Here is a 115,343-nt window from a genome sequence, read left to right on the forward strand (position 1 = left end):
GGATTTTGACTTTTTAGAATTAGAGACCCTTTGGACCTCTGGTTTTGCTAAAAAACCACCCCGAAAAGAACTCTTGATTCGTAATAATTGAAGAAAATCATAAAAAGATTTGTTAGAATCAGAAGAAATATTTCTTCTCTAATAGGACTTTTTATATGGTTACATCTTTTGGTAAAATTTTACGGAAACTTCGCATTGATCACTCCGAACGCCTCTTAGATATGGCTAAGAAATTAGACATATCTGTATCATTTTTATCTGCTGTAGAAATTGGCAAAAAATCTGTTCCTGTAGGACTGGAGGAAAAGATAATTGAACTCTATGCTTTAGATCAAGAGGTAGCAGAAATTTTGAGAAGAGAATCGGATGCTTGTCGCAAAAGTTTTACAATCAAGACTTCTGATCCGTTGAGAGGTGAAGCTGTTGGCATGTTTTTTAGAACTTTAAAAGATTTTTCACAAGAGGATTTAGAAGCATTCAAAACATTATTAGAGATGATTAGCGAAGCGCAAAGAAAAGAAAATGCTACTGTTGTAGACAAATGTTAGAAAATCCTATTCCCTAACTTTTATTTACGCGTCCCTCACTGTAAAAAAGCTGTATAAATACAGCAAGTTATTTTTACATAAAACTTACATGTTATCCGTGAAGGGTATACCGTAAAATCCATTGAGCACCTCCATCTTTACGCTTATGAAGTAACAAGCCAGCACCATCATTATATTTGCCAGCCCCCAATGTTGCGACAGATCTTGCATTAAGACGGTTCATAAGAGCCATTTTAAAATCCTTTCTTATACAAATTTTATCCACACATTCATCCCACTTGTGACGTGCAAGGGTATAGTTTTAATTGATTCAACATACACAGACTTGAAATGAGAGAATCTTACGATATTCGGGACTCTCATTCAACATACAAAACAGTGAATTATGATTATAAATCAATGTGTTACATGGTATTAAATCGACAGATAATACAGCTGTTAAAAGTGTGCGTCGTGCGGTTTTCTTAGGAGCCCAGAGTGCGGTTATAGGTTTTGGCAAGAATCACAGTGCAACGCATTACACACTCAAAGAAGAATATTTTGATTATGAACGTCAATTTGGTGTTGCAGCCAAGACCTTGATAGGAATGAAGAAGACCCGTTTCAAAATGCCAAATAGCGCACAAACAGCGCAAGATTTTGGAACGATTGTTATCCCCACCTACAGTGGTGAACCTGATAATTAATCATAGGGAGGAAACAAGACATGGCAGATCAATTACCCCCTCCATTACAGGGCAGAAATCTACATACCCAACAGGTAAGTTTTTTGCGGTTAAATATCTCGCATAAAGATAAGCATCTTACGGAGAAAATTGGGATATTACCCCGTGGCGCTTTGATCACTTCAATAAAAGCGTTCGTTAAGACGGCATTTTCAGAAGCGAAATTGAAGATTGGCAGCAGCTATGGGGGCAATGAGTTCAGTGAAAAAGACATCAAAGCCCAAGGCACGCAAGATTTTACGCCAACAGATCAAAAGTCTTTTGTTGCAGATGATAAGGAGATGACCCTTTATGCAACACGAGACAAAACCACCGATGCTGGTGAATGTATTGTGGTTGTGCAATTCGTAACAAATCATTGAGGGGATAAGACATGGCAGATTATTTACCACAGCCCTTGCAAGGGAGAAATCTTCATACCCAGCAGGTAAGCTTTTTGCGGCTTAATTTTAGCTATGAAGATAAAGAAAAGGTGATGAAGATAGGCACCCTCCCTCGTGGTGCTTTGATTACTTCGATTAAAGTGTTTGTTAAGACAGCATTTTCGGACACAAAGGTCAAAATAGGCAGCACTGCTGGAGGGACTGAGTTTGGTGAAGCGGAAATCAAACAACAGGCAGTAAAAGAGGTTAAGCCCACCAATCAGAAGGAATTTGTCCCTTATGATGAAGAACTTACTCTCTATGCTAAAGCTGATAAGACAGTACAAGCTGGTCAAGCAAGTATAGTCATTATATTCGGGTTAAGACCGGAGGACCGATACCTGTAAAGCGAGATGTTTATCGTCATAAGAGAACACTTTCGCACTTAGTCGATCATATAAGATATAATACTAAAAAATGAAATAAAGTCAATAGGTTGTGTGAAATTATTTTATATGAATCCACTTAAGAATCCACACTTTTATGCATGATTCATTTGATCGTTTTTTATATAAGATTGCCATGTATGAATAGACCATAAAAAGCAAATCATGATGTAAATGTTATAACGCATGTGTGCATTCAAATGAAATGAAAAGCAGATATCATTTATAACAGTTTATAAATTTTATGACACGTTTTTATCACAGCACAAATCACATTGTTTAAAAATTTAGTCGTTTGGAATTATCGATTATACGTTTAAAGAATGGTATGAGTTTTGCTCTTTTTTGAGCGAAACCTTAAAAAGGAATAATCGTTTGAAACTGTCATAAGCTTATAGGTTTAATTTATAAAGATTGCATAAAAGGATTAAGGATAAGATCACTTTTAAAACGCTTACTAAAAGTTAAAAAAATGATAAAGAGGTATTTTATATCATATGAAATGAAAAGCCTTTTAATGAATAGATTGCAGACTAGTTTTTAAGAACGGAATTATTCGCTTCCACAAAAAAATGGAGGCGGCTAATACCACAGCAGTAAAATACTATTTTACCTTAGATATGGTACTAAAAAACGTTTTAAAAGTTACCATTTAAAAGTACAGAGCACAAATATAGAGCGATTAATTTGCAAAAAAGTTATGTTTAAAAGAAACTTATGAAAGCCTTTCTAAATACTGTTTAAACGTTTGAAACAGATGTTTATAACAGTTTCTAAAGCCTTGCGTATTGATTGTTCTTTTCTCTAATCTTTCTACATCTTCTAAATTTTTTACATCCCTTAAGTTATTTACATCTTCTAAATTTTCTACATTATGTACATAAAAGTTAATTTGGATATTTTCATCTTTCTTTAAAAAAAGTAAAGGAAGAAGATGATAGTAAATTTCATTATGAACTAAGTTTATATCTAACACATTTTGTTTATAAGGCCCTTCAAAAGATAAATGTGTATTCCACCATTTATCTTTTTCGCCCTTTTCTTTTTTAAAAGAATCTTGTGTAAACTGTGGAGTGAAATTCAGTGAAATTTGAGCATGATGTTCATCTTTGCTAAAACTAATGATTTTAACTTCTTCGAATATTTTCAAGTAAGTAATACGTCCAACCCCTTTACATCCTTCTTGAATTTTATAATCACTTTTATAAGTAGAGAAAGATTTGATATTCTCTTTTGTAAATCCATCTCCATTATCAAAAACACTTATAGAAAAAATTGGTTGATTCTCCCACAAATCTGCTTTGCCATAAAGTTGGAATAAAATATCAATTTTTGTTGCATGAGCTTGTATAGAGTTAACGATACATTCCTTAAGAACTGTAACGATATTCGTTTCTGAAGAAAGATCGCGGATTATAGCATTAAGATTGACAAGCATAAGTACACCAATATATTTTATTTATATATCTCGTTGTTATATTTAAATTTTATAATGATATTAAACACACTATTCCTGATGAAAAGTTAATAATTTCTCACCATAAGAGATATTGTATATGCTTGATAACGGTTTTTGTATAGAGGTATTGGACAAGATCTCCACACACTAAAAATAAAGACTAACCAAAATTTGAAAAACTTTATTAGAATCAGAATAAAATACTTATTCTTTCTAAAGGATTTTTCAAATGTTACCCCCTTTGGTAAAACTTTACGCAAACTTCGTATTGTTCGCTCAGAACGCCTCTATAGATATGGCTAAGAAATTAGACATATCTGTATCATTTTTATCTTCTGTAGAAATTGGCAAAAAATCTGTTCCTGTAGGACTGTAGGAAAAGATAATTGAACTCTATGATTTAGATCAAGAGAAGGCTTTACTCTTAAGAAAAGAAGCTTATGTTTGTCGCAAAAGTTTTACAATCAAGACTTCTGATCCGTTGAGGCATGAAGCTGTTGGTGAGTTTGTTAGAAATTTAGAGAATTTTTCACAACAAAACTTAGCAGAATTAAAAGACGTTCTTGAGAAAGTTTGCAAAAAAAGAGGCGTCCTATAGAGATAGGTTGAAAAATCCTATTCCCTTAACTTTATTAAGGCATCCCTCGCAGTAAAAAAGATATGAATTCCAAAAACTTAATAGGAATATAAAGCTATATGGTGGGCGATGAGAGACTCGAACTCCCGACATCCTCGGTGTAAACGAGGCGCTCTACCAGCTGAGCTAATCGCCCAATGCAATGATCAGCAATTGAATGGAGACTATTTAAGGAAGAATTTTTCTAAACGCAAGAATAAAGATGGGATTTGATAATTTTTTTTAAAAATGCATAATCCTTCTTGACATGAACGCATGAACCCCTTACACGACCGCTTGTACCAAATTAAATTGGTTCGAAAAAAAATGCGCGGGTGTAGCTCAGTTGGTTAGAGTGCTGGCCTGTCACGCCGGAGGTCGCGGGTTCGAGCCCCGTCACTCGCGCCATTTCGTGATTCCTTATGAAATTTCCTTTTTAAAATATCCATATGCTATGAGTAATGTGGTGGAGTGTTTGATCGGGGAATAAATATGTTTTTTCTTTCTTTTTATATGGTTTATAATAATAGGGCTTGCGTCTTTCTTTGCTCTGCGTTACCTATGCCGATAAGAAAAGTATCGCTCTGTATGCCTTTGAAGCAGTATGAATAGAGTTAATAGAGCGATTGTTAAATTTGTCTGTTTGGTCACGCAATATTGAATCATTGTGTTAAACTCAGGCATTTCGTTATGATGGAAGAGGGTTATGGCTTATTTATTGAGCTCTTATTTGCCAGTCTTGATTTTCATTATTGTGTCAGCGGTTATTGCTGGAGTTTTGTTGATTACACCTTACATTGTAGCATATCGTTCCCCCGATCCTGAAAAATTATCGGCTTATGAATGTGGGTTTAATTCATTTAGTGATGCACGCATGAAGTTTGATATTCGTTTCTATTTGGTATCAATTTTATTTATTATTTTTGATCTTGAAGTTGCATTTCTTTTTCCTTGGGCTGTTTCATTCGAATCAATAGGTATGTTTGGCTTTTGGTCGATGATTGTGTTTTTAGCGATTTTGACTATTGGATTTATATATGAATGGAAAAAAGGAGCCCTTGAATGGAATTAAGATCTAATAATTCAACGATTGAGGCTCCAAAACCAAAAGGAATCATTGATCCAAATACTGGTGGGCTGATAGGATCTGACAATAAGTTTTTTCGTGATATCAATGCTGAATTATCAGATAAGGGTTTTTTAGTTACCTCGGCAGATGCTTTGATTACTTGGGCACGTACCGGTTCTTTAATGTGGATGAGTTTTGGTTTGGCTTGTTGTGCTATCGAAATGATGCAATGCTCAATGCCTCATTATGATAATGAGCGTTTTGGATATGCACCACGAGCTTCACCCCGCCAGTCAGATGTGATGGTGGTGGCAGGTACTCTGACAAATAAGATGGCTCCTGCTTTAAGAAAAGTGTACGATCAGATGCCAGAGCCACGTTATGTGATTTCTATGGGATCATGTGCAAACGGTGGGGGATATTATCATTATTCCTATTCAGTAGTGCGGGGATGTGATCGTATCGTGCCTGTCGATATATATGTCCCAGGGTGTCCACCTACAGCAGAGGCATTATTATACGGCATATTGTTGCTACAGAAAAAAATCCGTCGTACCGGATCCATAGAGCGATAGAGAGTTTTTTTGTCATGGTGGATGAAACATTGGTTGAGCTTGCTGCTTATTTGGAAAACAAATTAAAAAATAAGCTTGAAGAGACTGTTCTTGCTTTTGGTGAATTGACCATTGTGGCACGTCTTGATGCAATTATCGATGTCTTAATGTTTGTTCGTGATGATTCTCGCTGTCAATTTATTAATCTTACAGACATTAGTGGTGTGGATTATCCTTCTCGCGATAAGCGCTTTGATGTTTCTTACCAATTGTTATCTCCTCGTGAGAATTTACGCTTACGTGTAAAGGTTCGTACTGATGAAAATACTCCTGTTGCTTCAGCTTGTACGGTTTATCCTGGTGCAGAGTGGTATGAACGAGAAACGTATGATATGTATGGGATTTTATTTTCAGGACATCCGGATTTGAGACGGATTTTAACAGATTATGGGTTTGAAGGATATCCTTTACGCAAAGACTTTCCTGTGACAGGATTTGTTGAATGCCGTTATGATAATGAAGCAAAGAGGGTGATTTATGAGCCTGTTGTTTTGCGCCAAGAGATGCGTAATTTTGATTTTCTTTCTCCTTGGGAAGGAGGACAGTATACTTTGCCATGTGATGGGAAAGCAGATGAAAAAAAATAATATTGGTTTTGATAAGGCATTATATTAGGGTACTGTATTTCTTAAATAATTAAATATTTTTTAGCGTGATAGATTTTTTTGATATTTGATATGAAGTTTTTTAAAAAGCAAGGGGTTGATTGTGGCTGAGGTCAATGTTCGAAACTTTAATATCAATTTTGGTCCGCAGCATCCTGCCGCGCATGGGGTTTTGCGCATGGTTCTGGAGCTGGACGGTGAAGTTGTTGAGCGTGTAGATCCACATATTGGGTTGTTGCATCGCGGTACTGAAAAATTAATGGAAACAAAGACTTATCTCCAAGCTGGTCCTTATCTAGATCGTTTGGATTATGTTGCTCCTATGAATCAGGAACATGCTTTTGTTCTTGCTATTGAAAAGTTATTAGATATAAAAGTTCCTAAAAGAGGGCAATTAATACGTGTTTTGTTTTCTGAAATTGGGCGTATTCTTAATCATTTGCTTAATGTAACGACACAGGCAATGGATGTTGGTGCTTTAACACCACCGCTTTGGGGATTTGAGCAACGTGAAAGATTGATGATTTTTTATGAGCGTGCCTGTGGTGCTCGTCTTCATGCAAATTATTTTCGTCCTGGTGGCGTGCATCAAGATTTACCAGAATCTTTAGTTGAGGATATTGGTGATTTTATTGATCCATTTCTTGTTTCTCTCGGAAAACTTGACGCGCTTGTGACCCCAAATCGGATTTTTAAGCAGCGTAATGTGGATATTGGCGTTGTAAGTATTGATGAAGCTTGGGCACGCGGTTTTTCTGGGGTTATGATTCGTGGAGCTGGTGTTCCATGGGATTTGCGTAAAAGTCAGCCTTATGAATGTTACGATGAAATGGAATTCGATATTCCTATAGGTAAAAATAGCGATTGTTATGATCGCTATCTTATTCGTATGGAAGAAATGCGTCAATCAGCGAAAATTATGCGCCAATGTGTGGAACGTTTACTGAGTACTGAAAAAAATGGACCGGTTTCGAGCTTGGATCGCAAAATTGTACCACCGACGCGGAGTGAAATGAAAAGCTCGATGGAAGCACTGATTCATCACTTTAAACTCTATACGGAAGGTTTTCATACACCTCCTGGAGAAGTATATGTTGCTGTGGAAGCTCCGAAGGGTGAGTTTGGTGTTTATCTTGTTTCTGATGGAACCAATAAGCCTTATCGTGTCAAGTTGCGTGCTCCTGGGTTTGCTCATCTCCAAGCTATGGATTTTTTAACCAGAGGTCATATGTTAGCAGATGCTACAGCTATTTTGGGTTCGATTGATATTGTTTTTGGGGAGGTTGATCGCTAATGTCCGTACGCCGTCTTGCAGATGATGTTTATCAGCCCGCTGAGTTTTCTTTTACAAAAGAAAATCAGATATGGGTAAAAAATACCATAAAAAAATATCCTGCAGGGCGTCAGCAGTCTGCTGTAATTCCATTATTAATGCGTGCTCAAGAGCAAGATGGTTGGGTGACACGTGCTGCGATTGAGCATATTGCTCAGATTCTTTCCATGGCTTATATCCGTGTCTTAGAAGTTGCTACTTTTTATACTCAGTTTCAGCTTAAGCCTGTTGGAACAAAAGCGCATATTCAAGTTTGTGGTACAACGCCTTGTATGTTACGTGGTTCTGACGAATTGATTAAAGTTTGTCAGAAAAAAATTCATCATGAACCTTTTGCGACCAATCAGGATGGAACCTTATCATGGGAAGAGGTGGAGTGTCTTGGTGCTTGTGTGAATGCTCCGATGGTTATGATTTTTAAAGATACTTATGAAGATCTTACAGCTGAACGCCTTGAAGAAATTATTGATGCATTTGAAGCAGGTAAGGGTTCTGAGATAGAGGTTGGTCCGCAAAATAGTCGTAAATCGTCGGAACCGATTAGTGGTTTAACTTCTCTTATTGATGATGAGAAAGAAAAAAAGATCTCTCAAGTCTTCACCAAAAAAGGATAAGGAAAGAATGGGGAACATAATTAAGTATTTTTCTTGAGAAAATATTTTATTATTCTACCCATGATGGCAACATTTAACGAAAAGTAAGAAATCTTGAAAAGATATTTAAAAATTGCATTTGAGGAAAAGCAGAAAATGCTATGGGTAATAGAAAAAAAGGTGGGGTATGCTAGCTGATAAAGATCGTATCTTCACCAATATTTATGGTTTAAAAGACAAATCATTAAAGGCTGCGATGTTGCGTGGGCATTGGAATGGTCTGAAAGAAATGATTGACAAAGGTCGTGATTGGATCATTGATGAAGTGAAGGCATCGGGTTTACGCGGTCGTGGTGGTGCTGGTTTTCCTACTGGAATGAAGTGGTCCTTTATGCCAAAGCAGAATGATGGACGTCCTCATTATTTGGTTGTCAATGCCGATGAATCTGAACCTGGAACTTGTAAAGACCGTGATATTTTACGTCATGAGCCCCACACTTTGATTGAAGGATGTGCAATCGCTACTTTTGCTATGGGAGCCAATGTTGCTTTTATTTATATTCGTGGTGAATATATTCGTGAACGTGAAGCGCTTCAAGCTGCGGTTGATGAATGCTATGATGCGGGTTTACTTGGCAAAAAAACGAAATATGGGCATGCTTGTGATATTGTTATTCATCATGGAGCGGGTGCTTATATTTGTGGTGAAGAAACAGCTCTTCTTGAAAGTCTTGAGGGAAAAAAGGGACAACCTCGGCTTAAACCACCATTTCCTGCCAATATGGGGATTTATGGCTGTCCAACAACAGTAAATAATGTAGAGTCTATTGCCGTTGTTCCAACGATTTTGCGGCGGGGTGCTTCGTGGTTTTCATCAATCGGACGAGCAAATAATGTTGGAACGAAATTATTTATGGTTTCAGGGCATGTTAATGCACCTTGTACATTTGAAGACGCTCTTGGTGTTTCATTCCGTGAATTAATTGAAAAACATACGGGTGGTGTTCGTGGTGGATGGAATAATCTTTTAGCAGTTATTCCAGGGGGGGCTTCTTGTCCAGTCGTTCGTGGTGAGGATATGATCGATGCGATCATGGATTTTGATGGGATGCGAGATGTCGGGTCTTCTTTTGGCACAGGGGGAATGATTGTTATGGATAAATCAACCGATATTATCAAGGCAATTTGGCGTATAGCTGCTTTTTTCAAGCACGAGAGTTGTGGTCAGTGTACACCGTGTCGTGAGGGGACGGGATGGATGATGCGTCTTTTAGGGCGTATGGTTGAGGGAAGAGCGCAAAAACGCGAGATTGATCTTTTGTTTGAAGTGTCTAAACAGGTTGAAGGACACACTATTTGTGCGCTTGGTGATGCTGCCGCATGGCCTGTACAGGGGTTGATACGTAATTTTCGTCCAGAAATCGAGCGTAGAATTGATGAATACACGCGAAATGTAGTCCAAAGCAAAAATATTGCTTTAGAAGCGGTTTAATAAAGGATTTTGTTTTAAGAACGACCGAATGCAAATTTTAAGTGGGTTATCCGCAGGTTGGATGGGTGATGATAAATATCAAAGTTGATGGCAAAGAGATTGAAGTTCCTGATTACTACACGTTGCTTCAGGCTGCTGAGGCGGCTGGGGCAGAAATTCCACGTTTTTGTTTTCATGAATCTTTGTCAATTGCTGGAAATTGTCGTATGTGTTTAGTTGAGGTTAAGGGTGGTCCACCAAAACCTCAGGCTTCTTGTGCTATGGGGGTTCGTGATTTACGATTAGGGCCTAACGGTGAGGCACCTGAGATTTTTACCAATACACCGATGGTAAAAAAAGCACGTGAAGGTGTTATGGAATTTCTTCTCATTAATCATCCTTTGGATTGTCCAGTGTGTGATCAAGGGGGAGAGTGTGATCTTCAAGATCAAGCAATGCTTTATGGACGAGATTGTTCTCGTTATACAGAAAATAAACGTGCTGTAGAAGATAAATATATTGGACCTCTTGTCAAAACTGTTATGACACGGTGTATTCATTGTACACGGTGTGTTCGTTTTACAACGGAAGTTGCAGGTATTTCTGAGCTTGGTTTGATCGGTCGTGGTGAAGATGCTGAAATTACGACGTATCTTGAAAAAGCTATGACATCTGAATTACAGGGAAATGTTATTGATCTTTGTCCAGTGGGAGCTCTAACTTCAAAACCTTATGCGTTTCATGCCCGTCCGTGGGAATTGGTAAAAACGGAATCGATTGATGTGATGGATGCGCTTGGTAGTGCTATCCGTATTGATAGCCGCGGCCGTGAAGTTATGCGGATTATGCCGCGTACGAATGAAGATGTAAATGAGGAATGGATCTCTGATAAAACGCGTTTTATTTGGGATGGATTACGGACTCAGCGGCTTGATAAGCCATATGTACGCAAAGATGGAAAGCTTCAACCTGTCAGTTGGACAGAAGCTTTTGCAAAAATTAAAATGGTAATCTCTAAAATTTTTCCAGAAAAAATTGGAGCCATTGCGGGGGATCTTGCTTCTGTTGAAGAAATGTATGCCCTTAAAGCATTATTGAGTTCTTTGGGCTCAACGCTTTTTGATTGTCGTCAAAGAGGGGGGGCTTTATCGCCAGAGTTTGGGCGCTCGAGTTATATTTTTAATCCTACAATTGTAGGTATTGAACAGGCTGATGCACTGCTTATTGTGGGATCTAATCCACGTCATGAAGCAGCTGTTTTAAATGCGCGTATTTTAAAGCGCCAACGGATGGGCAATTTTCCTATTGCATTAATTGGAGAGAAAGTCGATTTACGTTATCCTTATTCTTACCTTGGATCTGGGAGTGATACATTAACGACACTTATTCGTGGAGAGGATGTTTTTTTTAATGTCTTAAAAGAAGCGAAGAGGCCCCTTATTCTTATCGGAGAGGGAGCGGTTTCAGGAAGTGAAGGTTTATCTGTTTTAAAAAGTCTTGCTAAATTAGCTGATAATATAGGTGCTCTTAGTGAGACATGGAATGGGTTTGGGGTTCTTCATAATGCAGCTTCGATTGTTGGAGGGTTGGACATAGGCTTTACTTCTAAGCTTGGGGTTGCAAATATACTTAAAACCTGTGAAGTTCTATTTTTGCTTGGTGCTGATGAAGTAGAATTAGCCAATACAAAAGCTTTTACAGTTTATATTGGGAGCCATGGTGATAATGGTGCACATGCTGCTGACGTTATTTTGCCTGCATCTGCTTACACTGAAAAATCAGGGCTTTATGTGAATACAGAAGGACGTGTTCAAATGACAAATCGGGCTGGTTTTGCTCCAGGTGAAGCAAAAGAAGATTGGGCTATTTTGCGTGCTTTATCGGATATTTTAGGACAAAAGCTCCCTTTTGATTCTCTTTCTCAATTAAGGCAATGCTTGTTTAATGATTATCCACACCTTTGTGCTGTTGATGATATAGTGCCTTCTGATATAAGTGGTCTTAAGGCGCTTGGTTCAAAAATGGTTTCTCTCGAGAGTCAAGCATTTACTTCTATGGTTAAAGATTTTTATTTAACAAATCCGATAGCACGTGCTTCTGCTGTTATGGCTGAATGTTCATCTCTTGCAAAAAACCGTGCTACACAAACAGTAAAGTAAGGCAAAGGAAAAGGAATAATGATGTATGATTTCTTTATGACTTGGCTGTTGCCATTACTCATTATAATCGGAAAAACACTTCTTCTTTTGGTCGTTCTTTTGGTCTTAGTTGCTTATCTTCTTTATGCAGATAGAAAAATTTGGGCAGCGGTACAATTGCGTCGTGGACCAAACGTTGTTGGACCATGGGGTTTGTTACAGTCTTTTGCAGATTTAATTAAATTTGTTGTTAAGGAGCCTATTATCCCTGCAGGTGCAAATAAGGGTGTTTTTCTTTTGGCTCCTTTTGTTTCAGCGACACTTGCTTTATCAACTTGGGCTGTTATTCCTGTCAATGAGGGTTGGGAGATTGCAAAGATTAATGTTGGCTTGCTTTATATTTTAGCCATTTCGTCTCTTGAAGTTTATGGTGTTATTATGGGGGGATGGGCATCAAATTCAAAATATCCTTTCTTAGGAGCTCTTCGTTCGGCGGCACAAATGGTTTCTTATGAAGTTTCCATTGGTTTTGTGCTTGTGACTGTCATTTTAATAAGTGGTTCGTTAGATCTCACAACAATTGTTTTTAAACAAACGCACGGGCTTGGTACAACTCTTGGTCTTCCTTTTAACAGTTTTCTCGATTGGAATTGGTTGGTCCTTTTTCCAATGTTTATTATATTTTTTATTTCTGCGCTTGCAGAGACAAACCGTCCTCCATTCGATTTGGTGGAAGCAGAATCCGAACTTGTTGCTGGTCATATGGTAGAATATTCTTCAACGCCTTACATGCTCTTCTTTCTAGGTGAATATGTTGCGATTGTTTTAATGTGCGCATTAACAACCATTCTATTTTTAGGCGGTTGGCTGCCTCCCTTAGATGTTTGGTGGCTTAATTGGGTTCCTGGTATCATTTGGTTTGTTTTAAAAGTCTGTTTTGTATTTTTTTGGTTTGCTATGGTTAAAGCATTTGTTCCACGTTATCGCTATGATCAGCTCATGCGGCTTGGTTGGAAGGTTTTTCTTCCTCTCTCACTAGCAATGGTTGTGATAACTGCTGCTTTTTTAAAGTTTACGGATTTCGTTTAAGAGGAGATTTTACGATGTCAGGTTTTATTCAGGCGGCAAAGTCACTTCTTCTATTGGAATTTGTGAGTGCTTTTTTCTTAGCTATGCGTCAATTTTTTTCACCAAAACCCACGATTAATTATCCTTATGAAAAAGGTTTTGTATCTCAGCGTTTTCGTGGTGAGCATGCATTGCGTCGCTATCCAAATGGTGAAGAACGGTGTATTGCTTGTAAATTATGTGAAGCGATTTGTCCTGCTCAAGCGATTACAATTGAAGCTGGGCCACGGCGCAATGATGGTACACGTAGAACTGTCCGTTATGATATAGACATGGTTAAATGTATCTACTGTGGTTTTTGTCAAGAAGCCTGTCCGGTTGAGGCTATTGTCGAAGGTCCAAATTTTGAGTTTGCGACGGAAACACGTGAAGAACTTTATTATGATAAAGAAAAACTTTTATTGAATGGAGATCGCTGGGAGCGAGAAATTGCTCGAAATATATTGATGGATGCGCCTTATCGTTAAGTGTATCGTTAAATGAGGTGTCGGATATTTTTCCGATAAATTGTAATCTGGTATGAAGTTTATACCAATTGTTTGAATAATTAAGGAGAAGCCTATGCTAACAGATCTAGCGGCGGCATTTTTCTATTTGTTTGCTTTTATTATGCTAACAAGTGCAGTTATTGTTATTACAGCACGCAATCCAGTGCATTCTGTTTTGTTTTTAATCCTCGCATTTTTTAATGCAGCAGCTTTGTTTTTACTTGCAGGAGCAGAGTTTTTAGGGCTTATTCTGCTTGTTGTGTATGTTGGAGCTGTCGCTGTTTTATTTTTATTTGTCGTTATGATGCTTGAAGTTGATTTTGCTGAGTTAAAGAGTGGAACTCTTCGGTATGCTCCTATTGGAGCTCTTATTGGTGTTATTATCGCTGTAGAATTGATTGTTGTTTTTATGAGTAGCTATTTTTCTCCAGTCTTGAGAACGCATGTTACGCAACCAATGCCAGATTTAGCGCAGCGAACAAATACACAAGCATTAGGTGATATTCTCTATACGGATTATGTTTTCTATTTTCAAATTGCTGGAATGATTTTATTGGTTGCAATGATTGGAGCTATTGTTTTAACACTTCGTCATAAATTAGGAGTAAAGCGGCAATCTATTGCGGAGCAAGTTTCTAGAACGGTAGAAAGTGCCATTGAAATCAAACAAGTTGAATCAGGCAAAGGTATGTAAGGGGGGCTATGCAGATGTATATTGATATTACACATTATCTCACTGTTTCTGCTTTGATGTTTACAATTGGTATTGCTGGAATTTTTCTCAACAGAAAAAATGTGATTATTATCTTGATGTCCATTGAGCTTATATTGCTTTCAGTTAATCTCAATTTTGTTGCATTTTCAGCATTTCTTCATGATCTCGTTGGTCAGGTATTCGCTTTATTTGTCTTAACCGTAGCAGCTGCTGAAGCTGCCATTGGTTTAGCAATTCTGGTCGTTTTTTTCCGTAATCGTGGTTCCATTGCGGTTGAAGATGTTAATGTAATGAAAGGCTAACCAGTGATGTATTATACGATTGTCTTTCTTCCGCTTTTGGGTTTTTTAATTGCTGCACTAGGTGGAAAAACGATAGGAGATCGTGCGAGTGAATTGATAACATGTAGCTTTATGGTTGTTGTTGCCATATTATCGTGGATAGCATTTTTCAGTACTGCACTTGGTCATATTCCAGCGATTGATGTATTGGTATTACATTGGATGACTGTTGGTGACTTAAGCTTTAATTGGGCTTTACATGTTGATGCATTAACAGCTGTCATGCTTATTGTTGTGAATAGTGTTTCGGCATTAGTGCATATTTATTCAATTGGTTATATGCACCATGACCCTTCAAGGTCTCGTTTTTTTTCTTATCTTTCTTTGTTTACATTTATGATGCTTATGTTGGTCACATCCAATAATTTGATTCAGATGTTTTTTGGATGGGAAGGTGTCGGACTTGCTTCTTATTTACTCATTGGTTTTTGGTTTCAGCGCGATTCTGCTAATAAGGCCGCAATGAAAGCTTTTGTAGTTAACCGTGTTGGAGACTTTGGTTTTCTCTTAGGAATCTTTAGTATTTTTGTTTTGTTCCAATCGGTTGATTTTGCCTCTATTTTTGCAAAAGCTGCCGACAAGAGCTTTATACAAAATATGACATTTTTAGATTGGCAATTTGATGGGCAGACGGCAATTACCATTACATGTCTTTTATTATTTATTGGTGCGATGGGAAAATCCGCACAATTTCTTTTACATACTTGGCTGCCTGATGCAATGGAAGGGCCAACCCCTGTATCAGCGCTTATTCATGCCGCTACAATGGTAACGGCTGGTGTTTTTATGATTGCGCGTATGTCGCCAATTTTTGAACTTTCTTCAACTGCTTTGAGCGTGATTATTATTGTTGGTGCAACAACAGCGTTTTTTGCAGCAACTGTGGGGTTGGTGCAGAATGATATTAAGCGTGTTATTGCTTATTCTACATGCTCTCAACTTGGTTATATGTTTGTGGCATTAGGTGTTGGAGCTTATGGCGCTGCTGTCTTTCATCTTTTTACGCATGCTTTTTTTAAAGCCTTATTGTTTCTTGGTGCAGGTTCTGTGATTCATGCTGTATCTGATGAACAAGATATGCGAAAAATGGGTGGGTTACGCAAACATATAAAGGTCACCTATTGGATGATGATGGTCGGGACCATTGCCTTGACCGGAGTTGGAATTCCAGGAACACTTTTCGGGACTGCAGGTTTTTTCTCAAAAGATGCGATTATAGAGTCTGCTTTTGCATCTCATAATATTGCTTCAGGATATGCTTTTTATCTTCTTGTTTTTGCTGCCTTTTTAACAAGTTTCTATTCATGGCGACTTATCTTTATGACATTCCATGGTAAACCACGGGCAACAGTTGATGTGATGCATCATGTTCATGAATCGCCTCCAGTTATGTTGATTCCACTCTTTCTTTTATCTATTGGAGCAATATTTTCTGGTGTCGTTTTCCAACCTTACTTTTTTGGTGACTTGTATAATGCTTTTTGGAAGGGAGCATTGTTTACAAGCAGCCATAATCATATTCTTCATGATGCTCACCATGTTTTTAATTGGGTAAAATGGTCGCCTTTTATAGCAATGATTCTTGGGTTTATGTTGGCTTATTTATTTTATATTGTGGCTCCCTCTCTTCCCAAGAAAATGGCGCGTATTATGCCAGGAGTGTATCACTTTCTTTACCAAAAGTGGTATTTCGATCAATTATATAACTTTTTATTTGTTCGTCCTACCTTTAGAATTGGTTCTTTTCTTTGGAAAGTGGGAGACGGTAAGATTATTGATGGTCTAGGTCCCAATGGTATTGCAGCGCGTGTTGTTGATATTACAAATAGAGTTGTTCGAATGCAAACAGGCTATCTTTACCACTATGCATTTGCAATGCTTATCGGCGTTGCATTGCTCATTACATGGATGATGATCGGGGGCGTAAACTAATGACCGATTGGCCTATTCTTTCTACGGTTACATTTTTGCCGCTTGTTGGTGTTCTTCTGATTTTGTTTATCAAAGATGATAGTGAAGTAGCACGCCATAATATACGTAATGTCGCATTTTTTACGACTCTATTTGTTTTTATTATTTCTTTAATTATTTGGATAGGATTTGATTCTAGCAACCAAAATTTTCAAATGGTTGAAAAATCCAGTTGGTTAGGGGGTGGTATTAGCTATCATATGGGGGTCGATGGTATTTCTATTCTTTTTGTTGTTCTCTCGGCTTTTCTTTTGCCTTTCTGTATTTTAGCAAGTTGGGAGAATGTTAAAGAGAGATTAAAAGCCTATATGATTGCGTTTCTTCTTCTAGAAGTTGCGATTATTGGTGTTTTTTGTGCTCTTGATGCAATGCTATTCTATGTTTTTTTTGAAGGCAGCCTCATTCCAATGTTTATCATTATAGGTGTATGGGGAGGAGCACGTCGTGTTTATGCAAGTATAAAGTTTTTCTTATATACTTTACTTGGTTCAGTGCTTATGCTGGTTGCTCTTATGGTTATGTATTGGGAGGCTGGGACACTTGATATACCAACTTTACTCAATTATCAGTTTCCTGCTCATATGCAAATATGGCTATGGCTTGCATTTTTTGCTTCTTTCGCAGTTAAAATGCCAATGTGGCCAGTTCATACATGGCTCCCTGATGCTCACGTAGAAGCACCGACAGCGGGTTCTGTTATTTTAGCTGGTGTCTTACTTAAATTAGGTGGGTATGGTTTTCTTCGTTTTTCTTTACCTATGTTTCCTATCGCTTCAGCAGATTTTGCGCCTTTTGTTTTCACATTATCGCTTATCGCTATTATTTATACATCACTGGTTGCACTTGTTCAAAGTGACATCAAAAAACTTATTGCATATTCCTCAATAGCGCATATGGGATATGTAACGATGGGTATTTTTGCTGTGAATGAACAGGGGATACAAGGGGCTATTTATCAGATGCTATCCCATGGAATTGTTTCAGCAGCATTGTTTCTTTGTGTTGGGGTTATCTATGATCGCTTGCATACACGTGAAATTTCAGCGTTTGGTGGTTTAGTGAATAATATGCCTAAATATGCTGTTGTTTTCTTAATTTTTACCATGGCAAATGTTGGTTTGCCTGGAAGCTCAGGATTTTTGGGTGAATTTTTAACCTTAATAGGTGTTTTTCAAGTAAATAAATTGGTTGTTGTTTTAGCAACAACAGGTGTTATCTTATCGGCAGCCTATGCCCTTTATCTTTATCGGCGTGTGATTTTTGGTTCCTTGGATAAAGAGAATTTAAAAGTATTAATAGATCTTTCTTTAAGAGAAAAACTCCTCCTTTATCCAATGGTTATTCTTACAATATTCTTTGGTATCTATCCAACGCCTATTCTTAAGGCAACGGCGTTTTCCGTAGAAACCCTCATCAATAAACTGCACTAGATAAGGGAAGAATGCACATGCAAACTGAAATAATAGCGCAATTAGTCTTAATTCTTCCAGAGCTTTTAATTGCATTAGGAGCTGTCATGCTGCTTATGATTGGTGTTTATTCCAATACACGTGCTTCTTTAACAGTGACAGGTTTAGCTATGGCACTTCTTGTGGCAACCATTATTATTCTTATAGTTTTTCCGAAAAATGGTTCATTTCAAACCAATGCGCTCGTTATCGATTCCTTTAGTCGTTATATGAAAATTTTAATGCTTATTGGTGCACTCTTTTCTCTTATCATGTCTGTTGGTTTTGCCAATGCACAAAAGTTTAATATATTTGAGTTTCCAGTACTTGTTCTTTTAGCAACCCTTGGAATGATGTTTATGATTTCAGCGGGTAATATGCTGTCGCTTTATATGGGGTTAGAGCTGCAATCTTTAGCTTTATATGTTTTAGCAGCGATTAATCGTAATAATGTAAAATCTTCTGAAGCCGGTATAAAATACTTTGTTTTAGGAGCATTATCTTCAGGGTTGCTTCTTTATGGTATTTCTTTGCTTTATGGTTTTACCGGTCAAATTGGTTTTCACGAAATTGCTCTTGCTTTAAAGGGCAAAAATGTACAATTGGGGGTCATTTTTGGAATTGTCTTTATTTTAGCTGGTTTGGCTTTCAAAATTTCTGCTGTTCCGTTTCATATGTGGACACCTGATGTTTATGAAGGAGCGCCCACACCGATTACAGCATTTTTTGCTGGTGCCCCTAAAGTTGCTGCAATGGCTTTAATCATCCGTATTATTGTGGTGACCTTTATTCCCCTAGGGCGTGTTGATAACGTGATGCCTGCATGGCAACAAATTTTGGTGTTCATGGCGATTACATCAATGATACTGGGTGCTTTTGCTGCAATCGGTCAGAATAATATTAAGCGCTTAATGGCTTATTCGTCGATCAGTCATATGGGTTATGCACTTGTTGGTTTATCTGCTGGAGATATGCTTGGGATAAAAAGCGTTATCCTTTATATGACTATTTATCTTGGAATGACGCTTGGTTCATTTGCCTTTATTCTTGGAATGCGCTCTCAGAATGGAAATGTTGAAAATATTTATGATCTTTCAGGGTTAGCAAAGACGAATCCGTTTATGGCTGTTGTGATGACAATACAGCTTTTTTCTTTAGCAAGCATACCTCCTATGGCTGGTTTTTTTGGAAAGTGGTATACATTTTCTGCTGCTGTCCACGCTGGACTTACGCCACTTGCTGTCGTTGGGATGATAGCGTCTGTAGTTGGGGCTTTTTACTATTTGCGAGTCATTAAAATTATGTGGTTTGATGATGCAAAAGCGCATTTTGTTGCTTTATCGAAAGAGCTTCAATTTTGTCTTGGTCTTTCTGTATTCTTTATTTTATTTTACGCGCTTTTTGGAGTTTGGTTCGCTGAGCTAGCAGAAAAAGCAGCAACAGCATTGTTTTAATGAATATGGTTTATACTTTATCAGATTTTGCACAAAAACAGGGATACACTGTTGAAGCGTACGATAGTGTTGATTCAACAAATCTTATTGCGCAACGAAAAGCGCAAACTGGTCATCAAGGTAATCTTTGGATTGTTGCACAAGAACAATCACAGGGAAGAGCAAGAAGAGGGAGGACTTGGTCTAGTCCAAAAGGGAACCTTTATTCTAGTCTTTTATTAATTGATGATATTGTTCATCAAACTGCGGCTCAACTTGGTTTTGTTGCTGGAGTAAGTGTGGCAGAGGCAATAAAACAATTGATAAAAGAGGAAAAGCAGACAAACAATATTGTGAGCTTAAAATGGCCAAACGATATTTTGCTCAGAGGAGAAAAAAGCTCTGGAGTTTTGCTTGAGATTTTAAAATTGTCATCACAACAATATGCCTTGGTTATTGGGATTGGAATAAATGTGAAATATAATTATGAAGATGCGCCCTATTCCACTTCAAGCTTAAAGAATATCGGGTTGCGTATTGATGCAGAACAATTATTTACGGTTTTGACGGAGTGTTTTTCTAAAAATTACCTTCTTTGGAAACAACCAAAAGGATGTGAAATAATCCGAAAAAAATGGCTTTTATATTCCGCTCATCTTGGGAAACATGTCAAAGTGGTGAATGATGAAAAAGTCATTGAGGGTATTTTTGATGGTCTTGATAGTGATTTTAACTGCATCATAAAGCGAAAAGACGGTCAGACAGCCATTATAACAGCTGGGGATGTTCATTTTGGTTTGGCTGATTCTGTTAATGCAGGCCGTTATTGAAAAATTATTTTATCATCAGATACCTTAATGATTTGGGAGATGTTTATGGTTGCAGCCAATAGATGTGAATTTGTTTTTTTACCTCTGGGAGGTGTAGGTGAAATAGGGATGAATTTAGCTGCTTACGGATTTGGTCCCCAATATCTTCGTGAATGGCTGCTGGTTGATATGGGGATTAGTTTTGCTGGTTCTGAATTACCAGGTGTCGATCTTGTTTTGCCTGATATTCGTTTTCTAGAAAGTGAAAAACACAATATACGGGGTCTTGTTTTAACACATGCACATGAAGATCATTATGGGGCCGTTCTTGATTTATGTCCAAAGTTACAAGTGCCGATTTACTGTACGCCTTTTACGGCAGGATTATTGGAAACTAAAAAACAATTAGATTTTGAATCTCAAAAAATTTTACTCAATATTTTTCAAGCTGGTGATTGTTTTCAGGTAGGTTCCTTTGCTGTAGAGGCTATAGCCGTTAACCATTCAATACCAGAATCTGTATCTTTAGCAATTACAACCTCTTTGGGGACTGTGATTCATACTGGTGATTGGAAAATTGATCATACCCCTTCACTCGGGGCTGTAACCGATGAAAAAAGATTTCGTGCTTTAGGCAAAAAAGGTGTTTTAGCATTACTTTGTGATTCCACAAATGCATGTCGGGATGGTATCTCTCCTTCAGAACAGCAAGTTCAAGCCAGTCTTTCAGAGATTATTTCTAAAGCTGAAGGGCGCGTTGCGATAGCAACTTTTTCTTCTAATATTGGTCGGATACGTTCTATTGCTCTTGCAGCTGAAGCTGCTGGACGTAAGGTGCTTGTCATTGGGCGTTCCCTTAAGCGAAGTATTATGGTTGCACAAGAGCTTGGTTATATGAATGGTTTAGCACCATTTGTAACGGAAGATGATTATGGGTACATCTCGCGAAAAGATCTTGTTTTAATTGTCACAGGGAGCCAAGGTGAGCCATGTGCTGCTTTGGCTAAACTGTCACGTGATGGAATGAAAAATATTGCACTTTCCGCTGGTGATACCGTTATTTATTCATCACGAAGTATTCCAGGAAACGAAAAAGCGATTATTGAGGTACAAAATCGTTTCATTGATTTGGGTATTAAAATTATTACGAATGAAGATGCACTTGTTCATGTTTCAGGTCATCCCCGTCGTTCAGAACTTTTACAGATGTATGATTGGATAAAGCCACAAATACTTGTCCCTGTACATGGGGAAGCAATGCATCTTAAGGCTCAGGCAACTTTAGCACGTCAAGCGGGTATTAAAACTGTTATGGATATCAGAAATGGCTATATGTTACGTCTTGCACCAGAGCCTGTAGAAGTTATTGATCAAGTTCCTGTTGGCCGCATCTATAAGGATGGTTGCTTAATTGGAGATGAAGATGAATTAGGGATTCGTGAACGCCGTAAACTAAGTTATGCTGGTCATGTTACTATTTCTCTCCATATAAATAGTAAGCATGAATTATTAGGGGATATAGGTCTAACAACATTCGGGTTACCTGAAAGTAATGGAAAGGGGGAAAGTTTAAAAGATATTCTTTTAGATATCGTAGAAAATACAGTTTATAATATCCCACGCATGAAACAGAAAAATAATGAACTTATTCGAGAGGCAACACGACGTGCAGTAAGAGCGGCTGTTCATGAAATTTGGCAAAAAAAACCTATCTGTACAGTTTTTTTACATCGGTCAAAATAAAAGAACTTTCCTATTACGTTATTTAAAAAGAGAAGAGCATTTTTATTTTATTGCTAAATAAGAAAAATAGAGAATAAAGCACAATAAATTTTTAAATGATAAGATCGTTATATTTGCAAGTATTCAGAATGCGGCTATAGATGAATAGAGGGTGTGATAAATTGTTCCGATATGATAGATCTGATTAGGAGTTAATTATTTCAATGCGTCTTTCTCAATATTTCCTTCCACTTTTAAAAGAGAATCCTAAAGAAGCAGAAATTGTTTCTCATCGCTTCATGTTGCGCGCTGGAATGATTCGACAACAAACATCAGGGATTTATTCTTGGCTTCCTTTGGGAAAAAAAGTGCTTGATAAAGTTTGTAAAATTATTCGTGAAGAGCAAGAACGTGCGGGTGCAATAGAAATATTGATGCCTACAATTCAGTCTGCTGATCTTTGGCGTGAAAGCGGTCGTTATGATGATTATGGTTTGGAAATGCTCCGCATTAAAGATCGTCAAAAGCGTGATTTACTTTATGGTCCAACCAATGAAGAGATGGTAACAGATATTTTTCGCTCTTATGTTCGTTCTTATAAAGATCTTCCGCTTAATTTATACCATATTCAATGGAAATTTCGTGATGAAATTCGTCCACGTTTTGGTGTGATGCGAGCACGAGAATTTTTAATGAAAGATGCTTATTCTTTTGATCTTGATTATGAAGGCTCTGAAACATCTTATAATCGTATGTTTGTTGCTTATTTACGCACTTTTTCTCGCCTTGGCTTAAAAGCAATTCCTATGCGTGCAGATACAGGTCCAATAGGGGGGGAACTCAGTCATGAATTTATCATTTTGGCTGAAACAGGAGAGAGTGCTATCTTCTGTGATAAACAATTTCTTGAACTTACCGTTCCTGATAGTTCAATCGATTTTAGTGATAAAGCTGTTTTAGATGATATTGTTAAGCAATGGACATCTTTTTATGCAGCAACGGAAGAAATGCATAATGAAGAGGAGTGGGCTAAAGTTTCTGATCATAATCGTCTTTCAGCGCGTGGTATTGAAGTAGGGCATATTTTCCACTTTGGTACTAAATATTCTGCTCCAATGGGAGCAAAAGTTATGGGACAAGATGGAAAAGAGCATGTGGTCTCTATGGGATCTTATGGTATTGGGCCTTCGCGTCTTGTTGCGGCCGCTATTGAGGCTTCTCATGATGAAAATGGTATTATTTGGCCAAAGTTTATGGCACCGTTTGATTTTGGGATTATCAATATGAAGCCCGATGATGAAAAATGCACACAGGCATGTGAGTTTCTCTATCAGGGATTAAAGAAGGTTGGTTTTGATCCGTTATTAGATGATAGAAATGAACGCCCTGGATCAAAATTTGCAACAATGGATTTGATTGGTTTGCCAACGCAAATCATTGTTGGTCCTAACAGTATTGCACAAAATGAAGTTGAAATTAAAGATCGAAAAACAGGAATAAAAAAATCTCTAAAGGTTGAAGATGTGCTCAGCCAACTTTCTATAATTTAATAGGAAATATTATGAAGAGGCTGAAAAAAAAATGCTTTTCATCTTATGAGTGGATGATCGCTTTTCGTTATATGATTCCCAATAAAAAACATGTCGTTGCATCTGTTATTTCAATTATTTCTCTTATTGGGATTATGTTGGGCGTATTTGCTCTGGTTGTTGTTATGGCGGTGATGAATGGCTTTCGTACAGAACTTCTCAATCGTATTCTTGGTATGAATGGGCATCTTATTATTCAAACAGTTGATTCTGGTTTCTCTGATTATAAGACTCTTATTTCTTCTTTAGAAACTACAAATGGTGTGAAGTTTGCTTTACCTGTTATTGAAGGTCAAGCGCTTGTTCAAGGTGAAGTTCAAGGTGGCTCTGGCGCGTTAGTTCGTGGTATGCGCAAACAAGATCTAGAAAAGCTTAAAACAGTCTCTCAAAACATTAAATTAGGATCGATTTCTCGGTTTGATCAAGAAGAAGGTGTTGCAATTGGAAGTGGCTTAGCAGAAAAATTAGGACTGACAGTTGGAAGAGATATTCGTATTATTACTCCAGATGGTGATGAGACTCCTTTTGGCGTTACCCCACGTGTGAAAGCTTATAAAGTCGTTGCTATTTTTGAAGTTGGTATGTCTGAATATGATTCAATATTTGTCTTTATGCCTCTTCATGAAGCACAAATGTTTTTTAATTTAGGCGATAAGGTTCAGTCTTTAGAGTTATTTTTAAATGATCCTGATGCAGTTGATCAAATAAAACCCGTTGTAGAAAAAGCAGTTGATCAACAGGTTTATTTAATTGATTGGCGTACACGTAATCAGGCTTTTTTTTCAGCTTTACAGATTGAACGAAATGTTATGTTTTTCATTCTTTCTCTGATCGTTCTTGTTGCTGCTTTAAATATTATTTCAGGACTGATTATGCTTGTAAAAGATAAAAGTCATGATATTGCAATTTTACGCACGATGGGTGCTCAACAAAGTGCGATTTTGCGTATATTTATCATTACAGGAATGATGATTGGTTTTATTGGAACTATATTGGGTTTAGTTTTAGGTGTTATCGCGACCGCGAATATTAATCATATCCAAGATTTTATATCTTGGTTATTTAATGTCGACGTTTTTAATCCTCAACTTTATTTTTTAACAAAATTGCCTGCACAAATTGAGTGGAAACAGACCATCTTGGTTGCTATGATGGCTTTATTCTTGTCATTTCTTGCTGCTCTCATTCCGGCATGGCGTGCTGCTAAGCTAGATCCCGTACAAGCTTTGAGGTATGAATAATGACAGCTATTTTAGAGCTTGTAGAGATTGAAAGACACTTTTTCGAGAGTCATAAGCCACTCATTGTTTTAGATAAAGCGAATTTTATTCTTAATCGTGGAGAGCTTGTCGCACTTGTTGCACCATCTGGTGCTGGAAAATCAACACTTCTTCATATTGCTGGATTATTAGAAAAACCAACCGCTGGTGATGTGATGTTACGAGGTGTTTCTTGTGCAAAGCGCTCTGATAGTGAGCGAACAGCTATAAGACGAAATGATATTGGTTTTGTTTATCAATTTCATCATTTACTTCCAGAGTTTACGGCGTTAGAAAATGTCATGATACCGCAAATGATAGCAGGATTAAAAAAATCCATAGCAGAAGATCGTGCACGCAAATTATTGACGTATCTGCGTATTTCTCATCGTGCGAACCATCGTCCCTCAGAGTTATCGGGAGGAGAACAACAACGTGTTGCTATTGCACGTGCAGTAGCAAATGGCCCTTCGGTTCTTTTGGCTGATGAACCTACAGGAAATCTTGATCCAGTAACTTCAACTTATGTCTTTCAAGCTTTATCTATCCTTGTTCGTCAGTCTGGTCTTTCTGCTCTTATTGCAACACATAATTACGCTTTGGCTAAGCAAATGCATCGTCGAATTACACTTAAAGAACAAAAGATTATAGAACTTCCTTAAAGCAAGGTAAAAATTTTATACGACTAATTGAATAGTTTATATTACTTTATTAAAGGAGATTTTTTATGACAGTTTTTGTCGTTGACAAAAATCAATTAGATGCTCGTCGTCGTCGATTGATTTTTCGTGCATGGCATCGCGGTATTCGTGAAATGGATCTCATTTTTGGACATTATGTCGATGCTCATATTACTGGGATGAATGATAAAACGCTCTCTGAGCTTGAGTATATTATGTCTTTTGATGATCGTGATTTACTCACATGGATTACTGGAGAAATTTTGCCCCCCTCTGAAGTTGATAGTCCACTTTTCCGTGATATTGCCAATTATCGTACTTGCTTAAGTTATTAATCCCGATGCCTATATTTAAAAAAATTGTTATTCCCAAAAATAATTCTGTTCGTATGATTTTAGATGGCGTTACTGATGGATTTGAAGCCTTTGCGCTTGCTAAATTAAGTTCAGAAATTGCACAAGGTAAACCGCTCATCTATGTTGTCCGTGACGGAACAAAAATTGCGCATTTACAACAAGTTTTAAATTTTATTGAACCCAATTTACCCGTACTTCAATTTCCTGCATGGGATTGTTTGCCTTATGATCGCGTATCACCAGGAATTGCTGTTATGGCACGTCGACTATCAACATTGGCACACATAGCAAATTTACGGAAAGATCCATATTCTGCAATTATATTAACAACAGCAAATGCAATTATGCAAAAGTTGCCTCCTCGTGAAATGATAGAAGCTCAGCTTATTCACGCACGTGTTGGCCAGCGCAATAACATGGGAAATCTTATTCAATTTCTAGAAACCAATGGTTTTGAACGCGTTACGGTTGTCCGTGATGTTGGTGAGTTTGCTGTAAGAGGAGGAATACTTGATATCTTTTCTCCGATGGATGTTGAACCTTTACGCCTTGATTTTTTTGGAGATACCCTAGAAAGTATCCGCGTATTTGATCCAGAAAGTCAAAGGACAACAGGCCAAAAAACTGAACTTTTATTACAGGCAATGAGTGAGGTTGTTCTTACACCAGAACGCATCAGTCGTTTTAAAAGCAATTATACCCGTACATTTGGTGTATCACAAAAAAATAACATGCTTTATGAAGCAATTTCTCAAGGTCGGCGTTTTGCCGGTATGGAACATTGGCTTCCATTTTTTTATGAAAACCTTGATAGCTTTTTTGATCATTGTGGCAACTTACCGATAGTTTTTGAGCATCTCATAGAAGAAGTCTTCATTGAGCGCTATCGTCTTATTGAAGACTATTATAATGCGCGCAAAGAGCGCGAAAGTGATGAAAAAAATTCTACTTCTTATCATCCAATAGATCCTAGTCTTTTTTATTTAACGCCAGAGCGTGTTTTGGAAGGTGCGCAACAATCTTCACAGCGTATTGATTTTTCTCCTTTTAATGTTCCACAAAGTTTGGAACAAACTATTATTCACGCACATGTTAAACAGGGATATGATTTTGTAAAAGAGCGTAATGCGCAGGAAAAAAATGTTTTTTCAAGTGTTATTGATCATATCGCATCTTTACGCGCTGCTGGTAAAAAAGTGCTTTTAGCGTGTTGGAGTGAAGGATCTCTCAATCGTTTGTTACAAGTTCTCGATGAGCATGGATTGAAAAAAATAGATGTTGCAAAATCTTTGCAAACTGTCAAAGCAACACCTCGGGATCGCATATTAGCAGCTGTTATCATGATAGAACATGGTTTTGTGGCTGAAGATTTGGCTATTATAGCAGAGCAAGATATCCTTGGCGATCGTTTTATAAGATCGCCAAAGCGGCGTAAGAATAATACAAATTTTATTTCTGAAATTTCTGCTTTAAATTCTGGTGATATTATTGTGCATATCGACCACGGTATTGGCCAATTTGTTGGTCTTAAAACCATCAGAACCACTGGAATTTTACGAGACTGCCTTGAAATTAGATATGCTGGAGGTGATTTACTCTTTTTACCTGTTGAAAATATTGAGCTTCTCTCACGTTATGGCTCAGAAGGAACAGAGGTAACTTTAGATAAATTAGGAGGTGTTGCTTGGCAGGCACGTAAAGCTCGGCTTAAAAAACATTTATTGGAAATGGCAGGGCAATTAATCCGTATAGCTGCAGAGCGTATGACTCGTGCTGCGCCTGCTTTACTTCCACCAATTGGACCATTTGATGAGTTTGTTGCTTGCTTTCCCTATGAAGAAACGGAAGATCAAATGAATGCAATTGATGCTGTTTTGGACGATCTAGCCTCAGGCAAGCCGATGGATCGCTTGATATGCGGTGATGTTGGTTTTGGAAAAACTGAAGTAGCCATTCGAAGTGCTTTTGTTGCAGCATTAAATGGATATCAGGTTGCTGTTGTTGTACCGACAACTTTGCTTTCACGTCAACATTACAAAACATTTATTTCGCGTTTTCAAGGATTACCGGTTAAAATTGGACATGCTTCGAGGCTTGTAAAAGCGAAAGAACTTGCACGAGTAAAAAAAGGTGTTTCAGATGGTACAATCGATATTGTCATTGGAACCCATGCATTATTAAGTGATGCAGTTAATTTTTTACGGTTAGGTCTTCTTATCATTGATGAGGAACAGCATTTTGGTGTCAAACACAAAGAGCGTTTAAAAGAGCTTAAAAGTGATATTCATGTTCTCACACTTTCAGCAACTCCCATACCACGCACTTTAGGGTTAGCTTTATCGGGTGTACGTGAACTTTCATTGATAACAACCCCCCCCATTGATAGAATGGCGGTTCGTACTTTTATTTCACCCTTTGATGCACTTGTTATACGAGAGACCCTGCTTCGAGAATATTATCGTGGTGGACAAAGTTTCTATGTTTGTCCTCGTATTTCTGATCTGGCTTTTGTAGAAGAATATCTCAAAACACATGTGCCAGAACTGAAATTCGTTGTGGCTCATGGACAAATGCCGGCTGGACAACTTGATGATATCATGAATGCATTTTATGATGGACAATATGATGTGCTGCTCTCAACAACCATTATTGAATCAGGTCTTGATATTCCAACAGCCAATACCCTAATTGTGCATCGTGCTGAGATGTTTGGTCTTTCTGCCCTTTATCAGTTACGTGGTAGGGTAGGACGTTCAAAACAACGTGCGTATGCTCTCTTTACATTTCCTGCTGGTAAAGTTTTAACAATTGCTGCTGATCGCCGTCTTAAAGTGTTACAATCTCTTGACACCTTAGGGGCCGGTTTTCAATTGGCAAGCCATGACATGGATATCCGCGGTTCAGGCAATTTTTTAGGTGAAGAGCAATCGGGGCATATCAAAGAAGTTGGATTTGAACTCTATCAAAAAATGCTTGAAGAAGCTGTTGCTGAATTAAAAGATGGAGAGCTAAATGAAGATAAGCAATGGTCACCTCAAATTTCCCTTGGTACAACAGTGATGATACCAGAAAGTTTCGTGCCTGACTTATCGTTACGTATGGGACTTTATCGTCGTTTAACAGAACTTGATGATTTAGAACAAATTGATGAATTTGCAGCGGAGTTAATTGATCGCTTTGGTCCTTTACCCCTTGAGGTTCAACACCTTCTTAAAGTCTTTTATATCAAAACATTGTGTCGAAAAGCGCATGTAGAAAAATTAGATACAGGACCAAAGGGGATTGTCATACAGTTTCGTAATAACTATTTCGCAAATAGTGTTGCTCTTGTTCAGTGGGTGGGAAAACAAGGTTCAATGGCAAAAATCCGACCAGATCAAAGTATTGCTCTTATTCGTGATTGGTCCACAGCGGATGAAAGGCTTGTTGGAGCAGCGAATATTATAACACAGCTTGTCGAAATGGCAGAACAACATTCTGTTTAAAAAATTTCTTTATTGTTTCAGAACTGTTACTCATTTTTATAAAATCATTCTGAATAAAATTTAAGTTTATAATAAAGAGCCCTTATATATTTATTTGGTTTTTATTATATACGTATTGATATAATGAAGGAAATAGATTAGACGGTTTAACTGCAATAAATAGCACTTTCAATATAATAAGCTAATAAGCTCCTGTAAATTTTTTAGAAAAAAAATTTAGGTAAAGATAGCATGTTTTCTTCATTACAAAAGTGTCTAACTATCGTCTTTTTATTACTCACTTTGATATATGGCGTAAAAAACGCTCACGCTAAGTTTAGCTTAACCGAATTATCTCTTTCTGGTTTAACGCTTGATGAGAAATATAAGCGTATTAAAGAAAGACTACAAGTTATTGAAAAGAGGATGAAATTCATTGAAAAGACATTTGCTGATTTAACACTTTCGCAAATACGTTCTCATAATATAGAACATGATAAGCTGCTACAAGAACACAGAGACCTTAATGAAGAGCGTTATAAGCTTTCTTCAAAACTAAGTGATTTAGCGCAAGAAATGGAGAATTTAGCATATAGAGCGCATAGGGCAAGAGAGTATAGAGTAGGAGAGTATGAAAGAAAATTAAGTAAAGCAACAGAATATCTAAGGTCTCGAAGCGCTTCTGAATTAGGAATGAGTGATGATACAGCAAATGTAGAAACTCTTAACGATAGAGCGATTGATGAAACGATACGACTCTATCCCTTTATGGTTCTTTCTTGTAAAATTCAAGAGAGTCTGTTGGACAGTGATATAGGGGATTTATTACGGAAAGATTTTGGTTGGAGGAAAAAAGATTTTAGATGGGCAAAAGATGCAATCAATTCAATAGATCCTGAATTAATAAAGCACTTTGAAGAATGAATGGTGATTAGTGTCTCAGATTTTGAAGAAGAGATAATTAGTGGTATAAAGGATATGGTGATGCGCAATCCTTCGAATGTAAAATCTGCTCCTTTATTATGTAGAAGCACGAGAGAAATATATAATATAATGCTGCCAGAAAAGAGAAAGAGTATTATGAATCGTATGCGTTCCCATGTTGAAGAGTTATTCAATTAAAAATTTACTCATATAAATACAGAGAAATTAAGCTGATATACTAAACAATAGTTAAAACATATTAGTAATAATATATTTTATTTTTTGAGTTATTACTTATTATTTATTATTTATAATAAAGTAATATTATACACGTAATATATTATCTGTTATTCTTATCATATAAGATTTAATATATATATTAAATAATAAACTCATATATCTTTTTTATGTTTTCTTTTTATGCATAATTTTTTGTGCTTGTAGTTTTTTATTTTTATCTGATTAATTATTTTAATGACGATACATCTCATATCATAAATATTGTTTCATTAATACGATAAGAGAAATATTTTATAGCTCTAAATTGTGTTATATAGGGAAACAAAATGATACTTTGAATTCATTTTTTCTTAAAACTTAAATCATTAACGATTTATATCTTTGATGTTGTGAAAGCTGAAAAGAATTTATCATTTTAGAAGCTTCTTTTATTTAAGAAATAACTTAAAAGAAATTGATAAAAGCTATATTTTTTATTCACGTTATAAAACTGAGAGATGATATTTGTACAGAAGTGCAATAATAGATGTTTAATATATGAGCATAAATTTATTATGGCTTTAGGCACGTGAGATGATTCATAGGGAGGGTTTCCTTTGTTCAGTAGTTTATCTATAAAACTAACTCCGCTTGTGATGTACAAGTGGATAAATTTTATTGATTCAACATAAGAGAGGTTTGCGCTATTAGGATCTTTCATACAATATAGAAATAGAAAAAAGATAAATTATTATTATAAATTAATATGTTATTATATTTTAAGAAAGTTTTTTATAAATAAAATATTTTCAGCAGTTATAGATTTTCTCTCTAAGAAAATGTGTTGTTTAATTAAGAAAAAAGCACTTCTTTAGTAGCGTATTTTTAAACTAAACTGTTTAGTTAAACGCTATGGAATATAAAATTTTTATTACAAAAGCGTATCACTATTATTTTGTAAACAAGGGCAGCAAATTGTTCATTAGCAAAAAGCTCTCTTACAATTATGCAGAAATTTTAGACAATCAGTGGTTTTAATTCATTAAATGTTTCAATAATATCGTAGATGATTTTGTTTTTGTGTATCACACAAGGAAAACAGTAAAATTTATCTGATATTTTAGAGCTTCATGCATTGCAACACCTGTTGCAAAGGTTCTATAAGCTTAACATGAAGAGTAATAAATGTAAAAATTTTAATTAGTAAGTTTTTTAGAGTAGTATCAGAGTTTATTTTAATTAATATTGCAATATTGATTCGTTTGTGTAATCTTAGTTTAAATGCACAGAGGTGTTTTATGGATAGATTGCATCAAATACCAATGTGATGAAGAGGGGAAATGATATGAGTGTATAAAAATTAGAATGGCTCGTCGTATTTTTTCTCTAAATTTGACTTTTTTTTTTATATTGAAGTAAAAATAGTAAAATTAATTGTTATTTCATTATAATTTAATAAATTAAGTTGGAATTATATTTAATATTTTTTTGAAGTTACTTAAGAGCGCGTTGAAAGGATTAACTTAATCATGTCGCATAAAAATGTTTATTCTGCTGTTTCAGTATTAGTTGGAGCCGCTGCCCTTTTTCTTATAGCTGGTATTTCTGCAAATGCGCAAACTTTATCACAAGGTTGGTACAAAGTTTGCAGTAAGCAGCATGATGTTGATATTTGTAATACAATGAATACTGTATTATCGAATACGGGACAACCTTTAACGGCTTTTAATCTTGTTGAAATAAAAGGGAAGCAAAATGAGAAACGTATAGGTATTCAAGTGCCTACAGGTCGTTTTTTGCCAGAAGGTGTTCACATTAAAATTGGTGACGAGTTCTCTAAAAAAATTCCTTATATTATTTGTAATGGACCAAGTTGTATTGCTAATGATGTCTTAGATGATAAGCTTATAGCAGCTATGAAAAGTGGTACAAAAATGGTTGTAACCACAGTTAATTTCCGTGGTTCAGCTAATCCTATTGAATTTTCTCTTAATGGGTTTACAGCAGCCTATACCGGTCCTGGTATGGAGGAAAAAGATTTCCAACAAGAACAAATAAAGCTGCAGCAAGCTATTCAATCAAAGCAAAAAGAAATTGAAGAGCGTATGCGGGCTGAGCAAGAAAAAGCGAAACAAAAGTAATAAAACCACACCATAAAAGTTGGTCAAAACGTTTTCTATAATTGTTTATTTGAACCGCCACAGTTTTCTGTGGCGGTTTTTTTAATCCTTAATTTTTCGAAAGAATTCTGCGTTTCCACCAACCAATACGTTCAGTTTTGGAAGAATCATTAGGCGTTGATGAAATAACAACGGGTTGATTAATTGTTTCTTCAATTTGGGAAGGAGAGGTTTCGATAACTTTCTCCATCTCGATTACAGTTTTTTGCTCTAATATTTTTTGTATTTGCGTTGTCTCTTTAGAAGATGATTTTTTACGTGTTCCACGTGTTGATTTTTTACTCTTTTCAAGAGCTTTATCTTCTACCTCATGAATAGCTTTGTCTGCTTTTTTTGTTTTAGTTTTACGCACCGGACTGGTTGTAGGTTTTTCTTCAAGAGATTTTTGTTCTGCAATATTTTGATCATTCTCTAAAGAAAGTTGATTTTCTACTACTTTTGAAGAACGTGTTTTACGTTTTTTAGGTTTAATACTTGTATCATTTTTTTCAGATTCACTCTGTTGTTGTATATCTAGAGCTTGTGTATTATTTTTTGTTTCTTCAAGTTCAAAAGATTTAGCAGGTGAAACACGACGTTTGCGATGCGCTGCTTTAATTTCTGCTAAAGCTTGCTTAGCAAAATCTCCCACTGGTTCTGCATAAGGAACGCGAATCTGATGAAAACTATTATCTTGATTGCGTCGACCACCACGACGTCCTCGACGACGTCCTCGACGATAAGAATCATCATTCAAGGTATCTTCTTTTTTATGAACGTTGGAGAGAGAATGATCAGTAATTTCACCGTGACGATTTTTGCGCCGACGCTTTTGATTTGTTTCAATGGGAGAAGGATTTTCAATAGATTCACTCTTTATGAAAACAGAATCTTCAATTTCTTGCTTATTGTCATCTTCCAATGAAGATTGAGAAATTCTCTCTGCTATTGAGCCTTTAGAAATAACAAGATGTTGTGTTCCAATACTATCATCTGCTTCAATACTAATATTAAGTTTAAAGCGAGCTTCTAAATTAACAAGAATATTGCGTTTATGATTTAATACATAAAGCGCTGTTGCTACGGGGGTGCGCACGATAATATTATGTTGCGAATTATGAAGAAGATATTCTTCAATTGAGCGCATGACATGTAACGCAATTGATGATTCAGAACGTATATTTCCTGTTCCTGCGCAATGTGGGCAGGGCTGTGTCGTACTTTCTAAAACCGATATGCGAATACGTTGACGACTCATTTCTAAAAGGCCGAAGTGTGAAATATGACCTACTTGAATACGAGCACGATCGTTTTTTAAACAATCTTTTAATTTTTTTTCGACCAGCTTCACATTGCGTTCTTCAAGCATATCAATAAAATCAATCACAATTAAACCAGCAAGGTCACGCAAGCGTAATTGACGCGCTACTTCTTCAGCAGCTTCAAGGTTAGTTTGTAAGGCTGTCTTTTCGACAGAGAATTCTTTCGTAGAGCGGCCAGAATTTACGTCAATAGCAACAAGTGCTTCTGTTTGATTAATAACAAGATAACCACCAGATTTTAAAGAAACCTGTGGTTGCAACATTTTATCAAGTTGAATTTCAATATTATTTCTTGCAAAAATGGGCGTAGGATCACGGTAAGGTTGCACAACTTTTGCATGACTTGGCATGAGCATACGCATAAAGTCTTTCGCTTCACGATAGCCTTGGTCTCCAGAGACAAGAATTTCACTAATGTTCTTATTATAAAGATCTCGTATAGAACGCTTGATGAGATTGCTTTCTTCATGGACAAGGCATGGCGCCGTTGACTCGAGTGTCAAAGTGCGAATAGTATCCCATAACCGCATAAGATATTCATAATCACGTTTAATTTCAGCTTTTGTTCTATTGGCACCAGCGGTTCGTAAGATAACGCCCATACCTTTTGGAACGGCTAATTCTTTTACGATTTCTTTAAGACGCTTACGGTCTTGTACGTTCGTAATTTTTCGTGAAATACCACCACCACGTGCTGTGTTGGGCATTAGAACAGAGTAACGACCAGCTAGAGATAGATATGTTGTAAGGGCAGCACCTTTATTACCACGCTCTTCTTTGATAACTTGTACCAACAAAATTTGACGTCGTTTAATGACTTCTTGAATTTTATACTGGCGCCCTTGTTTTCTTTGATAAATCGGGAGCTCTTCACGGATGTCCTCAGCACCGACCATTTCAATCTCATCATAAGAGATATTGGCATTTAATGCTTCTTCTGTATTATCAATTATTATCGCTTCAGATGTGATATCATTTTCAATATCGGCTGCTATAACATTGTTTTTTTCACTTTTTTTTGTTCTTCTGGAGCGTTTTTTATTTTTAGTTGCTTCTTCCGTAAAGGTATCTACAGAATTTTCTCCTACAGCTTCTTTTTCTTCTTCTTCAAGAAGAGCAAGGCGATCAGCAATAGGAATTTGATAATAATCAGGATGAATTTCAGAAAATGTTAAAAAACCATGTCGGTTTCCACCATATTCAACAAAAGCCGCTTGGAGAGACGGTTCTACACGCGTAATACGTGCGAGATAAATATTCCCCTTGAGCTGTTTTCTATGTTCTGATTCAAAATCAAGTTCTTCAATTTTGTTGCCGTGAACAACAACAACACGTGTTTCCTCCGGATGGGAGGCATCTATAAGCATTTTGTTTGACATAAGTTAATATCCTGAAGGCGACATGCACAATTTTATTCAAACGAATGCCATAACTATTCGTAAACATAAAAGGCTGTCTGCCATAAAAGGGAGGTACCAGAAAAACAGGACGAAACACCACGTGCAAAGGCATGACTGCATTTACACCATTTCTCATCATTATTTCCATCTGTTTTTTATGACTCATATTTTCTTAAAAGTCTCCGGTAAAATAATCTTTAAAACAGTTCGGATATCCGAACCAACGAATCTTAAGTAATGCAATCCTAATGTTACAACATAGAAATTTTTCATCCATAAAAAAGTCTCAACGCATAATAGACAAAAAACTTCTAAAGACAACTTAATATGAGTTACAGATAATTTAGATGACTATTATCAGCTAGGAAGCATAAATATTCTTTTATGTTGATATCATGCGTTTGGCAAGTAACAATGTAAATCATGTATAATTATAATATCTTTATGACCTTAATTTCGTTTTGAGGTGTTTATTTAGCTTTTATTGAAAAATAGATAATAAATTGGTGTATCGTTTTATGTAACCAAGATAAATTATTACAAAGGTAATGTAGAGTATTTTGCTTATGATAAGAGTTTTTTTTACCAAAAAGCTGAAAACAGCTTATGGGGATGTTATTGTGCTCGTCACATACTTTTTATTATCTTTTTTGCTACTCCAAACTAGTGTTCAAGCCGCAGATCCTCTGAGACTTATTAATTTTCGAACCATTGGTGATAGTATTCATACGCGTATTATTGCGGTTTTTAATTCAAAACCAAATGTTCGTTTACAGATTTTTGACAGGCCCGCACGTTTGGTTATCAATTTACCTACAATTGACTTTTCGATGCAAAATACGCCTTTAAAGAAACGGAATACATTATCCGTTATGCTTTCAGATGTGCGTTATGCTTTCTCTGACATACAGACTTCACGCATTATTTTGACAAGTAAAACGGCTTTTGTGGTTGAAAAAAATGTCGTAAAAAAATTAAATAATGGTTTATGGCAGTTGCTGATTGATATTCGTAAAAGTACACAAGAAAAATTTGATGAGATATTAAAAAAACAGCAAAGAAGCAATTTTGATACAAAAACACAGTTAATGCCAGCATATAATTTCCGTGTTGTTCTTGATCCTGGTCATGGTGGTATTGATGGCGGTGCACGGGGTGTTACTGGAATTTTAGAAAAAGATGTGACTTTAGACTTTGCGCGTGCATTGCGAGACGAATTACAAAAGGATTCTCATATTACCGTTGCTTTAACACGAGATTCCAATATTTTTTTAAGACTAAGTGAAAGAGTTAAAAAAGCGCAAGAGTTTGATGCTGATCTTTTTATATCTATTCACGCAGATACGATTGATCTACATTCTCTTCGCGGTGCCACAGTGTATACCATATCAGATAAAGCCTCTGATGCCATTGCAAAATCTTTAGCTGAAAATGAAAATAAAGTTGATTTGCTTGATGGTTTGCCTGCAGATGAAACGCTCGAAGTTACAGATATTTTGATGGATCTTACACGACGTGAAACACATACATTTTCGGTTAATTTTGCAAATAGTGTTATTTCAAGTTTATCAAAGAATCATATTAACTTGATTAATAACCCACATCGGTATGCTAATTTTCAAGTTTTAAGAGCTTCAGATATACCCTCAGTCTTGATAGAGATAGGTTATTTATCCAATAAAGAGGATGAAAAGTTATTAAATGATCCTCATTGGAGAAAACAAATGGCAGCCTCTATTGCTCATTCTATTCGTCAATTTGCTGATTATAGGCAGAAAATGATACAGCCTCTTTAAATTTATGAGAAAATAGAGTATCAATATGGGCTTCTAGTGTACCCTAGTATAAATAAAAGATAGAAAACAATTTCTCTTGATCTCAATCTTGTGGTGATATCCACTTGGTGTGTTTGAAGTAACGTATTTTTTCTTTAATTAATTCTTAAGAAAGCGATAGCCGTTTTTATGATGATTTTTTTAAGATATCTTCTTCGTTTTTTTATTGCTATTGGACTTTATGGTGCAATAACGTGGGGTGTTATGACCAGTGGTCAAGCAAATGCACTCCCTGATTATGAAGTTCTTTCACTTTATGAGCCGCCGGTAATGACCCGTGTCCATGCTTCTGATGGCCGTCTTATGGCAGAGTTTGCAACAAAACATCGCCTCTATTTACCGATTCAATCAATACCAAAGCTTGTTATAAATGCTTTCATTTCGGCTGAAGACAAAAACTTTTATCATCATTTTGGTTTAGATCCTGAAGGACTTTCTCGAGCTTTGATCAATAATATTCGTAATATTGGTTCTGGAAGACGTCCAGAGGGTGCATCAACTATAACGCAACAAGTCGCTAAAAACTTCCTTTTAAGTTCAGAAACAACGTTAGAACGTAAATTTAAGGAAGCTATTTTAGCAATGCGTATTGAGAAAACTTATTCAAAAGATCATATTCTCGAACTTTATCTCAATGAAATTTATCTGGGTCGTGGCACTTATGGCATAGCTGCTGCTTCATTGACCTATTTCAATAAATCCGTCAATGACCTGACGCTAGAACAATGTGCTTATTTGGCTGCTCTTCCAAAAGGACCAGCAAATTATGATCCATTTAAGAATACACAACGTGCTATTGATCGGCGTAATTGGGTTATAGACCGGATGATTGCAAATGGATATGTAACGCGTGAACAAGGTGAAAAAGCGAAAGCTAAACCTTTAGGAGCGACAATACGTGGGAGTGATAGCTATGTTTTTGCGGCTGATTATTTTACTGAAGAAGTACGGCGTCGTTTAATACATCGCTATGGGGCTAAAACACTTTATGAAGGTGGGCTTTCCATTCGTACAACGCTTGATCCGCATTTACAACTTATTGCGCGACGTGCTTTGCACGATGGATTAATTAGATTTGATCATGCGCAAGGATGGCGTGGAGCTTATGCGCATATTGATGAGAAAGGTGATTGGGGGACAGAACTTGCAGATATCACAGGGCTAAGTGATGTTCCTGAATGGCGTTTAGCTGTTGTTCTTTCTACTAATCTCAATAAAGTAGAGATTGGTTTACAGCCACAGCGCGAAGCTTCAGGTATATTATCAAAAAAACGGGAAATTGCTGTTTTATCTGAAGCTGATTCAAAATGGGCACTCCATGTTGTAAAAGAAAATGGTTATCGAAAAACTGTTCAGAGCTTATCTCATGTTCTGCAAGTTGGGGATGTCATTTTTGTTGAAAAACTATCTAATACAAACAACACTTATCGTTTACAACAAATTCCAAAGGTTGAAGGTGCAATTGTTGCTATGGAACCTCATACAGGGCGCGTTCTTGCTATGGTGGGAGGATTTTCTTTTGCAGCATCTGAATTCAATCGTGCAACCCAAGCTTATCGCCAACCGGGGTCTGCTTTTAAGCCTTTTGTTTATGCAGCAGCTCTTGATAACGGATATACACCAGCATCCGTTGTTTTAGATGGCCCCATTGAAGTTCGTCAATATAATGGTGAAGTTTGGCAACCCAAAAATTATGGGGGTACCTTTGCAGGACCTTCAACGTTGCGTTATGGTATTGAGCGTTCTCGTAATCTTATGACAATACGGCTTGCCAATGATATGGGAATGCCTCTTGTCGCTGAATATGCAGAACGCTTTGGGATCGTAGATAAATTGCAGCCTTATCTTCCCATGGCTTTAGGGGCTGGCGAAACAACAGTATTACGAATGGTTACAGCTTATTCCGTTATTGCCAATGGCGGACGCTCTATTAAACCTTCTCTGATAGACAGAATTCAAGATCGTTATGGGAAGACAATTTATCGTCATGATGATCGTATTTGCGAAAATTGTAATACGAATTCATGGAATAATCAAAGTGAACCCACATTGATTGATGAGCGAGATCAAGTTCTTGACCCTATGACGGCTTATCAAATTACATCGATGATGGAAGGGGTTGTTCAGCGTGGTACTGCGGCACGTTTACGTTATCTTAATCGACATATTGCCGCTAAAACAGGAACAACCAATGACTCTAAGGATGTCTGGTTTATGGGATTTACTCCTGACATTGTCGTTGGTATTTTTGTCGGTTATGATCAACCAGCTCCGTTAGGATATAATGGAACAGGAAGTTCATTAGCTGCACCTATTTTTGGTGATTTTATGGCAGATGCTCTTAAAGGGAAGCCAGATGTTCCCTTTAAGATGCCAAAAGGTATGATTTTAATGCCAATTAATCGGAAAACAGGAATGCTTGCCGAAAGAGGAGATCAAGATGTCATTATAGAAGCATTTAAACCAGGGACTGGGCCTGCTGATATATATCAAGTTATTGGGAGTACAAATTCTTTTCAAGAAGGTGTTCCTGCAGTAACGACTTCTCCACAAGTCAACAAAGCACTTGAAAGTGGGACAGGTGGGCTGTATTAATCGACAAAATCTCCTTTTGCCATGAGTCATGGTTTTTATCTCTTTTTTACAATGTCGGTTCTATAAATAGAGTGATAGAACTGTACCATTTTCTGATAGCAGCTATTAAATTTGTATAAAATGCTAAGAGACACAACCAAAAAGAGTTTTTAAAAATACGGTGTTAAATTATGCGAGCAGAAATAGAAACATTAGTTGATGAAATCCAGAAAGCAATACAATTGCTAAGGGGGCATCTTTGACTGGGATCAATCACTAAAGCGTCTTGAATATCTTAATCAAAAAGCGGAAGATCCATCATTATGGGATGATGCACAACGAGCACAGGATATGATGCGTGAGCGTCAACGTCTTGATGATTCAATCAATGGTCTTTTATCATTTACAAAAACACTTGAAGAATGCATTGAGCTTATTGCGATGGGCGAAGAAGAAAGTGATGTGGAAATTATCGCTGATGCAGAAAGATCAATACGTAATCTTAAAAATGAGATAGATAAAAGGCAAATTGACGTACTTCTTTCAGGAGAGGCAGATCCGAATGATACCTATTTAGAAGTTCATGCTGGAGCAGGGGGAACAGAAAGCCAAGATTGGGCTTCTATGCTCTTACGTATGTATATGCGATGGGCTGAACAGCATGAAATGAAGGTTGAAATTTTAGAAATTCATGATGGAGAAGAAGCAGGAATAAAGTCAGCGACTATTCTTGTAAAAGGGCATAATGCTTATGGAATGTTAAAAACAGAATCAGGTGTTCATCGCTTAGTGCGGATTTCTCCATTTGATTCGAATGCAAAGCGCCATACCTCTTTTGCAAGCATTTGGGTTTATCCAGTTATTGATGACAATATTGAAGTTGATGTTTCAGAGGCAGATGTGCGTATTGATACATATCGTGCATCTGGAGCAGGAGGACAACATGTTAACACGACAGATTCTGCTGTTCGCATCACACATATAAAAACGGGTATTGTTGTTCAATGTCAAACAGAGCGTTCTCAACATAAAAATCGCGCTACGGCTTGGTCGATGTTGCGTGCACGGCTTTATGAAGAAGAGCTTAAAAAAAGAGAAGAAGAAACCAATGCTGCTGAATCTTCTAAAACAGAAATCGGATGGGGACATCAAATTAGATCTTATGTTCTTCAACCCTATCAGCTTGTCAAAGATTTGCGTACAGGAATTGAAAATACGGATCCACAATCCGTACTTAATGGTAATTTAGATGCATTTATAGAGGCAGCACTCGCACGGCGCATTTATGGAAAAGACAAAAAAATTGAGGATATTCGTTAATTACATATCCTTCCTTCAAGCCATGTAGATTTTTTCTTAAGCTGTTCGTTTTATGGATGCTGTGATGTTATATAGCCTTTGATACTTTAAAGGTTTAAAGGGGGATTTTCTTGTTCCTTTCTTCAACTTTTTCTCACACGCTAATTCTGCTTATGATATTGCAAGTGATAGGAAGAATCTGAAATCAGAAAATTTTGCGATATTCGGGGGACTAATATAAATGTAAAACAATTCATTATCCTTATAAATCAATATATTGTAAAAATTGAATCCGTTGAAAAACTAAAATCAATTAGGGAGAATAACTTTTGCTTTTGAAGGTAAATCAAACACTCAATTTACAAGTTACCATTATGATATAAAAGTGTTGCAGTAGCTAAAACATTTTCAGCATGCCCAGATACGCTTACTTTGCGCCATTCTTCTACTATTATTCCATTTGCATCAATTAAAAAAGTGCTCCGTTCAACTCCCATATATTTGCGTCCATACATGCTTTTCTCAACCCAAACACCATAAGCTTCGAGGGTCGTTTTTTCTTCATCAGAAACCAAGATGACATCAAGTTCATGTTTTATTTTAAATTTATCATGTTTTTTTACATTATCTGGAGAGATTCCAATAACAGCAACACCGATTTCATCAAATTTCATCTTTAATTTTGTGAAATCAAGTGCTTCACTTGTGCAACCACTGGTGTCATCTTTTGGATAAAAATATAAAACAACAGGCTTTCCTTTAAAGTCAGAAAGACACACTGTCTCTCCTCCATCGCGCGGCAAAGTAAAATCAGGAGCAAGAGCACCTTTCATTGGTCTTGTCATTGTTTTCATCTTTCTTTTTTGTGTAACAGGTATAAAATATCAGAGTACACAGAAGAAAAGAACTATTCAACTCTCTAGAATTTTATCGTTTTGAAGAGACTTTTATTTCCCTAACAAAATTCGCCCTATCACAACGATTGAATTGAAAGAACAAGCTCGACGTGAACAACATAAACAAAACAGCAAAAGATTATACTGGTTTCATCACAACATGTTTTTTCTTACCAAAAGAAAGTTTAATGGTTCCTTCTGCACTGACATCCCTTTCAATAATAAGATGTGTTTCATCCTCAATAATTTGATCATTTACACGGACACCTCCACCTTGAACGTGTCGGCGTGCCTCACTATTCGATCTAGCGAGTCCTGCTTGTACTAAAAGAGTGAGCAATCCAACACCTTTTTTTAATTCTGAGGCATTAATTTCAACAGTTGGAAGATTTTCTCCCAGAGTTTTTTCTTCAAACGTCTTGCGAGCCGTTTCTGCTGCTGCATCAGCAAGAACACGTCCATGCAACATTGCTGTAATTTCTGTTGCAAGAATTTTTTTTGCTTCGTTAATTTCAGTTCCTTGTAATAGAGAAAGTTTAAGAATCTCATCCATCGGCAATGGAGTATAGAGCTTTAGAAATCGTGTTACATCAGCATCTTCTGTATTGCGCCAGTATTGCCAAAATTGATAAGGTGAAAGTTTATCCGCATTTAGCCATACAGCCCCATTCAATGATTTACCCATTTTGGCACCGGAAGAGGTTGTCAGCAATGGTGATGTTAACGCATATAATTGCGGTGTTCCTAAACGATGTCCTAATTCGATTCCGTTAATAATGTTGCCCCACTGATCAGAGCCCCCCATTTGCATACGCAACCCATAACGTTTATAAAGTTCAACAAAGTCATAAGCTTGCAGAATCATATAATTAAACTCTAAGAATGACAAAGAGTGCTCACGCTCAAGTCTGAGTCTGACAGAATCAAATGACAACATACGGTTGACAGAAAAATGCTTTCCTACATCACGCAAAAATTCTAAGTAGTTTAAATTGCATAACCATTCAGCATTATTCACAATACAAGCATCGGTTTCTCGGTCACCGAATGTCAAATAGTTAGCAAATACCTTTTTAATACCATCAATATTTGCAGCAATATCATCTTGTGTCAGAAGGCGTCGCGCTTCGTCTTTGAAAGAAGGATCACCAATCAATCCGGTTCCTCCACCCATTAAAGCAATGGGGCGATGACCCGTTTTTTGTAACCAATAAAGCATCATAATCTGAAGAAGACTTCCAGCATGTAAACTCGATGCTGTTGGGTCAAATCCAGTATAAGCGCTTACAGTTTCTTTTGAAAAAAGATCATCTAAGCCTTTTTCATCTGAAATTTGGTGGATAAAACCACGTTCGCTCATAATGTGTAAAAAATCAGATTTAAAGGCAAACACAGATTTAATTTCCTAATTTAAGAGTGCATTTATTGTATATAATAGGCGATTATATAACGAATTATTAATGCGTTATCTATCATAACTGACGCACACCTCACAAGAGAAAGAGACATATTGGTAGTATAAAGATAATAATACAGGTATTATTTCCTTTTTACGCTAAAAAAGAAACTTCTTAGTAATAGAAAAAAGGTGTTCTGTTATTCTCATTTCTATCCTGAAATAAAATTTAGAAAAATTTTAAATGCAGACTAAAAAAATTACTTTGTTATGATCAGAGACGATTTTTGCTAATTTTTTATAAATCTATCGTATTTTCCTAAGTTAGTGAAAGTATTTCAGGAGGAGGAGCGAGAAGTTCATTGGAGATATGGTTATCCAAATAGTGGGCACATCGTTCAATAAGTTTTTCATGACATCCACTGAAAAAGTGATTAGCCTCTTCCAATATTTCTTGTGTAATGATGATACCTTTTTGTGTTTTTAATTTATCGACAAGTATTTGAACATCTTTTGGAGGGGCAACTTTATCGATACCGCCATGAATGATAAGTCCAGAAGAGGGACAAGGTGCAAGAAATGAAAAGTCATAAACATTAGGCTGAGGGGCAACTGAGATAAATCCCTCAATTTCCGGTCGGCGCATTAAAAGCTGCATACCAATCCATGCTCCAAATGAGTATCCTGCTACCCAACAATTTTTAGAGTCTGGATGTTGTGTCTGCACCCAATCGAGAGCAGCAGCAGCATCTGAAAGTTCTCCTATTCCATAATCAAATTCACCCTGACTACGACCAATACCACGAAAGTTAAAACGTAAAGTTGTAAAGCCACGTTGTTGGAACATATAAAAGAGGTCATAGACAATTTTATGATTCATAGTTCCACCAAATTGGGGATGAGGATGCAAAATGATCGCAATGGGTGCATTTTTTTGTTGTGAAGGTTGATAACGCCCTTCGAGCCGACCCGCGGGACCGTTAAAAATAATTTCTGGCATAAAATGCTCCTTAATGCAATAAAAGGCTCTCTTTGACCCTGGTCGACTTTTACCATAGAATCTCTTAAATAATTATTAGATATTCTTTTTTTAGTGCACTTTTCAAGAAAAATGCGCTATTTTTTCAATCAATTCATAAGATTAATGATTGCGATGTAAAATGGTTATAAAACGCCGATATTTTGATCATAACGCAACAACACCGCTCAAAAAAGTGGCACGGATAGCGTTACTGGAATCTTTAGAGATATTTGGTAATCCATCATCGGTTCATAAGGAAGGGCGTGCCGCTAAAACTTTGTTGCAAAAGTCCCGTCGGCAAATCGCTGAAAATCTTAAAACAGATCCAGATCACGTGGTATTTACCTCTGGTGCGAGTGAAGCCGCAATGACTTTGTTAACACCTTTTTACAATATGGGGAAAGCAAAAGTTAAATTTTCTCATCTTTACCTTGGAGCGACTGAACATCCCTCTGTTGCAGAGGGAGGACGTTTTTCTAAAGAATTGATAAGCGTCATTGATGTTGATCAAGATGGGCTCATACAACAAGATAAATTAACATCACTCTTAACGGTTCACGATAAAACAAAAGGTTTACCTCTTGTTGCTATTCAAGCTGCAAATAGTGAAACGGGTGTTATTCAACCGTTAACAGAAATCGCCGCTATTGTTCGGGATTTAGGAGGCACTCTTATAGTTGATTTGACACAATATGTAGATAAAAATTTTGTGGATATTCATCAGTTAGGAGGAGACTTTTTTATACTGTCTGCCCATAAAATTGGCGGTCCTAAAGGAATTGGTGCTTTTGTTTCATGTGGTAATCTTCTCATGCCACACCCTCTTATTATTGGAGGAGGACAAGAAAAAGGTCTCCGTGGAGGAACAGAAGCATTGCCCCTTATTGCTGCTTTTGGGGCAGCAATGACTGATTGCTTCACACAGGAGGAAATAAAACAGTTAATATATTTACGCAATAAATTAGAAGCTGGACTACAAAAAATAAGTAAAAATGTTGAGATTTTTGGCAAAAGAGTTCAACGTTTGCCAAATACAACTTACTTTACCGTGAAAAATATAAAAGCTGAAACGATGCAAATTGCTTTTGATTTAGAAGGGTTTTCTTTATCATCCGGCTCTGCCTGTTCTTCGGGAAAAGTAAAACAAAGCAAAGTGTTGGAGGCAATGGGGTATCATGTTCCAAATGGTGCCATTCGCATTTCGCTAGGGCGTGGCACAACTTCTGAAGATATTGATGATTTTCTGTCGTTTTTTTCTCAAATTATAAGCAGGAAAAAAGGGGAAGATTTATCATCAGAAAGTTATAAAAATTAGAATTATTTAAAAATAAAATAAGTTTGATTGAAATTTTTGCGCTTTACCTATAGCCTAGGAGATAACTTGCTTACTTTAATCTTGTAAAAAACAAGACTTTAGTTACCGGTTTTTGACGCCAAAAAATGGAGAAAATTTATGCCGGCAGTACAAGAAACGATACGCCAAGTACGTGAAATAGATGTTGACCAATATAAATATGGTTTTGAAACCAATATTGAAACCGATAAAGCTCCAAAAGGCTTAAATGAGGATATTATCAAATTTATTTCCGCTAAAAAAAATGAGCCTGAATGGATGCTAACATGGCGCTTAAAAGCTTACCGCCGTTGGCTGACAATGCAAGAGCCTCATTGGGCGCGTCTTGAATATCCTAAAATTGATTTTCAGGAGCTTTATTATTATGCTGCTCCAAAAAATCATACAGGACNCGCGTCTTGAATATCCTAAAATTGATTTTCAGGAGCTTTATTATTATGCTGCTCCAAAAAATCATACAGGACCAAAATCTTTGGATGAAGTGGATCCTGAGTTATTAGCAACGTACGAAAAACTTGGCATTCCCCTTAAAGAACAAGAGATTTTGGCAGGAGTAAGAAAACAGTCTGATCCCTCCACTTTTGATGACAGTATGTCTGTATCGGGGCAGGTGGCTGTTGATGCAGTCTTTGATTCTGTTTCTGTTGTAACAACATTCAAAAAAGAGCTGGCACGTGCTGGTGTGATTTTTTGTTCTATTTCAGAGGCGATTATTGAACATTCTGAGCTTATTAAAGAATATTTAGGAACAGTTGTACCTATAAGTGATAATTATTATGCGGCCTTAAATGCAGCTGTCTTTACAGATGGTTCATTTGTTTATATTCCTAAAGGGGTTCGTTGTCCTATGGAGCTTTCAACTTATTTTAGGATTAATGAACGCAACACTGGCCAATTTGAACGAACATTGATTATCGCCGCTGAAGATTCCTATGTTTCTTATCTTGAAGGGTGTACAGCACCCCAACGTGATGAAAACCAACTTCATGCTGCTGTTGTTGAGCTTATTGCCCTTGAAAATGCAGAGATTAAATATTCTACAGTACAAAACTGGTATCCTGGCGATAAAGATGGAAAGGGCGGTATTTATAATTTTGTGACGAAGCGTGGAGATTGTCGAGGTGATAGCTCTAAAATTTCATGGACACAAGTTGAAACCGGTTCTGCGATTACTTGGAAATATCCATCCTGCTTACTCCGTGGTAATAATGCGCGTGGAGAATTTTATTCTATTGCTGTTGCAAACGGTTATCAACAAATTGATTCTGGTACAAAAATGATTCATTTGGGAGAGAATACATCCAGTCGCATTATTTCCAAAGGTATTTCTGCAGGTTTTTCAAATAACACTTATCGGGGACAAGTCACAGCTCATCGAAAAGCACAAAATGCGCGTAACTTTACGCAATGTGATAGTTTGTTAATCGGAAATGATTGTGGTGCGCATACAGTTCCTTATATTGAAGCAAAAAATGCAACAGCTCAGTTTGAACATGAAGCCACAACATCAAAAATTTCTGATGACCAACTTTTTTATGTTATGCAAAGAGGAATTCCCGAAGAAGAAGCTATCGCATTAATTGTAAATGGTTTTGTAAAAGAGGTCATTCAAAAACTTCCCATGGAATTTGCTGTCGAAGCACAAAAGCTTATTAGTATTAGCCTTGAAGGTAGTGTTGGATAATTTTATTTAATTAGATAAATAGAAGACTTTATGTAAAAAGGCTGTAACGGTAGCACATAATGCTAAAAATGACCTCTATGGTAATTACAAAAGTAGATGGATGCTAAGGTAAAATAATACGCATTGATATCTGAAAAACAGCCAAAACAGGATTAAATTATGTTAGAGATCAAAAATTTGCACGCCCGTATTGCTGAAACCGATACAGAAATTATTCGTGGTTTAAACTTGACAGTTCAAGATGGAGAAGTTGCCGCTATCATGGGACAAAATGGAGCCGGAAAATCAACTTTATCTTATTTGCTTGCTGGTCGTGATGATTATCAAATAACAGAAGGAGATATTCTCTATAATGGACAATCACTTTTAGAAATGGATCCAGCAGAACGTGCTGCATATGGTGTTTTTCTTGCATTTCAATATCCAATGGAAATACCAGGGGTAGCAACAATGGAATTTTTAAAAGTTGCGATGAATTCTCAACGCAAAGCGCGAGGTGACGAAGAACTTAAAATTCCTGAATTTATAAAATGTGTTAAAGAAGTTTCAGCCAAACTTGAAATAGATATGGATATGCTAAAGCGTCCATTAAATGTAGGTTTTTCAGGTGGAGAAAAAAAACGCGCTGAAATTTTACAAATGGCACTTCTTGAACCTACACTTTGCATTTTAGATGAAACGGATTCTGGTTTAGATATTGATGCACTAAAAATTGTTGCAGATGGTGTTAATAAACTTCGGGATTCAAAACGTTCATTTTTGGTGATTACCCATTATCAACGGCTGCTTAATTATATTATTCCTGATACGGTACATGTTCTTTATAAAGGACAAATTATCAAAAGCGGTGATAAATCCTTAGCGCTTTATTTAGAGGAAAATGGGTATGCTGATCTTATTAGGGAAGCGGTTTGAGGTTATTAAATATGAATGCACAGCAAAACTTGTTAGCGGTTGAAGAAAATATACTCAGTAATTTCAATCAGTATGTAAACCACTTACCTGGTGATAAAGCTGTACAGGAAATCCGCAAGAAAACTATTGAGCAGTTTCAAATGACACGGCTTCCTTCCCGTAAAATCGAAAGTTGGCATTATACCAATCTGCGTACCTTACTGAAGTCTATTAGCAATTTTTCAAAAGTTCAAGACAATCAATTGGTTGATGCATTGCTTTCAGAAAGTGCTGTTTTCTCCATAAACAATGGAAAAACATCGATAGAGTCAAAGGTAGACAACATTGCAGTAAAACGCCTTTCAGACGCATTAGAAGATAATTCTGTACAGATAAATCAAAACATTTCTGATGACAATTTTATTGGACAGTTAAATACAGCTTTTGTTACAGATGGTTGGCTTTTTCACATCCCTGAAAATACAAAGTTAAATATCCCCATTGAATTACAAAATATACAAATGGGGGGACAATCTCATATTTTTTCGGATATAAAAGTTGATAAAAATAGTCAAGTTATGTTTATTGAACATCAGGTTGGCAATGATAAAGATACCTTTGTCAGTTCAATATTTTCATTAAATGTTGCTGCTGATAGTGATGTTACGTGGATTCTCATTCGCAATCGTGATTTTAATTCTACACAATTTGGTCGATTTTGTGCTGTTCTTGATCAAAGAGCGAAGTTATCACTTTATGTCATTAATATAGGGAGTCAATTAAATCGCCAAGAAATCGATATTGAATTACAGGGAGAAGAATCTGATTTTCAATTACGCGTCATAAATTTATTATCAGGACAAACACATAGTGATCTTACAATGACTGTTCGTCACGTGGAAGAAAAATCAACATCAACCGAAATTATACGCAATGTGGTTACAGATAAGGCTGTTGGTGTTTTCCAAGGAATAATACGTGTTTCTCAAAAAGCGCAAAAAACAGATGCACGCATGGCTTGTAATAGCCTTATTCTTTCAGATGATGCAGAATTTAATGCAAAGCCTGAACTAGAGATTTTTGCTGATGATGTTGCATGTGGTCATGGTGCAACAGTTGCTAATATTAATCATGATTATCTTTTTTATCTTATGACACGTGGTATCCCATTTAAAACGGCGCGAGCACTTTTGATTAAAGGATTTATCTCTGAGCTCATTGATGACATCAAGCAAGATAATATTCAAATCGTTTTGGAGAATATCATTAGTAAATGGCTTGAAAAAAATGTTTAAGGTAGAAAAAATGGAAAATAACGTACAAACATTTACTTATAATGTCGAAGAAATTCGGCGTGATTTTCCTATTTTGCACCATCAAGTTTATGGAAAGCGATTAGCATATCTTGATAGTAGTGCTTCTGCCCAAAAACCAATGTCAGTACTCAATGCAATGAATAATTATTATCACTATAGTTATGCTAATGTGCATAGGGGAATGTATTTTTTAGCCAATATAGCAACACAATCCTATGAAAATTCTCGTGAAACCGTTCGTGTTTTTCTAAATGCTCAAAAAGCTGAAGAAATTGTTTTTACGAAAAATGCAACAGAAGCTATTAATACTGTTGCTTATGGTTGGGCGATGCCAAAACTCAAAGAAGGTGATGAGATTGTTCTAACGATCATGGAACATCATTCAAATATTATTCCTTGGCATTTTCTCCGTGAACAAAAAGGTGTTAAACTTATTTTTGTTCCTGTCGATGAAAATGGTGTTCTGCACATTGAAGATTTCCAAAAGGCTTTAAGCGAAAAAACGCGGCTTGTTGCTATAACGCATATGTCCAATATATTAGGAACTGTGCCTCCTGTTAAAGAGATTATTAAGCTAGCACATCAAAATTCTATTCCTGTTCTTGTTGATGGTTCTCAAGGAGCAGTACATTTAACCGTTGATGTGCAAGATCTCGATTGTGATTGGTATGTCTTTACAGGTCATAAGCTTTATGGACCCACTGGTATTGGTGTTTTGTACGGTAAAGAAGATAGATTAGAAGAAATGCGTCCTTTTCAAGGGGGAGGGGAAATGATCGAGGAGGTAACAACCGATAAGGTTTTTTATAATGCTCCTCCTTACCGTTTTGAAGCAGGCACTCCTCCTATCGTTGAAGCTATTGGATTAACTGCGGCTATTGATTATATACAAGAGAAAGGTCGTAGCACGATTCATGCCCATGAGAGGTCCCTTTTAGCTTATGCGCAGGAAAAACTTAAAATGGTTGAGTCATTGCGTATTTATGGTCATTCTCCCAATAAAGGAGCTATTATATCATTTACAATTGAAGGGATTCACGCCCATGATATCGCTATGTTTATTGATAGAAAAGGAGTTGCAATCCGCGCGGGAACCCATTGTGCACAGCCTTTATTACAGCGCTTTGGTCTAACATCTATTTGCCGCGCATCGTTAGCCATGTATAACACTCAAGAGGATATAGATCAATTAGTAGAAGCATTGCAAGAAACAAGGACATTTTTTAATGGCTGAATCAATTGAAGAGCGTCATTCTACAGAATCCGTTGAAACTGTAAGCGAAAATAAAAAATCTTACATATCAGCAATTCCAGCAGACGAAATTGATCGTATGACAAATGATATTATTGCTGCTCTCAAAACAGTTTATGATCCAGAGATTCCTGCTGATATTTATGAGCTAGGATTGATTTATCGTATTGATATTGACGATGATCGTTCAGTAAAAATTGAAATGACTCTTACAGCACCGGGATGTCCTGTTGCAGGTGAAATGCCGGGGTGGGTAGAAAATGCAGTCAGTGCAGTTGAAGGGGTTTCGTATGTTGAAGTCACTATGACTTTTGATCCACCATGGACACCTGATTGTATGTCAGAAGAAGCTCAAATTGCTGTCGGATGGTACTAAAAGTATTGTTAAGAGACTCTAATTTAGCCATTCATGAATAAGCTGTTTACTTTTCATAAGCGTTTAAATTTAAGGACGATCGCATGAGTTATAATAAACAAAAACTAGAACTCACTTGGATTGGAAAAGAAAAACGCCCAAAACTAGAGCCTCGTATTTTATTGGAAGATCTTGAAAAATCTTATCACGCTCCGCACCAAGTATCTACCCAAGATATTTTTGATAATAAACTCATTTTTGGTGATAATTTACTCGCACTCAAAGCGCTTGAACAAGAATATATGGGGAAGGTAAAATGTATCTATATCGATCCGCCTTATAATACAGGCAATGCCTTTGAACATTATGAAGATGGTTTGGAGCATTCCCTATGGCTAAGCCTTATGAGAGACAGGCTAGAATTGTTACATCATTTACTGGCGGATGATGGAAGTATCTGGATATCAATTGATGATGATGAACAAGCCTATCTTAAAGTGATGATGGATGAAATTTTTGGTCGCCAAAATTTCATCAACAATATTATTTGGCAAAAGAAATATGCTCCACAAAATGATACAAAATGGCTTTCTGATAATCATGATTTTATAATGGTTTATGCCAAAGACAAAACGATTTGGCGCCCTCAATTGCTTCCTCGTTCAAACGATATGGATGCGCGCTATAAAAATCCTGATAATGATCCTCGCGGTCCTTGGAAATCTGGAGATTTATCTGTAAAAAGAGTAACACCTAAGGATATTTATGAAATCATCACACCTTCTGGACGCAAGGTAATGCCTCCTAATGGTAGAAGTTGGGCTATGAATAAAAAAAAATTCTTTGAATTATTGAATGATAATCGTATTTGGTTTGGCCCCACAGGAAGCAATGTTCCTTCTTTGAAGCGTTTTTTATCAGAAGTAAAAAATGGCATGGTTTCAATGACCATTTGGCCTTATCAGGAAGTTGGCCATAATCAAGATGCAAAAAAAGAAGCCAAAGTCTTCAATTCTGATAGTGTCTTTACAACTCCTAAACCGGAACGTTTAATGGAACGCATTATTCAACTTGCCACTAATCCCGGTGATCTTGTACTGGATTCTTTTGCTGGTTCTGGCACAACCGGTGCTGTTGCCCATAAAATGGGAAGGAAGTGGATTATGATTGAACTTGGTGAGCATTGTCACACCCACATTATCCCTCGTTTAAAACAAGTCATTGATGGAACTGATCAAGGGGGAATTTCCAAAAGTGTCAATTGGCAAGGTGGCGGTGGATTCCGTTATTATCGCCTTGCACCTTCTCTGTTGCAAAAGGATCCATGGGGACAATGGATTATTAGTCGCGAATATAATGCTGCGATGCTTTCAGAAGCAATGTGCAAACATATGGGATTTACCTATGCACCTGATGAAAATCATTATTGGATGCAAGGGTATTCAACCGAAACAGATTATATTTATGTCACAACAAGCGCTATGACCCATGAACAACTCCGTATAATGAGTGAAGAGGTAGGCTCTCATCGCACGTTGCTGATTTGTGGTACAGCCTTTGATACAAAATCAGCATCCTTTGAAAATCTGACACTCACTAAAATCCCCCGTGCAATATTAGAAAAATGCGAATGGGGAAGGGACGATTACAGTTTAAATGTAGCCAATCTTGAACCAGTAATTGTGGTAAAAGAAAACAGCAAAAATAAAGATATTGCGCAAGCAGAATTAGATCTATTTGAATAATATATAAAAAGCGGAGTTTTTCATGAACACTGTTGAACAAAGGATTTCTGCTCGCTTATCGTTGCGTGATCCTCAACGTGAATCTTTAAATATTTTGGTAAAAATCTTAGAAAATATAGAGCTTTCTAAAAATGCTGATTTGGTTGCAGAGTTAGAAGTGATAAAAAATCTTTATCCTTCTGTACAAGATTTTGAACGAAACTTTCCCTCTTTTTGTTTTGCCTTAGCAACGGGTGTTGGGAAAACGCGACTTATGGGGGCTTTTATCAGCTATCTTTATTTAACAGGTCGTAGTCGCCATTTTTTTGTTTTAGCGCCAAATTTGACTATTTATGAAAAGTTAAAACAGGATTTTAGTCCCCAAAGTCCGAAGTATGTTTTCAGTGGAATGAGTGAATTTATTGCCAATAGACCCGTTATTATTACAGGTGAAGATTATGAAAGTGGTAAAGGTATTCGCGTTGATGAACACCATATTCAAGGACAAAAGCGTTTGTTTGAGAATAGAGATACGGCCTTTATCAATATTTTTAATATTTCTAAAATTAATACAACGGATAATAAAAAAGGCGCACTAAAATCTAGTATTCCGCGAATTAAACGCTTACAAGAAACGATTGGTGAAAGTTATTTTGATTATCTCGCAAATCTTCCTGATTTAGTTTTGTTAATGGATGAAGCACATCGTTATCGAGCTTCTGCTGGTGCGGCAGCAATTAATGAGTTAAAACCTGTTTTAGGAATAGAGCTTACAGCGACACCAAAAACAATAGGTGCAAAACCCGTAGATTTTAAAAATGTTGTCTATAGTTATTCACTTGCAGAGGCTATGAGAGATGGTTTTGTAAAAGAGCCTGCTGTTGCTACACGTAAAGATTTTCAACCTCAAAATTATACATCTGAACAATTAGAACATATCAAATTACAAGATGCAATTCATGCCCATGAAAACGTGAAAGCAGATTTAATTGTCTATGCAAAAGATTATAACAAAAAGTTCGTTAAGCCTTTTATTTTAGTTGTCGCTCAAGATACAAATCATGCACAGAAATTGCGTGATTTATTGGAAACAGATGATTTTTTTGCAGGAGCTTATAAGGGAAAAGTTATAGAGATTCATACAAAACAGTCGAATATAGAAGAAGATCAAAATATTCAAAAGCTGATTGCAATTGAAGATTCTCATGACTCAACAGAAATTGTTATTCACGTTAATAAATTAAAGGAGGGGTGGGATGTTACGAATCTCTATACTATTGTACCGTTGCGTGCATCGGCTTCAGAAATTTTAACAGAGCAAACAATTGGGCGTGGATTGCGTTTGCCTTATGGGTATAGAACAGGCGTGGAAGCTATTGATCGTTTAACAATTATTGCGCATGATCGTTTTCAAGATATTATTGATCGTGCAAACGATCCAAACTCAATTATAAAAAAGCATATTGAGATTGGAACAGGAGGGAATATCCCCTTTGAAAAGACCGATATAGTGACAGTTCCAAGTCAAGTAGAAGCTTTATTGATGCAAACGATGGTAATACGTAATTCCGATATAAATGGAGCATCTTCTGATTTACAAGGTATCATATTACGTCATACAGATTCCCCTACATTAACGCCTGAAGAGCAAGATATTGCAGCGATCGCGTGGGATCTTATCAAAGAGAATGATAAATTGCCAAGTTCTCAAATGCTTTGTTCTGCACAGATACAAGAAAAAATTGCTAATAAAGTTATGAATATTAAGCCTTCATCACAAAAGTCTCTTGTATCAAAAGTGGTGACAATTCTGACAAAACAATTAACAGAACTAATAATAGATATTCCAAATATTATACTCATTCCTTCGCGTGATGTTACTTATGGTTTTTATGATTTTGATTTGGAAAATTTAGAAAACTTAAATTTTCAACCTGTTAGTAAAGAACTTTTAATTCGAGAATTGCGTACCCATAAAAGCATTTTTCTCACATCTAAGAATGAATATGTCAAAGAGCCTTATCTTGAAAACTACATCATTCGTGGTTTGATTGATAATGACTTTGTCGATTATGATAACCATACGCTCTTATTACGAAAATTAGCTAGTCAGATAGTAGAACATTTCCGATCTTATTTACCCAATGATACAGCTGTTGAGAACGTATTAATTCACTATCAGCACAAGCTTACTAGTTTTATTGTTGCGCAATTAAGAGAACATCAATGGGAAACGCAAAAAGATTATGCGGTTAAAGTTACACGAGGTTTTACAACTTTACAACCTATCCATTATGTGTTGCCGCAAGGGACGTCTCCTCTTGACTTTCGTAATATTCCTGCCATTAAAAGCGATATTAAAAAACTTGTATTCAGCGGCTTTAGAAAATGCTGTTATCCTTTACAAAAGTTTGATTCAGTAGAAGGGGAATTACGATTTGCTCAAATATTAGAGGATGATGCACAAGTCTTGAAATGGATGAAACCCGCTCGAGGTTTTTTCAGAATAGAATATGATAAAGGATCAATCTATGAACCAGACTTTGTTGTAGAAACGAAGGATGCCAAATATCTTTGTGAGCCTAAAAAAGCCTCTGAAATGCAAAATCCTATTGTTTTAAAAAAGAGAGAAGCTGCAGTTCAATGGTGTTGTCATGCAACGCGCTATGCGGCGACTTATGGCGATAAAAAATGGTATTATGTTCTTATTCCCCATGATGCTATTAAAGCAAATAGTAGTTTTGAAGGTTTGTGTGCAGAGTTTACCATTTCAGAATCTATACTTGAGAGCTTATAACTTTTTGCTTCAAAAATAAAACACATAAGTTTTTTAATTGACGGGTGTGAGGTTTAATCAAATGTTTGAATAATTATTTTTAACTTTTTTCTAACGACGTTAAAATAAAAAGAAAAATGTATAGAAAAGTTATACAAGATTATGCTTTTGTATGGGGATTTGTAGCACATTCACACTTTTTTATAAAAGTACAATCTTATTTTCATTATGTAAAAAAATCTTTGAGTTTATAGTCATAAATTAAAAAAAATATTTTAATTTTATTGAGTAATTTGATAAATGTTCTTTTTTTAAAAAACTTAAACAGTTTATTGTTCTTTCATTTAAAACGCCTGAATATAATGAAATACCCAGAGGATAAAAGGGGGAGTTTTTCATATGACTTTAAATTTAACAAACACTGTTTTTAATTTTTTAAAGAAAAACCCGACAAAAAAGTTTACAGCTCGAGAAATTGCTCAATGGATATTTGAAAATTACCCAGAAAAATGCCTTCAAAAACAAAAGAATTCAACGGCAATAATCACTCCCCTTAATAGTGATGCGGCTCTTATTCAGCAAATTGTTGCTGAAATAGGGGCAAAACGCCCTCAGTTACAAAAGCGTTATTCAGAAATTAAAACCACTGAAGGACGACCGAGACAATATTATTTTACTGAACAAACAGATAGTGCTGAAATTGATGCAATAGAGGACAATGCAAAGAGTAGAACAGAAGATGGCTCTGTTAAAGAGCATGATCTTTATCCATTATTATCTAAATTTTTATGGTCAGAGCTTGCAGTTTATAGCAAGCGCATTAATGAGAAATGTTCTCGTAATAAACATGGTGCAGGCGGAAATAAATGGCTTTATCCAGATCTCGTAGGGATGCAAGATTTAAGCAAGGAATGGAATCGTGAAATCAAAGCCTGTATTTTGCAATATTTTGATAAAAAGACAAAGCTTTGGTCTTTTGAAGTAAAAATTCTCATCAATCGTTCAAATTTACGAAAAGCATTTTTTCAAACAGTTAGTAATTCTTCATGGGCTAATTTGAGTTATTTAGTTGCTAGTGAAATTGAAGGAGTTGATACATTAAAAGAGCTTCGGATGCTTTCAAGTTTGCATGGAATTGGATTTATAAGACTTAATAAGGAAAACTCTTCCGAGAGTGAGATCTTAATTCCTGCCAAAGAACGTAGTGATATTGATTGGGATACTGCTAATAGATTAGTGGAGGAAAACGAAGATTTTCTTGATTATATTAAGCTCATTCGTCAATTTTATCAAACTGGTGAGATGCGTCCTCTAGATTGGGATCATATGTATCTATGAGGGGTATTTTTAAAAAGACTCTATTGTTTAAAAGCTTTTTTTCAGAATGATGAAAATTACTCTAACTATTTTATTTGTCTTATTATATTGGTATAATATGTTGATTTACTAATGATAATTAGTCTTTAAACTTAAATGAGGGGAATGAATATCCTAGTATTCAATCCTTTCAAACCATCTCATATTGATATTGTATCAATTAAAATTTTTCTCACGTACCTCATGAGTAGGGTTGAGTAGGGGAAGAGTAAAAATTCTGTTTTAAGCCTGTTCTATTTTGTGCATTGAGCGTGATTCCATTAAATACTAGACTTAATGATTATAATTTATTATAAATTTGCTATTATAGAGGGTGAAATTCGACTTTTTTGCTTTGTTTACATCAAGCATGGAAAATATTACTTCCTCATATTGAAGTCTTCTTACGGAGAATTTACACTACTATTTCTTTAATTTCCATTGCTGTTCGTTTTGATGATTACTAAGCTTTTTGTTATCCGAAGTAAACATTCAAAAAAACATTAATTTTATAAAATATTCACATAGTTTACTCAATTTCTTGAAATAGATTTAAAAAATAAATTTCTCTCACACCTTATGGTAAAGGAAGTGTGTACTGTCGCAGTCTGCCACAATACTCTCTTTATTTTTCAATAATACCGCACGCTAAACGTGCACCACCTCCGCCAAGCGGTAATGGTTTATCTGATTGATTATCAGCCCCTAAATGAATGACTAAAGAGCGCCCTTTAATTTCAGAGATTTTTTTTAATCGTGGAGCAAGAACGCTCATTATGGCATATCCCTGCTTATCAACATAAAGTGCTGGTAAATCACCAAGATGACCATTGACATTATAAGGTCCTAAATGTTTTCCGGTATGTTCCGGATCATAATGTCCACCTGCGCTTCCACCAATTATGCCATCTTTTGTATCACATGAAGGATTTACATGTACATGAAAACCATGCATTCCTTCTGATAAAGTAGATAAATTAGGGATGAAAATCAAACCGTATGTGGTTTCTTCAATTTTAATGCTACCAATAGCCTTTTTGGAATTGTTATATTCTAATTTATAAATATTTACTTGTTTTGATAGTGCTAATGCAGAATTTTTATGAATTAAAAATGCCATAAAAAACAATAATGATAATAATATTTTTTTCATAAAATACCTTTATACTTATATTTTAATATATTGTTGTCTATAAATAACAATCTATATTAATGATATATTATATAAATGTCTTAAATTTAACTTTAAGAAAAATAATTTACATAGAAATATTCTGTTATTAGAAAGAGCAAATAAATTAAAGTGTGTTTATATATATTTCTGAACATAACTTTTATTTTTTGATCTATAAAAAATACAGCTTTTATGGATGGATAATTATATCTCACTTACATTTCTTCAAGAGATGCTTTTAAAAAATCTACTTTTTGAGGTATAATAAGAAATTAAATAAGGAATTTTAGTAAGTTAGCTATTATTTCATTTACAATATGATGATCGTTTCATCAAAAAAAGAACATATAATTTGTTGATGATTTAATTGTTTTTCATAGAAAAAATGACGAGAAATTTCTATTCATTATGAAATTTATAAGAGAAAAAATTATTATGATTCATATAAATTTCCCAATAAAATACAGCATATACCGACACTCCCTCCCATTCCTGATCCTATCAGTGCTCCTATTATTATTCCGGAAGAAAGTGCTACTCCTATACCCATTGCGATAACTGGACCAAATCCTGGAAGAGCAATATAACCATAAGCTGCAAGAGTTGCCGCGATAGCTCCTGATATGCTACCATTTAAACCGCCAATGAAAGCAAATTCTTTAATAGAATGGTAGCACTTTTTTAATTTTTTTTTCTTACAGCTGTGAAAAGAAACGTTGCTGTAAGTTTTTAAATCAATCATATTCTTTTCTTTCATTTTGAATGCTAACTGTTCCTGAATAGTCAACGGATACGAAAAAATGGGACTTTTTAAATTTTACTAAAGCACGCCAGATACCATTGTCATCTAAGCGCAATCGTTTAATATTCTCAAAACCATTTTGCATAAGACAATTTTTAACTTGTGAAGCAGTAAATGAGTTCTGACCTATTTTAGTGACCTTTTGAGTAGAGCTATAGGTAAAGGTTTGACAATAAGGAAGGTAAAAAACTTCACTTATTGAAGTCGTGACTATCAACGAGACACATGCAATCATTATAAAAAAAGTACTTAATTTCAAAAAATTATTTAGTGTCATCTTGTTACCATTTGTTGAAACAACACTTCATTAACCTCTGTGTTACTAACAGGTTCCAAAGATGATTTTATTTTTAATATTATACTTAACAATAAAAATTTTTAAAAATATATTGATTAAATAAAACTGTTTTTTTATTATTTATTTTCTTATTAAAATTAATTTTATAAAATAACTTTTTCAAAACGGTATTATTTTTCACTTTATTTATAGTTCTAAATTTAACAGCTATGATTTAGCAAGATATCTTTATAATTTAATTTGTAGTATATAATTCAGTTTTCTCTTATTTCATATCAATATACTAAATATATATAATAATTTTTAATAAAAAATAATTTACAGTTATATTAATTAAACATGTTATTATTATAAATAAATCAAATAAATATAATTAATTATTTTAATATAAATTGTTACTTCTTAGAAAGAACAAAAATATTTTTTATATTAGTAATAGATATGATTCAAAATGCAATTTTATTATTTTACGTTATTATCCATTATTGCTTAGTAGAGCTGTTTTGATGATTTTGTTGGAAATATTTGCATAATTTCCTTGAATCCATAACCGGGATACATTCCTTCGCGCATAAATAAATTACGTAATGGTGGGAAACTATGCAACAAACCAAGCCCAATGCTTCGTATGATATGAACAGGCAACATATGAGAAAGTAGAGCAGAGTTCAGTGTATGAACAGCTCCACTTCGGATTAATATATCTGGTTTGCGGCATTTGTTATAATGTGCAACAATCATTTCAGAGTTAGAATTGGATATTTTATTGGGTAAAATATCAATTAAAGTTTGGACATCACGGAATCCTAAATTCAATCCCTGTGCCCCAATAGGGGGAAAAACATGAGCGGCTTCACCCACTAAAATTGTTCGATTAGCAGCAAAATGATGAGAAAGAAGTCCGAAAAGCGGCCATGCTTGAATTGATGTTTCTAAGCTTAGCTTTCCAAGCATTGATTGCATTTGGTTTTCGATCATTTTTGCAATTGTTTTTGGTTCTATATTTAATAATTCCTCAGCGCGGGAAGGATGAACAACCCATACAAGACTAGATCTTCGTCCTGGTAGTGGGACCTGTGTAAATGGACCGTGTTCTGTATGAAATTCAGTTGATGTATTTTGATGAGAAAACTCATGAGAAAAGTTGAGAACAAGTGCTTTTTGTGGATAATTCCACTGTTTCACACTTATCCCTGCTGCGGCACGTGTAAGAGAGTGACGTCCATCAGCTGCAACAACAAGTGGTGCTTGAATAATTCTATGATCAGCAAGAGTAATGCATACATGGTTTTTTGTGTGATGAACAGATTTGGCTGCAGAAACAAATTTTGTAATATTGGGCGTATGTGTAACAGCGTCGACTAAAGCACTGTTCAATTTTACATTAGGTATATTATAGCCAAAAGCTTTTTCGCCAATTTCAGTAGAAGAAAAATGCACCGTAGGAGCATGCACAATTCTAGAAGTTATATCTATAATTCTCATGGACGATAAAGCAGCTGCATGTTTTTGAAGATTATCCCAAATATTGAGTTTTTGAAGCATGCGTATTGCAGGCATCATAAGAGCCGTTGTCCGTAACTCATCTGTATGAGCAGGGGGCCCAACAAGAAAAACAGAAAGCCCCTTCTGTGCAAGACTCAGCGCGGCTAACATTCCGACAGGACCTGCACCAATAACAGCAATATCTTTATGCTCTTCCTTTTCAAATATCACAACGATTTGAACCTTTATTCATTGAGAAAATATTTTAACATTTCCAAATGATCTCTCTCTTTTTATTATATGAAGCTCTTCTATTATTATAGTATGTAATAAATAATGCGATATAAAAAAGTAACCTTTTTATGATTTTTTTAAATGCTGAGTTATATCATCGTTAAAAAATGGCGTATTGATAGATGGTTGAAGACTTTAAAAACGAGGATAAGAAAACCTTGAAACGTAAATTAACAAAGAAAATCAAAACAAATGCTAAATTATTACGCCATAAAAAAGTAACAATGCCACAAGCAAAGGCCTTTTCCGTTCATTTACTAACAGCTTCGGGATCATTTTTAGCGTTTCTTTCTCTTATATCAGCCTCTCAAAAAGAATGGACAGCTATGTTCTGTTGGCTTGGGCTTGCTCTTCTCGTTGATGGTATAGATGGACCAATTGCACGCAAACTTGATGTTAAGTACGTTCTTCCAACATGGTCTGGAGAGCTGTTAGATAATATTATTGATTACGTGACTTATGTCTTAATTCCTGCCTTTGCACTCTATCAAAGTGGTTTCATGGGGATAGGGTTATCATTTTCATTGAGTGCAATTATTGTTATTTCATCTGCTATTTATTATGCAGATACTAGTATGAAAACCAAAGAAAACTTTTTTAAAGGATTTCCTGTTGTTTGGAATATGATGATTTTTACGCTTTTTGTAGTCAGACCAGGAGAGTGGATTACTTTTATCATTATTGTTCTATCGGCGATTATATCTTTTTTGCCAATTTATTTTATTCATCCAGTAAGAGTCCTTCGTTTACGTAGAATTAATTTTCCCATTTTTCTCTTATGGTGTTTTTTTGGTGTTTCTGCCTTCTTTTATCAACTAGAGGCTCCCTATTGGGTTAAAATAGGAATTTCGGTAACAGGAATTTATATATATTGTATTGGCGCAATCATGCAAATATTTCCTAAACTTGGGGAAAAAAGTATAAAAAAAACAATGAAATAATTGTTTTAAGAAGGGTGTGAGATGCGAATTAATTTTGGAGCAGATGATGATATTTCTTTTACGAAAGAAGGGCGTGCTGGTATTATAAAGCTCACACGTCCTTCAGCATTAAACGCTCTTAATCAACGAATGGTTTCAGCTTTAAAAAAAGCTCTCAGAACATGGGAAACAGATGATAATGTTTCTTGTGTCTTAATTGAAGGGGAAGGGCGTGCTTTTTGTGCTGGTGGAGATGTTGTAGAAATCTATCATATGGGGAAAAGTGCTGCTGCTTGTCAATACTTTAGAAATGAATATAGTTTAAATGCTTATATCAAACATTTTTCAAAGCCCTACATTTCTTTCTTAAACGGTATTTGGATGGGAGGAGGGGTAGGTATTTCTCTCTATGGCTCGCATCGAATTGTTACAGAAAATACAGTTTTTGCTATGCCAGAAGGTGCGATTGGATTTTTCCCAGATGTAGGTGCAAGTTTTTTTTTACCATCTCTTCCCAATCATTTTGGTATCTATCTTGCATTAACGGGCGCACGTATAAAGTGGGGAGATTGCTTAAATTTAGGATTAGCAACACACGCCGTTGCTGAAACTGAATTCGATATGATTAGAAAAGCTGTTATTGAGCAAGGAGATCCTACTTTAGCTTTAAACGAGCGAACAATTACAAAAGACTATGAAACAAGTCATGAAATACGTTGTATTATTAACACTTGTTTTAGTGCCCATACCTTAGAAGAATGTCTCGAGTTGCTACATAAAAAAAGCAATGAAGATGTTTTATTTGCTAAAGAATGTTATGATATTTTGCAGTCACGTTCTCCGACAAGTTTAAAAGTTATCTGGAAACAAATGAAACAAAATTCATCTCAAACGTTGGAAGATTGTATGAAAATTGAAAACCGCATAGCGTATCATATGATTCATTCACATGATTTTTATGAAGGTATACGTGCTATGTTAATCGATAAGGATAAAAGACCTCAATGGCAACCAGATAAACTTTCAAATGTGACAGATGAAATGGTAGATTCTTACTTCCAACCTGTTGAACAAGAGTTATTATTGTGAAAAATAATTCTCACAAACAGATTTCAAAAATCAATTTAATCTATAACTGTTACTTACGGTTTTTGGCACTTATTTGCTTAGTTCTAGGTATTTGTTATTGGATACGCCTTGTTGGTGTTTTTCCAGGTATTCTATGGCGTTTTGATCTTATGCCTTGGCAGTGGCAATTTGCATCAGCTATATTGGCTATTCTCTATCCTATTGCCTTAGTTGGACTTTGGATGTATTCACTATGGGGTATCATTGTGTGGTGTATTGCAGCATTGATTGAAGCAATAACAATATATTATTCCGATTTTATTTATCAGCCATTTGTACCATTATTTCATGGAATATTGTTTTTAGCTTTTATAGTACTACAAATTGTAATTATTTTTTTTAAAAGAGTAAAAAATAAAAAAACATTGTGATTGAAATTTTCGAGCCAGAATAACAGGCTCGATTTTCGATCTTAGCTAACTTAAGTAGCTCATTTTAAAACTTCGTTCCTCAAAACGCTGATGCTAGCTATACTTCTCCATAAAGTTCCATAATATATATTATGCGATAATATGATGCAGAAGATAAATCCTTTATCCAAAAAGAAAACCCTCCTTTAAAACATCATCATATTTATATCATACAATTTACTTTTAAAATAAAATTTGGTCTTTAAAGTACATTCCTTAAAGACCAAAAATAGTGATAGTGATAATGAAATTACGTATAATAAAACTAAGAAAAATTATTGTGCTATTTGACAACGTTTCGTACGTGCAAGATCACTCAAAACAGCATTACGGTTATTTAAAGCAGAAATTTCATTACTTTCACTGGATTTAGGATCTATAAAAAACAAAGCAGGAAGAAATACAAGACTTGTTGCTGCTAAAGCCGCATTTTTATTTCTTGCTTTATAACGCTCTCTAATTGTAGCATCGATTTGGCGCTTATTAGCAAAAAATTCCCGTTGAATATCAGAACAACTCATTGTTCCATCATGTAATGTGGTAACTGGAATATTTTTTTCTAAACGCCCCCCACATGCTGTCAAAAAAAACGCTAAAACGACAATACATACACCCCATTTAAAATTTTCTTTATACATAAAAACCTCACTTTTAACACAAAATGTTTTTAATGAGATTTAAATAGAGCAAAAGTAAGATTAAAATTTTAACAAATATACTATCAACAAAAATATATTTCGTTAATAAGTTCACGCATCTGTTTAAAAAGTAAGACCTTGATATGCAGGTTTTACATAGGATGGGACGTAATTTACGACCACATTGTAATTATGTGTGAGTAGAGCTTCAATGATGAGAACATCCAAATCCATTAATTTCGATTTGGTCTTTAAGGTATATTCCTTAAAGACCAAAAAATGAAATTACATATGATAAATAAGAAAAATTACTGTACTATTTTACAACGTTTCATACGTGCAAGATCACTCAAAACAGCATTACGATTATTTAAAGCCGAAATTTCATTGCTTTCACTGGATTTAGGATCCATAAAAAACAGAGCAGGTAAAAATACAACACCTGCCGCTGCTAAAGCTACATTTTTATTTCTTGCTGTAGAACGCTCTCTAATTGTATCATTAATCTGTCGTTTATTAGCAAAAAACTCCCGTTGAATATCGGTGCAACTCATTGATCCATCATGTAATGTTGTCGTTGCAATATTTTTTTCTAAACGCCCCCCACATGCTGTCAAGGAAACTGCTAAAACGGCAATACATACACCCCGCTTAAAATTCTTATACATAAAAACCTCATTTTAAACATAAAAAAGTGATATTTATGTCAAAAATAAAACAAAATAAAGGATAATCTTCAAAAAACTTTATTTAACGTAAAATATTGTATGAATAAGCTTATGCAGTTGTTTCGAAAGTAAGGCCCTGATACGCAGGTTTTACATAGGATGGAACGTAATTTACGACTGCATTATAATCCAGCGATCTATCCATATGTGTGAGTATTGCTTGTTTTGGCTTTAAATATTTTATCCATTGTAATGCTTGATCAACAGAAAAATGACTTGGGTGAGATTTAAATTGAAGGGCTTCGATGATGAGAACATCCAAACCCATTAATTTGGATAATGTTTTTTCAGGAAATTCACTAACATCCGTACAATAGGCAACGTTCCCAATCCGAAAACCTAAGGAATGAATGTTTCCGTGGTGTTGTAAATGTGTATTGACGCTTATTTCTCCGCCCTGCCCCTGAATAATAAATTGGCTATCTTCATTGATAAGATGCTCTTTTAAAATGGGAGAATAAGATGAATCTTTTGGAGTTTGAAAACAATATCCGAAAGCACTTTTGAGATGCTCTAGTGTAAATCTGTCGGCATAGATATCTATTAAACATTTTTGTGCAAGTGCATAGCTGCGTAAATCATCAATACCGTGGATATGGTCTGCATGAGAATGCGTGTAAAGAGCAGCATCAAGATGGCTTACACGCGCATCGATCATTTGTGAGCGAAAATCTGGACCTGTATCAATAACGATCGTTGTTTTGCCTCCTGAAGGTTTAATACGTTCAACTAATAAAGAACTTCTGTAGCGTTTATTTTTAGGGTTATTCGGATCACATGTTCCCCAATCACCATTAGGTCTTGGCACTCCTGGAGAAGGACCACAACCTAATATTGTAAATCGGTATTGATCACACATATCTTTTGCCTTATTTCATTTTGCTAAATAAACGAAAAGCATTACGCGTTGTTATTTGAGCTGTTTCTTCAATGCTTAAGCCAATTGTTTCAGCCAAAACAGCTGCTGTATAACATACAAAAGATGGTTCATTTGTTTTGCCCCGATGGGGACTAGGTGCTAAAAATGGAGCATCTGTTTCCACTAACAAATGCTCATGGGGCACAATTTTTGCTATTTCACGGATTTCAAGTGCGTTTTTAAAAGTAAGAATACCCGAAAAAGAAATATAACCACCAAGTTCAATTCCAGCACGAGCAAGTTGCATTCCAGACGAATAACAATGAAGGATAAAGGGAAAAGCTCCTTCTTTTATCTGTTCACGTAATATTTTCTCCATATCGATATCGGCATTGCGTGAATGTATAACAAGAGGAATCTGTGTTTCTCGAGAAGCAATGATATGTTCTTGAAAAACTTTCTTTTGCTCTTCTGGTGTAGAGTAATCATAATGATAATCAAGGCCCCCTTCCCCAAACGCAACAATTTTAGGATGATTCGAGAGCTGTATAAGCTCTTCCGCTGTAATATTTTGTTCTTCATGCGCGTGATTGGGGTGTGTTCCAACGGAACAAAAGACTTGATCATAGCTTTGCGCAATGGCTAACAGTTTATCTAACTTATGAACATGGGTTGAAATTGTTATCATACGTTTAACGTCAGCATCTAAAGCCCGTTGGATAACATTATCCAAATCTTGTGAAAAGTCTTCAAAATCAAGATGACAATGTGTATCAATCAACATGATGAGTGTCTTCTTTCTTCAAGATATAACGAGGAAAAATTGGTTCTGGTGGTGGAAGATCAAGCCCTTCTTGAATTTTTGAATGACTTATATGATACAATAACCGATCATCTTCAGCAACCGCAAGGCTATCAAGAAGTTTCGTTGCTGATTGGGGTATGAAAGGCAAAAGCATAATTCCTATTCTCCGCAAGATTTCTACAGTTATATAAAGAACTGTAGAAAATCGTTCTCGATCGTTTTTACGTAAACTCCAAGGTTGTTCGTTGGCAAAATAGCGATTGGCATCTGCTACAATTGAAAAAATAGCTGAAAGTGCTAAATGCATACTATAAGAAGACATAGCTTGGTGTACAGTTTCAAGTACTTGAAGAGATTGTTCTAAAAGCTGTTTATCTTGAGCTAAAAATAAAGCTGGTTTCGGGACTTGTGCATTACAATTTTTGGCAATCATAGACAAACAGCGCTGTGCTAAATTACCAAGATCGTTAGCAAGATCAGCATTAATACGGTTCACAAGGCTTTCATGACTATAACTACCATCTTGTCCGAATGGCACTTCACGGAGAAGAAAATAACGGACCTGATCAAGACCATAATGATCAACCATTTCAAAAGGATCAACGACATTTCCAATAGATTTTGACATTTTTGCACCACGATTAAGTAAAAAACCATGTGCAAAAATATTTTTAGGCAATTCAATTCCAGCAGACATTAAAAATGCCGGCCAATAGACTGCATGAAAACGAATAATATCCTTACCAATAATATGCGTATTTGCAGGCCAAAAATCACGTTTTTTTGAATTTTCATTGAAAAAACCTATTGCTGATAGATAATTTGTAAGCGCATCAACCCAGACATACATCACGTGCTTTGGATTCTCAGGAACAGCAATTCCCCAGTTAAAACTTGTGCGTGAAATAGAGATATCTTTTAATCCCGATTTGATAAAACTTATAATTTCATTACGCCGCTCAAGTGGCAAAATAAAATCAGGATATTTTTCATAATATTCAAGAAGAGCCTTTTCATAACCAGAAAGTCTAAAAAAATAACTTTCTTCTTCATTCCATTCAACTGGAGAGCCTAATTCCTTCTCGCGACGGATGTTGTCTGCTCCAACTTCTGTATCTTTCTCTTCATAATACGCTTCTTGGCGAACCGAATACCACCCCGTATAACGACCGAGATAAATATCGCCATTTGCTTCCATCTTTTTCCAAATTTCTTGACAAGCTTGATAATGGCGTTCTTCTGTCGTACGGATAAAATCATCATTAGAACAATTTAATACTGCAAGCATTTTTTGAAACACCGCACTATTACGATCTGCAAGTTGCTGAGGTGTCATGCCTAATGCAGCTGCGGTTTGTTGCATCTTGAGACCATGCTCATCTGTACCAGAAAGAAAAAATACATTTTTTCCGTTTAACCGTTGAAAGCGGGCTAAAACATCGCTTGTAATGGCACTATAAGCATGTCCAATATGTGGAGCAGCATTAGGATAAAAAATGGGAGTTGTTATGTAATATGTGTCACGCATGTCATACTCGTTGTAAAACGCTATAAATAGAAGATATAATGACATAACGCTTGTTCATCGCATTGTCACGGAAAAACTAATTCTCATGAATGATCTTATGAACTTTAAAAAGTAAGTTAATAACAAACTGCTTTTTATCGAGATTAAACAGTTGTATTTCCTCTATTTCTTGATGAATCTCCTGCCATTTTTCCGCATATTTTTTTGAGAGAAATAAGTCTCCCTTTTCAACGAGCATGATAGCTTTTTTTTGAATTTTATTAAGAATTTCATCACAAAATTGTTGAAATTGGAATGTAGAAGAAGCAGATGAAAATGTTTGTGCAAGAGTATGTACAATTGTTGCGTTACAAACAGGTTTCTCTAGGAGAGCATCAATTGTTTTAATAATTTCAAGACCGCCATGGCAAATAAGTAAAGCGGCTTTTCGAGGACTTCCTTTAGATTTTTTAATAATCATTTCAATTGTTTTTTCATCAGGTAAATCCTGATCGGCGAAAATATGTATAATAACTTTTTTCATTTCATCGTTATTCAACGGACGAAAAGAAATTTTTTGACACCGTGAATGGATTGTTGGAAGCAATTTTCCTGAAGAATGTGCGATAATAACAAATAACGTTTTTGTAGGTGGTTCTTCAAGTATTTTGAGAATTGCATTTGCTGCATTTCTATTCATATCATCTGCAGAATCAATAATAACAATACGCCATCCATTATCTTGCGATGTTCGACTTAAAAAATGCATAATATCACGGATATCATCAACGAGTATTCCTGTTTTAAACTTTTGCGTTTTCACATCAAATCGACGTGAAATATACAAAAGACCAGGGTGACTTCCTTGTGTAATTTGGCGCCATGGGGTAGAATAAGGATCGGGTTTGAAGAAAGAACTCTGTTGAAAACTTAAAATGTTCCAAGCAAGATGAAAGGCTAATGTAGCCTTTCCAATCCCGTATTCTCCTTCAAATAATAATGCATGATGCAAACGCTCTTCTTTAAGCATTTGTGTCAAAAAATGACGCACATCCTCATGACCAAAGATAACATTGTTCTGGGATGGTGATAAAATTGTATCAATATCATCATATTGGCGTAAGGTATTTAAATTACTCATGAAAGCTGATCCAACAATACCTGATGACAAATATTTTTTATTTGATGAGCAATAGCTTCCACTGAGCCAGTGGCATCAATGACTCGAAATCTATGGGGTTCTTGTTTGGCCAATTGAAGAAAAGCCTGACGTCTTTGTTCTTGAATTTCCAACTGATCTTTTTCAAAATAATCAATTTCTTCTGTTTTTTTTCTTCGTAAATTTGCACGCTTCATACCACACATTGCTGGCATATCTAATAAAAATGTTAAATGAGGCAAAATACCATTGAGCGCAATACACTCTAAAACAGAAAGAAGAGAAGAACTGACTCTATTATTGAGTCCTTGATAAACGCGTGTAGAATCAATAAAGCGGTCACATAAAACGATTTTACCTTTTTGCAAAGAAGGTGCAATAACTTCATGAAAATGGTCAGCGCGTGCAGCTGTAAACAAAACAGCTTCAATCAACGGTCCATACTGTTGCGCCTGCCCCGACAACAAAATATGCCGGATTGCTTCTGCTCCTGGCGTTCCTCCTGGTTCTCGTGTTGTAACAACATCATAACCTTGGTGAGAGAGAAACTCAGCAAGTAAAGAAATCTGCACCGTTTTTCCTACCCCCTCCCCTCCTTCGAATGTAATAAAATAACCTGACACGTATGACCTTAACCTTATTAGCGCGTAACTACAAATATTTCCGTAACCATCCAATTGTTATTTCATAGAATGCATTTTTTACTTTTGCAAAGAAACTTCCTTCCTGAATATTCATTCCGGCAAAAACTGGTTTTTCCAGAAGAATCTTTTTATCTTCTAAAATTTGAATAACACCAACTGATTGCCCAGAAACGATGGGGGCTTTCAATGGACCATGATATTTAATTTTTGCTTTAACATTTACTTTTTTTTCATTCGAAAGCATAAAACTTATTGGTGTTTTAACAATGAGTGGAACAAAATTTTTCTTACCACCGTAAACAGAAGCACGACCAACCGTTTCTTCTTTTGTGAAAATTGTTTTGAGATCAAATGCCGTCATCCCCCATTGAAGAATGCGTTCTATTTCTTTTGTATATTTTTTACCATCTTGCAAACCATTGATTGCTAAAAAAAGACGTCGATGATTTTTAGAAATGGTGGCAACCATTGAAAAACCTTCTTTTTCACTGTAGCCAAAACCAAATCCTTCTACACCAATTTCCTTAGAAATAAGAGGGTTTTTATTACGTTGAAAAATATTATTCCATGTAAAATGAGGCTCACAATAAAGTGCATAATAATCCGGATATTCCTGAACAATATGACGTGCTAATATAATCATATCACGTACAGTTACAAATTGTCCCTCTTCGGGTAGCCCTGTAGCATTAACAAAATGACTCTGAGATAATCCGATTATTTTTGCGCGCTGATTCATCAGTTTTACAAAATGATCTTCATGTCCTGATATTCCTTCAGCAAGAATAATAGCAGCATCATTTCCATTCACAATAATTAAACCACGTAAAAGATCAGAAACACTGATTTCTGTCTTTATCTTTGCAAACATAGTGGTTGTACCGGAAGGTGCTCCACCTTTGCGCCAAGCATTTTCACTGACCTTGAATTTCTGCGTACTTTTTAATAATCCTTTTTTTAATTGATGAAATACAACTTCTGCTGTCATCAATTTTACTAATGAAGCAGGAAAAAAAGGAATATCACTTTGTTTTTCATAAAGTATTGTCTCTGTATCATCATCGAGTAATAACAGTTGTGATGCGGGAGTTTGAAAATCTTGTGCTCTCCCCCACGTATCAAATGCCAATACTCCCCATAATATCAATAAGATCCTTAATGCTGTATACATAGCTGCTCCTCCCATCCCAAAGATCAACATAAAGAATCTTATATAGGAAAAAACTTTTTGATTTCTGAAAATTGAGGAATTATTTACAACTCATAAAAAGATTTTATTTTCATTTAGCTTTAGAAAAAATAATATGACACGTTTTTTATCTTCCATGTAGGTTCAATTTAACATTTTAAATGTATGAGAGACAAAAGATTTTTTCCTATTTTTATTGATAGTATTTTGATTTGTTATGATAAATTATCATTTTAAAATTGAAGCTAACTCAAAATACTGTAAGATTCTCTCATCCCCTCTTCTCATATTGAATTCATTAAAAATCGCTTACTTACGGGTCATAAGTAGGGTTCGTATATGGATAAAAATTATTAAAAAAGAGAGTAAAAATACTTCTTATAAACCTTTCAAGTGTTAAGAATTATCGCACAAAACATTGGGGGCTTGCAAAGTGTATGATGGTGTCGATTTATATCTTCATAAGAGTAAAGATGCTGATGTCTAAAGGCGTTAACAGTTATACCATTCACAGGCGCTGTCGCAAAATAGGCTTGTAGCGTGTTAAAGTATGTCTCTTTTAAATAAGTCCATGAATTGGCAATGTAAGTGTATTTTGTTTGAGATGCTCTGTTTTTCGTGAGGGAACTTACTCCATTAAAGAACATGATAAACAAAAGCATGAGATAATGCATAATCTTTTCATAAGATATTACCGTAGATACTTTAGAAAGATGCAAGGCCGAATCAAAAGAAAATATTTTTTTACTTGTTAAGCTTTTTATTCCTCTCAAATCGAGAGTACAAGTTGTTTTAGAGATTACACAAACAGACTGACACAATAATTTACCTTCGTCTAGCAAAAGCTATTACAGCAAGAAAAGTACACGCTTTATTAAGCAAGCAATATCATAAAACGACGAATAGACCAGCAATGGAGTGGAAAGGCCGTACTGAATTTATAATAATAGAACCCAACCACGCTTTTTGAAAAGGACAAAGCGCTTTAAGATAAAAATCCTACACTAAATCCGTAATTTCTTACCTTTTTTACTAGAAAATTATATAGATAAAAAATCAATGCATTTTTTCTTAAAACAGTTGTAGCCAATTAACCTTTGTTTTTTTGTTTAGCTTATTTATAGAAGCAACTTGATCGAATGGTATCGGCTTATCAACCATGATAGGACCAATTTCTGGCAATTTAACTGCAACAGTTTTATTACGTTGTTCTTGTTCAACAGCAGCTGCTTTAGCTAATTCTTTTTTGTTCCTTGTATTGCGCTGCTCTTTTAACAAAACAGTTTCTCTTTTTTTCGCAACATTTTCCGACGCTAATGAATATGGGGCAGCATTTCCAGGAGTATAAGAGGACATTAAATATGCAGCATCATAATAGCCAACAGGTGCTTCAGCAATATATTCTACTTTAACATCTGCAACCCCCCTATCTACATACCCCAATATTGCCGCAGCTTGCCTTGATAAATCAATGATTCTGTCTTTCATAAAAGGTCCGCGATCATTCACTCTAACAACGATTGAAGACCCATTTTTCAAATTAGTAACACGAGCATAGCTAGGTAAAGGCATTGTAGGATGAGCAGCAGTCAAAAGATTCATGTCATAAATTTCACCGTTGGCAGTTAAACGTCCATGAAAATCTGAACCATACCATGATGCTTCGCCAACACGTTTATAAGTTGGATCACTTTGAGGATAATACCACTTTCCTTTTATTTGATAAGGTTTACCAACAATCGCTCGTCCACGCTTTTTTTCTTCCGATTGATTCTTCTTATTGGATACTTGTTGAGGTAGTACAGAAGTGTTTACGTTAATTGGTTTATTATGATAGGAATCTTTTATTGAAAAATTCATAGTTTGGCTTGCGCAACAAGATACCAGTGACTGAGAAATGACGATCATAGAAAACAATTGAAGTGTTGGTTTAATCATAAAAGTAAATTTCTTTTTTCTATTTGAAGGCATCTATTCAGTCCACTTATTTCTGTTAAGTACTACTGTAAAAACCACGTCACGCTTTTTGTACGCAACGGAAGAATTTACGTTTTTAAATGATTCCCCTCGCGTATATACCACTCTTGAATTGGCCCCTTTTATCAAGAAATTAACGTATTGTTAACCTTTTTATGGTTTTCATACAAAATAAATGTACTATAGTAGATGTTAAAAAGATTAAAAGTTAAATAAATCAACATCTTATAGAAAATTCATTTCATAATATAAGTGTGAATAAGTGGTGATTTTAGCAACTGTTTTGCGAATCATGTAATGCAGTGGGTATTAAAAAACCACCTATGGATTGAGAAAATTAGAAACCGCATGTGCTGCCAACGCAGGTACAACCCTATCCGTAAGTTTGTTGAAAATGGAGACAGCATAGCACCGCTCTATTCCAAAACAGCTGATAGAAAATGACAGACTATAGAATCGATAAAAACTTCAAAAAGAATCAAAACAAAAAAGATTCTTAAATTTTTTATAGCCTATTGATATTACTTAAATTTGGTGAGCGCGCAGGGATTCGAACCCTGGACCTACTGATTAAAAGTCAGTTGCTCTACCAACTGAGCTACGCGCTCTCACACAAGCTATCTAGTTTGCATACTATCTAGTTTGCAGAAAGTGAAGGGAACATACGGTTGACTTTCCATTTGGTCAACACCTTTTGGAAAAAATATTATTATTTTCTTCAGTTATCAATAATTTTCCGTTTTCGCCCCTTTACTTCATCATTGTATAAGTACTCTTTAATCTTCTTTTTGAAGTTTCAATAAAGGAAAAATTTCACTGCAAAATATTGCATAGATTCGAAGCGTTAAAATTATGAGCAATACCCCCTTCCCCTCACATGGGTTGTTGAGCATAATGGGTAGAGAAGAAAAAATACTTTTTATTATAATATTATTTTTATATCTTTATATTTTAGTGTTTAATTTTCAAATATGAATACAGCTTTATAAGATAATATATTGATTTATAATAATTTATTATTTTTTACTTGAGTGAAAATTCTCAAATACTGTAAGTTTTTCTCATTTCAAATCTTTTTTATATTGAAACAATAAAAAGCATTTTCTTGACCGATATAAGCGAGAGAATAAAACTATAAAAAAGAAATGAAAATACCTTTTATGCCTCCTTTCAACAATCAAAAATTATCGCAACATTAGGGTTCATGAAAATAGTATATAGCGGTTGACACGTTAGACTTGAAAATGGGACAATGAGCAACAATGGCTTTGAGAGTATGATTTTTATTCATGTATAATGAATATATAACGAAAGCCAATTTATCCTATAGAATAAAGTAGATATGAAGCAAAATTTAGTCTCATTGAAAATATCCCGAATGACTATAAATTGTGCTCACTATTAGAGCTGTAGATAATTTTACTAAGAATAAAAAAGCAGAAATAATATGCAGTATGTAAAATGATTTTAAATACCCATAGAGAGTTCTAAATATATAGAATGCCTTCTATTTAACTTTTTTATATCAGAAATTACAAAACATGTAGATATATTTTTAGAAGAAAAGGATAATACTGGTCATAAAATTTGGTGTTATATAATTCAGTCAGAACTATAAAGTATTTTATACATTATTTAATATTAATGTAGCTATATAGCTATATAAATAATAATTTAAATATATCTATAAATAAAAATATTGCTTTATTAAACGATAAGATCAAAAACAAAGAAAATAATTTTGATTTGGCGATAAAAATTGTAAAAGTGTTATATATACATGTATTTTTACTTTACTAATTTTTATTATTTTGATTGGAATATTGAATGCTAACATGTAAACAGTATGAGCTACTCTTGTTTATTCATAACCATATAAAAGAAACTGGTGTTCCTCCTTCTTTTGAAGAAATGAAAAATGCATTAGAACTTTCTTCAAAGTCTGGTATTCATAAGCTCATTATAGCCTTAGAACAACGAGGTTTTATACGTCGCTTGCCCAATCGTGCTCGTGCTGTGGAGGTGATTCGACTTCCTGAGAAAATAACATTTAACCTTTCTTTAGCACGTAAAATTTCTCCCAGTATGATAGAAAGAAAGAAAAGGGAAATATCAAAAAGCTTGAGTCCCTTTGATGAAGAAGAAAAAAAAAATATCACCATTCCTATTATGGGACGTATTTCTGCGAGCGTACCCGCCTCTGCTATACTGCAACAAATAAACAGCCTTTCTCTTCCACTTGATATGGTTAATACAGGTGAGCACTACGCATTAGAAGTTAAAGATGATTCTATGATGGAGGCTGGTATCCTTGATAAAGATACGATCATTGTGAAACGTCAAAATACAGCAATAACTGGTGAAATTATTGTTGCGTTTATTGATAAAAAAGAAGCCACATTAAAACGTTATCGACGCAAAGGAGCTTCTATTGCATTAGAAGCCGCAAATCCTCATTATGAAGTACGGACATACGAATCCGAGCGTATAGAAATACAAGGAAAACTTACCGGACTTATTCGCAAATATTAAAAAATAAACCTTATAGTACGCGATAGATATCGCAGTAAGAAGCTGTTGAGTATTTTTTTATTGTGCCACACGCAATTGACTTCTTCTCCACAGCCAAAGGATGCCCCCAATTCGGTTTATAAACAATCCAGATCCTTATCGAGCGGGTTTAATTTTCCCTTCCCTCCATGTTCTTCACTTAATGCAAGGCTTGACAAGTAAGTTTTAAAATATTCACCACGTACTTTGAAAAGAACTTAAATGCTTTGAAGGAAGCTTTCTTATATCATCATCCTCAATAACGGAATTTTACGATATAATAAGACAAAATTGTATGCATGCATATAAACACATAAAATTTTGTAGAAAAAAATCAAATAACTTTGTAACAGATTGTATTGCATAGGTATAAAAACAAAGAACATTATTTTTAAATTAATAAAAGCGTAACTCAATCATTCATAGTAATTGTAGGATCATCATGGTAGCACCTCGTATTAGTTTTGTCTCCCTCGGATGCCCAAAAGCACTCGTAGATTCTGAGCGAATTATTACACGCCTTCGCTCTGAAGGGTATGAGATTTCACGTCAACATCAAGGAGCTGATGTCGTTATTGTGAATACCTGTGGTTTTCTTGACTCGGCAAGGAGAGAATCGTTAGCCAATATTGATGAAGCTCTTAAAAAAAATGGAAAAGTTATTGTAACAGGGTGTCTTGGTGCTGATCCTGATGCTATTCGCCAAACATATCCTAATGTATTGGCTATTACAAAACCGCAAGCTTATGAAAGCGTTATAGAAGCTGTTCATACAGCAATTCCTCCTGTTCATGATCCTTTTCTTGATTTAGTTCCTCCCCAAGGTATTCGTTTAACACCTCGCCATTACGCCTACTTAAAGATTTCTGAAGGATGCTCTAATCGGTGTAGTTTTTGTATCATCCCTACACTGCGTGGTGATCTCACTTCACGTCCCATCAGCGATGTTCTTCGTGAAGCTGAAAAACTCGTGCAAGCGGGTGTAAAAGAACTTTTGGTTATTTCACAGGATACGAGTGCTTATGGTGTTGATCTTAAATATCTCGAAAATTCTTGGAAAGATCGTACAATCAAAACTAAATTCTTTGATCTTTGTCGCGAACTAGGCGATATGGGTATTTGGGTACGTATGCATTACGTTTATCCTTATCCCCATGTTGATGAAGTTATCGAACTTATGGCTGCAAAAAAAATTCTTCCTTATCTGGATATACCTTTTCAGCATGCATCACCAACTGTTTTGCGTCACATGAAGCGTCCCGCACTTATGGAAAAAACAAACCGTAGAATTGAAAAATGGCGGAAAATATGTCCAGATCTTACTTTGCGATCAACATTTATCGTTGGTTTTCCTGGTGAAACGAATGAAGATTTTAATATACTTCTAGAATGGCTAGAAGAAGCAAAAATTGAACGCGCGGGGTGCTTTAAATATGAAGAAGTAAAAGGAGCTGCCGCAAATGATTTGGGATTAGAAAATATTCCTGAAGAGGTGAAAGAAAACCGCTGGCATCGTTTTATGGCAAAACAACAACAAATTTCTACACATCTTTTAAAGAAAAAAATTGGAAAAAGACTCCGAGTGCTTATCGATGAAAGTCAAGGAAAAGTTGCCAAAGGACGTAGTCAGTACGATGCTCCAGAAATAGATGGTGTTGTCCATATATCATCACGACGCCCACTGCGTGTTGGTGAATTTGTCACCGTTAAAATCGAACAATCGGATGCCTATGACCTTTATGGTATAGCCGTTTAAAAATTTAACTCCTTCCCTGTCCTCAATGATGAAGATTTCTATCAGCATTAGTTTATAAAAAAGCGACTTTTCATAACAAGAACCGATCATGTGACTTACTTCATGAGAATTTATGAGCAATCCTTACTCTGAATGTTTGCTATACACTCCCAAAATACCAAGCAGTTATATATTCTCTTAATTTAATGCCTTAAAATGAGCTTTAAATGGCGGTGACGGCGGCGCAAAAGAATAAAATCCACAAGGCTCACCATTTTTAATTAACAAAAGAGCAAATCGACAACCGTACTATTTTCCCATTTTTCATATTACGACAGTCATTGGTTAGTGAAAGGAAACTTTTTTCAAGAGTGTTTTATGCACACAAGAACTTCCTTTGTGATATGCAAACGGATGTTTTTTATGGTTGCAATATAAGAGAATTTGAAACAAAACAATCTGACGATATTTAAATGAAAAAAATAAATTATCATTATAAATAAGTCTCTTATCTTAAACTCTTTAAACTTATTTTTAAAATATCTAATTTTTATTAACACGTTTTAAAATCAAAGAATTTCTTATCAAGCAAATGACTTGGGCGTACATTTGTTAAAGCGCGAATCATCGTATCTTTACGTCCTGGCATTTGTCTTTCTATATTTTTCAGCATTTCTTTCATTGCATTACGTTGTAATCCATCTTGACTACCGCAAAGATTACAAGGAATAATTGGAAATTGCATTTCTTGAGAAAATTTTTCCATATCTTCCTCAGCAGCATAAACAAGAGGACGTAATACAAAAAGATCTCCTTCATCATTTTTAAGTTTTCCAGGCATGGCAGCTAATCGGCCACCGTGAAACAAATTCATAAAAAATGTTTCTAAAACATCATCACGATGATGACCTAAAACTAATGCAGAACATCCCTCTTCACGTGCAATACGATAGAGATTACCACGTCGTAATCGAGAACAAAGTGAACAATATGTCTGCGACTCTGCCAATTTATCTGTAACAATGGAATAAGTATCCTGATATTCAATACGATATGGAATTTTATAAGAACTTAAAAAGTCTGGAAGAATATGCTTAGGAAATCCTGGTTGCCCTTGATCAAGATTACAGGCTAGAATTTCAACGGATAAAAGACCTCGCCACTTTAAGTCTAAAAGAAGCGCTAATAAACCATAAGAGTCTTTTCCACCCGATAAAGCAACAAGCCATTTTTTCCCTGTAGAGAGCATAGAAAAATCATCCAAAGCTTGTCGCATATGACGTAAAAGTCGTTTGCGCAATTTATTAAATTCTACGCTTGAAGGAGCAACACGAAACATTGGATGACAATTATCTGCTTCGCTTATTAAAGGATCATCTCTCCCTTTGTTTTCTTCTATTGCCTGATATTCAACTGAAACATCATTCATAATACCATATCCTGCACAATAAACGGCTCGTTTTGCAAAGATAAAAACAAATATTAAAGCAAGCTTACATCTATGTTTTTTGAATTTATAAATTAGATACACAAAAAAGAAATGGAACTATACAAATTTATGACTATAAAACATAGCAATAAACTTAATATAGAACCATTTACAAAAAGAACTTATTAACTTCAAATATTGTAAGAATAACACAATATTTTGAAGTTATCATAATAGAAGAGAGAAACAATTTCTCTTACAGAAAAATTATCGAGAATAAAATTCAACAACCAGATTAGGTTCCATTTGCACAGCATAAGGAACATCTGCAAAAGCAGGAATACGTGTAAAGGTTGCTTTCATCTGTTTATGATCTGCTTCAATATAATCAGGGACATCACGTTCTGCCAATTGCACTGATTCTAACACTAAAACAAGTTGTTTCGATTTTTCCCGAACCTCAATAACATCACCTGGTTTACAACGATAAGATTGAATGTTTGTGCGCCGCCCATTGACATTAACATGACCGTGATTGATAAATTGGCGAGAAGCAAAAATCGTAGGTACGAATTTTGCACGATAAACAACAGCATCCAAACGTGATTCTAACAGACCGATAAGATTTTCACCAGTATCGCCCCGTCGACGGGCAGCTTCTTCATAGGTTTTATGAAATTGTTTTTCTGAAATATCTCCATAAAACCCTTTCAATTTCTGTTTAGCGCGCAACTGCACCCCATAGTCAGAAAGTTTTCCTTTACGACGCTGTCCATGCTGACCTGGACCATAATCACGACGATTGACAGGAGATTTTGGACGCCCCCAAATATTTTCTCCCATACGACGGTCAATTTTATACTTTGTTGTTTCGCGTTTACTCATCGCATTTCCTTATAAAATAAAACACGAGATCTTAAGACCCCAAGGAAACGCGCCCTCCTCTGCCTTTAAATACTAAAGACTGACAGAATACCTTAACATATCAATATGCAAAGTTATCCACGGGACACGTCAATTAATGCTATTTTCTTGAAAAAATAGCTAGATCATCATTATTGGTCTCGTAACCCAAAGTCAACTCCTTTCATGAGTTTTAAGCCAAATCCTTTAAACAAATTCTCCGTTAAAGAAGTGATATTTTTTGATGTCAACAACGCAAAATCTTGATATTTCTTTATATATTGATGGTGTATCTTTCCCGACAATGGTAATAAAGATCTGATATGTTTGGCGATCGCTTTCGCCGGATCAATCCACTCAACGGACCATAAAGCATGTTCACGAAAGAAATTAATCAAAAAAGGATAATGTGTGCAGGCTAAAACAATAACATCCGTATATTGTCCATTTTTTTCCACAAAACATGGCAAGATTTCTTTTCTTAACTCTTCTGAATCGATAGATTTTCCCCGTAAATAATCTTCAGCAAGTCCAGCCAGCTTTTTACTTCCCACAAGCTGAACATGACACTGTCCAGCAAAAGAGTTAATTAATTCATTTGTATAAGCACGTTTAACTGTTCCAGGAGTCGCTAATACGGAAATAAAACCAGATTTTGTTTGTTCAGCAGCTGATTTAATTGCAGGAACCGTTCCTACAAAAGGGACATGAGGAAAATTCTGTCGTAAATCTGCTATCATCAGTGTAGAAACAGTGTTGCAAGCAATCACACATAAAGCTGGATTGTAACGTGTTAAAAGATTTGTAAAAATCTTCAAAATACGCTCTTTCAAAATATTTTCTTTCCAATTTCCATAAGGAAATCCTGCATCATCAGCAACATAGATAAATTGCATGTCGGGGATAAGAATACGCGCTTCCCTGAACACTGTTAAACCACCAATACCGCTATCAAAAAAAAGAACAGGTCGTTCATCCATTAGTTTTCACACTTATTTTTAATTTTTTTACGATCACGCTCTTCCGGTGCTCTACTCCCCCGTGGATATTGTGGCGAAAAATGATCCAAAGAAGATATAATGCCTCGCAATAAACGAACCTCAGGTTCACTAAAGTTAGCGCGCGTAAAAACAGAGCGCAAATTTGCAAGCATTACTTCTTTACGTTCTGGTGGTCTAAAATACCCACGGATATTCAAAGCCTCTTCTAACTGAGATAAAAAACCATGGAATATTGTTTTATTTGCAGGTTCCATCTCTGCTGCACGAAATGCCGTATCGCTGACATTCTCTAAACCAGCTTTCATCCATTCGTAAGACATTAAAAGAACCGCTTGCGCAATATTAAGTGACGCAAAAGCAGGATTAACTGGAAAAGTAATAATTTCATCAACAAGGCTGATTTCATCATTTTCTAGTCCCCATCTCTCTCTTCCAAAGACAATCCCAGTCTTATGTCCGATACTTTCACGCTGACGTAATACGCTTGCTGCTTCGACAGCACTTTTTACAGTTTTAAATCCACATCTTTCACGTGCTGTTGTGGCAAAAACATAGTGTAAATCTGCAATTGAATCACGCAATGTGTTAAAAATCACAGCATTATTAATGACATGATCAGCTTTACTCGCAGCAGCTCTAGCTTTTTCATTTGGAAACATCTCTCGAGGATTGACTAATCGAAGCTTAGAAAGCCCAAAATTTGCCATTGCCCTTGCGACCATACCAATGTTTTCAGGAAGCTGCGGTTCAACTAAAATAATAATGGGACCATTTGTTAAATTTTCACGATTCCTATTCGTTCCTGCCATCAATTTTACCTAGTTTCACTTAAACTATCTCCCTCTCCACTATTTTTTACGAAACCTTTTTCACAATACTCTAATGCTGTTTAATAATAACTTATAGATAATCTATCTTTTCATTCAAAGATAATAGTTTCTAAACCTAATAATAAATTTTAAAAGCCATTAAAGTGAACGATGGAATTTATAACAATTTATATAAGATATCGTAGCGTTTTTTACATCAATTTTATCTTTTTAAATAGGGAACAGCCCCTATAAATCATAATCTCAGTTGAATTATGAAATCATAAATCCTAAAAAAGGGATATGCACTTTATGCCCAAACTTTTTCCTGCAAAGCTTATCCGTCGTTATAAACGTTTCCTTGCGGATGTTCAACAAGATGATCAGCATGTCCTCACCGTGTCTGTACCTAATACAGGATCAATGCTTGGATTAACAGCTTTCAACACCAATATTTGGCTTTCTTATCATAACAACATCAAACGAAAATATGCCTATCAATTAGAAATTATTGAAGCCGATAATACTTTGGTTGGCATTAATACGTCTTTACCCAATAAACTTGCGTTAGAAGCAATTCAAAACGGATTACTACCAGAATTAAATGGATATAAAACAATTTTAAAAGAACAACGCTATGGGACACAATCACGAATTGACTTTCTTTTACGTGATGACATTCTTCCTGATTGTTACCTAGAAGTCAAAAATGTTCATTTTATTCGTCAGAAAGGATTAGCAGAATTTCCTGATAGCGAAACAAAACGTGGTGCACGTCACCTTGATGAGCTCATAGAAGTTGTACAACAAGGAAAACGAGCTGCTATGCTTTATATTATTCAACGAGAAGATTGCTCAGCTTTTACAATTTGTCATGATCTTGATCCACTCTATGGACGTAAGTTTGATTTAGCATTAAAATCAGGAGTAGAATGTTATGCTGTAAAGTGTCATGTAAGTGTAGAAGGCATTTTTCCGATTCAGAGAGTAAAAATAGAAAATAGAAGAAACAATGACTGAGTATATCGAATATAATAAAATCCCTTTAAAATTTAATGGAAAAATCCGCATTTTCGATGATTATGCTTTTGCTAAAATGCGTGAAGTTGGTCGTATTGCTGCAGAATGCCTTGATGCGCTTACAGATATTATTAAGCCGGGCGTTACTACGCAAGAAATAGATGATTTTGTATTTATTTTTGGAGCTAAGCGAGGAGCACTTCCTGCTGATCTAAATTATCATGGATACAGCCATTCATGCTGTACATCTATCAATCACGTTGTCTGCCATGGCATTCCCAATAAAAGACCTTTGCAAGAAGGTGATATTGTAAATGTTGATGTAACCTTTATCCTTGATGGTTGGCATGGGGATTCAAGCCGAATGTATCCTGTTGGAAAAATTAGGCGTGCCGCAGAACGCTTGCTAAAAATAACCTATGAAAGTCTTATGCAAGGAATCGCTGTCGTTAAGCCTGGAGCAACGACAGGTGATATTGGGGCAGCCATTCAACAGTATGCAGAATCTGAACGCTGTTCAATTGTGAGAGATTTTTGCGGACATGGTATCGGCCAGCTTTTTCATGATGCTCCCAATATTCTCCATTATGGAAATCCTGGAGAAGGAGTTGAATTAAAACAAGGTATGATGTTTACAATTGAGCCTATGATTAACCTTGGTAAACCACAAGTTAAGATTTTATCTGACGGTTGGACTGCTGTTACCCGTGACCGCTCTCTGACAGCACAATATGAACATACAATTGGTGTTACAAATGAAGGGTATGAAATATTTACACAATCTCCTAAAAATATTTTTTATATTCCAAATTCCCATACCTAACGCAATGTAGAGATGTTATGGCTAAAAAATTAAATCAAAAGGAAGATACTCAAAGTAATCACTTTGCATTAACATCGAGTTCTCCACTCACCCCAGTATCAGAAAGAAAAAGTGAAGAGCCTCAGAAAAACGCACAGCTTCATAAACATTATCAAGGCCATCGTGAACGTCTTCGGAAGCGCTATTTAAAGTCAAAAGGAAATGCAATTGAAGATTATGAATATCTTGAATTATTGCTTTTTCGCACAATACCCCGTGCAAACACAAAACCCATAGCTAAAAATTTGATAGCGCGTTTTGGTTCATTAGCTGATGTGTTGGGAGCGGATATTCACCGACTTCAAGAAATTCCAGGATGTGGTCCCGCCACTGCAGTTGATTTAAAAATTATTTCAGATGTTGCTGGACGTCTTGCTCGTGCGCAATTGTTTAAGCGCGATATTTTTTCATCATGGGATAAAGTGTTAGCGTATTGTAAAGCTGTTATGGCTCACGAAACACGTGAACAGTTTCGTATTTTGTTTCTTGATAAGAAAAACGGCTTACTTGCTGATGAGGTGCAACAAACTGGAACCATTGATCATACCCCTGTTTATCCTCGTGAAGTTATTTCTCGAGCTTTAGAGTTATCCGCATCAGGACTTATCTTAGTCCACAATCACCCTTCTGGCGATTCCACCCCCTCTAATGCAGATATAACAATGACATATAGATTAAAAGATGCAGCAAATGCATTAGGCATTATTATCCATGACCATCTTATTATTGCACGAAATAACCATACGAGTTTTAAAGCGTTAAAACTTATATAAATCTTATGGGATAAAAAAGACTTCATTCAACTATGAATAACGAATCAATTTTCTAAATCAATATCTAATATAGCCATTGAGAAATTATAGGAGAGCTCATCTTCATCTTCATCTCGATAGATAATGCCTAAAAACTCATCTCCTATATAAACCTCACAAGAATCACTCTTTTTAGGCCGTGCTCTGACTTGCAATGCTGAGTTTTGGAATATATTTTTAAAATAATTATCAAGTTTTTTTATTTCATCAGCATTCACTATGCTCTCCTGTTTTTTTGAAACGATTAAAATAATTGCGTGTCGTGCAAATAAGACACTCTTATGATTCTGTAAAGTCAGTAAAAAAGCATAATCTGAATATTTACTTAATATTACATATATTCACAACGTTCTTTATACATTCATAAAGAACGTTTACAAAAGGAGTCTATCATTATTAAATATACCCGTATAGATTAAAAAATGGCAAAAAAAAACTGTATATTTTTAATAATTTTACTTTATCTCCAATTTTAGCATCTGTATTTAAAATGCATATTCGTAAGAATAAATTGATCAATAATTTATAATTTTGTTTATTTTATAAAAAATACAAATAAAAATATTTTTTTATTTAAAACTACATTTTTTAGCAAAAAATATTTATTACATCATTCGAAAATAATTCTTTTTAATAACCTTTAAAGTATAATTATCTAATCTTAGAAGAATTACCTCTCTGGAAAATATACAAAATAAGCTAATAAGAGTTTATTTTTCTTTTCATTTTTTATAAAAACTTACGTCATAACAGAAAGATTTTTTAATAAGCTTTTTTCAATTTATACGAAATAAAAATATTGGGTATTTCTGTAAATTCTAAAAGCTATGAAGAGTTCTTATTTTATAGGATAACGAGAAAGAAAATCGATAACGCCTTTTTTATAAACTTTATCGCCTACAGCAAGCATATGATCTCGATCAGGAATTGATAAAGCTTCACCACAAGGCAACAAGGCTGCCAATGGCTCTGCATCACCGCCAATTTCATCTAATGAACCAACGGCAACAAGTGCTGGTTGTTTGATTTTGTAAACTTCAGACGCCGTTAACTCCTGTTTTGATGTAATGATACAAGCAGCAAGAGCACGCCTATCGCTTTTCGTTTGATCTGCAAATTTACGGAACATTAAACCGCGCGTATTGGTAATAGTGGAAATATCTTCTGCTAAAAGGGCCTCAGCAACGGGCTCCCAATTTCCTGCTCCCGTCACCATACCAATACCTAAACCACCAAAAATAACACTGTGTACATATGTTGGATGCAAAAGAGCCATGAAAGCACTAATACGAGCCCCCATAGAATATCCCATAACATGGGCTTTAGATAACTCTAAATGCTGCAGTAACTTTACTGCGTCGCCAGCCATAGCTTGAGGTGTATAAAAGATAGGATCATAACTTTTAACTGAATCTCCGTGACCGCGATTATCAAGAGCAATAACACGATATCCTGCTTCAGTGAGAATACGAAACCAACCCGTTGCATACCAATTCACCCGTGCAGAAGATCCAAAACCATGGATCAACAAAATAGGCGCGCCCTGCCCTTCTTCTCGATAAGCAAATCGCAAACCATTATATTCAAAAAAACGAATATCTTCAGCGGTCATTTTTTATTGCACTTTCCACAAAGTACAGGATGAATAACACGTTGTCCTTTTTGTATCTTTTTTTTAGAAACTTCACCAGCGTTAATTTCAAGTGCAAAAGCTGCAGGAACTTCTGATGAAATGGTATTTGTTGAAAGTGGCGAAGTATTTTCAATAATCGATACAATAATTCCCTCAGAGTTTAAGAAAATCATATCTAAAGGTAAAGGCGTATTTGCCATCCACATAAAAATTTTCTGCTCATCTCCCGATCGAGAACTTTTTAGCTGCTTAAAGAGCATTGCACGATCGCGTGGAAAATCAGTTCGATACATTAAACCAGCTGCTGCTTGAGATGGCGTAAAAGCAATCTCTACCTTATAAAAAACCGGACCTTGCTTTGTATGTATTTCTAAAGGAATCGGATGCACAGGAATCTCTATGGGCTCCTTTGCTACAACAACACGCATATCTAACATAAAAAGCATCACCAATAAAACAATATACTCCTTTTTAAAAGGCTTTAACATTCTTGTCTCCACCAGAGAAAAATTTTAAATTTTGTTTATAAAATAAAAAGTACCAGAGTTTAAAAGTCAAAAAACAAGAGAATTGCTTCCTTGTTATTTTCTAGTTTCTTTCAACGTAATATGCACAATTTTCTTCATTTGGTTTATGGATTCACGAGAGCTATATTTTCTTTAAAAATCTACTTCTATAGCAATTTATGAAACAATCACCTTTAAAAATATAGAAAACACACTGATTTCACTCGTGAAATTTAATGCGTAGCTAAAGGAATGCCTATATCCGGATAAATCTCTGCTGTCATTAAACCTTTTTCTCCTTTACCAAAACGTACAAGAACAACTTGACCCGAACGAAGCTCTGCTAAACCAAAACGGCGCAATGTTTCCATATGAATAAAAATATCTTCCGTTCCTTGCCCACGGCTAAGAAAACCGTATCCTTTGTCACGATTAAACCATTTAACAATTGCTCGTTCTAGTCCACTTTCTGGAGTAACAACAACATGGGTACGGGCTGGAACTTCTGATGGATGGATTGCTGAAGAACAATCTATGGATTTCACCTGAACGCACTTTAATCCTCGTTCAGTTTTTTCCACAGCACAAATGACTTTAGCTCCCTCCAAAGCTGTTTGAAAACCATCCCTTCGCATTACTGTAACATGCAATAATATATCGGGGAAATGAGGTAAATCAGGTACAATAAATCCATACCCCTTACTACCATCAAACCACTTAATGACACCACTGATTTCGATAATCTCCCCACAAGCACCTATACTATCCTCAGATGGGGAACAATCCTTTAATGCATCCTTACTCGTCATAATAACGTGATCCTGTAGCTTATAAATTGTACGATATTGATTCTCTAGGTTTAAGTAAACATTGCTCTTGTATCAACACGCAAGCCCCAAGATAAGATTTCCCCACATTGTCGTATCTTCTATGTTAATGTCAGAGAATATCAACGTGAATATTTATAAAACTATTTGATTGTACACTTTACATACCTTACAAGAAGTGCCCTACAAAAGAGATCATATAAAAGTTTTTTTACATAATGATATTTTGATTAATGTGTAACTTGCATGATGAAGAAGTTCAATATAAGGTGAAAAAACGACAATTCAATTAAGGAAAATGCGCAATGCAATTGAAGAAAATCCTTACGATAATCGCAGCATTTATGGCATTTACAGCAAATGTTTATGCGAGTGAACCTATTAAGATTGGTGTTTATCTTCCATTAAGTGGTCAAAATGCATTTGGAGGTCAGCTTGAAATTAGAGGTATAGAATTAGCCCATAAAAAAGTTCCAGAAATTTTAGGACGTAAAGTAGAACTTGTTATTATTGATAATAAGTCTGATAAAGTAGAAGCGGCTAATGCTGTTATGCGTTTAACAGCAAGTGAAAAAGTGAGTGGAATCATTGGTAGCTATGGTTCTTCGCTCTCGTTAGCAGGTGGTGAAATATCTGAAAAGGCAAAGACTCCAACCATTGCAACGTCCTCAACAAGTCCCCTTGTTACACAGGGTAAAAAATATTACTTTCGTGCTTGCTTTATTGATTCCTATCAAGGAGTAGGAATCGCAACTTATGTAAGCCAAACTTTACACGCAAAAAAGGCTGCTATCCTTAAAGATATTTCAAGCGATTATGCTATTGGTCTTGCAAGTTATTTTACGCGTGCTTTCAAAAAATTAGGTGGTGAAGTTATCTCAAATTTAAATTATAATTCTGGAGATCAGGACTTTTCAGCTGTTCTCACGCAAATTATCGCCCAGAAACCTGATATCTTATTCATTCCATCTTACTTTTCTGAAGGTGCTATCATCATGAAACAAGCACGAGAATTAGGGGCTAAATTTCAAATTATGGGTGGAGATGCTATGGATAATCCAGAAACCATTACGATTGCAGGAAAAGCTGCAGAAGGTTTCTTACATACGACACTTCCCTATAGTGAGGATATGCCAAATATGTCAGTAGCTGCGCAAGAATTCACAAAAGAATGGAAAAAAGCTTACCCAGACAAAGAGCCAAATATCAATTCTGTTTTGGGATACACGAGTTATATGATGTTCATGAAGGCTATTGAAAATGCTGGTAGCACTGATCGTGAAAAAATTACTATCGCACTTAGCCAATTAAAAGATTTTCCTACCCCCTTTGGGGATATGTCAATGGATGAAAATCATAATCCTAAAATTCCTATTGGTATCATTAAAATACAGGATGGAAAACGTGTTTATTTAGAAGAAGTTAAACCTGCTTTTTAATTAAAAAGTTGTGCTTATTAAAATGCAAGAATTGGTTGAGGATCTTTTTCTCAACCAAAAACTTAGAAATTTCTTATTGTCCTATGTAAATTAACAAATGTGGAAGGATGAGAGATGAGCACTGAAATGTTCATCCAGTACTTTTTTAATGCACTGGCATTGGGATCTCTTTATGGGCTTATTGCTATTGGCTACACCATGGTCTACGGTATACTGAGACTCATTAATTTTGCTCACGGTGATATCTTTATGCTGGGAGCATATTTTGTTTTCTTTTCCACAATTGGCTTTATGCCTGCTTGGGCAGCTTTTCTTCTTTTGTTCCTTGCTGCTCTTGTTTATTATTCGGTCTTTATAGGCTTTAAAAGGCGTCCTCCAATTTATTGGATTGCTGCTTTTTTAATTCTTGCGCTAGGATTTGTTTATTATTTTAAAATTTCCCCGCAAGACTTTACACCGATTTGGGTTTTAGCTCTTTGTTTTTCCATTTTTATTACAAGTGCTGTGGGTGTTGCTGTTGATCAATTTGCTTATAAACCTCTACGCCATGCTCCGCGTATTTCGGCACTTATCGGTGCAATTGGTGTTTCTTTTTTTATTGAAAATCTTGCTACTGTACTCTTTAGTGGTGTTCCGAAAGGTGTACAACAGCCAGACTTTCTTGTAACACCATTTTTATGGCATCTAGGATCAGGAGCAGATGGTATCATCAGAATTGCTCCCATGTCTCTGATCGTTCCCTTTGTGTCATTAATTCTTATTTTATTACTATTATGGATTATCCATAAAACAAAACCGGGTCTTGCTATGCGCGCAATCTCCCATGATATTGAAACGACACGTTTGATGGGTGTGTCTGTCAATAAAGTTATTGCGTTTACATTTGGAATAGGCTCAGCTCTTGCCGCCATAGCAGGCATTATGTGGTCTTTACGTTATCCTCAAATTCAGCCTTATATGGGTGTTCTTCCTGGTCTCAAAGCATTTATTGCTGCTGTTATCGGAGGTATTGGTTCGATACCAGGAGCAATGTTGGGAGGATTGTTATTAGGGTTTATTGAAATTATGATTATCGCATTTTTCCCCGCGCTATCTGGATATCGAGATGCCTTCGCTTTCATTTTATTGATTCTGATTCTATTGATATTGCCCACAGGATTAATGGGTAAAAGAAATCAGGAGAAAATCTAATGGCAAAGTCAGCGACAACTGTTTTATCGTGTATAAGTGTTTTAGTTCTCATAGGTTTTTTATTTTATGCTGATAGCCATTTTAATGACTATACGCTTCGTATCATCAATCTGATTGCTATTAATGCGATATTGGCAATTTCGCTTAATTTGATTTACGGTTTCACAGGTATGTTTTCTCTTGGACATGCTGGATTTATGGCTATTGGTGCTTATGTTTGCGCAATTTTACTTCTTTCCCCTGAACAAAAAGAAATGATGTGGATTCTTGATCCTATTGCTGAACCATTATATCATTTGCAGTTACCTTTTTTTATCGCTGTTGTCGTAAGTGGTTTGTGTGCTGCTGTTGTAGGTTTATTAATTGCTTTACCAATATTGCGTCTTGGTGGCGATTATCTTGGAATTGCAACATTAGGTTTTGCGGAAATTATTCGCATTGTCATTACGAACGCAACATCGCTCACAAATGGCTCTTTGGGAATCAAAGGAATACCTCAAAATGCAACATTATGGTGGAACTATGGTTGGCTAGCATTTACAGTTCTCTTTATTGTCCTCTTACTGCAAAGCAATACTGGTAACGTATTACGTGCTATCCGTGATGATGAAATAGCTGCGAAAACTATGGGAATTAATGCTTTTTTCTACCGTAGTTTTTCCTTTACTGTTGGAGCATTTTTTGCAGGTATAGGTGGCGCATTAATGGCGGCTCTTATTTCAACCATTGATCCAAAAATGTTTAATTTTCTTCTGACTTTTAATATTTTAATGATTGTTGTTGCTGGTGGTCTCGGTTCAATTACAGGGAGCATTATTGGCAGCATTATTATTACAGTCATGCTTGAATGGCTTCGTATCATTGAAAGTCCATTTGACTTAGGTTTTATACATATTCCAGAAACCCCAGGGCTTCGTATGGTTGTTTTTTCTCTTTTATTGCTGGTAATTATCTTGTTTTGGAGAAAAGGGTTAATGGGACAACGAGAATTTTCATGGAATGGAATTTATAGCTTTTTGACACGCAAAAAGCTTTCTAATACTGAGGGAAAGCTATGAACGACAATATCCTTTCACTCAATAATATTGTAATGCGTTTTGGCGGATTAGTTGCTGTAAATAATGTTAATATGGCAATTAAACGAGGAAGTATTACTGGATTAATTGGTCCCAATGGTGCTGGAAAAACAACAGTTTTCAATATGATTTCTGGATTTTATGCTCCTACAAGCGGCATCATTCTTTTTGATGAGAAAAAAATTTCTGGAGCGTCTCCTTATATTATCTGTAGAAGCCATATTGCCAGAACATTTCAAAATATTCGTCTTTTCTCAGGGTTAACGGTTTTGCAGAATGTTATGGTAGGAGCGCATGTTCGACAAAAATATCCTTGGTTTTCTTCAGCTCTCTTTTTTTCAAAAGCAATAAAAGAAAAGAAGGAAGTTTATAAAAATTCCTTGGAGCTCCTTGAACAGCTACAACTTGATCATCTTGCCAATCAATCGGCAACAGCTTTACCTTATGGTGTGCAACGACGTCTAGAAATTGCACGTGCGTTAGCCACAAAGCCCAAATTGCTTCTTCTTGATGAACCTGTTGCTGGCATGAATCCACAAGAAAGTGAAGATCTTAGAAAATTCATAGCAAAAGTGCAAAAAGACTTTGATCTTACAATTCTTCTTATTGAGCACGATATGAAAGTGGTTATGGGGCTTTGCCAACATATTTTGGTTATGGAATATGGCTGTTGCATTGCCAGTGGTACACCAGATGAAATTCGTAATAACCCTAAAGTTATTGAAGCTTATCTTGGCGGAGATGTTTATGGATATTCTTAAAATAAAAAATCTTTACGTTCATTATGGCGCCATTAAAGCTGTCCAAAATCTTTCTATGTCCATAAAGCGGGGCAGTATTGTCACTTTAATTGGAGCCAATGGTGCAGGAAAAAGCAGTATTGTACGTTCTATTACAGGGCTTAATCGCTCTGTTTATGGAGAAATTACCTATAATGGCAAATCTATTATTAAAAAATCACCAGAAGAGATTTTGCGATTAGGGATTGCTTTAAGCCCTGAAGGACGACGTATCATGCCCCATCTCACTGTTTTAGAGAATCTTCATCTAGGCGCTTATATTCGTCACGATAAGCAGGGAATTTCCCGTGATATTGAATGGATATTTGACCTTTTTCCGCGCCTACGTGAAAGAGCAAAACAGTTGGGAGGAACAATGTCAGGTGGTGAACAACAGATGGTTGCTGTGGGCCGTGCACTCATGAGCAATCCTGATATGGTCATATTAGATGAACCCTCGTTGGGGTTAGCACCACTTCTCGTTCGAGAAATTTTTTCGATTATTCGCAAAATTAATGATATGGGGAAAACTGTTCTTCTTATTGAACAAAATGCATTTGCTGCACTTTCCATAGCTGACTATGCTTATATTTTAGAGGTAGGACATATTTTATTTCACGGTGAAGGAAAAACTATGCTCTCTGATTCGCGTGTTAAAGAAGCCTATCTTGGTGGGTAAGACTACGAATTAAGGAAATAGAGCTCATTCCCTCCACCATTTAAAAGAGCATTTCTCATTAAGGATGAGAAATGCTCCTTTGTGAATTTTGACTATTACATCCACCATTTTTCTGCACTGAATATTCCTGCTTCTTGTTCAATAATGTGCGCTATCTGAAAAATGACTTCTTCAGAAAAAGGTTTACCAATCAATTGCAATCCTAGAGGTAAACCATTTGATGACAGACCAGCAGGAACAGAAATTCCTGGTAATCCAGCCATATTAACTGGTACAGTAAAAATATCATTAAGATACATTGCTACAGCATCATTTTTTATTTTTTCATCAGCAATACCAAAAGCAGATGTTGGTGTTGCTGGTGTCAAAATAGCATCAATGCCTGAAGCAAAACATTGATCAAAATCACGTTTTACGAGTGTTCTTACTTTTTGAGCTCTTAAATAACAGGCATCATAATAACCTGATGAAAGAACATAAGTCCCAACCAGAATGCGCCGTTTGACTTCATCACCAAAACCAACAGAACGCGTATTTTCATACATCTCAATGATGTCTTTCCCAGGCATGCGCAAACCAAAACGCACACCATCATAACGCGCTAAATTAGAAGAGGCTTCTGCAGGAGCTATAATGTAATAAGAAGGTAGAGCATATTTTGTATGGGGCAAAGAAATATCTTTAATCTCAGCACCTGCTTCTTTTAACCAATTTATTCCTTTTTGCCAAAGCTCAATAATTTCTGGAGACATTCCATCCACATGATATTCTTTTGGAATACCGATTTTCATTCCTTTGATTGATTGACCAAGATAACTTTCATAATCAGGAACTGGTAAATTGACGGAAGTAGAATCTTTTTCATCAAAAGAGGCCATTGATCTGAGTAAGATAGCACAATCACGAACATCTCTAGCAACAGGTCCAGCTTGATCAAGAGATGAAGCAAACGCGACAACGCCCCATCGCGAACAACGTCCATAAGTTGGCTTTATTCCCACAGTTCCAGTAAAAGCTGCTGGTTGACGTATTGAGCCACCTGTATCGGTTGCAGTTGCACCAGCACAAATTTGTGCAGCAACAGCGGCTGCGGATCCTCCCGAAGAACCACCGGGTACGAGTTTTTCATTTGAGCCTTTTTTTCTCCATGGACTAATAACGGGACCATAATATGATGTTTCGTTGGATGAGCCCATAGCAAACTCATCCATATTAAGTTTTCCTAACATCACAGCACCATCTTGCCATAAATTAGCCGTGACAGTTGATTCATAGTGCGGTTTAAAACCATCAAGGATATTTGAACAGGCTTGAGTATGAACACCATAGGTTGCAAAAAGATCTTTAATCCCCAAGGGAATTCCTTCCAAAAGCCCTCCCTGCCCTTTCGCTAAGCGACTGTCTGATTCAGCAGCCATTTTCATTGCCTGTTCTGCTGTTATTGTTACATAAGCATTCAAAGTTGGATTCGCCAACTCTATTGCTTGTAAATAAGCTTCCGTTAATTCTGTTGCTTTGAGATTTTTCTTTGTTAGAGCATCACGAGCTTGCGCAATTGTGAGAGTTGTTAAATCAGTCATATTGGTTCTCAAATTTCAAAAATATAAAAAGTTACTCAACAATTTTTGAGACAAGAAAAAAATTTTCTTCTGTAACAGGGGCATTGGCTACAATATCTGCTGCTTTATCGCCATCTGTAACACTATCTTCACGCATTCGTAGAGTCATCGGCATCACAGATGTTAATGGCTCAACCCCACTGACATCAACTTCATTCAATTGCTCTACAAAACCTAAAATAGCATTGAATTTTTTTGTCACAGGTTCTATCTCATCATCGTGGAGGGCAATCCTTGCTAAATGTGCTATCCGCTTGACTGTCTCTTGATCAACAGACATACTCTTTACGCCTTTCTGCTTTTTTGTTTATTTATTTGATCTTTATTCTGGCTATACAAGGGTGCACTTGTAAGTGCAAGAATATTAGATAACATGAATAAAGAATATAACTATAGATCTGAAACATTAAAAAACGTATTATACCTTTATGACTGTTATTAATATAGATGAAGTTATAAAACATCTTTTGCCTAGACAAACAATAGCAGGCTTAGATTTAGGGACAAAAACTATCGGAATTGCGATTTCTGATATGGGGCTGACTGTCTCAAATCCGCGTCCTGTACTACAGCGAAAAAAATTTACAGAAGATGCTTACACACTTATTAAAATTTTTGACCGTGAAAATGTAGGCGTTATTATCATTGGCTTACCTCTTAACATGAATGGAAGCAGTGGCTCTCGTGTTCAAGCAACCAGAGCTTTTGTGAGCAATATGAAAGCTTATACAAAAATTCCATTTGTTTTTTGGGACGAACGTTTATCAACAATTGCTGCGGAACGGTCTCTTTTAGAAATGAATGTATCGCGCGCTAAAAGAGCAAGCCGTATTGATTCGGCAGCCGCCGCTTTTATATTGCAAGGTGCTCTCAATAGAATTCAAAACTTTCATCATATGGAAGGATAGAGGACATTGAGCAAATGCCCTGCATTATATCGTGCAATGAGCATCCCGTAAGAAGATCTCCATTGTCCCCCAAGGCGGCTTTCCATATAGGCATTCGCAACATGTTCTATGTCTGTAGAACGTAATGCTGCTGCTGCTGCTGCATAAGCTACTTGTTCAACAAAAAATCTTCCTGCACCTTCATTTGCTGATGCCATATCACCTGCTGACTTAATAATTTCAATTGCTCGGGGTCCCGCTGGTCCAATATCAAGAGCAATTTTTTCCAACAATTTCTGAAACAATCCCGGTGCTTTTTCAGCAATAAGAATTGCATCCTTTACCAATTGATTAGCAGAACTATTTCTCACAATTCGCGCAGGCCCATTATGCAACATTTGTGATAATGGATTATTCTCTATAAAACTTTCAATACCAAGTTGTGCAATAATTTCACCAATAATAGGCACAACCAATTGACTTACATGATAAGCAATAATAGGTGTCATAATGCGGGCAAAAGCTGCTTCAGAACGGTCATTTGCTGCATTGTCAAATGCTCTCGCTAAACGCAAAACCAATGCTTGTGAGGCAGCTATATCTAATGCAATATCTGCAAAAATACGTTCTGTCAGTGGAGGTAAAGGCTGATTGGGTATTTTTTTCCGGAAAAAATCCATACCAAATTGAAGAGCCGCTCGTAAAACACCTGCCGATATGACAGATTGATCGAAACGCATCATCGTCTCGATATCTTTAATAACTTTAAGCCCTTCTCCAGCATTTCCCAAAAGCCAGCCATAACTGCCTTGGAAGTCGACAACCCCCTCTGGTGTTAAAAGTTCTCCAGAACGCTGAATTAAATGACGAATCGATATAGATCCATTTAATGCGCCATTTTCTTGTATGCGTGGAATAAAAAAACAACTTAAATGACCATCTAAATCTGCACTAACAAGATATCCGTCAGCGGTAGGATTAATAACGTTGGTTTTTACAACATTTAAACGATATAGATCACGTTCCATACTTTCATCGAAAGAAATTTTCTTAACACTTGGAAAATTGAAAGCGTATTTTTCAATATCGTCAAATGCACAAGTTAGAGAAGCAGCCTTTTTATGATGAATAGGTTTTGATGAGGAATCATATTGGCGTGATAAAAGTACATTTTGCCATTTTTTGAAGAGCTCAATATCACTAATTAAAACAGCAATAGCTGCACTCGTTATGATAACTTCATTCAAATGTCCTGTTTCTAAACCAGCAGATAAAGCTAAACGAATCGCACGCGCTTGATAGCGTACTCCATTTTCTGAGCTCGTATTTTCCCAAAGCGAGGTAACCAAACCTGCTTGTCTAGAATATTGTTGAAGAGCTTGATAGGAAGAATGGATCTCTAATCTTTCTGTTGGTTGCCCCCATTCATCATTATAGCATAGTAAAGGCTTATAATGATTCGCTAAGCAAGAAAGTTTCCATGCTTCTCGACTCGCGGCAAAATCCCCTATTTCTTCAAAACTTGCTAACAAAAACTTAGGCAAAGTAGAAGCAATACGAAACATAAGCGTATCGCTAAGAAATGTATTTTTTCGACGAGTATTTTGCGCAGATACAGCACTCATAGGTATATTCCTACATTCAAATCATTCATATCATAGACTATTTGTCTTTTTAGAGTTAAGAAACATTTATCATATTCAAACAAATGCTTGTTTAACCTGTTTAGAGAGAGATAAAGAAGAATGCTATGATGCAAGATAATTTTTTCCCACTTTTCCCTCATCAACATCTTTTAGCTATTAAAGATCTGAGTGTACAAGATCTTAATACATTGCTTGATCGTGCAGAAGCAAATATTATCCTTTCTAACAAAATTGATAAAATAAAATCTACTTTGCATGGACGGACTCAAATTAATCTCTTTTTTGAAGCCTCTACGCGAACACAATCTTCTTTTGAATTAGCGGGTAAAAGGCTAGGTGCACACGTGATGAGTCTTGCGATCGGCAACTCATCTGTAAAAAAGGGAGAAACATTACTTGATACTGCTACAACTCTCAATGCGATGAAGCCAGATATACTGGTTTTTCGCCATAACAGTGCAGGAGCGGCAGCTTTATTAGCGCAAAAAGTTGATTGTTGTGTTATTAATGCAGGTGATGGTGCTCATGAACATCCAACCCAAGCTTTATTAGATGCTCTAACCATTAAAAGGGCAAAAGGTCGTATTGAAGGATTAACTGTTGCGATTTGCGGAGATATCTTACACTCACGTGTTGCCCGTTCCAATATCCTGTGTCTCAATGCTTTGGGTGCTCGTGTTCGTGCTGTTGCTCCCTCAACACTCTTACCCGCAGAAATCGCTCATATGAGTGTTGAGGTTTTTAACACGATGAAAGAAGGTCTTAAAAATGCTGACGTTATCATGATGTTGCGCTTACAGCATGAACGGATGACAGGCTCTTTTATTCCTTCTACGCGTGAATATTTCCATTATTTTGGCTTACATAAAGAAAATTTAGCCTATGCCAAAAATGATTCTATTATTCTGCACCCTGGCCCAATAAACCGTGGTGTAGAGATTGCATCCGATATAGCAGATGGACCACAAAGTATGATTCATACGCAAGTAGAAATGGGAATTGCAGTGCGTATGGCTGTCATGGAGGCTCTATTAGATTCACGCGCAAAGATCAGTGGAGAAAAAAAATGATAAAACCAGTTGTTTTTCAAAATGCTCGTATTATTGATCCTTCGCGCGTAATCGATGAAATTGGTACAGTTATTGTTGAAAATGGACGAATTATAGCCGCTGGAAAAGAAGCTCTGAATCAGGGATTCCCTGAAGAAGCAGAAGTTATTAACGCACAAAACAAAGCAATTCTCCCTGGACTTGTTGATGCGCGCGTTTTTGTTGAAGAATTAGGGAATGAACATTGTGAAACAATTACATCAGCAAGTTACGCGGCCGCAGCAGGTGGTATTACTTCCTTTCTTATGATGCCAAACACGCATCCAGTTATTGATAATGTAGCACTCGTTAAATTTATTACGCATACAGCACAGGAAATCTCATTGGTCAATATTTATCCCGTTGCTTCAATCACACAAGGTTTCAACGGACAAGAAATAACCGAATTTGGTTTGCTCAAAGATGCTGGAGCCGTTGCCTTTAGTGAAGGAAAAAAAAACACTTCAAAATTCATCTGTTATGCGGCGTGCAATGACTTATGCACGCGATTTTGATGTTCCATTGATGCATGAAACGCAAGATAAAGATCTTACAGGGCAAGGTGTGATGAATGAAGGACTGCTTGCCAGTTGGCTTGGTCTTTCTGGCATCCCTCGCGAAGCAGAAGTTATCCCACTTGAAAGAGATCTACGTTTAGCAGCATTAACGCAAACACGCTATCATGCCGCTCAAATATCGACAGCACTCTCTGCTGATGCACTTCGTTTAGGTAAAAAACGCAGTGAGAAAATTTCAGCGGGTGTATCTATTAATCATTTATCTTTCAATGAAAATGACATTGGACAATATCGCACTTCTTTTCGCTTAATGCCCCCATTGCGTACAGAAGAAGACCGTGTAGCAATGATTGAAGCAATAAAGGATGGGATTATAGATGTTATTGTCTCTTCTCATGATCCTCAGAGTATCGACACAAAACATTTACCATTTAATGACGCGGCAATTGGCGCTATTGGTATGGAGACCTTATTGAGCGCAGCCTTACGTCTTTATCATAATGAGAGCCTATCTCTTCTACGGATAACGGAACTTTTGTCAACGGCGCCTGCAAAGCTCTTTGGACTCAATGCAGGAACACTCAAAAAAGGGGCTCATGCAGACCTTATTGTGGTTGATCTTGAAGAACCATGGGTTGTTTCGAAAGAGAAGCTCTATTCACGTTCAAAAAATACCCCTTTTGAGAATGCACGTTTTCAAGGACGCGTGATCCAGACTTTTGTGAAAGGGAAAAACGTTTTTAAACTTGATCAACAAACTTAATGAGATTCTTAATGAATGAAGCAGAAATATTTTTTCAGTCCACTCCATGGTTTATTTTCCTCGTATCTTATCTCATTGGCTCGATTCCATTTGGGCTTCTTTTTACGAAATTGTTCAAAATTGGTGATATAAGAACAATCGGTTCCGGCAATATTGGAGCAACAAATGTTTTACGAACAGGAAATAAAAAGCTTGCTGCTCTAACACTTCTTTGTGATATGTTGAAAGGAACTATCGTTGTTTTCGTTATAAAGTTTTTTAGTGATCCGCTAGACAATAGTATCCTTGTTTCTCTAGCAGGCTTTTTTGTTTTCTTAGGACATCTTTTCCCCGTATGGCTTAAATTTAAAGGTGGCAAAGGTGTTGCTACCTATCTAGGAGTCTGCTTAGGAATCTATTGGCCTGCAGCAATTATTTTTATTATTGTATGGAGTGCGATTTTTCTCCTCATGCGTTATTCTTCATTATCTGCGCTTATTGCTGTTACGATCACACCGATATTTGTTTTTTATTTTTCCGCTTCTTATTTCTATTGTATGCTGATTGTGATGAGCGTATTTGTGTTTATAAAACATTCTGCAAATATCGGTAGATTATTAATTGGGGAAGAAAGTAAGATTGGTACGCAACACGGAGATAAATAAAGGAATCCTGCTTACTGATCATCAACGTCTAAGCTGGTTACGGTTATTGCGCAGTGAAAATATTGGAGCTGTTAGTTTTCGCAATCTCATTGATCATTATAAAACAGCAGAAAATGCTCTGGCAGCACTGCCAGAGCTTAGTAGAAAAGGGGGTGGTTCTGTATCTATTAAAATAGCAAGCTTAGAAGATGCAGAAAAAGAAATGCAAGAAGCTGAAAGATTAGGTGTCCGGTTTATCGGTATGGGAGAACCAGATTATCCAGCTTTTCTTAAGGTTACAGAAGCCCCTCCGCCGCTTATTGCTATCAAAGGTAATGTTTCAATTTTTCAAAAAACTTCTATTGGAATTATAGGTTCTCGAAATGCTTCAGCTGCGGGAAAAAAGCTTACAGCTCAATTTGCGCGTTTTCTCGGAGAAGCAGACTTTGTAACAATTTCTGGGCTCGCTCGTGGAATTGATAGCGTTGCGCATCAAGCAAGTTTAAAAACAGGAACTGTTGCAGTCATGGCGGGAGGAATTGATCATATCTATCCTCCTGAAAATAAAAAGTTGCATGAAGATATTATTGCCAACGGTGGAGCCATCATCAGCGAAATGCCCATTTCTTGGAAGCCGCGTGCTATCGATTTTCCAAGAAGAAACCGTATTATTGCAGCTCTATCACTTGGTCTCTTGGTTGTAGAGGCAGCCCTGCGCTCAGGGTCCTTAATTACCGCACGTCAAGCAGCTGAAATGGGACGGCTAATTTTTGCCATTCCCGGTTCTCCACTTGATCCAAGATCTGTTGGTACAAACAATCTTATCAAAGACGGTGCTCTACTCACCACACATCCTTCTGACATTATAGAAACACTTACGCCATTAATTTCACCGCTTCCAAATTCGCAACTCAATTTTTTTGAGGAACCATCCTCCTTACAACTTGAAAAGGAGAATTTTAATTTAGCAGATGAAAAAAACAGCGATCTCTCTTTAGCAGATGATGATGCAGCACGTGCAGCAGTTCTCTCCGCTCTTTCAACAACGCCAATCGACTTAGACACACTCAGTATCCACTCAGGTATTTCACTCCCAACTCTCTACCTCTTGTTGGTAGAACTCGAGCTTGCTGGAAAGCTTATTCGACACTCTGGTGGTTGTGTGTCATTGTCGAATCTTGATCTTCCCCAAGAGCCTCAGCACTATTAATAATGCTTTGCCCTTCTTTGGCAACCATATCCAAAAGCAATGCTAAAAGCGGACTGTGCGCCTGACGCGCCATCTGATTCATTTGCTTTGACATGTCTGTAATATATTGGATAACTTTTAAATGATTTATAAACATAATCCTCTATCCTTGAGCATTTCCCCTCCTACCTCTCAATAGACGTTATCTTAGTATTTCGCCGTATGTTTTTGTAATAACAGTGGAAAATAAATCGTGTAATTCTATATAGGGTGTACTCTAATAATGACAATCATAAGTTGTACAATATTCATGTTTTTTATATGGCTAATATTTTTTTATGTGCTCTTAAGCAATTGGCATTAGCTATTCGCGTAAAAGGCGTTTATAAAAAAATTTTTATTTCAATATTTGGGTAAAATTATGAATATCGTTATCGTTGAATCTCCAGCAAAAGCAAAAACAATTAATAAATATCTTGGATCTCAATACAAAGTTGTCGCATCATTTGGACATGTTCGTGATTTGCCTGCAAAAGATGGTTCTGTTTTACCGGATCAAGATTTTTCTATGAAATGGGATATAGATTCTGCTGCCGCTAAACGTTTAAATGAAATAGCAAAAGCCGTTAAAGAAGCTGATAGCCTTATATTAGCAACAGACCCTGATCGTGAAGGGGAAGCTATTTCATGGCATATTCTGGATGTTCTTCGTCAAAAAAAAGTTTTAAAAGATAAACCTATTAAAAGAGTTGTCTTCAATGCCATCACCAAAAAGTCTGTGCTTGATGCTATGAATAATCCACGTAATATTGATACATCCCTTGTCGATGCTTATCTTGCACGTCGTGCTCTCGATTATCTCGTTGGTTTTACACTTTCACCTGTTTTATGGCGTAAACTCCCTGGTGCGCGTTCAGCAGGACGCGTTCAATCGGTTGCTTTGCGTATTATTTGTGATCGTGAATCAGAAATAGAACATTTTATCAAAGAAGATTATTGGTCCATTACAACACAGTTAAAAACCATCCGAAATGATAGTTTCCAAGCAAGATTGACAATGTTTAATCAAAGAAAAATAGGCAAGCTTGATATTCAATCTCAAGAACAAGCAGACCAAATTCGCTTTATGCTGGAGAAAGCTCAATATCATACACTCAGTGTTGAAGCAAAACCTACAAAGAGAAATCCTTTTCCTCCATTTACAACCTCTACACTACAACAAGCAGCTTCTTCAAAATTAGGATTTTCAGCTTCTCGCACTATGCAAATTGCCCAAAAGCTTTATGAAGGCATTGAAATTAATGGTGAAACGGCAGGGCTTATTACTTATATGCGTACCGATGGTGTGCAGATAGCACCTGAGGCTATTGATTCAGCAAGAAAAGTTATTCATGAAACTTTCGGAAAAGACTATATTCCTGAAAAGCCACGTTTTTATTCAACAAAGGCAAAAAATGCACAGGAAGCACATGAAGCGATCCGCCCAACAGATTTTCAACGCAATCCTAGTCAAGTCCGTAATTTTCTCGATAGCGATCAAGCAAAGCTCTATGATCTGATATGGAAGCGTGCCATTGCCAGCCAAATGCGCTCTGCTGACATTGAACGTACAACCGTTGAAATTGAAGCACAGCAAGGAGAAGAGCGTGCAAATCTACGGGCAACAGGATCTGTTGTTCGTTTTGATGGCTTTATTTCCGTCTACACGGATCAACGAGACGAAGAAAATAATGAAGAAAATGAAACAACACGTTTACCACAAATAAACACTGGTGAAGCACTTACAAAAGAAAAAGTTGAATCTGTACAACATACCACAGAGCCCCCTTCTCGTTATTCTGAAGCTTCATTAATTAAAAAGCTTGAGGAGTTAGGAATTGGTCGTCCTTCAACTTATGCATCCACATTAGCGACATTGTGTGACCGTGGATATATTGTCATTGATAAACGAAAGCTTATTCCCGATGCCAAGGGACGTATTGTTACAGCCTTTCTTGAAAATTTTTTTAATCGCTATGTAGAATATGGTTTCACAGCAGATCTTGAAGAAAAGCTGGATCTTATCTCTGATGGCAAACTTTCTTGGAAAGACGTATTGCGAGATTTTTGGGATGGATTTAATGCATCTATTAGCAATATCCAAGAACTCCGTATAACCAATGTTCTTGATGCTTTAAATGTAACATTAGCACCTCTCGCTTTTCCTGAACGCGAAGATGGAAGTGATGTGCGTTCCTGTCCTCTTTGTAAAAATGGTCAATTATCATTAAAACTTGGGCGTTATGGTGCTTTTGTTGGCTGTTCCAATTATCCCGAATGTAAATACACACACCAACTTGGTACAGATACTGGAGAAGAGAATGAAGCTGTACGCAATGATGAACCTGTTATACTTGGTATTGACCCTGAAACAGGAAAAGAGATCTCTCTTCGTAATGGCCGGTTTGGTCCCTATATTCAACTTGGTGAAAGCAAAGAAGTTAAGCGTGCAGGATTACCAAAAGAATGGCAGGCAGAAAATGTAACCCTTGATAAAGCCTTGGCTTTACTATCCCTTCCCCGTGAAATTGGCATTCATCCTGAAACCGGAAAAACAATCACGGCTACGATTGGACGATATGGTCCCTATCTTAGCCATAATGGAAAATCTGCGCGCCTTCTTCATGCAGATGAAGTTTTTGATATTGGTATCAATCGCGCTGTTACAGTATTAGCAGAACAACAAGAAAACAAAACCAGGCAAAGCAGAACAACACCTGAAGCATTGGCAACATTAGGAGAGCATCCCGAAGGAGGAACCATTACCGTGCGCAACGGGCGTTATGGTCCTTATGTCAATTGGGGTAAAATTAATGCAACATTGCCAAAAGATAAAGATCCCATTAGTGTAACACTTCCAGAGGCACTAGAACTTATATCGGCTAAAGCATCGAGTAAAAAAACAACTTCAAAAAGAGCTTCTTCTAAAACAAAAGCAAAAATAAAAGAGACATAAATTTTGGCTAAAGGTGAAAAAAACATAAAATATCTCTCTTCATTCAAGGGGAAAACTTTTCCCAATAAGGAAGCAATCCTTTCCTTTATAATTGAGAATCCTAACCACTCAAGTAAACGAGAAATCGCTAAAGCTTTTAACTTAAAAGGCGATTCTCGTATCTGGCTTAGAGATATGTTACGTGAGTTAAAGGATCAAAATCTCATATCTAAACACCACAAAAGAGCAATAAACAAAGGAAAATTACCCCCTGTTTCTTTAGTAAAAATTAGCGGACGTGATAAAGATGGAAGTTTTATTGCACAACCTCTTGAATGGGAAGATTCTCCAAAGCCCAATATTGAAATACACTCTTTTCATCACATAACAGGAAGTAATATTGGTGTTGGAGATCATATTCTTGTAAAAGTTTTTCGAAATAAAAATTCTGAAAGCTCAAGCCATCCTTATACGGGACGAATTATTCGTAAAATTGATGTATCTCCCAAAAGCGCATTTGCTATTGTACGAAAATTGGAAAATAATCAATGGCGCCTTGATCCTATAGACCGCAAAACCAATGAACTCATTGTTGAAATGTCTCCAGAAATGAAGATTCAAATTGGTGATCTCGTTGAAGTCGAAATAAAAAAAAATACTGGTTACGGATTAAAGAGCGCAAAAATAAAGAATGTTTTAGGGCACATTAAGAGTGAGAAAACACTCTCAATGATAGCGCTTCTTTCGAAAGGAATTCCTTATATTTTTCCTGAAAGTGTTCTTGAGCAAGCCAAACATATCAAAGCTGCCAATATGGATAATCGTGAAGATTGGCGACAATTACCCTTTATTACAATTGATCCACCAGATGCAAAAGACCATGATGATGCAGTTTATGCAACCAAGGATAAGGATCCAGCAAATAATGATGGTTGGATTATTATTGTAGCCATTGCAGATGTTTCTTATTATATCAAAACAGGAAGTGCTTTAGATAAAGAAGCATTGAAACGTGGAAATTCTGTTTATTTTCCCGATACCGTTGTGCCAATGTTACCTGAACGCCTTTCTCATGATTTATGTTCTCTGCGTGAAGGAAAAGAAAGACCAGCTTTAGCCGTTCGTATGATTTTTGATGCAAACGGTAATAAACGAAAACATAGTTTTCATCGTACTATGATTCGTGTAAGAGCCAAACTTTCTTATCAAGAAGTACAATTGGCAATTGAAGGTAATATAAATGAAAAAATAACCCCTCTTTTTGAGAGCATTTTGCACCCCTTATGGGAAGCCTATGCATGCCTTAAAGCTGCGCGAAATCGTCGCCAACCACTAGAATTAGAAATTGCAGAAAAAAAGATTATTCTTGATCAAAATGGATGCATAAAAGATGTTGTGAGTGAACCACAACTAGAAGCGCATCGTTTAATTGAAGAGTTTATGATACAAGCTAATATTGCAGCTTCTGAAACATTAAAACAACATCACCAGCCGCTCATTTATCGTATTCATGAAAAACCTTCTCTTGCTAAGCAAGAAATACTTCGGAGCTTTCTTCAAAGTTTGGGGATACCACTCTCCCGCGGAAGCGAACTTACCTCAGCGCGCCTTAATAGAATTTTAGAAAAGGTCGCTCATACTCAACAACAAGAACTAGTCAATCAAGTTATTTTGCGTTCACAATCACAAGCAGAGTACAACCCTAAAAATAGTGGCCATTTTGGTTTAAATTTGCAGAACTATACACATTTTACATCACCAATCCGTCGTTATGCTGATCTCATTATTCATCGAGCACTCATTAAAGCTCTCAAATTAGGAAATGATCAATTAACAGATACACAAGAACAAAATCTTGCAGAAATTGCTACGCAAGTTTCTTTATACGAACGCCGTGCAATGATGGCTGAAAGAGAAACGATTGATCGGCTTGTTGCTCACTATTTAACGAATAAAATCGGTCGTATTTTTACAGGCCGCATTTCCGGAGTTACAAAAGCAGGTCTTTTTATCTCACTTGATAAACTCAATACAGATGGTTTTATCCATATTTCTACACTTAAAAATGATTATTATCATTTTGATGAAGCACAACATGTTCTTGTAGGACAGCGTAGCCATAAAGGCTATCAGCTCAGTGATGTTGTAGAAGTAAAACTTATAACGGTACAACCTTTTGCTGGCGCTTTATGCTTTGAACTGTTAACAAAACCTCGTCCAATAAAATTTTCACCGACATCCTACCATAAAAACAAATTAAAAAAACAAAAGTATACTTTTTATGGGAAAAGAAAAAATTAATCTTCTTGCCCTCCATTGAATATATATGAATAATAAATTCAATTTAAGAAATGACTTATATTATATAATATTTATATATACAATCTTATTTCTTTAGTATACAAGAGGATAAATTTTATTGTTAAGTCTATAATAACCATATAAAAATCTTGCAGTTTTTTATACTTAGAAAATGAGAGAAACTGCAAAGGATAGTTTTGGCTCCCTTTCATTTCAGCTCATCTTTTCATTGTTTAAATAAACAAGAGTACCTTAAGCCATTCTCATGAAAAAAAAACCTTTTGACTCTCAAAATAATTCTTTGCGTGCAATTATTGCCGCTATTGCAACCATTGGCACTGTTGGAACAGCATTGGCAATGGGAACACAACTTGTCTCTCTTCTTATGGCAGAGAAAGGACTTTCCAACAGTACAATCGGCTATAGTGGAACAGTTGGTGGAATCGCCACAATTATTGCAGCTATTTTTACGTCTCGAATTGCCTTATACTTAGGAATCGCTCAAACAATATTGCTTATGATGGCGATAGGATCTTTAAGTTTTTTAGGATTCTATTTTTTTGATCCCATATGGGTTTGGTTTATTTTAAAGTTTATATTACATTTCAGCATGACAGTTATGTTTATCCTGTCAGAGTTTTGGATCAACAGTTATGCTCCCCCAAAAAAACGCGGTTTGATCCTTTCTATTTATGCTATTGTCTTAGGATTAGGGTTTATAATAGGTCTAACGCTGCTAGCAAAAGTGGGAACACAAGGATTTATTCCTTTTGCTGTTGGATATAGCCTTATTATACTTGCTACTATACCAATTCTTACCGCTTGGAAATTAAGTCCAGAATTTCAAAAAAATCAATATATGCCATTTTTTCGTTATCTTTTTCACGTTCCAAGTGCAATGATGGCGGTCCTTGTTTACGGGGCCATTCAAATGGGCGTATTAACTCTTATAATACCCTTTAGTTTATCCATTGGTTATAATGAGAATGAAGCAGCACATTTTATGGCAACCCTTGCACTTGGGAATATTTTCCTCTTAATTCCTATCAGCATTATAAGCGACTACGCCAAAGATCGACGCTACCCGCTGATGAGTTGCGCTATTTTAGGTTTTATAGGAACTTTTATAGTACCATGGATTCTTCAATATCCATGGATTCTGATGCTTGATTTGTTTTTTCTGGGTGGTGTATCAGCGAGCCTTTATACAATTAGTCTTGCACATTTAGGAGCCCGTCTCAAGGGGCAAGAACTTGCTGCTGCTAATTCTGCTTTTATTTTTTGTTATGGAATTGGTATGCTCATCGGACCGACCTTTATCGGAAAATCCATGGATATCTTTAAACCCTTTGGTTTTTCAATAGCCATGGCTGTTTTTTTCGGTTTATATGTCATTTTGGTGTTTGTCCAACTTATGAGAAAATTAATCAGCTCTTGACTTTTTTGAGAACATCCGTAGTGTTGCCGGAAAATCTGATGATGTCGGAAATAAGTTTTGACAGCAATAATATTTTTTCAGTATAAATAGGGTATTTACATTATGGCTAAAGCAGCAACCATTAAGATCAAGCTTTTATCAACTGCAGATACTGGTTTTTTCTATGTAACAAAGAAAAACAGCCGTACAATGACAGATAAAATGAGCAAGCGTAAATATGATCCAGTTGTAAAAAAGCACGTTGAATTTAAGGAAACAAAAATTAAATAAATAAAATTATTATTAAATTGATAGATTTTATACTCCAAAAGAAATGTGGGAGTATTGCTCTTCAAAGTTATTTTTTGAGGGATGTTTTTTTATTTCCTTAAGTTTAAAAAGTTTACTTTAAACTTTGTATGTTTTGTACGGATTTGGATAAGTTGATTTATTATTTAAGTTGCTTACATATATTCTGTATGAGTATTTGATTATTGTGATATCTAATGAAAATTTTGTCATTAAAACGAAACACTGTTTCGTCATATGAATAAAGTTTCTCGGGTCAATTATAAACAATACTAAAATAGAGTTATAATAATGTTAGCAGTTTCTTTATTTCATGAAAAAATCTTTTTCTCATTTTAATCTAAGAAGCTTTAATCTAAAAGTAATCGGTTTCAGTATTTTTGTCGCTGCTAGCATTCTTATCATTATGTCAACTTATTTTAAGAAAACTCAGCGGTTGCCTCAAAAAGAAAAATTTTCTTCTCAAAACTCTGTTGAAGGAAATGCATTAATCATTGATGGCGATACCATTATGATTTCTTCAATTAAGATTCGACTAGCTGGAATTGATGCTCCTGAACTCCACCAATTTTGTGGAAAAAAGGAAGCGCGCTACCCTTGTGGGCTTGAGGCAAAAAAATATTTAGAACAACTATTAAAAAATCAAACTGTTACATGTCACTGGAAAAAAACAGATAAATATCGCCGTATTCTTGCAACATGTAAAACAAAACAAGTTAGCAATATCAACGCAACACTTGTACATAATGGTTGGGCTGTAAATTATTATGAATACCCCAAAGAAGAGCAAGAAGCTAGAAAGAAAAAGAAAGGAATATGGGCATCAAGTTTTCAACGACCAAAAGAATGGCGCAAAGCAAATCCTCGCACAGAATAAAAAAATATTTTTTAATTTTATTTACTAATGAAACAATGTAGCCCAATTATCAAACTTGAAAAAGAGATCTATTCCTGTCGTGTTTGCGTCCAACAACCCCATTATTTTCCTCCTCTTCCTCATGAACCAAACCCTGTCGTTTATTTATCCGATACTGCTTCGATTGCAATTGCAGGCCAAGCACCAGGGTTGCGTGTCCATGAAACGTCTATCCCTTTTAATGATCGCTCTGGTGAAAAATTGCGTAATTGGCTGGGTGTCACGAAAGAAGAATTTTATAATAAATCTCTCTTTGCTATTGTTCCTATGGGATTTTGTTTTCCAGGTTATGACAAAAATAAAGCTGATTTACCACCAAGACGTGAATGTCGAGAAATATGGCATGAAAAGATATTTCAGGCAATGCCTCAAATAAAGCTTGTTCTTGCTATTGGCAGTTATGCGCAAAAGTGGCACATTACAGAATTAAAACATAAAACCGTTTCTGCAACTGTTGGTGATTGGAGAAATATTCTTTCCATTCCTCAACCTCGAGGCTATAATGTTATGCCTTTGCCTCATCCGTCATGGCGAAATACTTCTTGGTTACAGAAAAACCCATGGTTTAACGATGAGCTTATTGTATATCTGCGTTGTTTAGTGCGTAAATTTTTATAAATTAAAATATTGAGAAAAAATATGGATCGTCTTGACCGAAAAATTTTACATCTTTTGCAAGAAAATGCGACACTTTCTGTTGCTGATATTGCTAAAAAAGTGGGACTTTCGACCACTCCTTGCTGGCGTAGAATTCAAAAACTTGAAGAAGATGGCGTCATTCAGCGTCGTGTTGCTGTTCTTTCTCCAGAAAAAGTAAACGCACACGTCACTGTTTTTGTGTCTATTCGCACAAATACACATAGTCATGAATGGTTTAAGCGTTTTTCAAAAATTGTGCAAGAATTCCGTGAAGTCATTGAATTTTATCGAATGAGTGGAGATATTGACTATTTATTGCGTGTTGTTGTGCCCAACATTGAAGCTTATGATCTTTTTTATAAAAAATTAATTTCTAAAATTGATATCCGTGATGTCTCATCTTCTTTCGCAATGGAACAGATTAAATATACAACGGAACTTCCACTTAATTATATTAAATTACACGACAAGACGCATGAACAAAACTCTTAAGATTTTTATATCCGTCTCATGATCTTTTAGGCATTCAAACTTTCTTGTTCCAAAACTGCCATTTGTGCATGTGTTAAAACAGCGGCTTTGACGATACCAGCTGCCATAGCTGCTCCTGTCCCTTCACCAAGACGCATCCCCAAATCTAGAAGTGGTTCTTTGCCAATTTTTTTTAAAAGTTTACGATGAGCTGTCTCAGAAGAAACATGTCCAACAAGGGTATGATCAAGAGCTTTTGGATGCATTTTATAAAGAACCGCTGCAGCTACTGTTGCCACAAAACCATCTAAAATAACGGGTATTTTTTCTATTCTTGCTGCTAAAATAGCACCAACCATAGCAGCAATCTCACGTCCTCCTAAGCGACGCATTATCTCAAAAGGATCATTGAAATAATCCTTGTGCAAAGAAATAGCTGTCTTAACCGCTGCAATTTTACGCTGATAAAAATCACCTTCTGATTCCATAGCATTTCCTGTCCATTCTTCCACTTCCCCTCCAAACAATGCTAAGCATAAAGCTGAAGCTATTGCTGTGTTTCCAATTCCCATTTCTCCAATACATAAAAGATCTGTTCCACCCGCAATGGATTCCATTCCAAATGCCATTGTAGCAGCCGCACTCCGCTCATCCATTGCGGCATCCTTCGTAATATTCATTGTTGGATATTCTAATGCTAAATCAAATATTTTTAATCCAAGATCATAAGCAATACAAATTTGATTGATAGCAGCTCCACCAGAGGCAAAATTTTCTACCATTTTTTGTGTCATAGATTGTGGAAATGGTGTAATATTCTCCTCTACAATACCATGATTTCCAGAAAAAATAGCGACCAAAGGTCTCGTTACGATAGGTTTTTCTGTACCCCTCCACCCCGCATACCAAACAGCAATATCTCCTAGTTTTCCTAATGTTCCTTGCTCTTTTGTTAAGTCTTTTTGCCGTTTTTTTGCCAAAATTATAGAAAACTCATCAGCAACAGGTAAATTTGTAAGCAAAGCACGAAAATCATCAAATGGACTAGCGGTCATAAGGATACCTTTTAAAATCTACAATGTTTATGAAAATCCCGTCATATATACAGGATATGAATAATTTATTGTTTTTTTAACAGTGCTTTAAAAATGTTAAATACTATGAAAGCAATAATTTCTACATTCTATTTTCAACCCTAATAACAAACGTGCAAGATTCAAAATGTTATTAATATCTTATGATTACCTTTACAGTGATACCCTTAACCTATTTTTTATTTAATAGGCATAATCAGCATGCCGTTTAATATATACATTCCAACAATTCTTATGCATAATAAAAGTTATAAACTTTCAAAAACTTATAAAATTGAAGAGATCAAAATTATCGCAAAGACATCCAAACGCAAAGGATCTCAACTTTAATATATGTTAATTATTAGGCTATTATTAAATGAGAGCATAAAAAGCTTCTTTTAAAATACATATATCTGCATTTGGTTTTGTCGCATCATTTGATAATATTTGCCTCCATCGACGTGCCCCACCCCGCCCATGAAATAAACCAATCATGTGACGTGTCACATGAGAAAGCCGCCCCCCCGATGCAATATGTCGAGCTGTATAATCACACATAACCTCAATAAGATTACTCTCACTCAGATTATTTTGCGTCTCACCATAGAGTTCAAAATCAATATGTTTTAACAAAGCTGGATTATGATAAACTTGGCGACCAACCATGACAGCATCACAGAAAGTTAAGTGTTCTTTGATCTCATCAATCGATTTAATTCCACCATTTATCCCAATGAATTTATGAGGATATTTACGTTTTAATTTGTAAACTCTTTCATAATTAAGGGGCGGAATATTACGGTTTTCTTTCGGACTCAATCCTTGCAGCCATGCCTTGCGTGCATGTATCCAGAGCGCATCACATCCAGCATTCCAAACCTGATTAGCCAAAAGATCTAACGCTAACTCTTCATCTTGTTCGTCCACTCCAATCCGACATTTGACAGTTACAGGTATAGTAACCTCTCGTTTCATCGCTTCCACGGCATTTGCCACAATGTCTGGATGTAGCATCAAACAAGCCCCAAAGACACCTGCTTGAACACGATTTGATGGGCACCCGACATTAAGATTTATTTCGTTGTAGCCAAAATCCTCAGCAATTCGTGCAGCTTCTGCTAACTTTCTCGGATCAGCCCCCCCTAGTTGTAATGCAACTGGACGTTCTTTATCGCTAAAAGCCAACAATTGTTCGCGAACACCATGAATGACAGCATCTGCTACCATCATTTCCGTATAAAGGAGAGCTTTTTTCGTTAAAAGACGATAAAAAAACCTGCAATGTCGGTCTGTCCAGTCCAACATTGGTGCTACTGCAAATTTTATAGGCGATGGAAGGTTGTAAAATATCATGAGGGTATTACTCTCACGTCCCTATAGCTCTCTCTTTATACATAGAAAAATACTTACTTTTAGTTTACGGAAAATTTTATTCTCTTATACTATCATGAGTATAATAACAGTTCATTATTTTCAATTGATATCAAGGTTTACTACAATCAATCATGCCACAACACAATATCGCATTTCTCATAGATTAGTGTTCAGGTATATAAACATGAAAAAAGAAGATTTTTACTATAATATAAAAAACTCATTTACAAGTTCTTCTTACGCTCATCAAGCCTCCATCCTTACATGATTTAGCACAGCATTTAAGATAATAAATGCTAAACTAACACATTATACAATTTTTTATAATAGATTTAATTTTCTTTAGATTTTTTTAACTTATTGTGCAAATAAATGCTACAGAAAGTATCTTTATCTTCTCCTAAAGAAAGAATAAAAATCCTTATTTCACATGAATCTAATTATAAATCATTTTTTTCAATGAGTTATTCTTGGTAACATTCTTGAATTTCACTTTATAAGATAGACAAATTTCATCCTAAATATTCTATCTAATTTTGCCATTTTGTGATTCTTGCAAAAAAAACTAAAATCAGGGTATAGACAGCCATTGCCTTTTTAATATCTATGACTGATATCAGTATCTCTTTAAGGAAAATATTTTACAATATTGCAGATAAAATCTGTAAAATAAAATGATCATAAAAGTTGTTCAATCTCTTGTTGGCTTTGCATATAGGAAGAAAGAGTATCAACCTCTTGTTCATTAAATAGGAGCCCCAGTTTTGAACGACGCCATAACACATCTTCACATACTTTAGCCCATTCTTTTTCCATCAACCATTTTACTTCTACTTCATAAAGCCCATGTCCAAAATTTTTTCCTTTATTTGCCTTACCATGTGCAAAGATCACCAATGCTTCCGTACCGTAGGAGCGTGCAAGCCTGCGATGTGTAAAAGCATCTAAATCTGGCATCAAAAGAGCAATCCTATTTTCGATTGTATCTAATTTGTTATAGGGAAAATCACCCCCTGGAAGTACTGCCTTAGCCGTCCATGATGCTCTCTTTTTACCAAGCTCTTTTTCAACAAATTTCATCGCATCTTCAGCCAACTTACGATAAGTTGTAATCTTTCCACCATAAAGATTAAGTATCTTTGGTGTCGTTCCTGTTCCCATTTCTTTTAAAACATAATCGCGCGTAATTTCTTGTGCTTTTGAAGCTCCATCATCATAGAGTGGACGAACTCCCGAGTAAGACCAGACAATCGTTTCAGGCAACACTGGTTGTATGAAATATTCACTGGCTGCTGCACAAATATAATCAATTTCTGTATCAGTAATATGAACGTCAGCCGGATCTCCTTGATAATTACAATCTGTTGTTCCAAGTAAGGTAAACTCTTCTTGATACGGAATAGCAAATATAATACGCCCATCACCATTTTGAAAAATATAAGCACGATCATGAGTATAAAGCTTGGGAACCAAAATATGAGAACCTCTAACAAGCCGTACTGGTGAATGTTCTTTACAATCTAATATGCTTGCTAAAACATGATCAATCCAAGGACCTGTCATATTCGCGACATAAGAAGCTGTGACACTATATTCTTTGCTACTTAACTTGTCTTGAAGAAAGATACGCCATTTATTGTCTTCTTTTTTTAAAGAGAGAACTTCTGTTCGTACTTTTATATCAGCTCCCCACTTTTCTGCATCACGAGCATTGCCAATAACTAAACGCGCATCATCTACTCTTGCATCAGAATATTCAAAACCTCTCTGATATTCTTTCTTCAGTGTAGAGCAAAATTTTTGTGAAAAATTAATCGTTTTACTGCGCCACAATTTCTGATTCCAATTCCCTAAATAATCATAAATAAAAAGTCCAAAACGCAACATCCAAGCAGGGCGCAATTCTTTATGATAAGGAAGGAGAAAACGCAAAGGACGCACAATATGTGGAGCCATACGTAAAATAATCTCGCGTTCTTTCAATGCTTCACGAACAAGTTTGAACTCATAGTGTTCAAGATAACGAAGCCCACCATGAATAAGCTTTGTTGACGCACTTGAGGTCCCAGATGCAAGATCGTTCATTTCAGCCAATCCCACTTTAAATCCGCGTCCTGCTGCATCTCTTGCCAATCCACAGCCGTTTATCCCTCCTCCAATGATAAACAGATCATAATGTGTTGTGGTTTTCATAATTTCACTTTTCATTATTTAATTTTGTTTCTCAGTACTCAATAAAGCAACAGGAAAAAATAATACAAATGTTCTTCATTGTATTATCAACGTACTTTTTCCTAAAATAAATACGCACAAAAAGCTTTTGATACCCTTATACATCAAAACAACATTTGACAAATTAAAGAGATTTTTTTTATCTTTTACAAAACATAATCCTTACCAAGCCAAGGTTTATCATATGAAATCTTTTTAGAGAAAAATTGATGTTTTTTCTCATTCTTAAAGATACACTATAACTAAATGCTTCATTGCACATAGATAGCGCTTTTCATATAGTTCACTCAATGACACCCTAAAAAATGTGAAGGTATACAAATGAATTATCACTCTCAAAACTCGAAAATAACACTTTTTTCAAAAATTTTAGTCATAGTTATGTCGAGTATTTTAATCTTTTTACCTTCTTTATCAAACGCAACATCACACTCAAAAACAGCAAATGATTTAAGCTTAGAAAAGCTTAAATCACAACTTTTGGAAGATTCTAGCTTTTTATCTAAGCTTAAAGAAAAAATGATACCACATACTGATTCTCATCATATTCAACAAATCGTCAGAGAGTATCTTCTTACTCATCCAGAAATTATGATTGAAATGCAGCTTATTCTTCAAGATAAGCTGGAAAAACAGAATGAATACGAAAACCAAAAACAAACTTCTGTCATTCATTCATTAGAAAAAGAGATTTTTCATTCTCCTCATGACGCTGTTTTGGGAAACCCAAATGGTAAAAGAGTGCTTGTCAATTTTTTTGATTACAACTGTGGTTATTGTAAAATTTCCTATTCAAATATAGAAGACTTGATAAAAGAATATCCAGATTTAAAGGTTATTATCAAGGACTTACCAATTTTAAGCTCTGATTCTATGGCAGCCCATACTGTTGCCT

General features: G+C 35.8%; 93 protein-coding genes, 3 tRNA genes and 8 pseudogenes (1 of these 104 running past the window's edge). 67 read left to right on the forward strand and 37 right to left on the reverse strand.

Annotated features, from left to right (window positions below; genetic code table 11):
* The first annotated feature begins 155 nt into the window (after positions 1-155).
* Positions 156-548, forward strand: coding sequence for a helix-turn-helix domain-containing protein (locus tag ACFIMS_RS02595; protein WP_375660029.1), 393 nt, complete (start codon positions 156-158; stop codon positions 546-548).
* A gap of 94 nt (positions 549-642) precedes the next feature.
* Here the strand turns inward: ACFIMS_RS02595 and ACFIMS_RS02600 are convergent.
* Positions 643-780 (reverse strand): annotated as a pseudogene (locus ACFIMS_RS02600) (integrase); the annotation flags it as partial.
* Between the two features lie 184 nt (positions 781-964).
* On the opposite strand from ACFIMS_RS02600, the pseudogene ACFIMS_RS02605 reads away from it, so the two are divergent.
* From ACFIMS_RS02605 to ACFIMS_RS02615, 3 genes and pseudogenes are all read left to right on the forward strand, one after another.
* Positions 965-1,234 (forward strand): annotated as a pseudogene (locus tag ACFIMS_RS02605) (DUF4043 family protein); the annotation flags it as partial.
* A gap of 20 nt (positions 1,235-1,254) precedes the next feature.
* A complete protein-coding gene (locus ACFIMS_RS02610) occupies positions 1,255-1,635 on the forward strand; it encodes a hypothetical protein (RefSeq protein WP_375682522.1) in 381 nt (126 codons plus the stop codon).
* Positions 1,636-1,646: 11 nt separating this feature from the next.
* A complete protein-coding gene (locus tag ACFIMS_RS02615) occupies positions 1,647-2,042 on the forward strand; it encodes a hypothetical protein (protein ID WP_375696370.1) in 396 nt (131 codons plus the stop codon).
* A 754-nt stretch (positions 2,043-2,796) separates the two neighbouring features.
* Here ACFIMS_RS02615 and ACFIMS_RS02620 read toward each other — a convergent pair.
* The gene (locus tag ACFIMS_RS02620; protein WP_375681244.1) at positions 2,797-3,519 is read right to left on the reverse strand and encodes an ATP-binding protein; all 723 of its coding nucleotides are present in this window, start codon (positions 3,517-3,519) and stop codon (positions 2,797-2,799) included.
* A 216-nt stretch (positions 3,520-3,735) separates the two neighbouring features.
* Here ACFIMS_RS02620 and ACFIMS_RS02625 point away from each other — a divergent pair.
* Positions 3,736-4,138 (forward strand): annotated as a pseudogene (locus ACFIMS_RS02625) (helix-turn-helix domain-containing protein).
* 99 nt (positions 4,139-4,237) lie between these two features.
* Here ACFIMS_RS02625 and ACFIMS_RS02630 read toward each other — a convergent pair.
* Positions 4,238-4,313, reverse strand: a tRNA-Val gene (locus ACFIMS_RS02630).
* A gap of 174 nt (positions 4,314-4,487) precedes the next feature.
* On the opposite strand from ACFIMS_RS02630, the gene ACFIMS_RS02635 reads away from it, so the two are divergent.
* The 24 genes and pseudogenes from ACFIMS_RS02635 to ACFIMS_RS02750 all read left to right on the forward strand — a co-directional run bounded on the left by ACFIMS_RS02635 (position 4,488) and on the right by ACFIMS_RS02750 (position 32,666).
* A tRNA-Asp gene (locus tag ACFIMS_RS02635) sits at positions 4,488-4,564 on the forward strand.
* A 298-nt stretch (positions 4,565-4,862) separates the two neighbouring features.
* Complete coding sequence (locus ACFIMS_RS02640; protein WP_005773599.1) at positions 4,863-5,228, forward strand: NADH-quinone oxidoreductase subunit A; 366 nt, start codon at positions 4,863-4,865, stop codon at positions 5,226-5,228.
* Positions 5,219-5,800, forward strand: coding sequence for a NuoB/complex I 20 kDa subunit family protein (locus ACFIMS_RS02645; RefSeq protein ID WP_375638388.1), 582 nt, complete (start codon positions 5,219-5,221; stop codon positions 5,798-5,800). Before ACFIMS_RS02640 ends, ACFIMS_RS02645 begins: the two co-directional genes overlap by 10 nt.
* 14 nt (positions 5,801-5,814) lie before the next feature.
* Positions 5,815-6,426 (forward strand): NADH-quinone oxidoreductase subunit C, encoded by a 612-nt coding sequence (locus ACFIMS_RS02650; RefSeq protein ID WP_375613458.1) that lies wholly within the window; start codon positions 5,815-5,817, stop codon positions 6,424-6,426.
* Between the two features lie 121 nt (positions 6,427-6,547).
* Positions 6,548-7,738 carry an NADH-quinone oxidoreductase subunit D gene (locus ACFIMS_RS02655; protein ID WP_375613457.1) on the forward strand — a complete coding sequence of 397 codons (1,191 nt, stop codon included), beginning with the start codon at positions 6,548-6,550 and terminating at the stop codon, positions 7,736-7,738.
* A pseudogene (gene nuoE / locus ACFIMS_RS02660) lies at positions 7,738-8,428 on the forward strand (NADH-quinone oxidoreductase subunit NuoE). Before ACFIMS_RS02655 ends, nuoE begins: the two are co-directional and overlap by 1 nt.
* Before the next feature lie 129 nt (positions 8,429-8,557).
* Entirely contained in the window at positions 8,558-9,862 is a 1,305-nt protein-coding gene (gene nuoF / locus ACFIMS_RS02665) for an NADH-quinone oxidoreductase subunit NuoF (RefSeq protein ID WP_375681243.1), read from the forward strand.
* Between the two features lie 68 nt (positions 9,863-9,930).
* A complete protein-coding gene (gene nuoG / locus ACFIMS_RS02670; protein WP_375613455.1) occupies positions 9,931-12,000 on the forward strand; it encodes an NADH-quinone oxidoreductase subunit NuoG in 2,070 nt (689 codons plus the stop codon).
* 21 nt (positions 12,001-12,021) lie between these two features.
* Complete coding sequence (gene nuoH, locus ACFIMS_RS02675; protein WP_375632259.1) at positions 12,022-13,068, forward strand: NADH-quinone oxidoreductase subunit NuoH; 1,047 nt, start codon at positions 12,022-12,024, stop codon at positions 13,066-13,068.
* Positions 13,069-13,082: 14 nt separating this feature from the next.
* Positions 13,083-13,574 (forward strand): NADH-quinone oxidoreductase subunit NuoI, encoded by a 492-nt coding sequence (nuoI, locus tag ACFIMS_RS02680; protein ID WP_273723184.1) that lies wholly within the window; start codon positions 13,083-13,085, stop codon positions 13,572-13,574.
* 94 nt (positions 13,575-13,668) lie between these two features.
* Positions 13,669-14,289 (forward strand): NADH-quinone oxidoreductase subunit J, encoded by a 621-nt coding sequence (locus ACFIMS_RS02685; protein WP_375696371.1) that lies wholly within the window; start codon positions 13,669-13,671, stop codon positions 14,287-14,289.
* Positions 14,290-14,303: 14 nt separating this feature from the next.
* Positions 14,304-14,612: an NADH-quinone oxidoreductase subunit NuoK gene (gene nuoK / locus ACFIMS_RS02690; protein WP_273791275.1), complete on the forward strand. Its 309-nt coding sequence runs from the start codon at positions 14,304-14,306 to the stop codon at positions 14,610-14,612.
* 6 nt (positions 14,613-14,618) lie between these two features.
* Positions 14,619-16,583, forward strand: coding sequence for an NADH-quinone oxidoreductase subunit L (gene nuoL, locus ACFIMS_RS02695; RefSeq protein WP_375696381.1), 1,965 nt, complete (start codon positions 14,619-14,621; stop codon positions 16,581-16,583).
* Complete coding sequence (locus ACFIMS_RS02700; protein WP_375628157.1) at positions 16,583-18,052, forward strand: NADH-quinone oxidoreductase subunit M; 1,470 nt, start codon at positions 16,583-16,585, stop codon at positions 18,050-18,052. Before nuoL ends, ACFIMS_RS02700 begins: the two co-directional genes overlap by 1 nt.
* 17 nt (positions 18,053-18,069) lie before the next feature.
* A complete protein-coding gene (gene nuoN / locus ACFIMS_RS02705; protein ID WP_375628072.1) occupies positions 18,070-19,524 on the forward strand; it encodes an NADH-quinone oxidoreductase subunit NuoN in 1,455 nt (484 codons plus the stop codon).
* Entirely contained in the window at positions 19,524-20,333 is an 810-nt protein-coding gene (locus ACFIMS_RS02710; protein ID WP_375613451.1) for a biotin--[acetyl-CoA-carboxylase] ligase, read from the forward strand. Before nuoN ends, ACFIMS_RS02710 begins: the two co-directional genes overlap by 1 nt.
* A gap of 45 nt (positions 20,334-20,378) precedes the next feature.
* The gene (locus ACFIMS_RS02715; protein WP_375628074.1) at positions 20,379-22,055 is read left to right on the forward strand and encodes a ribonuclease J; all 1,677 of its coding nucleotides are present in this window, start codon (positions 20,379-20,381) and stop codon (positions 22,053-22,055) included.
* Between the two features lie 203 nt (positions 22,056-22,258).
* Positions 22,259-23,584 (forward strand): proline--tRNA ligase, encoded by a 1,326-nt coding sequence (proS, locus tag ACFIMS_RS02720; RefSeq protein WP_375628076.1) that lies wholly within the window; start codon positions 22,259-22,261, stop codon positions 23,582-23,584.
* Between the two features lie 11 nt (positions 23,585-23,595).
* Positions 23,596-24,864 carry a lipoprotein-releasing ABC transporter permease subunit gene (locus ACFIMS_RS02725; RefSeq protein ID WP_375696372.1) on the forward strand — a complete coding sequence of 423 codons (1,269 nt, stop codon included), beginning with the start codon at positions 23,596-23,598 and terminating at the stop codon, positions 24,862-24,864.
* Positions 24,864-25,544, forward strand: a complete 681-nt coding sequence (locus ACFIMS_RS02730) for an ABC transporter ATP-binding protein (RefSeq protein WP_375638391.1) — start codon at positions 24,864-24,866, stop codon at positions 25,542-25,544. Before ACFIMS_RS02725 ends, ACFIMS_RS02730 begins: the two co-directional genes overlap by 1 nt.
* Before the next feature lie 65 nt (positions 25,545-25,609).
* On the forward strand, positions 25,610-25,897 hold the full coding sequence (locus ACFIMS_RS02735) for a succinate dehydrogenase assembly factor 2 (RefSeq protein ID WP_375611887.1): 288 nt from the start codon (positions 25,610-25,612) through the stop codon (positions 25,895-25,897).
* A 5-nt stretch (positions 25,898-25,902) separates the two neighbouring features.
* Complete coding sequence (gene mfd / locus ACFIMS_RS02740; protein ID WP_375638392.1) at positions 25,903-29,403, forward strand: transcription-repair coupling factor; 3,501 nt, start codon at positions 25,903-25,905, stop codon at positions 29,401-29,403.
* Positions 29,404-29,634: 231 nt separating this feature from the next.
* Positions 29,635-30,306, forward strand: a complete 672-nt coding sequence (locus ACFIMS_RS02745; protein WP_375696373.1) for a hypothetical protein — start codon at positions 29,635-29,637, stop codon at positions 30,304-30,306.
* A gap of 1,748 nt (positions 30,307-32,054) precedes the next feature.
* Positions 32,055-32,666, forward strand: a complete 612-nt coding sequence (locus tag ACFIMS_RS02750) for an invasion associated locus B family protein (RefSeq protein ID WP_273791265.1) — start codon at positions 32,055-32,057, stop codon at positions 32,664-32,666.
* Between the two features lie 88 nt (positions 32,667-32,754).
* Here ACFIMS_RS02750 and ACFIMS_RS02755 read toward each other — a convergent pair whose 3' ends face one another.
* Positions 32,755-35,385, reverse strand: coding sequence for a ribonuclease E/G (locus ACFIMS_RS02755; RefSeq protein ID WP_375696374.1), 2,631 nt, complete (start codon positions 35,383-35,385; stop codon positions 32,755-32,757).
* 587 nt (positions 35,386-35,972) lie between these two features.
* Between ACFIMS_RS02755 and ACFIMS_RS02760 the strand changes: the two genes are divergently transcribed.
* From ACFIMS_RS02760 to prfB, 3 genes are all read left to right on the forward strand, one after another.
* Positions 35,973-37,202, forward strand: coding sequence for an N-acetylmuramoyl-L-alanine amidase (locus tag ACFIMS_RS02760; RefSeq protein WP_375628086.1), 1,230 nt, complete (start codon positions 35,973-35,975; stop codon positions 37,200-37,202).
* A 168-nt stretch (positions 37,203-37,370) separates the two neighbouring features.
* On the forward strand, positions 37,371-39,836 hold the full coding sequence (locus ACFIMS_RS02765) for a penicillin-binding protein 1A (RefSeq protein WP_375628088.1): 2,466 nt from the start codon (positions 37,371-37,373) through the stop codon (positions 39,834-39,836).
* Positions 39,837-40,006: 170 nt separating this feature from the next.
* A protein-coding gene (prfB, locus tag ACFIMS_RS02770) for a peptide chain release factor 2 (RefSeq protein ID WP_375613443.1) occupies positions 40,007-41,135 on the forward strand; the annotation gives its coding sequence in 2 pieces (ribosomal slippage) (positions 40,007-40,075 and positions 40,077-41,135; 1,128 coding nt in all).
* A gap of 338 nt (positions 41,136-41,473) precedes the next feature.
* Here prfB and ACFIMS_RS02775 read toward each other — a convergent pair.
* The 3 genes from ACFIMS_RS02775 to ACFIMS_RS02785 form a co-directional block, all read right to left on the reverse strand.
* On the reverse strand, positions 41,474-41,959 hold the full coding sequence (locus tag ACFIMS_RS02775; RefSeq protein ID WP_375611894.1) for a peroxiredoxin: 486 nt from the start codon (positions 41,957-41,959) through the stop codon (positions 41,474-41,476).
* 190 nt (positions 41,960-42,149) lie between these two features.
* Complete coding sequence (gene tyrS / locus ACFIMS_RS02780; protein ID WP_375638395.1) at positions 42,150-43,403, reverse strand: tyrosine--tRNA ligase; 1,254 nt, start codon at positions 43,401-43,403, stop codon at positions 42,150-42,152.
* Between the two features lie 322 nt (positions 43,404-43,725).
* Positions 43,726-44,406: an alpha/beta hydrolase gene (locus tag ACFIMS_RS02785; RefSeq protein WP_375613441.1), complete on the reverse strand. Its 681-nt coding sequence runs from the start codon at positions 44,404-44,406 to the stop codon at positions 43,726-43,728.
* Between the two features lie 160 nt (positions 44,407-44,566).
* Here ACFIMS_RS02785 and ACFIMS_RS02790 point away from each other — a divergent pair, with 160 nt between their 5' ends.
* The 9 genes and pseudogenes from ACFIMS_RS02790 (at position 44,567) to ACFIMS_RS02830 (ending at position 57,120) form a co-directional block, all read left to right on the forward strand.
* Positions 44,567-45,742 carry a cysteine desulfurase family protein gene (locus ACFIMS_RS02790; RefSeq protein ID WP_375628096.1) on the forward strand — a complete coding sequence of 392 codons (1,176 nt, stop codon included), beginning with the start codon at positions 44,567-44,569 and terminating at the stop codon, positions 45,740-45,742.
* Between the two features lie 138 nt (positions 45,743-45,880).
* A pseudogene (sufB, locus tag ACFIMS_RS02795) lies at positions 45,881-47,465 on the forward strand (Fe-S cluster assembly protein SufB).
* 159 nt (positions 47,466-47,624) lie between these two features.
* A complete protein-coding gene (gene sufC / locus ACFIMS_RS02800) occupies positions 47,625-48,380 on the forward strand; it encodes a Fe-S cluster assembly ATPase SufC (RefSeq protein ID WP_375696375.1) in 756 nt (251 codons plus the stop codon).
* Positions 48,381-48,391: 11 nt separating this feature from the next.
* Positions 48,392-49,654 carry a Fe-S cluster assembly protein SufD gene (gene sufD / locus ACFIMS_RS02805; protein WP_375696382.1) on the forward strand — a complete coding sequence of 421 codons (1,263 nt, stop codon included), beginning with the start codon at positions 48,392-48,394 and terminating at the stop codon, positions 49,652-49,654.
* 10 nt (positions 49,655-49,664) lie between these two features.
* Positions 49,665-50,909, forward strand: coding sequence for a cysteine desulfurase (locus ACFIMS_RS02810; protein WP_375618154.1), 1,245 nt, complete (start codon positions 49,665-49,667; stop codon positions 50,907-50,909).
* Positions 50,902-51,303 (forward strand): SUF system Fe-S cluster assembly protein, encoded by a 402-nt coding sequence (locus ACFIMS_RS02815; protein ID WP_375628101.1) that lies wholly within the window; start codon positions 50,902-50,904, stop codon positions 51,301-51,303. The genes ACFIMS_RS02810 and ACFIMS_RS02815 overlap by 8 nt, the downstream gene beginning before the upstream one ends.
* An 83-nt stretch (positions 51,304-51,386) precedes the next feature.
* A complete protein-coding gene (locus tag ACFIMS_RS02820; RefSeq protein ID WP_375681238.1) occupies positions 51,387-53,027 on the forward strand; it encodes a site-specific DNA-methyltransferase in 1,641 nt (546 codons plus the stop codon).
* A 22-nt stretch (positions 53,028-53,049) separates the two neighbouring features.
* Positions 53,050-55,803, forward strand: a complete 2,754-nt coding sequence (locus ACFIMS_RS02825; protein WP_375696376.1) for a DEAD/DEAH box helicase — start codon at positions 53,050-53,052, stop codon at positions 55,801-55,803.
* Positions 55,804-56,181: 378 nt separating this feature from the next.
* A complete protein-coding gene (locus tag ACFIMS_RS02830) occupies positions 56,182-57,120 on the forward strand; it encodes a COG2958 family protein (RefSeq protein ID WP_375696377.1) in 939 nt (312 codons plus the stop codon).
* 643 nt (positions 57,121-57,763) lie between these two features.
* Here the strand turns inward: ACFIMS_RS02830 and sodC are convergent.
* From sodC to ACFIMS_RS02850, 4 genes are all read right to left on the reverse strand, one after another.
* Entirely contained in the window at positions 57,764-58,291 is a 528-nt protein-coding gene (gene sodC / locus ACFIMS_RS02835; RefSeq protein ID WP_375632234.1) for a superoxide dismutase [Cu-Zn] SodC, read from the reverse strand.
* A 454-nt stretch (positions 58,292-58,745) separates the two neighbouring features.
* Positions 58,746-59,069, reverse strand: coding sequence for a hypothetical protein (locus ACFIMS_RS02840; protein ID WP_375675849.1), 324 nt, complete (start codon positions 59,067-59,069; stop codon positions 58,746-58,748).
* The gene (locus tag ACFIMS_RS02845) at positions 59,047-59,391 is read right to left on the reverse strand and encodes a hypothetical protein (protein WP_375638399.1); all 345 of its coding nucleotides are present in this window, start codon (positions 59,389-59,391) and stop codon (positions 59,047-59,049) included. Before ACFIMS_RS02845 ends, ACFIMS_RS02840 begins: the two co-directional genes overlap by 23 nt.
* A gap of 510 nt (positions 59,392-59,901) precedes the next feature.
* Positions 59,902-61,128, reverse strand: a complete 1,227-nt coding sequence (locus ACFIMS_RS02850) for a UbiH/UbiF family hydroxylase (RefSeq protein WP_375696378.1) — start codon at positions 61,126-61,128, stop codon at positions 59,902-59,904.
* Positions 61,129-61,313: 185 nt separating this feature from the next.
* Here ACFIMS_RS02850 and pcsA point away from each other — a divergent pair, with 185 nt between their 5' ends.
* Genes pcsA through ACFIMS_RS02865 form a run of 3 tightly spaced genes read left to right on the forward strand, consistent with a single transcriptional unit; the run spans position 61,314 to position 63,610 of the window.
* Positions 61,314-62,132, forward strand: a complete 819-nt coding sequence (pcsA, locus tag ACFIMS_RS02855; protein WP_375638400.1) for a phosphatidylcholine synthase — start codon at positions 61,314-61,316, stop codon at positions 62,130-62,132.
* Positions 62,133-62,153: 21 nt separating this feature from the next.
* Positions 62,154-63,200 carry an enoyl-CoA hydratase/isomerase family protein gene (locus ACFIMS_RS02860; protein ID WP_375681235.1) on the forward strand — a complete coding sequence of 349 codons (1,047 nt, stop codon included), beginning with the start codon at positions 62,154-62,156 and terminating at the stop codon, positions 63,198-63,200.
* Positions 63,197-63,610, forward strand: a complete 414-nt coding sequence (locus ACFIMS_RS02865) for a DUF6163 family protein (RefSeq protein ID WP_375611911.1) — start codon at positions 63,197-63,199, stop codon at positions 63,608-63,610. Before ACFIMS_RS02860 ends, ACFIMS_RS02865 begins: the two co-directional genes overlap by 4 nt.
* 314 nt (positions 63,611-63,924) lie before the next feature.
* Here ACFIMS_RS02865 and ACFIMS_RS02870 read toward each other — a convergent pair whose 3' ends face one another.
* The 11 genes and pseudogenes from ACFIMS_RS02870 to ACFIMS_RS02920 all read right to left on the reverse strand — a co-directional run bounded on the left by ACFIMS_RS02870 (position 63,925) and on the right by ACFIMS_RS02920 (position 73,763).
* Positions 63,925-64,287 carry a hypothetical protein gene (locus tag ACFIMS_RS02870; protein ID WP_375618144.1) on the reverse strand — a complete coding sequence of 121 codons (363 nt, stop codon included), beginning with the start codon at positions 64,285-64,287 and terminating at the stop codon, positions 63,925-63,927.
* Positions 64,288-64,410: 123 nt separating this feature from the next.
* Positions 64,411-64,539, reverse strand: a pseudogene (locus ACFIMS_RS02875) (MBL fold metallo-hydrolase); the annotation flags it as partial.
* Positions 64,540-64,595: 56 nt separating this feature from the next.
* Positions 64,596-64,955, reverse strand: a complete 360-nt coding sequence (locus tag ACFIMS_RS02880; protein ID WP_375606871.1) for a hypothetical protein — start codon at positions 64,953-64,955, stop codon at positions 64,596-64,598.
* A 109-nt stretch (positions 64,956-65,064) separates the two neighbouring features.
* On the reverse strand, positions 65,065-65,874 hold the full coding sequence (locus ACFIMS_RS02885) for an MBL fold metallo-hydrolase (RefSeq protein ID WP_375638402.1): 810 nt from the start codon (positions 65,872-65,874) through the stop codon (positions 65,065-65,067).
* Positions 65,875-65,884: 10 nt separating this feature from the next.
* Positions 65,885-66,658 carry a TatD family hydrolase gene (locus tag ACFIMS_RS02890; protein ID WP_375638403.1) on the reverse strand — a complete coding sequence of 258 codons (774 nt, stop codon included), beginning with the start codon at positions 66,656-66,658 and terminating at the stop codon, positions 65,885-65,887.
* Positions 66,648-68,207: a methionine--tRNA ligase gene (metG, locus tag ACFIMS_RS02895; RefSeq protein ID WP_375638404.1), complete on the reverse strand. Its 1,560-nt coding sequence runs from the start codon at positions 68,205-68,207 to the stop codon at positions 66,648-66,650. The genes ACFIMS_RS02890 and metG overlap by 11 nt, the downstream gene beginning before the upstream one ends.
* Before the next feature lie 76 nt (positions 68,208-68,283).
* Positions 68,284-69,327, reverse strand: a complete 1,044-nt coding sequence (locus ACFIMS_RS02900; RefSeq protein WP_375621258.1) for a DNA polymerase III subunit delta' — start codon at positions 69,325-69,327, stop codon at positions 68,284-68,286.
* Positions 69,324-69,968 carry a dTMP kinase gene (gene tmk, locus ACFIMS_RS02905; RefSeq protein WP_375628124.1) on the reverse strand — a complete coding sequence of 215 codons (645 nt, stop codon included), beginning with the start codon at positions 69,966-69,968 and terminating at the stop codon, positions 69,324-69,326. The genes ACFIMS_RS02900 and tmk overlap by 4 nt, the downstream gene beginning before the upstream one ends.
* Positions 69,969-69,996: 28 nt before the next feature.
* Complete coding sequence (locus ACFIMS_RS02910; protein ID WP_375628125.1) at positions 69,997-71,160, reverse strand: D-alanyl-D-alanine carboxypeptidase family protein; 1,164 nt, start codon at positions 71,158-71,160, stop codon at positions 69,997-69,999.
* A gap of 1,089 nt (positions 71,161-72,249) precedes the next feature.
* Positions 72,250-73,149, reverse strand: coding sequence for a septal ring lytic transglycosylase RlpA family protein (locus ACFIMS_RS02915; protein WP_375629847.1), 900 nt, complete (start codon positions 73,147-73,149; stop codon positions 72,250-72,252).
* Positions 73,150-73,687: 538 nt separating this feature from the next.
* Positions 73,688-73,763 (reverse strand) — tRNA-Lys (locus ACFIMS_RS02920).
* A gap of 1,219 nt (positions 73,764-74,982) precedes the next feature.
* On the opposite strand from ACFIMS_RS02920, the gene lexA reads away from it, so the two are divergent.
* Both lexA and rimO read left to right on the forward strand, forming a co-directional pair.
* Positions 74,983-75,687 carry a transcriptional repressor LexA gene (gene lexA, locus ACFIMS_RS02925; RefSeq protein WP_375621262.1) on the forward strand — a complete coding sequence of 235 codons (705 nt, stop codon included), beginning with the start codon at positions 74,983-74,985 and terminating at the stop codon, positions 75,685-75,687.
* A gap of 460 nt (positions 75,688-76,147) precedes the next feature.
* Positions 76,148-77,461 carry a 30S ribosomal protein S12 methylthiotransferase RimO gene (rimO, locus tag ACFIMS_RS02930; protein ID WP_375629851.1) on the forward strand — a complete coding sequence of 438 codons (1,314 nt, stop codon included), beginning with the start codon at positions 76,148-76,150 and terminating at the stop codon, positions 77,459-77,461.
* A gap of 532 nt (positions 77,462-77,993) precedes the next feature.
* Here the strand turns inward: rimO and ttcA are convergent.
* The 4 genes and pseudogenes from ttcA to ACFIMS_RS02950 form a co-directional block, all read right to left on the reverse strand.
* On the reverse strand, positions 77,994-78,869 hold the full coding sequence (gene ttcA, locus ACFIMS_RS02935) for a tRNA 2-thiocytidine(32) synthetase TtcA (protein ID WP_375634106.1): 876 nt from the start codon (positions 78,867-78,869) through the stop codon (positions 77,994-77,996).
* 267 nt (positions 78,870-79,136) lie between these two features.
* Positions 79,137-79,754 (reverse strand): 30S ribosomal protein S4, encoded by a 618-nt coding sequence (gene rpsD / locus ACFIMS_RS02940; protein ID WP_273722651.1) that lies wholly within the window; start codon positions 79,752-79,754, stop codon positions 79,137-79,139.
* Positions 79,755-79,924: 170 nt separating this feature from the next.
* The gene (gene murI / locus ACFIMS_RS02945; protein ID WP_375611921.1) at positions 79,925-80,752 is read right to left on the reverse strand and encodes a glutamate racemase; all 828 of its coding nucleotides are present in this window, start codon (positions 80,750-80,752) and stop codon (positions 79,925-79,927) included.
* Positions 80,745-81,582, reverse strand: a pseudogene (locus ACFIMS_RS02950) (RNA methyltransferase). The gene murI and the pseudogene ACFIMS_RS02950 overlap by 8 nt, the downstream one beginning before the upstream one ends.
* A gap of 303 nt (positions 81,583-81,885) precedes the next feature.
* Between ACFIMS_RS02950 and sfsA the strand changes: the two are divergent.
* Genes sfsA through radC form a run of 3 tightly spaced genes read left to right on the forward strand, consistent with a single transcriptional unit; the run spans position 81,886 to position 84,237 of the window.
* Complete coding sequence (gene sfsA, locus ACFIMS_RS02955) at positions 81,886-82,602, forward strand: DNA/RNA nuclease SfsA (protein ID WP_375668370.1); 717 nt, start codon at positions 81,886-81,888, stop codon at positions 82,600-82,602.
* Entirely contained in the window at positions 82,595-83,425 is an 831-nt protein-coding gene (gene map, locus ACFIMS_RS02960; RefSeq protein ID WP_375611923.1) for a type I methionyl aminopeptidase, read from the forward strand. The genes sfsA and map overlap by 8 nt, the downstream gene beginning before the upstream one ends.
* A gap of 17 nt (positions 83,426-83,442) precedes the next feature.
* Positions 83,443-84,237: a DNA repair protein RadC gene (gene radC / locus ACFIMS_RS02965; protein WP_375613419.1), complete on the forward strand. Its 795-nt coding sequence runs from the start codon at positions 83,443-83,445 to the stop codon at positions 84,235-84,237.
* A 44-nt stretch (positions 84,238-84,281) separates the two neighbouring features.
* On the opposite strand, the gene ACFIMS_RS02970 is transcribed toward radC, so the two are convergent.
* The 4 genes from ACFIMS_RS02970 to ACFIMS_RS02985 form a co-directional block, all read right to left on the reverse strand.
* The gene (locus ACFIMS_RS02970) at positions 84,282-84,494 is read right to left on the reverse strand and encodes a DUF3126 family protein (RefSeq protein ID WP_375638411.1); all 213 of its coding nucleotides are present in this window, start codon (positions 84,492-84,494) and stop codon (positions 84,282-84,284) included.
* A 620-nt stretch (positions 84,495-85,114) separates the two neighbouring features.
* On the reverse strand, positions 85,115-85,888 hold the full coding sequence (locus ACFIMS_RS02975) for an alpha/beta fold hydrolase (protein ID WP_375611926.1): 774 nt from the start codon (positions 85,886-85,888) through the stop codon (positions 85,115-85,117).
* A complete protein-coding gene (locus tag ACFIMS_RS02980) occupies positions 85,885-86,397 on the reverse strand; it encodes a DUF192 domain-containing protein (protein ID WP_375681234.1) in 513 nt (170 codons plus the stop codon). The genes ACFIMS_RS02975 and ACFIMS_RS02980 overlap by 4 nt, the downstream gene beginning before the upstream one ends.
* Positions 86,398-86,648: 251 nt before the next feature.
* Positions 86,649-87,224, reverse strand: coding sequence for a cold-shock protein (locus tag ACFIMS_RS02985; RefSeq protein ID WP_273791031.1), 576 nt, complete (start codon positions 87,222-87,224; stop codon positions 86,649-86,651).
* Positions 87,225-87,547: 323 nt separating this feature from the next.
* Between ACFIMS_RS02985 and ACFIMS_RS02990 the strand changes: the two genes are divergently transcribed.
* From ACFIMS_RS02990 to ACFIMS_RS03010, 5 genes are all read left to right on the forward strand, one after another.
* A complete protein-coding gene (locus ACFIMS_RS02990; protein WP_273791030.1) occupies positions 87,548-88,681 on the forward strand; it encodes an ABC transporter substrate-binding protein in 1,134 nt (377 codons plus the stop codon).
* A gap of 114 nt (positions 88,682-88,795) precedes the next feature.
* Positions 88,796-89,872: a branched-chain amino acid ABC transporter permease gene (locus tag ACFIMS_RS02995; protein WP_375611928.1), complete on the forward strand. Its 1,077-nt coding sequence runs from the start codon at positions 88,796-88,798 to the stop codon at positions 89,870-89,872.
* Complete coding sequence (locus tag ACFIMS_RS03000) at positions 89,872-90,930, forward strand: branched-chain amino acid ABC transporter permease (protein WP_375611929.1); 1,059 nt, start codon at positions 89,872-89,874, stop codon at positions 90,928-90,930. Before ACFIMS_RS02995 ends, ACFIMS_RS03000 begins: the two co-directional genes overlap by 1 nt.
* The gene (locus tag ACFIMS_RS03005) at positions 90,927-91,709 is read left to right on the forward strand and encodes an ABC transporter ATP-binding protein (RefSeq protein WP_375611930.1); all 783 of its coding nucleotides are present in this window, start codon (positions 90,927-90,929) and stop codon (positions 91,707-91,709) included. Before ACFIMS_RS03000 ends, ACFIMS_RS03005 begins: the two co-directional genes overlap by 4 nt.
* The gene (locus tag ACFIMS_RS03010; protein ID WP_273791026.1) at positions 91,696-92,406 is read left to right on the forward strand and encodes an ABC transporter ATP-binding protein; all 711 of its coding nucleotides are present in this window, start codon (positions 91,696-91,698) and stop codon (positions 92,404-92,406) included. The genes ACFIMS_RS03005 and ACFIMS_RS03010 overlap by 14 nt, the downstream gene beginning before the upstream one ends.
* Positions 92,407-92,501: 95 nt before the next feature.
* Here ACFIMS_RS03010 and gatA read toward each other — a convergent pair whose 3' ends face one another.
* Together gatA and gatC are read right to left on the reverse strand one after the other, a co-directional pair.
* Complete coding sequence (gene gatA, locus ACFIMS_RS03015) at positions 92,502-93,986, reverse strand: Asp-tRNA(Asn)/Glu-tRNA(Gln) amidotransferase subunit GatA (protein ID WP_375611931.1); 1,485 nt, start codon at positions 93,984-93,986, stop codon at positions 92,502-92,504.
* Positions 93,987-94,017: 31 nt separating this feature from the next.
* The gene (gene gatC, locus ACFIMS_RS03020; RefSeq protein WP_375606898.1) at positions 94,018-94,305 is read right to left on the reverse strand and encodes an Asp-tRNA(Asn)/Glu-tRNA(Gln) amidotransferase subunit GatC; all 288 of its coding nucleotides are present in this window, start codon (positions 94,303-94,305) and stop codon (positions 94,018-94,020) included.
* 148 nt (positions 94,306-94,453) lie between these two features.
* On the opposite strand from gatC, the gene ruvX reads away from it, so the two are divergent.
* Positions 94,454-94,933, forward strand: coding sequence for a Holliday junction resolvase RuvX (gene ruvX / locus ACFIMS_RS03025; RefSeq protein ID WP_375611932.1), 480 nt, complete (start codon positions 94,454-94,456; stop codon positions 94,931-94,933).
* Here the strand turns inward: ruvX and ACFIMS_RS03030 are convergent.
* Positions 94,918-96,537: an acyl-CoA dehydrogenase family protein gene (locus ACFIMS_RS03030; RefSeq protein WP_375613414.1), complete on the reverse strand. Its 1,620-nt coding sequence runs from the start codon at positions 96,535-96,537 to the stop codon at positions 94,918-94,920. The genes ruvX and ACFIMS_RS03030 overlap by 16 nt on opposite strands.
* Positions 96,538-96,662: 125 nt before the next feature.
* On the opposite strand from ACFIMS_RS03030, the gene ACFIMS_RS03035 reads away from it, so the two are divergent.
* The 4 genes and pseudogenes from ACFIMS_RS03035 to dprA all read left to right on the forward strand — a co-directional run bounded on the left by ACFIMS_RS03035 (position 96,663) and on the right by dprA (position 100,760).
* Complete coding sequence (locus ACFIMS_RS03035; protein WP_375638414.1) at positions 96,663-97,628, forward strand: aspartate carbamoyltransferase catalytic subunit; 966 nt, start codon at positions 96,663-96,665, stop codon at positions 97,626-97,628.
* Positions 97,625-98,927: pseudogene (locus tag ACFIMS_RS03040) on the forward strand (dihydroorotase). Before ACFIMS_RS03035 ends, ACFIMS_RS03040 begins: the two are co-directional and overlap by 4 nt.
* 11 nt (positions 98,928-98,938) lie before the next feature.
* A complete protein-coding gene (gene plsY, locus ACFIMS_RS03045; protein WP_375611937.1) occupies positions 98,939-99,571 on the forward strand; it encodes a glycerol-3-phosphate 1-O-acyltransferase PlsY in 633 nt (210 codons plus the stop codon).
* Entirely contained in the window at positions 99,528-100,760 is a 1,233-nt protein-coding gene (gene dprA, locus ACFIMS_RS03050; RefSeq protein WP_375650374.1) for a DNA-processing protein DprA, read from the forward strand. Before plsY ends, dprA begins: the two co-directional genes overlap by 44 nt.
* Here the strand turns inward: dprA and ACFIMS_RS03055 are convergent.
* Positions 100,690-100,896, reverse strand: a complete 207-nt coding sequence (locus ACFIMS_RS03055) for a hypothetical protein (protein ID WP_005773510.1) — start codon at positions 100,894-100,896, stop codon at positions 100,690-100,692. The genes dprA and ACFIMS_RS03055 overlap by 71 nt on opposite strands.
* 264 nt (positions 100,897-101,160) lie before the next feature.
* Here ACFIMS_RS03055 and topA point away from each other — a divergent pair, with 264 nt between their 5' ends.
* The 7 genes from topA to ACFIMS_RS03090 all read left to right on the forward strand — a co-directional run bounded on the left by topA (position 101,161) and on the right by ACFIMS_RS03090 (position 109,787).
* Positions 101,161-103,734: a type I DNA topoisomerase gene (topA, locus tag ACFIMS_RS03060; protein ID WP_375668374.1), complete on the forward strand. Its 2,574-nt coding sequence runs from the start codon at positions 101,161-101,163 to the stop codon at positions 103,732-103,734.
* A gap of 3 nt (positions 103,735-103,737) precedes the next feature.
* Entirely contained in the window at positions 103,738-106,014 is a 2,277-nt protein-coding gene (gene rnr, locus ACFIMS_RS03065) for a ribonuclease R (RefSeq protein ID WP_375696379.1), read from the forward strand.
* Positions 106,015-106,279: 265 nt separating this feature from the next.
* Positions 106,280-107,452 (forward strand): MFS transporter, encoded by a 1,173-nt coding sequence (locus ACFIMS_RS03070; RefSeq protein ID WP_375628148.1) that lies wholly within the window; start codon positions 106,280-106,282, stop codon positions 107,450-107,452.
* A 102-nt stretch (positions 107,453-107,554) separates the two neighbouring features.
* The gene (rpmG, locus tag ACFIMS_RS03075; protein ID WP_004864083.1) at positions 107,555-107,722 is read left to right on the forward strand and encodes a 50S ribosomal protein L33; all 168 of its coding nucleotides are present in this window, start codon (positions 107,555-107,557) and stop codon (positions 107,720-107,722) included.
* Positions 107,723-108,053: 331 nt separating this feature from the next.
* Entirely contained in the window at positions 108,054-108,617 is a 564-nt protein-coding gene (locus tag ACFIMS_RS03080; protein ID WP_375628149.1) for a thermonuclease family protein, read from the forward strand.
* Positions 108,618-108,644: 27 nt separating this feature from the next.
* A complete protein-coding gene (locus ACFIMS_RS03085) occupies positions 108,645-109,274 on the forward strand; it encodes a uracil-DNA glycosylase family protein (RefSeq protein ID WP_375613408.1) in 630 nt (209 codons plus the stop codon).
* A 21-nt stretch (positions 109,275-109,295) separates the two neighbouring features.
* Positions 109,296-109,787, forward strand: coding sequence for an Lrp/AsnC family transcriptional regulator (locus ACFIMS_RS03090; RefSeq protein WP_015856433.1), 492 nt, complete (start codon positions 109,296-109,298; stop codon positions 109,785-109,787).
* Between the two features lie 26 nt (positions 109,788-109,813).
* Here the strand turns inward: ACFIMS_RS03090 and cobT are convergent, their stop codons facing one another.
* From cobT to glpD, 3 genes are all read right to left on the reverse strand, one after another.
* A complete protein-coding gene (gene cobT, locus ACFIMS_RS03095; RefSeq protein WP_375628152.1) occupies positions 109,814-110,821 on the reverse strand; it encodes a nicotinate-nucleotide--dimethylbenzimidazole phosphoribosyltransferase in 1,008 nt (335 codons plus the stop codon).
* 393 nt (positions 110,822-111,214) lie between these two features.
* Positions 111,215-112,195 (reverse strand): tRNA dihydrouridine(20/20a) synthase DusA, encoded by a 981-nt coding sequence (gene dusA / locus ACFIMS_RS03100; RefSeq protein WP_375696380.1) that lies wholly within the window; start codon positions 112,193-112,195, stop codon positions 111,215-111,217.
* Between the two features lie 699 nt (positions 112,196-112,894).
* Positions 112,895-114,424 (reverse strand): glycerol-3-phosphate dehydrogenase, encoded by a 1,530-nt coding sequence (gene glpD, locus ACFIMS_RS03105; protein WP_375628154.1) that lies wholly within the window; start codon positions 114,422-114,424, stop codon positions 112,895-112,897.
* A gap of 345 nt (positions 114,425-114,769) precedes the next feature.
* On the opposite strand from glpD, the gene ACFIMS_RS03110 reads away from it, so the two are divergent.
* On the forward strand, positions 114,770-115,343 hold the 5' portion of the coding sequence (locus tag ACFIMS_RS03110) for a DsbA family protein (protein ID WP_375621287.1). It continues 299 nt past the right edge of the window; 574 of the gene's 873 nt are visible here — the first part of the coding sequence; the start codon lies at positions 114,770-114,772; the stop codon falls past the right edge of the window.

The sequence above is a fragment of the Bartonella sp. AP331QHHD genome (assembly GCF_042195905.1).
Taxonomy (GTDB): Bacteria; Pseudomonadota; Alphaproteobacteria; order Rhizobiales; family Rhizobiaceae; genus Bartonella.

Excerpts from the sequence above, each read along its gene's own strand:
- ACFIMS_RS02840 (WP_375675849.1), bottom strand. The coding sequence starts at position 59,069 with ATGAAAGAAAAGAATATGATTGATTTAAAAACTTACAGCAACGTTTCT.
- ACFIMS_RS02755 (WP_375696374.1), bottom strand. The coding sequence starts at position 35,385 with ATGTCAAACAAAATGCTTATAGATGCCTCCCATCCGGAGGAAACACGT.
- ACFIMS_RS02595 (WP_375660029.1), top strand. The coding sequence starts at position 156 with ATGGTTACATCTTTTGGTAAAATTTTACGGAAACTTCGCATTGATCAC.
- ACFIMS_RS02730 (WP_375638391.1), top strand. The coding sequence starts at position 24,864 with ATGACAGCTATTTTAGAGCTTGTAGAGATTGAAAGACACTTTTTCGAG.
- ACFIMS_RS03005 (WP_375611930.1), top strand. The coding sequence starts at position 90,927 with ATGAACGACAATATCCTTTCACTCAATAATATTGTAATGCGTTTTGGC.
- ACFIMS_RS02650 (WP_375613458.1), top strand. The coding sequence starts at position 5,815 with ATGGTGGATGAAACATTGGTTGAGCTTGCTGCTTATTTGGAAAACAAA.
- ACFIMS_RS02735 (WP_375611887.1), top strand. The coding sequence starts at position 25,610 with ATGACAGTTTTTGTCGTTGACAAAAATCAATTAGATGCTCGTCGTCGT.
- cobT (WP_375628152.1), bottom strand. The coding sequence starts at position 110,821 with ATGACCGCTAGTCCATTTGATGATTTTCGTGCTTTGCTTACAAATTTA.
- ACFIMS_RS02890 (WP_375638403.1), bottom strand. The coding sequence starts at position 66,658 with ATGTTGATTGATACACATTGTCATCTTGATTTTGAAGACTTTTCACAA.
- radC (WP_375613419.1), top strand. The coding sequence starts at position 83,443 with ATGGCTAAAAAATTAAATCAAAAGGAAGATACTCAAAGTAATCACTTT.
- ACFIMS_RS02830 (WP_375696377.1), top strand. The coding sequence starts at position 56,182 with ATGACTTTAAATTTAACAAACACTGTTTTTAATTTTTTAAAGAAAAAC.
- ACFIMS_RS02750 (WP_273791265.1), top strand. The coding sequence starts at position 32,055 with ATGTCGCATAAAAATGTTTATTCTGCTGTTTCAGTATTAGTTGGAGCC.
- ruvX (WP_375611932.1), top strand. The coding sequence starts at position 94,454 with ATGACTGTTATTAATATAGATGAAGTTATAAAACATCTTTTGCCTAGA.
- ACFIMS_RS02995 (WP_375611928.1), top strand. The coding sequence starts at position 88,796 with ATGAGCACTGAAATGTTCATCCAGTACTTTTTTAATGCACTGGCATTG.
- ACFIMS_RS03000 (WP_375611929.1), top strand. The coding sequence starts at position 89,872 with ATGGCAAAGTCAGCGACAACTGTTTTATCGTGTATAAGTGTTTTAGTT.
- ACFIMS_RS03070 (WP_375628148.1), top strand. The coding sequence starts at position 106,280 with ATGAAAAAAAAACCTTTTGACTCTCAAAATAATTCTTTGCGTGCAATT.
- ACFIMS_RS02980 (WP_375681234.1), bottom strand. The coding sequence starts at position 86,397 with ATGTTAAAGCCTTTTAAAAAGGAGTATATTGTTTTATTGGTGATGCTT.
- plsY (WP_375611937.1), top strand. The coding sequence starts at position 98,939 with ATGAATGAAGCAGAAATATTTTTTCAGTCCACTCCATGGTTTATTTTC.
- sfsA (WP_375668370.1), top strand. The coding sequence starts at position 81,886 with ATGCACTTTATGCCCAAACTTTTTCCTGCAAAGCTTATCCGTCGTTAT.
- ACFIMS_RS02645 (WP_375638388.1), top strand. The coding sequence starts at position 5,219 with ATGGAATTAAGATCTAATAATTCAACGATTGAGGCTCCAAAACCAAAA.
- ACFIMS_RS03090 (WP_015856433.1), top strand. The coding sequence starts at position 109,296 with ATGGATCGTCTTGACCGAAAAATTTTACATCTTTTGCAAGAAAATGCG.
- ACFIMS_RS02745 (WP_375696373.1), top strand. The coding sequence starts at position 29,635 with ATGTTTTCTTCATTACAAAAGTGTCTAACTATCGTCTTTTTATTACTC.
- gatA (WP_375611931.1), bottom strand. The coding sequence starts at position 93,986 with ATGACTGATTTAACAACTCTCACAATTGCGCAAGCTCGTGATGCTCTA.
- ACFIMS_RS02885 (WP_375638402.1), bottom strand. The coding sequence starts at position 65,874 with ATGTGTGATCAATACCGATTTACAATATTAGGTTGTGGTCCTTCTCCA.
- rpsD (WP_273722651.1), bottom strand. The coding sequence starts at position 79,754 with ATGAGTAAACGCGAAACAACAAAGTATAAAATTGACCGTCGTATGGGA.
- glpD (WP_375628154.1), bottom strand. The coding sequence starts at position 114,424 with ATGAAAAGTGAAATTATGAAAACCACAACACATTATGATCTGTTTATC.
- ACFIMS_RS03085 (WP_375613408.1), top strand. The coding sequence starts at position 108,645 with ATGAAACAATGTAGCCCAATTATCAAACTTGAAAAAGAGATCTATTCC.
- ACFIMS_RS02700 (WP_375628157.1), top strand. The coding sequence starts at position 16,583 with ATGACCGATTGGCCTATTCTTTCTACGGTTACATTTTTGCCGCTTGTT.
- ACFIMS_RS03055 (WP_005773510.1), bottom strand. The coding sequence starts at position 100,896 with ATGTTTATAAATCATTTAAAAGTTATCCAATATATTACAGACATGTCA.
- nuoN (WP_375628072.1), top strand. The coding sequence starts at position 18,070 with ATGCAAACTGAAATAATAGCGCAATTAGTCTTAATTCTTCCAGAGCTT.
- ttcA (WP_375634106.1), bottom strand. The coding sequence starts at position 78,869 with ATGAATGATGTTTCAGTTGAATATCAGGCAATAGAAGAAAACAAAGGG.
- ACFIMS_RS02725 (WP_375696372.1), top strand. The coding sequence starts at position 23,596 with ATGAAGAGGCTGAAAAAAAAATGCTTTTCATCTTATGAGTGGATGATC.
- ACFIMS_RS02815 (WP_375628101.1), top strand. The coding sequence starts at position 50,902 with ATGGCTGAATCAATTGAAGAGCGTCATTCTACAGAATCCGTTGAAACT.
- ACFIMS_RS02785 (WP_375613441.1), bottom strand. The coding sequence starts at position 44,406 with ATGCCAGAAATTATTTTTAACGGTCCCGCGGGTCGGCTCGAAGGGCGT.
- ACFIMS_RS02620 (WP_375681244.1), bottom strand. The coding sequence starts at position 3,519 with ATGCTTGTCAATCTTAATGCTATAATCCGCGATCTTTCTTCAGAAACG.
- nuoL (WP_375696381.1), top strand. The coding sequence starts at position 14,619 with ATGTATTATACGATTGTCTTTCTTCCGCTTTTGGGTTTTTTAATTGCT.
- ACFIMS_RS02640 (WP_005773599.1), top strand. The coding sequence starts at position 4,863 with ATGGCTTATTTATTGAGCTCTTATTTGCCAGTCTTGATTTTCATTATT.
- ACFIMS_RS02615 (WP_375696370.1), top strand. The coding sequence starts at position 1,647 with ATGGCAGATTATTTACCACAGCCCTTGCAAGGGAGAAATCTTCATACC.
- ACFIMS_RS02810 (WP_375618154.1), top strand. The coding sequence starts at position 49,665 with ATGGAAAATAACGTACAAACATTTACTTATAATGTCGAAGAAATTCGG.
- ACFIMS_RS03080 (WP_375628149.1), top strand. The coding sequence starts at position 108,054 with ATGAAAAAATCTTTTTCTCATTTTAATCTAAGAAGCTTTAATCTAAAA.
- ACFIMS_RS02915 (WP_375629847.1), bottom strand. The coding sequence starts at position 73,149 with ATGCCTTCAAATAGAAAAAAGAAATTTACTTTTATGATTAAACCAACA.
- ACFIMS_RS02820 (WP_375681238.1), top strand. The coding sequence starts at position 51,387 with ATGAGTTATAATAAACAAAAACTAGAACTCACTTGGATTGGAAAAGAA.
- pcsA (WP_375638400.1), top strand. The coding sequence starts at position 61,314 with ATGGTTGAAGACTTTAAAAACGAGGATAAGAAAACCTTGAAACGTAAA.
- ACFIMS_RS02715 (WP_375628074.1), top strand. The coding sequence starts at position 20,379 with ATGGTTGCAGCCAATAGATGTGAATTTGTTTTTTTACCTCTGGGAGGT.
- sufC (WP_375696375.1), top strand. The coding sequence starts at position 47,625 with ATGTTAGAGATCAAAAATTTGCACGCCCGTATTGCTGAAACCGATACA.
- map (WP_375611923.1), top strand. The coding sequence starts at position 82,595 with ATGACTGAGTATATCGAATATAATAAAATCCCTTTAAAATTTAATGGA.
- ACFIMS_RS02760 (WP_375628086.1), top strand. The coding sequence starts at position 35,973 with ATGATAAGAGTTTTTTTTACCAAAAAGCTGAAAACAGCTTATGGGGAT.
- nuoI (WP_273723184.1), top strand. The coding sequence starts at position 13,083 with ATGTCAGGTTTTATTCAGGCGGCAAAGTCACTTCTTCTATTGGAATTT.
- ACFIMS_RS02610 (WP_375682522.1), top strand. The coding sequence starts at position 1,255 with ATGGCAGATCAATTACCCCCTCCATTACAGGGCAGAAATCTACATACC.
- ACFIMS_RS02870 (WP_375618144.1), bottom strand. The coding sequence starts at position 64,287 with ATGTATAAAGAAAATTTTAAATGGGGTGTATGTATTGTCGTTTTAGCG.
- ACFIMS_RS02825 (WP_375696376.1), top strand. The coding sequence starts at position 53,050 with ATGAACACTGTTGAACAAAGGATTTCTGCTCGCTTATCGTTGCGTGAT.
- dusA (WP_375696380.1), bottom strand. The coding sequence starts at position 112,195 with ATGATATTTTACAACCTTCCATCGCCTATAAAATTTGCAGTAGCACCA.
- ACFIMS_RS02685 (WP_375696371.1), top strand. The coding sequence starts at position 13,669 with ATGCTAACAGATCTAGCGGCGGCATTTTTCTATTTGTTTGCTTTTATT.
- ACFIMS_RS02985 (WP_273791031.1), bottom strand. The coding sequence starts at position 87,224 with ATGACGAGTAAGGATGCATTAAAGGATTGTTCCCCATCTGAGGATAGT.
- ACFIMS_RS02790 (WP_375628096.1), top strand. The coding sequence starts at position 44,567 with ATGGTTATAAAACGCCGATATTTTGATCATAACGCAACAACACCGCTC.
- ACFIMS_RS03035 (WP_375638414.1), top strand. The coding sequence starts at position 96,663 with ATGATGCAAGATAATTTTTTCCCACTTTTCCCTCATCAACATCTTTTA.
- metG (WP_375638404.1), bottom strand. The coding sequence starts at position 68,207 with ATGCGTGACACATATTACATAACAACTCCCATTTTTTATCCTAATGCT.
- ACFIMS_RS02910 (WP_375628125.1), bottom strand. The coding sequence starts at position 71,160 with ATGTATACAGCATTAAGGATCTTATTGATATTATGGGGAGTATTGGCA.
- sufD (WP_375696382.1), top strand. The coding sequence starts at position 48,392 with ATGAATGCACAGCAAAACTTGTTAGCGGTTGAAGAAAATATACTCAGT.
- nuoG (WP_375613455.1), top strand. The coding sequence starts at position 9,931 with ATGATAAATATCAAAGTTGATGGCAAAGAGATTGAAGTTCCTGATTAC.
- lexA (WP_375621262.1), top strand. The coding sequence starts at position 74,983 with ATGCTAACATGTAAACAGTATGAGCTACTCTTGTTTATTCATAACCAT.
- proS (WP_375628076.1), top strand. The coding sequence starts at position 22,259 with ATGCGTCTTTCTCAATATTTCCTTCCACTTTTAAAAGAGAATCCTAAA.
- nuoH (WP_375632259.1), top strand. The coding sequence starts at position 12,022 with ATGTATGATTTCTTTATGACTTGGCTGTTGCCATTACTCATTATAATC.
- ACFIMS_RS02880 (WP_375606871.1), bottom strand. The coding sequence starts at position 64,955 with ATGTATAAGAATTTTAAGCGGGGTGTATGTATTGCCGTTTTAGCAGTT.
- nuoF (WP_375681243.1), top strand. The coding sequence starts at position 8,558 with ATGCTAGCTGATAAAGATCGTATCTTCACCAATATTTATGGTTTAAAA.
- nuoK (WP_273791275.1), top strand. The coding sequence starts at position 14,304 with ATGTATATTGATATTACACATTATCTCACTGTTTCTGCTTTGATGTTT.
- ACFIMS_RS02765 (WP_375628088.1), top strand. The coding sequence starts at position 37,371 with ATGATGATTTTTTTAAGATATCTTCTTCGTTTTTTTATTGCTATTGGA.
- ACFIMS_RS02710 (WP_375613451.1), top strand. The coding sequence starts at position 19,524 with ATGAATATGGTTTATACTTTATCAGATTTTGCACAAAAACAGGGATAC.
- murI (WP_375611921.1), bottom strand. The coding sequence starts at position 80,752 with ATGGATGAACGACCTGTTCTTTTTTTTGATAGCGGTATTGGTGGTTTA.
- topA (WP_375668374.1), top strand. The coding sequence starts at position 101,161 with ATGAATATCGTTATCGTTGAATCTCCAGCAAAAGCAAAAACAATTAAT.
- ACFIMS_RS02845 (WP_375638399.1), bottom strand. The coding sequence starts at position 59,391 with ATGACACTAAATAATTTTTTGAAATTAAGTACTTTTTTTATAATGATT.
- mfd (WP_375638392.1), top strand. The coding sequence starts at position 25,903 with ATGCCTATATTTAAAAAAATTGTTATTCCCAAAAATAATTCTGTTCGT.
- ACFIMS_RS02975 (WP_375611926.1), bottom strand. The coding sequence starts at position 85,888 with ATGACCGCTGAAGATATTCGTTTTTTTGAATATAATGGTTTGCGATTT.
- ACFIMS_RS03030 (WP_375613414.1), bottom strand. The coding sequence starts at position 96,537 with ATGAGTGCTGTATCTGCGCAAAATACTCGTCGAAAAAATACATTTCTT.
- ACFIMS_RS02775 (WP_375611894.1), bottom strand. The coding sequence starts at position 41,959 with ATGACAAGACCAATGAAAGGTGCTCTTGCTCCTGATTTTACTTTGCCG.
- ACFIMS_RS02900 (WP_375621258.1), bottom strand. The coding sequence starts at position 69,327 with ATGAGTAATTTAAATACCTTACGCCAATATGATGATATTGATACAATT.
- ACFIMS_RS03010 (WP_273791026.1), top strand. The coding sequence starts at position 91,696 with ATGGATATTCTTAAAATAAAAAATCTTTACGTTCATTATGGCGCCATT.
- ACFIMS_RS02990 (WP_273791030.1), top strand. The coding sequence starts at position 87,548 with ATGCAATTGAAGAAAATCCTTACGATAATCGCAGCATTTATGGCATTT.
- ACFIMS_RS02860 (WP_375681235.1), top strand. The coding sequence starts at position 62,154 with ATGCGAATTAATTTTGGAGCAGATGATGATATTTCTTTTACGAAAGAA.
- rimO (WP_375629851.1), top strand. The coding sequence starts at position 76,148 with ATGGTAGCACCTCGTATTAGTTTTGTCTCCCTCGGATGCCCAAAAGCA.
- sodC (WP_375632234.1), bottom strand. The coding sequence starts at position 58,291 with ATGAAAAAAATATTATTATCATTATTGTTTTTTATGGCATTTTTAATT.
- rpmG (WP_004864083.1), top strand. The coding sequence starts at position 107,555 with ATGGCTAAAGCAGCAACCATTAAGATCAAGCTTTTATCAACTGCAGAT.
- gatC (WP_375606898.1), bottom strand. The coding sequence starts at position 94,305 with ATGTCTGTTGATCAAGAGACAGTCAAGCGGATAGCACATTTAGCAAGG.